The sequence below is a fragment of the Arthrobacter sp. MYb214 genome (assembly GCF_002979865.1).
In the GTDB taxonomy this organism is placed as follows: Bacteria; Actinomycetota; Actinomycetes; order Actinomycetales; family Micrococcaceae; genus Glutamicibacter.
In genome coordinates, this window is the sequence record NZ_PCPZ01000001.1 from 343,656 (window position 1) to 458,998 (window position 115,343).

Annotated in this window: 108 protein-coding genes and 1 tRNA gene (1 of these 109 only partly in view); 62 read left to right on the plus strand and 47 right to left on the minus strand. The window is 60.6% G+C overall.

Features of this window, described 5'->3' with window-relative positions:
* The first annotated feature begins 72 nt into the window (after positions 1–72).
* Entirely contained in the window at positions 73–831 is a 759-nt protein-coding gene (locus CQ012_RS01465; RefSeq protein WP_181148862.1) for a beta-ketoacyl-ACP reductase, read from the plus strand.
* 34 nt (positions 832–865) lie between these two features.
* On the plus strand, positions 866–1,615 hold the full coding sequence (locus CQ012_RS01470) for an SDR family oxidoreductase (protein WP_105661240.1): 750 nt from the start codon (positions 866–868) through the stop codon (positions 1,613–1,615).
* 149 nt (positions 1,616–1,764) lie between these two features.
* Here CQ012_RS01470 and CQ012_RS01475 read toward each other — a convergent pair whose 3' ends face one another.
* Both CQ012_RS01475 and serB read right to left on the minus strand, forming a co-directional pair.
* The gene (locus CQ012_RS01475; protein WP_105661241.1) at positions 1,765–3,513 is read right to left on the minus strand and encodes a VanW family protein; all 1,749 of its coding nucleotides are present in this window, start codon (positions 3,511–3,513) and stop codon (positions 1,765–1,767) included.
* Between the two features lie 161 nt (positions 3,514–3,674).
* The gene (gene serB, locus CQ012_RS01480) at positions 3,675–4,595 is read right to left on the minus strand and encodes a phosphoserine phosphatase SerB (RefSeq protein WP_105661242.1); all 921 of its coding nucleotides are present in this window, start codon (positions 4,593–4,595) and stop codon (positions 3,675–3,677) included.
* A gap of 187 nt (positions 4,596–4,782) precedes the next feature.
* On the opposite strand from serB, the gene CQ012_RS01485 reads away from it, so the two are divergent.
* The 4 genes from CQ012_RS01485 (at position 4,783) to CQ012_RS01500 (ending at position 7,636) form a co-directional block, all read left to right on the plus strand.
* Positions 4,783–5,568: an ABC transporter ATP-binding protein gene (locus CQ012_RS01485; protein WP_105657799.1), complete on the plus strand. Its 786-nt coding sequence runs from the start codon at positions 4,783–4,785 to the stop codon at positions 5,566–5,568.
* 28 nt (positions 5,569–5,596) lie between these two features.
* Positions 5,597–6,394, plus strand: coding sequence for a sulfite exporter TauE/SafE family protein (locus CQ012_RS01490; protein WP_105657800.1), 798 nt, complete (start codon positions 5,597–5,599; stop codon positions 6,392–6,394).
* Positions 6,395–6,398: 4 nt separating this feature from the next.
* Positions 6,399–7,232, plus strand: a complete 834-nt coding sequence (locus CQ012_RS01495) for a TrmH family RNA methyltransferase (RefSeq protein WP_105661243.1) — start codon at positions 6,399–6,401, stop codon at positions 7,230–7,232.
* 146 nt (positions 7,233–7,378) lie between these two features.
* Positions 7,379–7,636, plus strand: a complete 258-nt coding sequence (locus tag CQ012_RS01500; protein ID WP_013348950.1) for a type B 50S ribosomal protein L31 — start codon at positions 7,379–7,381, stop codon at positions 7,634–7,636.
* Positions 7,637–8,387: 751 nt separating this feature from the next.
* Here CQ012_RS01500 and CQ012_RS01505 read toward each other — a convergent pair.
* Positions 8,388–9,986, minus strand: a complete 1,599-nt coding sequence (locus tag CQ012_RS01505) for an HNH endonuclease (RefSeq protein ID WP_105661244.1) — start codon at positions 9,984–9,986, stop codon at positions 8,388–8,390.
* 171 nt (positions 9,987–10,157) lie between these two features.
* Here CQ012_RS01505 and lplAB point away from each other — a divergent pair, with 171 nt between their 5' ends.
* Positions 10,158–11,213 carry a lipoate-protein ligase LplAB gene (lplAB, locus tag CQ012_RS01510; RefSeq protein WP_105661245.1) on the plus strand — a complete coding sequence of 352 codons (1,056 nt, stop codon included), beginning with the start codon at positions 10,158–10,160 and terminating at the stop codon, positions 11,211–11,213.
* 174 nt (positions 11,214–11,387) lie between these two features.
* Here the strand turns inward: lplAB and pepN are convergent, their stop codons facing one another.
* Together pepN and CQ012_RS01520 are read right to left on the minus strand one after the other, a co-directional pair.
* A complete protein-coding gene (gene pepN / locus CQ012_RS01515; protein ID WP_105661560.1) occupies positions 11,388–14,033 on the minus strand; it encodes an aminopeptidase N in 2,646 nt (881 codons plus the stop codon).
* Positions 14,034–14,077: 44 nt separating this feature from the next.
* Entirely contained in the window at positions 14,078–14,836 is a 759-nt protein-coding gene (locus CQ012_RS01520; protein ID WP_286134548.1) for a FadR/GntR family transcriptional regulator, read from the minus strand.
* A gap of 103 nt (positions 14,837–14,939) precedes the next feature.
* Between CQ012_RS01520 and CQ012_RS01525 the strand changes: the two genes are divergently transcribed.
* From CQ012_RS01525 to CQ012_RS01575, 11 genes are all read left to right on the plus strand, one after another.
* Positions 14,940–16,550: an ABC transporter substrate-binding protein gene (locus CQ012_RS01525; RefSeq protein WP_105661247.1), complete on the plus strand. Its 1,611-nt coding sequence runs from the start codon at positions 14,940–14,942 to the stop codon at positions 16,548–16,550.
* A gap of 108 nt (positions 16,551–16,658) precedes the next feature.
* Positions 16,659–17,615 (plus strand): ABC transporter permease, encoded by a 957-nt coding sequence (locus CQ012_RS01530; protein WP_105657808.1) that lies wholly within the window; start codon positions 16,659–16,661, stop codon positions 17,613–17,615.
* 2 nt (positions 17,616–17,617) lie between these two features.
* Positions 17,618–19,639: a dipeptide/oligopeptide/nickel ABC transporter permease/ATP-binding protein gene (locus CQ012_RS01535; RefSeq protein WP_502692944.1), complete on the plus strand. Its 2,022-nt coding sequence runs from the start codon at positions 17,618–17,620 to the stop codon at positions 19,637–19,639.
* Positions 19,636–20,430 carry an ABC transporter ATP-binding protein gene (locus tag CQ012_RS01540; RefSeq protein WP_105657809.1) on the plus strand — a complete coding sequence of 265 codons (795 nt, stop codon included), beginning with the start codon at positions 19,636–19,638 and terminating at the stop codon, positions 20,428–20,430. The genes CQ012_RS01535 and CQ012_RS01540 overlap by 4 nt, the downstream gene beginning before the upstream one ends.
* Before the next feature lie 43 nt (positions 20,431–20,473).
* Complete coding sequence (locus CQ012_RS01545) at positions 20,474–21,421, plus strand: dihydrodipicolinate synthase family protein (RefSeq protein WP_286134550.1); 948 nt, start codon at positions 20,474–20,476, stop codon at positions 21,419–21,421.
* 11 nt (positions 21,422–21,432) lie between these two features.
* The gene (locus CQ012_RS01550; protein WP_105661249.1) at positions 21,433–22,368 is read left to right on the plus strand and encodes an ROK family protein; all 936 of its coding nucleotides are present in this window, start codon (positions 21,433–21,435) and stop codon (positions 22,366–22,368) included.
* Positions 22,369–22,380: 12 nt separating this feature from the next.
* A complete protein-coding gene (locus CQ012_RS01555; protein ID WP_105661250.1) occupies positions 22,381–23,067 on the plus strand; it encodes an N-acetylmannosamine-6-phosphate 2-epimerase in 687 nt (228 codons plus the stop codon).
* Positions 23,068–23,143: 76 nt separating this feature from the next.
* Positions 23,144–23,704, plus strand: a complete 561-nt coding sequence (locus CQ012_RS01560) for a hypothetical protein (protein ID WP_105661251.1) — start codon at positions 23,144–23,146, stop codon at positions 23,702–23,704.
* A gap of 417 nt (positions 23,705–24,121) precedes the next feature.
* A complete protein-coding gene (locus CQ012_RS01565; RefSeq protein ID WP_181148989.1) occupies positions 24,122–25,027 on the plus strand; it encodes a hypothetical protein in 906 nt (301 codons plus the stop codon).
* Positions 25,024–26,295, plus strand: a complete 1,272-nt coding sequence (locus tag CQ012_RS01570) for a hypothetical protein (protein WP_105661253.1) — start codon at positions 25,024–25,026, stop codon at positions 26,293–26,295. Before CQ012_RS01565 ends, CQ012_RS01570 begins: the two co-directional genes overlap by 4 nt.
* A 4-nt stretch (positions 26,296–26,299) precedes the next feature.
* Positions 26,300–26,965, plus strand: coding sequence for an ABC transporter ATP-binding protein (locus tag CQ012_RS01575; RefSeq protein WP_105661254.1), 666 nt, complete (start codon positions 26,300–26,302; stop codon positions 26,963–26,965).
* A 413-nt stretch (positions 26,966–27,378) separates the two neighbouring features.
* Here the strand turns inward: CQ012_RS01575 and CQ012_RS01580 are convergent, their stop codons facing one another.
* Positions 27,379–28,782, minus strand: a complete 1,404-nt coding sequence (locus CQ012_RS01580; RefSeq protein ID WP_105661255.1) for an aminotransferase-like domain-containing protein — start codon at positions 28,780–28,782, stop codon at positions 27,379–27,381.
* On the opposite strand from CQ012_RS01580, the gene CQ012_RS01585 reads away from it, so the two are divergent.
* Positions 28,781–29,725, plus strand: a complete 945-nt coding sequence (locus CQ012_RS01585; protein WP_105661256.1) for a DMT family transporter — start codon at positions 28,781–28,783, stop codon at positions 29,723–29,725. The two genes, CQ012_RS01580 and CQ012_RS01585, sit on opposite strands and share 2 nt — an antisense overlap.
* Positions 29,722–30,660: a dihydrodipicolinate synthase family protein gene (locus tag CQ012_RS01590; RefSeq protein ID WP_105661257.1), complete on the plus strand. Its 939-nt coding sequence runs from the start codon at positions 29,722–29,724 to the stop codon at positions 30,658–30,660. The genes CQ012_RS01585 and CQ012_RS01590 overlap by 4 nt, the downstream gene beginning before the upstream one ends.
* On the opposite strand, the gene CQ012_RS01595 is transcribed toward CQ012_RS01590, so the two are convergent.
* Positions 30,657–30,872, minus strand: a complete 216-nt coding sequence (locus CQ012_RS01595; protein ID WP_105661258.1) for a hypothetical protein — start codon at positions 30,870–30,872, stop codon at positions 30,657–30,659. The two genes, CQ012_RS01590 and CQ012_RS01595, sit on opposite strands and share 4 nt — an antisense overlap.
* A gap of 212 nt (positions 30,873–31,084) precedes the next feature.
* Here CQ012_RS01595 and CQ012_RS01600 point away from each other — a divergent pair, with 212 nt between their 5' ends.
* A complete protein-coding gene (locus CQ012_RS01600) occupies positions 31,085–31,543 on the plus strand; it encodes a VOC family protein (protein ID WP_353616138.1) in 459 nt (152 codons plus the stop codon).
* Positions 31,544–31,617: 74 nt separating this feature from the next.
* Here the strand turns inward: CQ012_RS01600 and CQ012_RS01605 are convergent, their stop codons facing one another.
* Both CQ012_RS01605 and CQ012_RS01610 read right to left on the minus strand, forming a co-directional pair.
* Positions 31,618–33,723: an acyl-CoA dehydrogenase family protein gene (locus CQ012_RS01605; protein WP_502692945.1), complete on the minus strand. Its 2,106-nt coding sequence runs from the start codon at positions 33,721–33,723 to the stop codon at positions 31,618–31,620.
* The gene (locus tag CQ012_RS01610; protein ID WP_105661260.1) at positions 33,686–34,345 is read right to left on the minus strand and encodes a TetR/AcrR family transcriptional regulator; all 660 of its coding nucleotides are present in this window, start codon (positions 34,343–34,345) and stop codon (positions 33,686–33,688) included. Before CQ012_RS01610 ends, CQ012_RS01605 begins: the two co-directional genes overlap by 38 nt.
* Before the next feature lie 75 nt (positions 34,346–34,420).
* Here CQ012_RS01610 and CQ012_RS01615 point away from each other — a divergent pair, with 75 nt between their 5' ends.
* From CQ012_RS01615 to CQ012_RS01625, 3 genes are read left to right on the plus strand one after another with little or no spacing between them, the layout of a single operon-like run.
* Positions 34,421–35,716, plus strand: coding sequence for an acetyl-CoA C-acetyltransferase (locus tag CQ012_RS01615; protein WP_105661261.1), 1,296 nt, complete (start codon positions 34,421–34,423; stop codon positions 35,714–35,716).
* Positions 35,716–37,053, plus strand: coding sequence for a 3-oxoacyl-ACP reductase (locus tag CQ012_RS01620; RefSeq protein ID WP_105661262.1), 1,338 nt, complete (start codon positions 35,716–35,718; stop codon positions 37,051–37,053). Before CQ012_RS01615 ends, CQ012_RS01620 begins: the two co-directional genes overlap by 1 nt.
* Complete coding sequence (locus CQ012_RS01625) at positions 37,054–37,908, plus strand: MaoC family dehydratase (RefSeq protein ID WP_105661263.1); 855 nt, start codon at positions 37,054–37,056, stop codon at positions 37,906–37,908.
* Positions 37,909–37,970: 62 nt separating this feature from the next.
* Here the strand turns inward: CQ012_RS01625 and CQ012_RS01630 are convergent, their stop codons facing one another.
* From CQ012_RS01630 to CQ012_RS01650, 5 genes are all read right to left on the minus strand, one after another.
* Entirely contained in the window at positions 37,971–39,164 is a 1,194-nt protein-coding gene (locus tag CQ012_RS01630; RefSeq protein ID WP_105661264.1) for a glycosyltransferase, read from the minus strand.
* Between the two features lie 67 nt (positions 39,165–39,231).
* Positions 39,232–40,209: an alpha/beta fold hydrolase gene (locus tag CQ012_RS01635; RefSeq protein ID WP_105661265.1), complete on the minus strand. Its 978-nt coding sequence runs from the start codon at positions 40,207–40,209 to the stop codon at positions 39,232–39,234.
* 132 nt (positions 40,210–40,341) lie between these two features.
* Positions 40,342–40,425, minus strand: a tRNA-Leu gene (locus CQ012_RS01640).
* 228 nt (positions 40,426–40,653) lie between these two features.
* A complete protein-coding gene (locus tag CQ012_RS01645; RefSeq protein ID WP_105661562.1) occupies positions 40,654–41,298 on the minus strand; it encodes an NADPH-dependent F420 reductase in 645 nt (214 codons plus the stop codon).
* Positions 41,299–41,380: 82 nt separating this feature from the next.
* Positions 41,381–42,661: an Nramp family divalent metal transporter gene (locus tag CQ012_RS01650; RefSeq protein WP_105661266.1), complete on the minus strand. Its 1,281-nt coding sequence runs from the start codon at positions 42,659–42,661 to the stop codon at positions 41,381–41,383.
* A 243-nt stretch (positions 42,662–42,904) separates the two neighbouring features.
* Between CQ012_RS01650 and CQ012_RS01655 the strand changes: the two genes are divergently transcribed.
* From CQ012_RS01655 to CQ012_RS01675, 5 genes are all read left to right on the plus strand, one after another.
* Positions 42,905–43,573: a response regulator transcription factor gene (locus CQ012_RS01655; RefSeq protein WP_105661563.1), complete on the plus strand. Its 669-nt coding sequence runs from the start codon at positions 42,905–42,907 to the stop codon at positions 43,571–43,573.
* Positions 43,570–45,006, plus strand: coding sequence for a sensor histidine kinase (locus CQ012_RS01660; protein ID WP_105661267.1), 1,437 nt, complete (start codon positions 43,570–43,572; stop codon positions 45,004–45,006). Before CQ012_RS01655 ends, CQ012_RS01660 begins: the two co-directional genes overlap by 4 nt.
* A 4-nt stretch (positions 45,007–45,010) precedes the next feature.
* A complete protein-coding gene (locus CQ012_RS01665; protein WP_219844343.1) occupies positions 45,011–45,970 on the plus strand; it encodes a TAXI family TRAP transporter solute-binding subunit in 960 nt (319 codons plus the stop codon).
* Between the two features lie 111 nt (positions 45,971–46,081).
* Positions 46,082–47,371, plus strand: a complete 1,290-nt coding sequence (locus CQ012_RS01670) for a M20/M25/M40 family metallo-hydrolase (protein ID WP_286134232.1) — start codon at positions 46,082–46,084, stop codon at positions 47,369–47,371.
* Between the two features lie 47 nt (positions 47,372–47,418).
* On the plus strand, positions 47,419–48,558 hold the full coding sequence (locus CQ012_RS01675) for an acyl-CoA dehydrogenase family protein (protein ID WP_105657868.1): 1,140 nt from the start codon (positions 47,419–47,421) through the stop codon (positions 48,556–48,558).
* A gap of 65 nt (positions 48,559–48,623) precedes the next feature.
* Here the strand turns inward: CQ012_RS01675 and CQ012_RS01680 are convergent, their stop codons facing one another.
* Positions 48,624–48,857, minus strand: coding sequence for a DUF5703 family protein (locus CQ012_RS01680; RefSeq protein ID WP_105657828.1), 234 nt, complete (start codon positions 48,855–48,857; stop codon positions 48,624–48,626).
* Positions 48,858–48,901: 44 nt separating this feature from the next.
* On the opposite strand from CQ012_RS01680, the gene CQ012_RS01685 reads away from it, so the two are divergent.
* The 3 genes from CQ012_RS01685 (at position 48,902) to mshC (ending at position 51,404) form a co-directional block, all read left to right on the plus strand.
* Positions 48,902–49,111, plus strand: coding sequence for a hypothetical protein (locus tag CQ012_RS01685; protein WP_105657829.1), 210 nt, complete (start codon positions 48,902–48,904; stop codon positions 49,109–49,111).
* A gap of 78 nt (positions 49,112–49,189) precedes the next feature.
* Positions 49,190–50,014, plus strand: coding sequence for an undecaprenyl-diphosphate phosphatase (locus CQ012_RS01690; RefSeq protein WP_105657830.1), 825 nt, complete (start codon positions 49,190–49,192; stop codon positions 50,012–50,014).
* Between the two features lie 127 nt (positions 50,015–50,141).
* Positions 50,142–51,404 carry a cysteine--1-D-myo-inosityl 2-amino-2-deoxy-alpha-D-glucopyranoside ligase gene (gene mshC / locus CQ012_RS01695; RefSeq protein WP_105657831.1) on the plus strand — a complete coding sequence of 421 codons (1,263 nt, stop codon included), beginning with the start codon at positions 50,142–50,144 and terminating at the stop codon, positions 51,402–51,404.
* A gap of 33 nt (positions 51,405–51,437) precedes the next feature.
* Here mshC and CQ012_RS01700 read toward each other — a convergent pair whose 3' ends face one another.
* A complete protein-coding gene (locus CQ012_RS01700; RefSeq protein ID WP_105657832.1) occupies positions 51,438–52,346 on the minus strand; it encodes a PAC2 family protein in 909 nt (302 codons plus the stop codon).
* Between the two features lie 83 nt (positions 52,347–52,429).
* Between CQ012_RS01700 and CQ012_RS01705 the strand changes: the two genes are divergently transcribed.
* The 16 genes from CQ012_RS01705 (at position 52,430) to CQ012_RS01780 (ending at position 71,210) form a co-directional block, all read left to right on the plus strand.
* Entirely contained in the window at positions 52,430–53,143 is a 714-nt protein-coding gene (locus CQ012_RS01705) for an HAD family hydrolase (protein WP_105657833.1), read from the plus strand.
* On the plus strand, positions 53,140–54,267 hold the full coding sequence (locus tag CQ012_RS01710; RefSeq protein ID WP_105657834.1) for a site-2 protease family protein: 1,128 nt from the start codon (positions 53,140–53,142) through the stop codon (positions 54,265–54,267). The genes CQ012_RS01705 and CQ012_RS01710 overlap by 4 nt, the downstream gene beginning before the upstream one ends.
* A gap of 42 nt (positions 54,268–54,309) precedes the next feature.
* Entirely contained in the window at positions 54,310–55,371 is a 1,062-nt protein-coding gene (locus CQ012_RS01715; protein WP_105657835.1) for a tRNA (adenine-N1)-methyltransferase, read from the plus strand.
* 220 nt (positions 55,372–55,591) lie between these two features.
* Positions 55,592–57,229, plus strand: coding sequence for a proteasome ATPase (gene arc / locus CQ012_RS01720; protein ID WP_166650701.1), 1,638 nt, complete (start codon positions 55,592–55,594; stop codon positions 57,227–57,229).
* The gene (gene dop, locus CQ012_RS01725) at positions 57,226–58,842 is read left to right on the plus strand and encodes a depupylase/deamidase Dop (protein ID WP_105657837.1); all 1,617 of its coding nucleotides are present in this window, start codon (positions 57,226–57,228) and stop codon (positions 58,840–58,842) included. The genes arc and dop overlap by 4 nt, the downstream gene beginning before the upstream one ends.
* Before the next feature lie 66 nt (positions 58,843–58,908).
* Positions 58,909–59,094, plus strand: a complete 186-nt coding sequence (locus tag CQ012_RS01730; protein ID WP_105657838.1) for a ubiquitin-like protein Pup — start codon at positions 58,909–58,911, stop codon at positions 59,092–59,094.
* Positions 59,095–59,172: 78 nt separating this feature from the next.
* Positions 59,173–60,546, plus strand: a complete 1,374-nt coding sequence (pafA, locus tag CQ012_RS01735; protein WP_105657839.1) for a Pup--protein ligase — start codon at positions 59,173–59,175, stop codon at positions 60,544–60,546.
* Positions 60,547–60,665: 119 nt separating this feature from the next.
* The gene (locus CQ012_RS01740; protein ID WP_181148865.1) at positions 60,666–61,601 is read left to right on the plus strand and encodes an FKBP-type peptidyl-prolyl cis-trans isomerase; all 936 of its coding nucleotides are present in this window, start codon (positions 60,666–60,668) and stop codon (positions 61,599–61,601) included.
* 16 nt (positions 61,602–61,617) lie between these two features.
* A complete protein-coding gene (locus CQ012_RS01745; RefSeq protein ID WP_013348985.1) occupies positions 61,618–62,013 on the plus strand; it encodes an FKBP-type peptidyl-prolyl cis-trans isomerase in 396 nt (131 codons plus the stop codon).
* 93 nt (positions 62,014–62,106) lie between these two features.
* Positions 62,107–64,110 carry a helix-turn-helix transcriptional regulator gene (locus tag CQ012_RS01750; RefSeq protein WP_105657841.1) on the plus strand — a complete coding sequence of 668 codons (2,004 nt, stop codon included), beginning with the start codon at positions 62,107–62,109 and terminating at the stop codon, positions 64,108–64,110.
* 102 nt (positions 64,111–64,212) lie between these two features.
* Entirely contained in the window at positions 64,213–64,473 is a 261-nt protein-coding gene (locus CQ012_RS01755; RefSeq protein ID WP_133833372.1) for a hypothetical protein, read from the plus strand.
* 32 nt (positions 64,474–64,505) lie between these two features.
* On the plus strand, positions 64,506–64,721 hold the full coding sequence (gene tatA / locus CQ012_RS01760; RefSeq protein WP_105657843.1) for a Sec-independent protein translocase subunit TatA: 216 nt from the start codon (positions 64,506–64,508) through the stop codon (positions 64,719–64,721).
* Between the two features lie 9 nt (positions 64,722–64,730).
* Entirely contained in the window at positions 64,731–65,597 is an 867-nt protein-coding gene (tatC, locus tag CQ012_RS01765) for a twin-arginine translocase subunit TatC (protein ID WP_105657844.1), read from the plus strand.
* 28 nt (positions 65,598–65,625) lie between these two features.
* Positions 65,626–68,409 carry a DEAD/DEAH box helicase gene (locus CQ012_RS01770; protein WP_105657845.1) on the plus strand — a complete coding sequence of 928 codons (2,784 nt, stop codon included), beginning with the start codon at positions 65,626–65,628 and terminating at the stop codon, positions 68,407–68,409.
* A 56-nt stretch (positions 68,410–68,465) separates the two neighbouring features.
* Positions 68,466–70,070, plus strand: a complete 1,605-nt coding sequence (locus CQ012_RS01775) for an amidohydrolase (protein WP_105657846.1) — start codon at positions 68,466–68,468, stop codon at positions 70,068–70,070.
* Between the two features lie 411 nt (positions 70,071–70,481).
* The gene (locus tag CQ012_RS01780) at positions 70,482–71,210 is read left to right on the plus strand and encodes a polyprenol monophosphomannose synthase (protein ID WP_105657847.1); all 729 of its coding nucleotides are present in this window, start codon (positions 70,482–70,484) and stop codon (positions 71,208–71,210) included.
* A 358-nt stretch (positions 71,211–71,568) separates the two neighbouring features.
* Here CQ012_RS01780 and CQ012_RS01785 read toward each other — a convergent pair whose 3' ends face one another.
* The 6 genes from CQ012_RS01785 to zapE all read right to left on the minus strand — a co-directional run bounded on the left by CQ012_RS01785 (position 71,569) and on the right by zapE (position 76,217).
* Entirely contained in the window at positions 71,569–71,916 is a 348-nt protein-coding gene (locus CQ012_RS01785) for an RNA polymerase-binding protein RbpA (RefSeq protein ID WP_105657848.1), read from the minus strand.
* A gap of 184 nt (positions 71,917–72,100) precedes the next feature.
* On the minus strand, positions 72,101–73,039 hold the full coding sequence (locus CQ012_RS01790) for an SPFH domain-containing protein (protein ID WP_105657849.1): 939 nt from the start codon (positions 73,037–73,039) through the stop codon (positions 72,101–72,103).
* A gap of 55 nt (positions 73,040–73,094) precedes the next feature.
* On the minus strand, positions 73,095–73,571 hold the full coding sequence (locus tag CQ012_RS01795) for an NfeD family protein (protein WP_105657869.1): 477 nt from the start codon (positions 73,569–73,571) through the stop codon (positions 73,095–73,097).
* A 104-nt stretch (positions 73,572–73,675) separates the two neighbouring features.
* A complete protein-coding gene (locus tag CQ012_RS01800; RefSeq protein WP_105657850.1) occupies positions 73,676–74,527 on the minus strand; it encodes a putative RNA methyltransferase in 852 nt (283 codons plus the stop codon).
* Positions 74,527–75,168 carry a peptide deformylase gene (def, locus tag CQ012_RS01805; RefSeq protein ID WP_105657851.1) on the minus strand — a complete coding sequence of 214 codons (642 nt, stop codon included), beginning with the start codon at positions 75,166–75,168 and terminating at the stop codon, positions 74,527–74,529. Before def ends, CQ012_RS01800 begins: the two co-directional genes overlap by 1 nt.
* Positions 75,165–76,217: an AFG1/ZapE family ATPase gene (zapE, locus tag CQ012_RS01810; protein WP_181148991.1), complete on the minus strand. Its 1,053-nt coding sequence runs from the start codon at positions 76,215–76,217 to the stop codon at positions 75,165–75,167. Before zapE ends, def begins: the two co-directional genes overlap by 4 nt.
* Positions 76,218–76,535: 318 nt before the next feature.
* On the opposite strand from zapE, the gene CQ012_RS01820 reads away from it, so the two are divergent.
* Both CQ012_RS01820 and CQ012_RS01825 read left to right on the plus strand, forming a co-directional pair.
* Positions 76,536–76,898 carry an ArsR/SmtB family transcription factor gene (locus tag CQ012_RS01820; protein ID WP_105659237.1) on the plus strand — a complete coding sequence of 121 codons (363 nt, stop codon included), beginning with the start codon at positions 76,536–76,538 and terminating at the stop codon, positions 76,896–76,898.
* A gap of 172 nt (positions 76,899–77,070) precedes the next feature.
* Positions 77,071–77,538 (plus strand): SRPBCC domain-containing protein, encoded by a 468-nt coding sequence (locus CQ012_RS01825; RefSeq protein ID WP_105661270.1) that lies wholly within the window; start codon positions 77,071–77,073, stop codon positions 77,536–77,538.
* A gap of 55 nt (positions 77,539–77,593) precedes the next feature.
* Here the strand turns inward: CQ012_RS01825 and CQ012_RS01830 are convergent, their stop codons facing one another.
* Positions 77,594–78,181: an HAD family hydrolase gene (locus CQ012_RS01830; protein WP_105661271.1), complete on the minus strand. Its 588-nt coding sequence runs from the start codon at positions 78,179–78,181 to the stop codon at positions 77,594–77,596.
* A 226-nt stretch (positions 78,182–78,407) separates the two neighbouring features.
* Here CQ012_RS01830 and CQ012_RS01835 point away from each other — a divergent pair, with 226 nt between their 5' ends.
* Positions 78,408–78,869, plus strand: coding sequence for a DUF3817 domain-containing protein (locus tag CQ012_RS01835; RefSeq protein WP_105661272.1), 462 nt, complete (start codon positions 78,408–78,410; stop codon positions 78,867–78,869).
* Between the two features lie 149 nt (positions 78,870–79,018).
* Here CQ012_RS01835 and CQ012_RS01840 read toward each other — a convergent pair whose 3' ends face one another.
* Positions 79,019–79,987 carry an arsenic resistance protein gene (locus CQ012_RS01840; RefSeq protein WP_105661273.1) on the minus strand — a complete coding sequence of 323 codons (969 nt, stop codon included), beginning with the start codon at positions 79,985–79,987 and terminating at the stop codon, positions 79,019–79,021.
* Positions 79,988–80,135: 148 nt separating this feature from the next.
* On the opposite strand from CQ012_RS01840, the gene CQ012_RS01845 reads away from it, so the two are divergent.
* On the plus strand, positions 80,136–80,510 hold the full coding sequence (locus tag CQ012_RS01845) for a DUF3054 domain-containing protein (protein WP_105658356.1): 375 nt from the start codon (positions 80,136–80,138) through the stop codon (positions 80,508–80,510).
* On the opposite strand, the gene CQ012_RS17525 is transcribed toward CQ012_RS01845, so the two are convergent.
* Together CQ012_RS17525 and CQ012_RS01855 are read right to left on the minus strand one after the other, a co-directional pair.
* Positions 80,499–81,041, minus strand: coding sequence for a hypothetical protein (locus CQ012_RS17525; protein ID WP_181148992.1), 543 nt, complete (start codon positions 81,039–81,041; stop codon positions 80,499–80,501). The genes CQ012_RS01845 and CQ012_RS17525 overlap by 12 nt on opposite strands.
* Positions 81,042–81,638 (minus strand): sigma factor-like helix-turn-helix DNA-binding protein, encoded by a 597-nt coding sequence (locus CQ012_RS01855; protein ID WP_105661274.1) that lies wholly within the window; start codon positions 81,636–81,638, stop codon positions 81,042–81,044.
* A 164-nt stretch (positions 81,639–81,802) separates the two neighbouring features.
* Between CQ012_RS01855 and CQ012_RS01860 the strand changes: the two genes are divergently transcribed.
* Positions 81,803–82,084: an Lrp/AsnC family transcriptional regulator gene (locus tag CQ012_RS01860; RefSeq protein ID WP_105658354.1), complete on the plus strand. Its 282-nt coding sequence runs from the start codon at positions 81,803–81,805 to the stop codon at positions 82,082–82,084.
* Positions 82,085–82,169: 85 nt separating this feature from the next.
* Here the strand turns inward: CQ012_RS01860 and trpD are convergent, their stop codons facing one another.
* Positions 82,170–83,237 carry an anthranilate phosphoribosyltransferase gene (gene trpD / locus CQ012_RS01865; RefSeq protein WP_105661275.1) on the minus strand — a complete coding sequence of 356 codons (1,068 nt, stop codon included), beginning with the start codon at positions 83,235–83,237 and terminating at the stop codon, positions 82,170–82,172.
* Positions 83,238–83,523: 286 nt separating this feature from the next.
* On the opposite strand from trpD, the gene ctaE reads away from it, so the two are divergent.
* From ctaE to qcrB, 4 genes are all read left to right on the plus strand, one after another.
* Entirely contained in the window at positions 83,524–84,162 is a 639-nt protein-coding gene (ctaE, locus tag CQ012_RS01870; protein WP_105658353.1) for an aa3-type cytochrome oxidase subunit III, read from the plus strand.
* 76 nt (positions 84,163–84,238) lie between these two features.
* The gene (gene qcrC, locus CQ012_RS01875; RefSeq protein WP_105658352.1) at positions 84,239–85,033 is read left to right on the plus strand and encodes a cytochrome bc1 complex diheme cytochrome c subunit; all 795 of its coding nucleotides are present in this window, start codon (positions 84,239–84,241) and stop codon (positions 85,031–85,033) included.
* 71 nt (positions 85,034–85,104) lie between these two features.
* Positions 85,105–86,154 carry a cytochrome bc1 complex Rieske iron-sulfur subunit gene (gene qcrA / locus CQ012_RS01880; RefSeq protein ID WP_105658351.1) on the plus strand — a complete coding sequence of 350 codons (1,050 nt, stop codon included), beginning with the start codon at positions 85,105–85,107 and terminating at the stop codon, positions 86,152–86,154.
* Positions 86,155–86,156: 2 nt separating this feature from the next.
* Positions 86,157–87,827, plus strand: a complete 1,671-nt coding sequence (qcrB, locus tag CQ012_RS01885) for a cytochrome bc1 complex cytochrome b subunit (RefSeq protein ID WP_105658350.1) — start codon at positions 86,157–86,159, stop codon at positions 87,825–87,827.
* Between the two features lie 1,058 nt (positions 87,828–88,885).
* On the opposite strand, the gene CQ012_RS01895 is transcribed toward qcrB, so the two are convergent.
* The 6 genes from CQ012_RS01895 to CQ012_RS01920 form a co-directional block, all read right to left on the minus strand.
* The gene (locus CQ012_RS01895; RefSeq protein WP_105658348.1) at positions 88,886–89,668 is read right to left on the minus strand and encodes a GntR family transcriptional regulator; all 783 of its coding nucleotides are present in this window, start codon (positions 89,666–89,668) and stop codon (positions 88,886–88,888) included.
* Between the two features lie 113 nt (positions 89,669–89,781).
* Positions 89,782–90,183 (minus strand): cytochrome c oxidase subunit 4, encoded by a 402-nt coding sequence (locus CQ012_RS01900; protein WP_105658347.1) that lies wholly within the window; start codon positions 90,181–90,183, stop codon positions 89,782–89,784.
* A 2-nt stretch (positions 90,184–90,185) separates the two neighbouring features.
* Positions 90,186–91,904 carry an aa3-type cytochrome oxidase subunit I gene (gene ctaD, locus CQ012_RS01905; protein WP_105658346.1) on the minus strand — a complete coding sequence of 573 codons (1,719 nt, stop codon included), beginning with the start codon at positions 91,902–91,904 and terminating at the stop codon, positions 90,186–90,188.
* A 2-nt stretch (positions 91,905–91,906) separates the two neighbouring features.
* Positions 91,907–92,788: an aa3-type cytochrome oxidase subunit II gene (gene ctaC, locus CQ012_RS01910; protein WP_105658345.1), complete on the minus strand. Its 882-nt coding sequence runs from the start codon at positions 92,786–92,788 to the stop codon at positions 91,907–91,909.
* Positions 92,789–93,002: 214 nt separating this feature from the next.
* Positions 93,003–93,377, minus strand: coding sequence for a HesB/IscA family protein (locus CQ012_RS01915; protein WP_105658344.1), 375 nt, complete (start codon positions 93,375–93,377; stop codon positions 93,003–93,005).
* Between the two features lie 134 nt (positions 93,378–93,511).
* The gene (locus CQ012_RS01920) at positions 93,512–94,921 is read right to left on the minus strand and encodes a dipeptidase (RefSeq protein ID WP_105661277.1); all 1,410 of its coding nucleotides are present in this window, start codon (positions 94,919–94,921) and stop codon (positions 93,512–93,514) included.
* Positions 94,922–94,990: 69 nt separating this feature from the next.
* Between CQ012_RS01920 and CQ012_RS01925 the strand changes: the two genes are divergently transcribed.
* Positions 94,991–95,584: a DUF3043 domain-containing protein gene (locus CQ012_RS01925; RefSeq protein WP_105658342.1), complete on the plus strand. Its 594-nt coding sequence runs from the start codon at positions 94,991–94,993 to the stop codon at positions 95,582–95,584.
* Between the two features lie 403 nt (positions 95,585–95,987).
* Here the strand turns inward: CQ012_RS01925 and CQ012_RS01930 are convergent, their stop codons facing one another.
* On the minus strand, positions 95,988–97,052 hold the full coding sequence (locus CQ012_RS01930; protein ID WP_105661278.1) for a quinone-dependent dihydroorotate dehydrogenase: 1,065 nt from the start codon (positions 97,050–97,052) through the stop codon (positions 95,988–95,990).
* A 42-nt stretch (positions 97,053–97,094) separates the two neighbouring features.
* On the opposite strand from CQ012_RS01930, the gene CQ012_RS01935 reads away from it, so the two are divergent.
* Entirely contained in the window at positions 97,095–98,159 is a 1,065-nt protein-coding gene (locus CQ012_RS01935; protein ID WP_105661279.1) for an alpha/beta hydrolase, read from the plus strand.
* On the opposite strand, the gene CQ012_RS01940 is transcribed toward CQ012_RS01935, so the two are convergent.
* The 8 genes from CQ012_RS01940 to CQ012_RS01975 all read right to left on the minus strand — a co-directional run bounded on the left by CQ012_RS01940 (position 98,156) and on the right by CQ012_RS01975 (position 106,441).
* The gene (locus CQ012_RS01940) at positions 98,156–98,962 is read right to left on the minus strand and encodes an isoprenyl transferase (protein ID WP_105661280.1); all 807 of its coding nucleotides are present in this window, start codon (positions 98,960–98,962) and stop codon (positions 98,156–98,158) included. The two genes, CQ012_RS01935 and CQ012_RS01940, sit on opposite strands and share 4 nt — an antisense overlap.
* Complete coding sequence (gene recO / locus CQ012_RS01945; RefSeq protein ID WP_105661281.1) at positions 98,959–99,708, minus strand: DNA repair protein RecO; 750 nt, start codon at positions 99,706–99,708, stop codon at positions 98,959–98,961. The genes CQ012_RS01940 and recO overlap by 4 nt, the downstream gene beginning before the upstream one ends.
* A 49-nt stretch (positions 99,709–99,757) precedes the next feature.
* A complete protein-coding gene (locus CQ012_RS17970; protein ID WP_105661282.1) occupies positions 99,758–100,594 on the minus strand; it encodes a serine O-acetyltransferase in 837 nt (278 codons plus the stop codon).
* Positions 100,480–102,219 carry a 2-isopropylmalate synthase gene (gene leuA, locus CQ012_RS01955; protein WP_105661283.1) on the minus strand — a complete coding sequence of 580 codons (1,740 nt, stop codon included), beginning with the start codon at positions 102,217–102,219 and terminating at the stop codon, positions 100,480–100,482. Before leuA ends, CQ012_RS17970 begins: the two co-directional genes overlap by 115 nt.
* Before the next feature lie 477 nt (positions 102,220–102,696).
* Complete coding sequence (gene era, locus CQ012_RS01960; protein WP_105658337.1) at positions 102,697–103,659, minus strand: GTPase Era; 963 nt, start codon at positions 103,657–103,659, stop codon at positions 102,697–102,699.
* On the minus strand, positions 103,652–104,938 hold the full coding sequence (locus tag CQ012_RS01965) for a hemolysin family protein (protein WP_105658336.1): 1,287 nt from the start codon (positions 104,936–104,938) through the stop codon (positions 103,652–103,654). The genes era and CQ012_RS01965 overlap by 8 nt, the downstream gene beginning before the upstream one ends.
* A gap of 4 nt (positions 104,939–104,942) precedes the next feature.
* Positions 104,943–105,416: an rRNA maturation RNase YbeY gene (ybeY, locus tag CQ012_RS01970; RefSeq protein WP_105658335.1), complete on the minus strand. Its 474-nt coding sequence runs from the start codon at positions 105,414–105,416 to the stop codon at positions 104,943–104,945.
* Complete coding sequence (locus CQ012_RS01975) at positions 105,413–106,441, minus strand: PhoH family protein (protein ID WP_105658334.1); 1,029 nt, start codon at positions 106,439–106,441, stop codon at positions 105,413–105,415. Before CQ012_RS01975 ends, ybeY begins: the two co-directional genes overlap by 4 nt.
* Positions 106,442–106,750: 309 nt before the next feature.
* Here CQ012_RS01975 and CQ012_RS01980 point away from each other — a divergent pair, with 309 nt between their 5' ends.
* Positions 106,751–107,662 carry a GerMN domain-containing protein gene (locus CQ012_RS01980; RefSeq protein ID WP_181148995.1) on the plus strand — a complete coding sequence of 304 codons (912 nt, stop codon included), beginning with the start codon at positions 106,751–106,753 and terminating at the stop codon, positions 107,660–107,662.
* A gap of 330 nt (positions 107,663–107,992) precedes the next feature.
* Here CQ012_RS01980 and CQ012_RS01985 read toward each other — a convergent pair whose 3' ends face one another.
* The 3 genes from CQ012_RS01985 to hrcA form a co-directional block, all read right to left on the minus strand.
* On the minus strand, positions 107,993–108,766 hold the full coding sequence (locus CQ012_RS01985) for a 16S rRNA (uracil(1498)-N(3))-methyltransferase (protein WP_105661285.1): 774 nt from the start codon (positions 108,764–108,766) through the stop codon (positions 107,993–107,995).
* A gap of 2 nt (positions 108,767–108,768) precedes the next feature.
* Positions 108,769–109,893, minus strand: coding sequence for a molecular chaperone DnaJ (gene dnaJ / locus CQ012_RS01990; protein WP_105661286.1), 1,125 nt, complete (start codon positions 109,891–109,893; stop codon positions 108,769–108,771).
* A gap of 65 nt (positions 109,894–109,958) precedes the next feature.
* Positions 109,959–110,972, minus strand: coding sequence for a heat-inducible transcriptional repressor HrcA (gene hrcA / locus CQ012_RS01995; RefSeq protein WP_105661287.1), 1,014 nt, complete (start codon positions 110,970–110,972; stop codon positions 109,959–109,961).
* A 127-nt stretch (positions 110,973–111,099) separates the two neighbouring features.
* Here hrcA and CQ012_RS02000 point away from each other — a divergent pair, with 127 nt between their 5' ends.
* On the plus strand, positions 111,100–111,969 hold the full coding sequence (locus CQ012_RS02000) for a DUF3097 domain-containing protein (RefSeq protein ID WP_105661288.1): 870 nt from the start codon (positions 111,100–111,102) through the stop codon (positions 111,967–111,969).
* Between the two features lie 90 nt (positions 111,970–112,059).
* Positions 112,060–112,461, plus strand: a complete 402-nt coding sequence (locus CQ012_RS02005; RefSeq protein WP_105658328.1) for a DUF4870 domain-containing protein — start codon at positions 112,060–112,062, stop codon at positions 112,459–112,461.
* Positions 112,462–112,477: 16 nt separating this feature from the next.
* Here the strand turns inward: CQ012_RS02005 and hemW are convergent, their stop codons facing one another.
* Complete coding sequence (gene hemW / locus CQ012_RS02010) at positions 112,478–113,707, minus strand: radical SAM family heme chaperone HemW (RefSeq protein WP_105661289.1); 1,230 nt, start codon at positions 113,705–113,707, stop codon at positions 112,478–112,480.
* Positions 113,708–115,343: the 3' portion of a translation elongation factor 4 gene (lepA, locus tag CQ012_RS02015; RefSeq protein WP_105658326.1), read on the minus strand. 212 nt of this gene lie beyond the right edge of the window; only the last 1,636 of its 1,848 coding nucleotides appear in the window; its start codon lies off the right edge, out of view — the gene reads right to left on this strand; its stop codon occupies positions 113,708–113,710.

Sequence of the window (115,343 nt, forward strand, 5' to 3'; positions counted from 1 at the left end):
TAGGATTGTTCACGGAGTAGCTACTTAACTAGGCAAAGTGCGCTTTTCGGCTGGCCCTTGGAGAGATTTACCATGCCAGGACAGCGAGCGCATGAACGGAGAAATACATTGACTACGGAACCAACCACTGGCCGCAGTGTCCTCGTGACCGGCGGCAACCGCGGCATCGGACTTGCTATTGCGCGCGCATTCGAAGCCAACGGCGACAAAGTGGCCATTACCTACCGCAGCGGCGAGGTTCCCGCCGGACTGCTCGGCGTCAAGGCCGATGTCACCGACGGCGAATCGATCGACGCGGCCTTCAAGGAAGTTGAAGCGGCCCACGGTCCGGTAGAAGTCCTCGTCGCCAATGCGGGGGTCACCAAGGACACCCTGCTGCTGCGCATGAGCGAAGACGACTTCACCTCGGTGATCGACACCAACCTCACCGGCGCCTTCCGCGTGATCAAGCGCGCGTCCAAGGGCATGATCCGGCTCAAGCGCGGCCGTGTCGTGCTGATTTCCTCGGTCGTCGGCCTTTACGGCTCGCCAGGGCAGATCAACTACGCGGCGTCCAAGGCCGGCCTGGTGGGCATCGCCCGCTCGCTGACCCGTGAACTGGGCTCACGCGGCATCACCGCCAACGTTGTGGCTCCGGGCTTCATCAACACCGAGATGACCGCTGTGCTGCCAGAGGACACCCAGAAGGAATACCTCTCCAGCATCCCGGCCAACCGCTTTGCTGAGCCTGAAGAGGTTGCCAACGTGGTCCGCTGGATCGCCAGCGACGAAGCAGGCTACATCTCCGGTGCCGTGATCCCGGTTGATGGCGGCCTGGGCATGGGCCACTAGAAGATTTAAGCAAGAAATCCAAAGGAGTACCACCATGAGTGAATTCAAAGGTGCCGTTGTAACCGGTTCCTCGCGCGGCATCGGTGCGGTGACCGCGCAGCTGCTGGCCGAGCAGGGCGTTGGCGTAGTGGTCAACTACCGCGCCAAGGCCCCGCGCGCCAACAAGATTGTTGCCGCTATTGAAGAAAAGGGCGGCAAGGCCGTTGCCGTGGGCGCCGACCTGACCACCGTTGAGGGTCCGCAGGCTCTGGTTGACGCGGCTGTTGAGAACTTCGGCTCGCTGGATGTTGTCGTGCTCAACGCTTCGGGCGGCATGGAAACCTCCATGGGCGAAAACTATGCGCTGCGCTTGAACCGCGACGCGCAGGTGGCCATGCTGGAAGCCGCGCTGCCCCAGTTGAGCGAGGGCGGCCGCGTGGTCTTCGTTACCAGCCACCAGGCGCACTTCATCAACGAAGTAACCACCATGGATGCCTACGACGCTGTGGCCAAGTCCAAGCGCGCCGGCGAAGATGCACTGCGTGAAATGATCCCGAAGCTGGCCGAGAAGAACATCACCTTCGTGGTGGTCTCCGGAGACATGATCGAAGGCACCATCACCGCAACCCTGCTCAACCGCATGGAGCCAGGTGCTATCGACGCCCGCCGCGAAGCTGCCGGCAAGCTGTACTCCGTCGAGGAGTTCGGCGCCGAGGTAGCCAAGATGGTCTTCGCCGACGTCGAGACCGGCCACACCGAGCTGGTTGGCGGCGCAGGCGACTTCCTGGAGCAGTCGGGCAAGTAAGCCCCCGCAGCAGCGCGCATCAGCTGGCGGCAGTTACCCCGTGCAGGGGTTCCGACCGCCAGCTTTTCCGTGCCTGGGGCAAAATGCGCAGGGTTAAGCGAAATCGCCGGGCACCTCCGAAAGGGAGGCGCCCGGCGATTTCGCTTGGATCAGTCCTTGGGCTTGTCGCCGCAGACGATCTTGTGCCATGGGCTGTAGGTCCAGCTCTTGGTTTCAGCTGGCAGCTTCTTGGATCCATCGAAGGCTTCCCGATAGCGGGTGATATCGATGCTGAAGCCCTTCTTGCCACCAGATTCCGAGACGCACTTTTCGGCCGGGTTGTACTTGGTTTCGGGGTTGGTCTGGTTGTACTTGCCCGAGCTCTTCTGCGAGACATCCCAGTACTTGGTGGACCACAGGCGGGTATTGACCTTGTCGCCCGAAACCCAGGCCTGGATCATCACGCCGTAGGGGGTGTTGTTCTCCCAGATCATGTCGATCTGGCCTTCCCACAAGGTGGCTTCGCGTCCTGCGGGGTAGCGCTCGAACCAGCGAGAATGCGGCTTGTGGGTGATGTCGTCGTATCCGGCCAGGAAGCCGACGTTGTACATCTGGGTGGAGATCTGCGAGAGTCCGCCGCCTACGGCTTCGGTGCTGAAGCCGCTTTCCACGACCCCGGAGCTGTAGTAGCCGTTGGCCACGGTGATCGGGCCCAAGGCCTGCAGCAGCGAGAAGCGTTCGCCGGGCTTGATGATATCGCCATTGACGCGCGCCGAACCGGCATGCAGGTTCTTGGTGCGTACGGTATCGGAAGCCGGGTAGGGAGTGGAGAAGGTGACGATCGGTTCCTTGATGCCGAGCTTCTTCGCATCTGCGGTGGTGAAGTCGGCTTCCTTCTCGGTCATCTCAACTTCGGCAGTGCGGTTCTTGGAAGCGGTGGCGGCCAGGACCTTGGCGCCCAGGCCCTTGGTCTCCAGCGAGATGCCCTTGGAGGACTTGATGATGGACGGCTTGCCGTCCTTCAAGACGATCTGCGCATCCTTGGCAGTGCTGGAAAGATCTGAATTCTTCGTCGCAGCCTTGTAGAGCTTCTCGTCATCCAATGCGATCGCTGGGGCGCCATCCTTGGGCGCGTACTTTGCCGCCGCGGCAATAGACGCGGCCGAGATGGACGCCTTCTTGTCATCCGATGCCAGGATGACCTCGTCCTTCAGCAGCGCCTTGACGTCCTTGTCGTAGAACGCCTGCAGGGCGTCGGCAGAGATTGCCGGCTTGCTGACCTCGGCAGGCAGGTCGATCGCCGCGCCGGCAATTTCCCATTCCTCGCTGATCAGTGTGGCGGCTTCTTCGGTCTTCAGCGCTACGCCGTCAACCGGCTTGGTCAGCTTCGAGGTGCCATCCTTGAAATCGATGGTTCCTTCGGCGACCTCGGCATTGGCCTTCTTGGCCAGCGCTTCAAGCTGCGCGCCCAGTTTTTCCTGATCTACGTCGACCGCTGGGGTGACGTGGAATTCGCCGGTGAGCCGCTCGTAGAGCTTGGCCGGGTTGATTTCGTAGGAAGTCAGTTCGGTAATGGTTTCATCAACGTTCAGTTCCAGGCCGGCCTTGGCCGGATCCAGGGTGTACTTTTCACCGTTGACGGTGACATCCATTGGCTTTTCAGCCAGGGGGAGTACCTCGCGTTCCAATTCGGCGCGAGCCTGGTCCTTGTTCATGGATCCGATGTTCACGCCCGCAATTGACGCGTTGGCTGGAACCTGGGAACTGACATAGGCGGCTCCGCCGAAATATGCTGCGGCTACGGCTGCAACACAAGAACCGGTAATGATCCAAGGCTTGGCCTTGCTCTTCGGCTTCTTCTTGTCTTGTGCGGAGTGCGTAGGCGTAGTTGAGGAACTGTCCGGGGAGGGGGTCTGCACTGGTCTGGTAGCTCTTTCGAAAGCGATAGGGGCTACGCGCGCGGCTAGGACTTATGCCGCCAGCCGTTAAACGCGTCAATAGAAATACTAACCGCTGGAACAACCGATCAAGTTACCGAAAGCCGCTATCGGCAGAATTGTTATGCAGTTGTTGGATTCCGCTAAGCCAAATCATTGAGTACTAGGTCGGCGATGACGTCCAGGCGCGAGAAGTCCAGGCGCACGTCCGCCTCATCGCGCAGGGCAGGCTTCGCATTGAAAGCCACGCCCAAACCCGCGGCAGCAACCATGGCCAGATCATTGGCGCCATCACCGGCGGCGACGGTTGCCGTCATCGGGATGTGATGTTCCTCGGCCCAGGCGCGCAGCATCGTTTCCTTCATGCCACGATCGACGATCTGGCCGTGAACGGTTCCGTCAAGAATTCCCTCGGAAATGCCCAAGGTGTTAGCCAGCGCATGGTCCAGGCCCAGATGGGCAGCCAACGGATCCAGGATCTGCTGGAACCCGCCGGAAACTACGCCGACCTTGTGCCCAGCAGCGTGGAACCGCTTGACCAGGGCTTCGGCGCCGTCCGAGAGGACAATGCGCTGGCCTACCTCGGCAAGGACAGTATCTGGCAGATCCTTCAAGGTAGCTACGCGCTGGATCAAGGACTGGGCGAAATCCAGTTCACCGCGCATCGCGGCTTCGGTCACCGCAGCCACTTCTTCTTCCCGTCCAGCGTGAGCGGCGAGCAGTTCGATGACTTCCTGCTTGATCAAGGTGGAATCGACATCCATCAGCAAGAGCAGCTGCGGAGCATCGACGAGTTCGGCCGGTACCACCGCTACGCACATGTCCGCGTATTCCAGTGCGCCGTCGGCGACCTGCGCATCGACGAATGCCGCAGCAGCCTGCTGCAGCTTCGCCGGATCGGCCTGTTCAAGGCGGAACTTGGCGACCAGCCGCTCTTCGCTGGCTTTGATCTGGCTCTCGTCCGCGGCGGGAATGAGCCCGGCGGCGGCCGCTTGCTGCAATACAGCGTTGAAGTCGGTGCGGGAGAAAGCGGGGCGGGATGCGAAAACCAATGATGAAGCCATGCAACCATTTTTCATTGCTTCGGTGTTTACGACCAAACATGACGTGTTGGCGCAAAGTCGCTGACCAGGCCTGGGGGAGCGAACTAGTATTGCCGTTGGACGCAATACAGGTCAATCCGGCGATCTCAGGCCCCGTTCGGCATTTCCAATTAGTGAAACAGGGGCGAAAAGTCTAATCTTGAATACCATGAGCGAAGTGCTAACTTTCAAAGATGTCAGCGTTGTACGCGGGCGAAAAGACCTGCTCAAGGACGTGTCCTGGGAAGTCAAAGAAGGACAGCGGTGGATTGTGATCGGCCCCAACGGCGCCGGCAAGTCGACCTTGATGAACATTGCGGCCACCCGGCTGCACCCAACCCGCGGTACCGCGGATATCCTTGGCGAACGTTTGGGCAAGGTGTCGGTCTTCGATCTGCGTCCGTTGATCGGCCTGAGCTCAGCCCTGGTGGCCAACTCCATTCCAGCCAACGAAACCGCGCTGAACGTAGTACTCACCGCGGCTTACGGCATGACCGGTCGCTGGCGCGAGAAGTACGAGAAGCTCGATGAGCGCCGTGCTTTCCATCTGCTGCACAACTGGGGCATGTCCACCTTCATGAACCAGCCTTTCGGCAAGCTTTCCGAAGGCGAGCGCAAGCGCGTGCTGATCGCCCGTGCCTTGATGACCGATCCCGAACTGCTGATCCTCGATGAGCCTGCAGCAGGCTTGGACCTTGCCGGGCGCGAAGACCTGGTTGGCAAGCTGGCGGAACTGGCAGCCGACGAGGATGCCCCGGCGCTGGTTCTGGTAACCCACCACCTTGAAGAGGTGCCAGCGGGATTCACCCACATCCTGATGATGCGCGACGGCGAAGTTGTCGCTGCCGGCGAGATCGAATCCACGCTGAACGAAGCGAACCTGGAAGCAACCTACGGCATGCCGCTGAGCCTGCGCCGTGAAGGTGGACGCTACTCTGCTTTCGCACGCAGCTAACAGCAATAACTAAAGGGGAAAATTCCACGTGATCGAATTTTGGCGCGAAGCCCTGGTCTTCATTGGTGGACTGTGGGCCGGAACTATCAACACCGTCGTCGGTTCGGGCACGTTGGTCACTTTCCCCATTCTCGTGGCGTTGGGCATGGCTCCGGTGAATGCCGTCGTCTCCAACGCCATGGGTCTGGTTGCTGGTGGCTTCTCCGGTGCCTGGGGGTACCGTCGAGAAGCTGCCAGCGTCAAGAAGACGCTGCTCAAACTCGTGCCGGTTTCACTGATCGGCGGGTTGATCGGTTCCTTGCTCCTCCTGAACCTGCCGGAGTCCGTCTTCGGCATCGTTGCGCCGGTGCTGCTGGTTTGCGCGCTGGTGCTGGTGATCTTCCAGCCCCGTCTTGCCAAGTGGGCGAAGACCCGGCAGGCCGCTTCCGGCGGCACCGACCCGGATGATGCCGATCGCGCCCAGATTCCAATGGTCCTCTACATCCTGGTGTTCATCATCGGTGTCTACGGCGGCTACTTCACCGCCGCGCAGGGAGTCCTGCTGATGGCGGTATTCGGCGTGTTCTTGCAAGCATCCCTGCAGCAGTCCAATGCAATCAAGGTCATCCTCTCCCTGATCGTGAATCTCGTGGCGGCCGCGATGTACCTGATCATTGCGCCGGAACGCATCAATTGGCTCGTCGTCCTGCTTATCGCTGTCGGCTCGCTGATCGGCGGATTTGCCGGCGCCAAGATTGGCCGCAAGCTCTCGCCTGGGCTGCTGCGCCTGGTCATCGTCATCCTGGGCCTGGTCGCCCTGGGCAACATGCTCTACAAGTTGGTGTAGCTTCGTGGCTGAAATTCTCAACCCTGAACGGATCCTGCCGGTCGCGGATCTGGCCGATTCCCGCCTCGACGAGTACCTCCGGCTCTCCGAAGCGAACCTGCGTATGCGCACTGACGTGGAAAACGGGCTCTACATTGCCGAGAGCACCAAAGTGGTGCAGCGTGCGATCAACGCGGGCCACGTGCCGCGCAGCTTCTTGCTCGCCGAAAAGCATCTGGACCAGCTAACCGAGGAGTTCAACCGTTTCCCAGACGCGCCGATTTTCATTGGGGATGATCGGCAGCTCCAGGATCTGGTCGGCTTCCACTTGCACCGCGGCGCCATGGCAGCGATGAATCGTCCCGAACCGCTGGATCTGGACGAAGTGCTTGAAGCCAGTTCGCGCGTCGCCATCTTGGAAGACATCGCCGACCATACTAACCTCGGCGCAATTATCCGTTCGGCTTCAGGGCTCGGCGTTGACGCCGTGCTGCTCACCCCCAAATGCGTGGACCCCTGGTACCGTCGCAGCGCCCGCGTCTCAATGGGGACGGTCTTCGACCTTCCTTGGGTACGCATGCTGTCGTGGCCAGAGGACATCCAGACCTTGAAGAAGCATGGCTACGAGATGCTCGCCATGGAACTGACCGAGGACGCGATCCCGCTAAACGAAGTAGAGATCAAGTCTGGCCAGAAGGTCGCCATGATCTTGGGCAACGAAGGCAGGGGAGTTACCGATGAAGCTCTGGCCGCCGTTGACCGGACCGTGATCATCCCTATGTACCGCGAAGTGGATTCCCTGAATGTTGGTGCCGCTAGCGCAATTGCATTCTGGCATTTGTGCTCCGCGCCACGCTAAGAAGGTTTCTGCCGCCGCCGCTTTTGCGATAAGATGGACTGTCTGTGCATTGAGGTCTCTTCATGGAGCCCTGAATGCGGGACACAATTTCCGAGTAAGTAGCTACTGGCAAAATCCAGTGGCCATAAACAAAAAGGTGTATAGCTATGAAGGCTGATATCCATCCACAGTACGGCCCAGTTGTCTTCAACGACCTGGCATCCGGCGAGAAGATCCTGACCCGTTCGACCGCTAAGTCGGACAAGACCATCGAATGGGAAGATGGCAACACCTACCCAGTAATCGACGTCGAAATCTCGGCAGCTTCGCACCCGTTCTACACCGGCAAGCAGCGCATCATGGACACCGCTGGTCGTGTCGAGCGCTTCAACGCCCGCTTCAAGGGCTTCGGCGGCAAGAAGTAATACTTCGCCCCTAGCAAGCTTTCGCGGCGTGTTTCCAGTATTTGGAAACACGCCGCTGCTGCTTTAACAGCACACCTGTCCATCAGTGACTGAAAAATGTTTTCACGGAACCGTCTAAGAGGATTCGTTTTTCGCGCCACGATACGCATCGCGGCATCTTGGCAGTTTCCTGGATGTGCCAGTGACTGAAAAATATTGTCAGCAGCGTCCGCCCCAGCGTCTTCCGGCTCAATAGCCGTCGGGGCGGCAGGAGATGACTGAAAAATGCTCTCACTTAACTGACTAGGAGGATTCCTTTTTCGCGCCGTGATGCGCTAGTGGCATTTTGGTAGTCGTCTCGATGCGCCAGTGACTGAAAAATATTGTCAGCAGCGTTCGCCCCAGAGTCGTTCGGCGCAATAGCCGTCGGGGCAGCCGGGGATGACTGAAAAATATTTTCACGGAACTGTCGTAGAGGTCCCGTTTTTGGCACAGCGGTGCGCATCGGGCATTTTGGCAGTTGCCTGGAGGCGCCATAGACTGAAAAATATTGTCAGGAGCGTTTGCCCAGAGCTTTTCGGTGCTATAGCCGTCGGGGTTTCCAGTGGCGGCTGAATAAGGATTCGCTGACTCGTCGAAGCAGACGTCTTGGCCGCACTGCTCCGAGCAACTGGCTCCATCGCCGTTGCGTGAATGGTGTTATTGGTGGTGTGGAGGTGCTGGTGACTGAAAAATTCTGTCACCCAAAAACCGGTCAATCGGGATAGCGTCCTCAGCCTGTTTCCTTCTGGCCGTCATCTGGCGGCGATTCAGGACCGGGATCCTCGTCTGGAATGTCGACGCGAGGCTTGAGCCCAAGTACCCTGCGTACTTCTGCCGTGAGTCGAATATGCGGCAAAGGAATGACCTTAGGGCGCTCTGGGCAATGATCATTTACATGATCGAATTGGTCCACACGCTTGACGCTTTCCGGAATAACGAGTGCGCTCAGCCCGTGTGGAGTCACCCACATCTTGGATCCGTCAGGACGCGGAACGACTTTCCAACCCAATGCATGCTTGAACATTTGATGCTGCTTGCACAGCAGATGCGTATTGTCCCTGGTCGTATGCCCTCCGTGAGCCCAGCCATTTATATGGTCAATCTCGGAGCGGTCAGCTGGACGGCGACAGCCGGGGAAGCAGCAATGCTCATCGCGGTGCCGTAACAGATCCTTGAGGCTCTGCGAGGGCCGGTAGCGCCTTCGCTCGACATCTATCGCGGCGCCAGTCCATGGGTCGGTCAGCACGCGCTGGAACGAAGGCGCATCCTTTGCCAACACCAATGCGACCCCCAGTGGGATGGGGCCGTAGCCTTCCAGGTCAGCCACGGTCCTTGTAGGATCCGCCAGCATTTCCACCGCGGGAATCGTGATGGATACCCGTGGCTTGAGGGGCGTGCCTTCCCGGTCCGGCCAGCCGTTGAGGATGATGTCTGCAAAGGCGTCCGCTTCTATTTGCTCCCGGGTGCGGGGATCCTGCGGATCGTTATGCTGATCAGCTAGCCACTTCACGGAGTTCTTGATGGAATGAATCACTGCGGCACTGTTGTAGTACTTGAGGGTGGACATGCCATTTTCGTTATCCCATAGCGTGAGCTTGCGATTCTTTTCAGACTTCTTGTGCCTTTGTTCGGCGGCCTCCGGGCACATCCTGTCATGGAACCGGCGTGCGCGTTGGTATATCGCGTCATCAGACGCAGTCTTCGCCATGGGCAACAGCACGCGTTGCATCTGCATGATTTGTTCGGGGAGCAAGTCCTGCGAATACTTCACGATGCCATGCGCTGCCTTGGACGTGATCTCTCCTGCAGCCAGAGCCGTGAGGGTTTCCTTGCAGGCGTAGCGAAGACCCTTGGCATAGAACATCCGCTTGCCTACCATGCGAGGGGTCTCACGCAGCGCGACAGCCGCTTCTGCGATGAAGTTGGAGTTGATGACCTGGTCACTGCCGCGGTCAACGCCATAGTATTGAGCACTTTTCCGAGCCTCGCGTTCCTCCTCCTCGGTAGTGGTCCCCGCGGTGGCGATCATATCGGCAAATGATTCACTGACTTGTTCTACTGAATCGGCCAGCAGCACAGATGTCATTGCATCGAGGGTGCTCTGAATGCGTTGGATCTTCTTCAGCCGTTCGAGGGCGTCGTCGGGGCCATTGAGCGGGCCCGCGTCGTAGAGCTCATCTGCCAATTGCTTCAGCGGACCATGGAACAGGTGATGTTCGAGATGGTCGCTGAATAACGAATCCTTGTGGGATTCTGTGCGAGTGCCAGCTGGGGGCAACGGTAGACGATGTTCATCATCGTCGTCATGGATGAAATCGGGTATAGCCATAGTTAATTATCCTGCCGGCAACAGACAGTTTGGCCCGGAAATCCGCGGAATGTGGAAGTATTATCGAATATTTATTCGATTGTTATCCGGCGTCGAATGTTGCCACTGCGAACCACCGAATCCGGGGGCGCGTGGATTCGACTAGTGGGCAGCCGGGGATAGAATGAAACCATGAAGCATCATGGTGAATACAAGGTAGTCGGTGGCAAATTAGTCGTTGTAGATCTGGATACTTCCGATGGCGTGATCACCGAAGTGTCATTGAATGGCGACTTCTTCCTGGAACCAGATGATGCACTCGATGACTTGAATGATGCGCTACGCGGTTTGCCAGCGGACGCCAGCCACAGCACCATACGCAATGCGGTAACCGACAATCTGCGTGAAGGCGCAGTGATGTTCGGTTTTGACGAAGACGCCATCGCGCGCGTCGTCCGCCGCGCGCTGGGACACGCCACCAAGTGGGAAGACCACGAGTGGGAAGTCCTGAGCCCGGAGATCATTCCAATCACCGAGCAAGTGGCGCTGGATGAGGTGCTGACCCGGCAAATCGCCAAGGGGACCCGCAAGCCGACCATCCGTTTCTGGGACTGGAGCGAAGGTGCCGTCGTGATCGGATCCTTCCAGTCGCTGAAGAACGAAGTGGACATGGAGCAAGCCGAAAAGCACGGCATCCAGGTGGTTCGCCGCATTTCCGGAGGCGGCGCGATGTTCATGGAAGCTGGCAACTGCATTACCTACTCGCTCTACGCTCCTGAATCCCTGGTGGACGGCATGAGCTTTGCCGATTCCTACCCGTACCTGGACGCCTGGGTCATGGAAGCGCTGGAAAGCATCGGCCTGGAAGCGTACTACAAGCCGCTGAACGACATCGCGACCCCTGCCGGCAAGATCGGCGGCGCAGCGCAAAAGCGCCTGGCCAACGGTGCGATGCTGCACCACGTCACGATGAGCTACGACATCGACGCGGAGAAGATGACCCAGGTGCTGCGCATTGGCCGGGAGAAGATCTCCGACAAGGGCATCACCTCAGCGGTCAAGCGTGTGGATCCGCTGAAGTCGCAGACAAAGCTGGATCGCATGGAGATCATCAACGTCATGATGGACACCTTCGCCAAGCGCACCGGGGCCAAGCCGGCGCAGCTGGATGCCGAATCCCGTCTGGCGGCGAAGGAATTGGCCGAGGCCAAATTCGCTACCGCGCAGTGGACCGCGCGGGTTCCGTAGCGAGCCAAGATCCAAGGGGCTGTTCTCGATCAAGTTCGAGGCCAGGCCCATGTTTTGCTTGAGGCCATGGTTGCTGTGGCCCTGCCATCTCCGCTGCGCCGGCAGCGTGTAGCGGCACGGAAAAGCCGGCCCGCTGCGTGGATAAGCAGCGGGCCGGCTTCGGAGGGCCAGCGCCTAGCGGCTGGTGCGGCTGTAGGCCTGGGCCTTCAGCGAGCGTTCCAGTTCTGCGCGTTCCTCAAGCAGGATGCGCTTGAGGGCGGCCGGTGCGCTCTCATGGCGTTCCAGCCATGCGGTAGCGGTAGCCAGTGCATGGTTCTGCTCGATGGCGCCCTGGAGATCCTGGTGCCCTGGATACAGCCCCTCGATCACGCGCGTGGCGAATTCCATGCCCATGGTCTCGAAGACCGGCAGGATCGCGGCCCAGTAGCGTTCCTCGAACGGTGCCAGCAGGGCGGAGGAACCCATGGTGAAGCCCAGCGCGGTGGCCGAGAGGGCATCGTTGGACAGCTCCCCGTGTTCATCGCGCGCCATCAGCACGGTGTCGAAAGCGGTGTCCTTGGCCTGCGGATCCGGGCGCGCCGCCAGCGCGGTGCGAACCGAATTCTGCGCCACGCTGGTGGGGTTGGCCTTGGCCGCTTCGTGCATGGATGCCTCGGCGGCCTCGTCGAGCCGGCCGGAAGCGGCCAGCGCGATGTAGGAACCCCACAGCAGCTGCTCATCGACGGTGACCTGGTAGGCATTGGGCTGCTCGCCCAGGAAGGCGTCGAGCACCTCCGGAGCCACGCCGGCACGGGCCAGGCGAACCAGGGTGCGCGCGGTGGTGGTCTGCTGGTCTCCGCCGGCCTCGAACCGGGTGAGCCATCCGGTGAGCGTCGCGGCGGCCTTCTGGCGCAGCTCCGCGCGCAGCTCGGGGGCAACGTACTTGGAAATCGAGGTGGCCAACTGGTCGGTAAGCACCCCGAAGACGCCCGCGTCGGTGACGGCGTGCGCGTGATCGAGGATCGCCTGCACGTAGCTTTGCGCATCCAAGGTGGCCGAACGCACCGCATCCCACAGCGACGCCCAGCAGGTGGCGCGGGGCAGCGAGTCGCCCAGGCCCGAGAGGTGGCCGAGCAAGGTGGCACGCGAAACCGGGTCGAATTCGATCAGCGCATAGGTCTCATCGCCGTCGTTGGGCAGCAGCAGATCCGGGATCCGGCGTCCGACCAGGAAGTCCAGGGCCGCCGATTCGCCGGAGAGCTCCACGTCCACCGAGTCGGTGCGCACCAGCTGGCTCCCGTCCAGCTGGTAGGCGCCGACCGAAAGCACATGCGGGCGGGCGATCTTCTGCCCGGTGACCGGATCGGTGCCCGACTGGATCAGCGATGCCGCGGTGATGGTGCCGCCGGCATCGGTGGTGTACTCGACGTGCAGCTTCGGCACGCCGCTGGTCTTCAGCCAGGCATCCGCCCACTGGCCCATATCGCGGCCGCTGGCCGCTTCGAGCGCTTCGAGGAAGTCATCCAGCGAGGTATTGCCGTAGGCGTGCTTGCGGAAGTAGGCGCGGGCGGCGTCGCGGAAGGCCTCGGCGCCGACAAAGGCGGCCAGCTGCTTGAGCACGCTGGCGCCCTTGGCGTAGGTGATGCCATCGAAATTCTGGTCCGCGGCCAGCAGGTCAGGGATGTCGGCCACGATGGGGTGGGTGGTGGGCATCTGGTCGGCCACGTAGGCCCAGGCCTTGCGGCGCGCCGCGAAGGTGGTCCACGCGGTGGTGAAGTCGGTGGCTTCGTCGTTGGCCAGGGTGCCGATGTAGTCGGCGAAGGATTCCTTGAGCCACAGGTCATCCCACCACTTCATGGTGACCAGGTCGCCGAACCACATGTGCGCCATTTCGTGCATCAGGGTGTTGCCGCGCTGCTCGTACTGGCCTTCGGTGGCGTGCGAGGTGAAGACGTAGCGTTCGGTGAAGGTGACCAGGCCCGGGTTTTCCATGGCGCCGAGGTTGTACTCCGGCACGAACGCCGAGTCGTACTTGCCCCACGGGTAGGGGTAGTCGAACAGCTGGTGGTAGTAGTCCAGGCCCTGGCTGGTCAGCTTGATGATCTCGTCGCCGTCGAAGTGCCCGGCCAGCGAGGCGCGGCAGGTGGCGGCCATCTCGATGCTCAGCTCTTCGCCGTCATCCAGCCGCTGGAGGTGCTCGCCGCGCACCACGTGGTACGGTCCGGCCAGCACCGCGGTGATGTAGCTGGAGATCGGGGGAGTCGGGGCGCAGGCCACGGTCTTGGTGCCGTCATCGTGCAGTACCTCATCGACGATCGGCTGGTTGCTGGCCAGATGCCAGGCTGCCGGGCCGGTGAGGGTGAAGCGGTAGCTGGTCTTCAGGTCGGGCTGCTCGAAGCAGGCGAAGACCCGGCGCGCCTCGGAAGGCTCGAACTGGGTGTAGAGATAGGTTTGGCCATCCTGCGGATCCACGAAGCGGTGCAGGCCCTCGCCGGAGCGCGAGTAGATCGCCCGTCCGGTGATCTTCACGGTGTTCGGCACGTCGGTGCGCAGCTGATCGAGGTAGATGCGTGCATCGAGCACTGCGGATTCCAGGTCGATCGCGGTGCCGTTGACCAGTACCTCGTCCACGGATTCGTGGATGAAGTCGATGAAGGCTGCCGGATCCTTGGAGCTGAAGTTCAGCGTGGTGATCGAGCTGAAGCTGGTGGCTGTGCGATCGGTGGCATTGGAAAGATCGAGCTGGACCTCGGCGAAGTGCCATTCGATATTCCGTGCGCGCCAGGCCGCTTCGTCGCGCCTGAGGTTTTCATTGGGTGCATAGCGTTGAAGTGTGTCCACCACCCCAGCTTAGCTGTGAAAGGAATGCTTTAGGGTTCTTTTTGCTAAACTTCCCGGCTCGCCAGCAGGGCGCGAATGCCGTGGAAGTGCTCGGAGATCAGCTGCCGGGCGGTTTCCACGTCCTTGGCGCGTACCGCGTCGAGGATATCGCGGTGGTCCTGGGCGGTCTTGGCCGGCTGGGTGATTTCCAGATCGGAGTCGATCGCATCGTAGATGGTGCGGTAGACATCCCAGAACACTCCGAGCAGGTTGGTCAGCAGCTGGTTGCCCAGCGGCTCGAAGAGGATGCGGTGGAAGGCCTTGTCCTGCTCGACGAAGGTCTCCTCACGCGCCGCGTGCTGCTCCATCTGGCTTACGCACTGCTCCAAGGCCTCCAGGTGCTCGTCGGTGACCGCGCGGATGGCCAGGCCGATCAGGCCGGTTTCCAGTGCCTGGCGGACATCGACCAGCTCACTGGCCTCATGACCATGGTGGCGCAGCGACATCTGCCCGCGGAAGGCGAGGGAGTCATGCAGGGCGTTGAGGTTTTCCTGGGCCACGAACATGCCGAAACCGTGGCGGGTGTCGATGATGCCCAGGGCCTGGAGCACCTTGATCGCCTCGCGCAGGGAGTTGCGCCCCACACCCAGCTCGGCCATGAGTTCCTGCTCGGTGGGCAGCGGGTCCCCGGGCAGCAATCCGCGTTCCAGGATCAGCGCGGAGATGTCATTGGTCAGCGCGCGCAGGCGGGCACGGGCATCTGATCGGCGGGCTGGCATCGTGCTCAACGGATCCTGCTTTCCTCGGCGGGCGGAGAAGTTCATGTGACGCAGTTGACCATGCGGCGTGACGTCCACTACAGTCTAGACCATAGATCGGACATCCTACGTCCTACAACACTCACTCATTTTCCTGGAGGTGGCAAGAATGGCTTTGAACGAAGTAGCCAACAAGCCCTTTGCACGACGAGATTTCCTGAAGATCACCGGCATGGTTGGCGCTGCTGCGGCATTCTCGGCCAGCCTGGCCGCCTGCTCCCCAGGAGCCAGCGGCGGCGCGGGCAGCACCGCAGCTGCCGGCACGGGCACCATCGAGGCAGGCATTTCCTACGCCCTGTCCACCGGTTTCGACCCGATGACCTCCTCCGGCGCGACCCCGTTCGCCGCCAACATGCACATCTTCGAAGGCCTGGTGGACCTGCACCCGGCCACCCGTGAACCGTACCTGGCGCTGGCAGCGGCGGAGCCGAAGCAGATTGACGACACCAGCTGGGAAATCACCCTGCGCGACGGGGCCACCTTCCACAACGGGGAAGCGGTCACCATCCAGGACGTCGTCTACTCCTTCGAGCGGGTGCTGGACACCGGCAACGCCTCGTTGTTCGCCCAGTTCATCCCCTTCATCAAGTCGGTGAAGGCCAAGGACGAGAAGACCGTGGCGTTCACGCTGAACTACGCCTTCCCGCTGTTCCCGACCCGCATCTCGGTGGTCAAGATCGTGCCGAAGGCCGTGGCTTCCAAGGACCAGGCCGCCTTCGACGCCGCGCCGATCGGCACCGGCCCGTACAAGCTGGTCTCGGCCACCAAGGACGACAAGATCGTCTTCGAGAAGTTCGAGGACTACAACGGCAAGTACCCGGCGACCGCCAGCGGCATGACCTGGTTCCTGCTCTCCGATGCGGCGGCCCGCGTGACCGCCATGGAATCGGGCCGCGTGCAGGCCATCGAGGACGTGCCGTACCTCGACATGGACCGCCTGGCCTCGAAGGCCACGGTGAAGAGCGCCGATTCCTTCGGCCTGCTGTTCCTGATGTTCAACTGCGCCAAGAAGCCATTCGACGACGCCCTGGTCCGCCAGGCATTGCACTACGGCCTGGACACCGAGTCGATCATCAGCACCGCGCTGCTGGGCAACGCCAAGGCCGCCAGCTCCTATGTGCAAGAAAGCCACCCGCAGTACATCAAGGCGGACACGGTCTACGGCTACGACGCGGCGAAGGCTGCGGCGCTGCTGGCCGAAGCCGGCGTGGACAAGCTGGAATTCGAGCTGCTGACCACCGACACCTCGTGGGTCAAGGACATCGCCCCGCTGATCCTCGAGTCCTGGAACAAGATCCCGGGCGTGAAGGTCACCATGAAGAACCTGCAGTCCGGCGCGCTGTACACCGACAACGTGGACAGCGGCACCTTCTCGGTGGTGGCCGCCCCGGGCGACCCATCGGTCTTCGGCAACGACCTGGACCTGCTGATGAGCTGGTTCTACCGCGGCGATGTCTGGCCGAAGAACCGCTTCCGCTGGAACGATACGCCCGAATACAAGGAGCTGCAGAAGCAGCTGGACGCGGCCATCCAGACCGATGATTCGAACAAGGCCATGGCGGCGTGGGGCAAGGCGATCAACATCGTCGCCGACCAGGCCCCGCTCTACCCGGTGCTGCACCGCCAGCTGCCATCGGCCTGGGACGAAAACGCCCTGGAAGGCTTCGCGCCGCTGCCAACCACCGGCATCTCCTTTGTCGGCGTGAACCGCAAGGCCTAGCCGGCCCCGGCCCCGCGCAGCAGGCCGGGAGGCACGGCACCCATGCCGTGCCTCCCGGCCCGCCCAGCGCAATGACCTGCACACTTCGATACTCGACGGAGCTACTCCATGGGGAATTTCCTCAACCTGCTCTTACGCCGCCTGGCCGCGCTGCCGGTGATGGTCCTTGGCATCTCCGCCATGGTCTTCATCATCATGAAGCTGGCCCCGGGCGATGAAGCCACCTCCGCGCTGGGCGAGGGCGCCTCCGAGGCCGCCAAAGAGGCCTACCGCGAGGAACGCGGCCTGAACGACGCGCTGGTGGTCCAGTACATCAGCTTCATCGGCCGGCTCATCCGCCTGGACTTCGGCCTGACCACCCCGCCAGCCCAATCGGTCTCCCAGATGATCGCCGGCGCATTCCCGCTGACCTTGCAGCTGACCTTCCTGGGCGTGGTCATCGCCGTGGTCATCTCGCTGGCCTTCGGCCTGCTCGGTGCACTGTACCGCGATGGCTGGCCGGACCAGCTGGTCCGCATCTTCTCCATCGCGGCGATCGCCACCCCGTCCTTCTGGCTGGGCATCCTGCTCATCCAGTGGTTCGCCCTGGGTTCCAGCCCGCTGTTCCCCTCCGGGGGAGCGGCCCCCGAAGGATCGGACCCGGGCACCTGGCTGCTGCATATGGCGCTGCCGGCCCTGGCCCTGGCCATCCCGGTCTCCGCCTCGCTCACCCGCGTGGTGCGCACCTCGATGGTCGAGGAACTGGACCGCGACTACGTGCGCACCGCCATCGGCAACGGCGTGCCGCGCGGCGAAGTGATCTCCAAGAACGTGCTGCGCAACGCCCTGGTCACCCCGGTGACCGTGCTCGGGCTGCGCATTGGCTACCTGCTGGGCGGTGCGGTGGTCATCGAGATGATCTTCTCCCTGCCCGGCATGGGACAGCTGATCATGAACGGCATTACCAACAAGGACACCAACCTGGTCCAGGGCGTCACGCTGACCATCGCGATCACCTTCGTGCTCGTGAACATCATCGTCGACTTGCTCTACCTGCTGATTAACCCGCGAATTAGGACGGTGTAGGGATGAGCATCATGGCCCCACGCAACAACCTCGTGAACCGCCTTTCCGAGTCCGGCGCCCGCTTCAAGGCGCTGCCGGCAGGCTCCAAAATCGCCTTGGCCTTCCTGCTGGCCATCGCCGCGGTGGCCCTCTTCGCCCCGCTGATTGCCCCGCACGACCCGCTGGCCACCGGAATCCCGGCGCAGAAGCCGAGCGCCGAGCACTTCTTCGGCACCGACCGGCTGGGCCGCGACATCTACTCGCGCCTGCTCTTCGGCGCCCAAGCCTCGCTGCTGGTCGGCCTGGGGTCGGTGGCGCTGGCACTGGTCATGGGTGGGCTGCTCGGTGCGTTGGCCGCCACCAGCGCCAAATGGGCCAATGAGACGATCATGCGCATCATGGACATGGTGATGGCCTTCCCGGGCATCGCCCTGGCCGCCGCGCTGCTGGCTTCGCTGGGCAACACCTTGCCGGTGATCATCTTGTCCATCGCGATCATCTACACCCCGCAGATCGCCCGGGTGGTCCGTGCCAACGTGCTGGCCCAATGGGGCGAGGACTATGTGCGCGCCGAACGCGTGATCGGCGCCGGGCGCTTCTACATCCTGGGCACCCACGTGCTGCGCAACTGCGCGGCCCCGGTGATGGTCTTCGCCACCGTGATGGTGGCCGACGCCATCATCCTCGAAGCATCCCTGTCCTTCCTCGGCGCAGGCATCCAGGATCCGGCCCCGAGCTGGGGCAACGTGATCTCCTACGGCCGCACCCTGGTGCTCAACGGCGCGTGGTGGGCGACCACCTTCGCCGGCCTGGTGATCCTGCTGACCGTGCTGGCGCTGAACATGCTGGCCGAAGGCATGACCGATGCGCTGGTGAACACCAAGGGCTCGGCCAGGAAGCAGGCGAAGAAGAACGGCGAACCTGCGCTGGCCAAGGCCAAGGCGGCCGCGGACCCGCAGGCCGCCGAGCGGCTGCGCGGGGAACTGGACCTGCTGGCAGCGGCCGAGGCCCAGCGCACCGACCGCCTGGTGCTCGATACCTCCCAGGGCGCGCCGCGCACCATCCTGGAGGTCAAGAACCTGTCCATCCGCTTCCCGGAGCGCTACGGGGACACCCCGATCGTGCAGGATGTCTCCTTCGCGGTGCGCGAGGGCGAAACCATGGCGCTGGTGGGCGAATCCGGCTGCGGCAAGTCCATCACCTCGCTGGCCATCATGGGGCTGCTGCCGGGCAGCGCCCAGCTCTCCGGTTCCATCACCTTCGAGGGCAGGGAACTGCTGCCGGCTACCTCCGATGGCGGCACCCGGGCCGGGGACGACAAGGTCTACAAGGGCCTGCGCGGCGAGCAGATCGCGATGGTCTACCAGGACGCGCTGTCCAGCCTGAACCCCTCGATGCTCGTCGGCGACCAGCTGCGCCAGCTCACCCGCCGCGGCGGGCGCAAGACCCCCGAGGAACTGCTCGCCCTGGTCAAGCTGGACGCCAAGCGCACCCTGCGCTCCTACCCGCATGAGCTCTCCGGCGGCCAGCGCCAGCGCGTGCTGATCGCCATGGCCCTCTCGCGCAGCCCCAAGCTGGTGGTCTGCGACGAGCCGACCACCGCGCTGGATGTCACCGTGCAGAAGCAGGTGGTCGACCTGCTCAACGAGCTGCGCGAGCAGCTGGGCTTCGCGATGGTCTTCGTCTCCCACGACCTGGCACTGGTGGCCTCGCTGGCCCACCGGGTCACCGTGATGTACGCCGGCCAGGTGGTGGAGTCCGGTCCGATCAGCGAGGTGCTCTCGGACCCGCATCACGAATACACCCAGGGCCTGCTCGGCGCGGTGCTCTCCATCGAGTCGAAGGCCGAACGCCTGCACCAGATCCCGGGCACCGTCCCCAGCCCGTACGATTTCGCCGCCGGCGACCGCTTCGCCGAGCGTTCGCAGCGTGCCGGCGCCGACCCGGACCAGCACCTGTCCTTCGTCCCGGTGGACGCCGGCAGCGAGCACCGCTGGGCCAGCCACCAGGGCAATGGCAGCCACCTTCAAGGAGCCAGCAAATGAGCAACGCGATCATCGAGCTGCAGGATATCCACGTGCACCACAAGATCCGCGGCGGCAAGCTGTTCTCCCCGCGCCTGATCAAGGCCGTCAACGGGGTGGACTTCGCGGTGCGCCGCGGGCAGACCGTGGGCATCGTGGGCGAATCCGGTTGCGGCAAGTCCACCCTGGCCTCGGTGCTGGTGGGACTGCAGGAACCCACCAGCGGGCAGGTGCTGTTCAACGGCAAGCCGGTGGGCAAGCGCAACGCCGCAGGCCGCAAGGAGTTCGGGCGCAGCGTGGGCGTGGTCTTCCAGGACCCGGCCACCGCGCTGAATCCGCGCATGTCGATCATGGACACGCTCACCGACCCGCTGCGCGTGCATGGCATCGGCAGCGATGCTTCGCGCAAGGCCAAGGCGCTGGAACTGCTTGAGGTGGTGGGCCTGCCGGCTTCGGCGGCCTCGGCCCTGCCCAGCCAGGTCTCCGGCGGCCAGCGCCAGCGCGTGGCCATCGCCAGGGCGCTGGCCCTGGAACCTGCGGTGATCGTGGCCGATGAGCCCACCAGCGCGCTGGATGTCTCGGTGCGGGCGCAGGTGCTGAACCTGCTCACCGACCTGAAATCCGAGCTGAACCTGGGCATGGTGTTCATCTCCCACGATATCCAGACCGTGCGCTATGTTTCGGACACCATCTGCGTGATGAACTCCGGGCAAATCGTCGAGCGAGGCGATGCCGCACAGGTATTCGACGCGCCCACCAATGACTACACCCGCACCCTGTTGGGTGCTGCCCCGGCACTGCTGGAGCACTAACCAATCGCCGCAATTGCGGCACCTAGAGAAAGACCGAATCCCCGTGGCTTACACGAACAACCCGAAGTACTCCGGCGTCATCCCGCCGGTCATCACCCCGCGCACCGCCGATGGCGCCATTGACGCCGCCGGCCTGGATGCCGTGGTGGAACACCTGATCGACGGGGGAGTGGCCGGCCTGTTCGTGCTCGGTTCCTCCGGCGAGGTGCCCTACCTGGCCAATGCAGAACGCGACGCGGTACTCGCCCGGATCGTGGCCGCCAACGCCGGCCGCGTGCCGGTGCTGGTCGGTGCCAGCGAGCAGACCACCGCCCGCGTCATCGACGAGGGCCAGCGGCTGATCGCCCTGGGCGCCGACGCGCTGGTGGTCACCACCCCGTTCTATGCCATCTCCAACGGCCCGGAGATCGAAGCGCACTTCACCGCCATCCACGACGCCCTGCAGGTCGACATCTTCGCCTACGACGTGCCGGTGCGCACCCACCACAAGCTGCCGCTGGATGTGGCCATCCGGCTGGCGCAGTCCGGCGCCATCGTGGGCGTGAAGGACTCCTCGGGCGACGACGTGTCCTTCCGCCAGCTGCTGCTGGCCACCAAGGACATCGAGGGCTTCTCGGTGTTCACCGGCCATGAGGTCGTCGTCGACGGGGCACTGCTGGGCGGAGCCCACGGCGTGGTCCCGGGCCTGGGCAACGTGGACCCAGCCGGCTACCGCCGCCTGTTCGACCTGGCCGTGGCCGGCGACTGGGCCGGCGCCGCGGCCGAGCAGGACCGCCTGGCCCGCGTCTTCGACATCGTCTACACCCCGGATGCTTCCCGGGTGTCGCCAGGGGCTGCGGGCCTGGGCGCCTTCAAGACCGCCCTGGTGGAACTGGGCATCATCGCCAATAACGCCATGAGCGCCCCGATGGCGTCGCTGGATGCCTCCGAGGCCGCCGCGATCCGCGGGATCCTGGCCGAAACCGGCCTGCTGCCGGTGGCCGCCAAGTAGGCCCTGGCCCAGTGCAAGAACAACTAGCAGGCGCCGGCGAGGTGCTCGCCCTGGATCTGGGCGGCACCAAAATCGCCGGCGCCGTGGTGCGCCGCGATGGCACCATTACCGCGCGCAGCCAAGCACCCACACCGGCCCGAGAAGGCGCCGCCGCAATCATCGCGGCCATGGCCGGCGTGGTGCAGCAGCTGCGCGGTGCATGCTCGGCGCAGCCGGCCGGATTGGGTATCGGCGCCGCCGGGGTCATCGCCCCGGAAACCGCGAAGGTGGTATCGGCCACCGATACCCTGGCGGGCTGGGCCGGCACCGACATGGCGGCCGAACTGGGACGGCTCACCGGACTGGAAGTCCGGGCGGTCAATGACGTGCACGCCCACGGTTTGGGCGAGGCCCGCTTCGGCGTGGGCCGGGGAACCGGCCAGGTGATGCTGTTGGCCATCGGCACCGGAATCGGCGGAGCCTACCTGCACGGCGGCCAGCTGGTCACCGGCTTCCACCACGTGGCCGGGCATATGGGGCACATCGATTCGGCTTACGCCACCGGGCTGGAATGCTCCTGCGGACGCACCGGGCATGTGGAGGCGATCGCCGCCGGGCCGGCGATCCACCGGCACTACCAGCGACTGGCCGGCAACCCGAAGGTGCGTGACACCCAGGCGGTCACCGCGCTGGCCGAAGCCGGCGACGCCTTGGCCTATCGGGCATTGCATACCGGAGGCCTGGCCGCAGGCGCCGCCGCCGGATCGCTGGCCAACGTGCTGGACCCGCAGAAAATCGTCATTGCCGGCGGGATGGCCGGGGCGGGGAGAATCTGGTGGGAGGGTCTGCGCGAGGGCTTCGCCGCCAGCGCCATCGACCTGGTGCGCGGCACCGCGCTGGAACCTGCCCGTTTGGGAACCGATGCCGCCCTGATCGGGGCGGCCAGCCTATTCTGGCCACAAGACTAAGAGGAGAAAGACATGTTGCTTTCGGCAGCAGCACTGCAAGCCCTGCGCGGAAGGCTGATCGTTTCGGCGCAAGCCTATCCGGGGGAGCCGATGCGCCACCCGCAGACCATGGCGCAGGTGGCTGCCTCGGCGGTGATCGGCGGCGCCGGCGCCGTGCGCGTGCAGGGCATCGCGGATATCCAATTCACCCGTTCGGCCGTCGAGGTGCCGGTCATCGGGCTGTTCAAGGACGGCCATGAAGGCGTGTTCATCACCCCCACCATCCACCACGCCTTGGCGGTGGCCAACGCCGGGGCGCACATCGTGGCCCTGGACGGCACCCGCCGCGAACGGCCCGACGGCAAGAGCCTGGAACAAACCATTAGCGCGGTCCACGAACAGTCTGCCGCCTTGGTGATGGCCGACTGCGGGTCGCTGGACGACGCGCTGGCCGCCGCCGAAGCCGGGGCCGATCTGATCGGCACCACGCTGGCCGGCTACACCGGGGAACGGGGCAAGACCGAGGGGCCCGACCTTGAGCTGCTGGAACAGATCGCAGCAGCGGGCCTGGAGCCGCCATTGATTGCCGAGGGCCGGATCCACACCCCGGCGCAGGCCAAAGCCGCGCTGGATGCCGGCGCGTTCGCCGTGGTGGTGGGCACCGCGATCACCCATCCGGCGAGCATTACCGGATGGTTCGACGCCGCCCTGCGAGGCTAGGCGTTTTCTTCGTGGCTGGTAACTGGCCTACGCTTAAGCGCAGAACCTAATTCCTGCAGAATCGGAGAATCACCCCGTGGACGTCTTTATCAAGGGCCCTTCCAAGCGCGATGTAGCCGGCATGAAAGCGGCCTTCGGCGAGGTGGAAGCCGGAGACGTGATCTCGGTGCTCTACAAGACCGCCCGCTTCGGCAACTTCCTGATCACCGGCGCCGCGCACGCCACGGTGCTCGACGACGTCATGGTCGGCGGGCTGAACGCGGCCGCTGCCAAGAAGAAAGCCAAAGACGCCGACGGCGGCGAAACCATGGCCCGCCAGCCTGATAAGGACGTGCGCGCCTTCCCCGCAGTCTTCGAAGGCGAGTTCGCCCCGGAAGACGTCGAAGTTTCCGAGCTGTCCCACGGCGATTTGGTTGCCGCATCCTTCAGCCAGGAACCCTACGGTGATTTCGTGATTACCGGCGTGGTCACCGAAGCCGAAAATGATCGCGGCTACCTGATGGTCGGTCCGTGGATCCTGCAAACCGCCGACGGGGCGCCGCCGCGGTTGCTGTCGGTTCAGCGCGTGGCGGCCAACGGCACGCACGTGGCCCCGGTGCCTACGCGCCGCGGCCTGGTCGAGGTAGACGGACTGTAGCCAGCAAAGAGTTCGACAGGCCCCGGTGGATGAAATTATTTTTCATTCACCGGGGCCTTCTTTCTACTTCCGGAAAGGAGGCGGGTTCTCACGGTCGTTGCAACACCTTGATCAAACAGGAGTTGCAACGACCGTCAGAACCCGCCTTGTACGACTTGGTCCGGCATTTATCACTCCACGCGTGCACGACTAGGAGAAGGGCAGCACTATCGATGGTGTTTCAGGTCGTATCTGTGGCTCCCATGGTAATGGGGTCAATTTGCCTTGGCGGCGGTATGCCGTCTCAAGCGGGATTCTTATAGACCCAGGCACCGCTAGAACTTACTATGGTAGATAACATCTTCCGGAAGATATAACCGACACAGGTGGGTTGAGATATGAGTACATCTCCCCACCTGCCAAATGTGAAAGTGTACCTTGCGATCAAAACCCATAATTCTGGTGCTCGCGTTTGCCGGATTGTTGCTGTTGTTGGATCTAGCGATGCTGTCTTATCGCGCCATACAGGCTGCCACCCTACAGGAGGCAAACTCACTATATACGAACAGAGCTATCGAGTTGAGCGGTGATCCATCGACAGCAATCGATTACGCTCGGGGCGATGGGTTGGATGTAACCATCTTCCAACCGCTCGCTGACGATGATCATATTCGTGCCGTATTTTCGACAACGGACGTGTCTGGATCTTTACCACTGCACGATATCCGTTGGAATGTATCCGATAGTCGTCCGGGGGCATTAGTAGGGGCCAACCTCCAAGCTGTGGGCGCCGAGATCGTAATACTGGGAAAAGAATATGAAGTTGCTGGTTTATTAGGGGCACGGGACAAGAGCCTGTTAGCCGACGAAATCGTTATTTACGATCCACAGTTGTTTGAGGAGCCAGGTGAGCGTCGATTCGTCGTTGACGGACCAGACGCCGATCGGATTACTGAACGTTTCGAGAATACGCGTGCGATTGAATCAGGTCTCTCCAGGCGAACTAATATTGATTTCATTTCTCCCATCATGAATATGCTTACTGTGGTTTTGCTAATCACTGGGACAGGTATTTTAGGGTATCTAACGCATACCTGGGGTGCAGCGCGTGATTCGGTAGATCGGTTGTGGGGACGCACCCGCGCATTTTTGTTGTCACGACATATTCTCTCGTACACGACAGTCTGGATCGTGGCGGCAATAGTACCGACGCTAATTCTATTTAGTGCGGGTCGAGCTAGCTTATTGTTTCAAGATTTTCTCTACTCGCATGTGCTTCTGACATCTATGTTCATTCTCTCTTTCACGACGTCGTTTGTGGTTAGGAACGGAGGAATGAAATGAACGAGTTCATTTTTGATCTACGTCGAAACTGGCTTGCTATTGCAACAAAAGCTGTTATCGTAGTGCTGTTTTTAACGGGTTTATACAGCACTATCAGTTTCTCAGCGTCAACGCAGAACGCGATTATCAAAAGCTTTAGTGATGGAAACAATCAAGATCTCTACCGTGTGACAGATACTTTTATCGATGCCAATGAGTTCACAGAAGTTCGTCAAAGCCCAGAAAAACTAGATCAAATTGGAGAGTTTTACGAGAAACTCAATGAGAGCAAGCTCGTGAACTTATTGTCGTCTTTCAATCAACCTATACCGATTGCTGATTTTAAAGGCAGTGAGTCTTTCGATGCTTGGGCTGGGGGAGACTATGTTAATGGCGGCGTTTACGTCGATCAGCTGACAGGGCGCGAGACACTGGAGGTTCGGTCAATGCAGATGAGTAAGGAAGCGTTTGAATTTTCGCATTTGACGGTCGACGAGGGGCAACTTCCTGATTGGGAGAATATTGACTACAGTTCTGGCCAGATCCCAGTGTTGCTTGGTGCGGACTACAGGGGTATTTACAGTGTCAATGACACACTTGACGGCATGTTCTACATGGAACCGTTCTCACTCAAAGTTGTTGGATTCCTTGAGCCGCACTCTTCGATGTTCTACCAAGACGATATAGACCACTTCCTTGATGACACCATTGTCATCCCGTATCCAAAAACACTACGTGGGATAGCGAAGACGAATCTAGATTTTGGTGGGATATTGTCCTTCGCAATGATCAACAGCGATTTTACTGCCTCGAAAGACATGTCCGGTAACGATATCCTCAAGCATCTTGACCAGATCGGGCGGGAAACTGGATTCACGAACTATGCACTTATAGGTGTGCCTCAATATTTAACTCAATATTCCCTGATGCGAACAATGCTATTTGATAATGTATGGCTAGTCGCCTTCCTTCAAGTTGCTTTAGGAATAGTTGGCGGACTCGTGTTGTGCGCGCTGAGTGCATTCAATTTCCGTCGTCGGCGTACTGTCCTCAATTTACGGTGGATAATTGGAACTTCTTGTTTGGAGTTGCAGAAGTGGATGGGGATGATTGTGCTCATCGAATGGGCCGCAATCGGACTGTTGTTCCTCACTGTTTATCAAGTTTTACCCAATGAGGGTTCATCAGCCGTCGGCTGGATTATTCTAATTTTTGCCGTTGCTGCTTGTGTTGATATTGCTGCTGCTACCAGGTCGACCAAACTGTACTTTCAAAGAAAGATTGCATAGAGACATGACAAGAATCGAACTTCGAGGCCTATCCAAAGGGTTTCGTGAGGCTAACGGCACACCCCATACACTGTTCCAGAACACGAACTTTGAAGCAGATGAGAACGATGCTTCAATTGCCGTCCTCGGACGCAGTGGTTCGGGAAAAAGTACCTTACTTAAAATTTTGGCCGGTCTTGATACTCATTATATGGGGGAATTTCGCTTTAACGAAGAAATTCTCCAGCATAAGGAATCGAGGATGGCGGCCTTTCGCAAGGCGAATGTCGGCGTAATTACGCAACGCTATGATCTGCTACCTGAGCGGACCGCCTTACAAAATGTCATGTTGGGACTAGGCGGGAATAAGAACGCCTTCCGCGACCCGGCAGCAGACGCACTCGGTCATGTAGGTCTTAGTAAGTACGAAAATCATAGAGTCGGCAGACTCTCAGGTGGCGAAGCTCAGCGTGTGGCGATTGCCCGCGCAATCGTTAAATCTCCAGCAATTCTAATTGCGGATGAGCCAACCGGGGCGCTCGACGAGCAGACGGAAAATGAAGTGTTGGATCTATTCGACATTCTTCGCGCTCGTGGAAGTTTGCTCGTTATTGCAACCCATAGTGAACGAGTAGCTCAACGTTGCGCCAGGCAGGTAGTTATCACAGGTAAGAAAGTAGTTGAAGTCTAGTGTCGATTCTAATCGATAATCCTAGGCTAAAGAACTATTCTGATTAATAAATTCCTAAAACATCACGGCATTATTCCGATGCATAACACTAGATTGGTTTATTTGAGATTTCCGTATCTGATTTCTCGCGGTCGAGTCTCTTCTCTGGGCTTATTTTTTGTCAGAGAATTTATCTTCTTGCATCGAAACAAATGCTTTCAGTTCATATTGTGTTATTTTCAAGCTAATTGACGGCTGGAATATTCATATATAACCAGAAATGCAACACTTATGTATCAATCTGAATGCTGCAACGGTGGCGAATGCCTTGCAGGACTTGTCGCTTTGATGATCGCTGGAGCCCTATAGGCACCCCACGGCCCTCGCACAGCCCTACGAAGACCAGGTATGTTGGTTAGCCCTTCGCATTGGACCTAGGCGCGCAGCACCTGGCCGATGATCTCGACGCCCTGGTTGAAGGCTCCAGGGTTCGGGCCGGCAAAGTTCAACCGCAGAAAGCGTCCGGTCGGTTCCGCGGGGAACCAGCTGTCTCCGGCCGAGATGGCCACGCCGCGCATTTCGCAGTCGCGGACCAGCTGCACCAGATTAGTGGCATCCGGCAACCTTGCCCAGAGGTTCAGCCCGCCCAGCGGGACCTGCTCGACATGTGCTTCGGGCAGATGCTGCGCCAGGGCGTCGAGCACCAGATCCCTGCGCGTTGCTAGCTGCTGGCGCACCGAGCGCAAGTGGGTGCGCCACCCGGGCTGGGTGACCACGTCAAGCGCGACGGATTGCAGCGCACCACTGACATACATGGATTGGGCCTGGTTATCGGCCAAGATCCGTTCCCGTGCTGGCCCTCTGGCAATGACGCCGGCAACACGGACCGCCGGGGACACGCTTTTGGTCAGGGAGCGCAGATACACCACATGGCCGCTGTCATCTCTGGCGGCCATCGGTGAAGACTCGGCATTGATCCCCAAATCCTTCGCCCAGTCATCTTCCACCAGGAAAGCGCCACGACTCTTCAGGATTTCCAGCACCCGCTGGGAAACTTCGGGCGACCACTGGGCCCCGGAAGGGTTGGCAAAATTCGGGTGGGCGTAGAAGGCGCGGGCCCCGGTTTGCTCGAAAGCGCGATCCAACTGCCCGGTGTCCGGGCCGTGGGGACCGGCGGGAACGGGGACGAGCTGCACGCCGACTTGCGCGGCCGCGAGGATAGCACCCCAGTAGGTGGGCGATTCGATGAGCATCGGCTTGCCGGCCCCAACCAGTGAGCGGAAGATCGAGCCCAGCCCGCTTTGGCTGCCGGGCAGGACGACGACGTCGCTGGCCGCCGGCGCGCTCAGCCCAGGGGCGGTGATGGCGCCGAGCTCGGATGCGAACCAGCTCTGCAGATCAGGCAGCCCCGCGGCCGGGGTGCGCTGGAGCACCGCATCGCTGCGCGCGACCCGCGAGAAGGCGCTGCGCACCAGTCGTTCTGGCAGCAAGTCTCGATCCGGATAGCCCGACTGCAGGGATATGACGTCATTGGGCGTAGCGCGCTGGGCGGAGGCGAGTTCAGGCAGGGGCCGTTGCACAACGCCCAAGGCCGCGGTTTGCCAGGCATGGTCGTGCGCCCGGGCCACCGGGTGGCTGCGAACGAAGGTGCCGATACCCGGACGCGATTCAATGATGCCCTGGCCGGTGAGGATCCGCAGCGCTTTCTGCACGGTGACCGGGCTGACTTCATAATCCGCCACCAGAGTACGGGTGGAGGGCAGCTGGCTCCCGGCGGGGGCTGTCGCAATCCATTCGCGCAGTACCGCAACCAGGCGCTCACTGCTACTGTTAAACATGAAACTAGATAGTACCGCTACTCTCATTTCGCGGCAACCGCTATCCTCGGGCGTTACCGGGCTGATCTGGGGATTGCTGGGCGTGCTCGCCTTCTCCTTCACCGTGCCCTTCACCCGCATCGCCGTGGAAAGCGGCCATCTGCAACCGCTGTTCGTCGGCGCGGGGCGATCCGTTATCGCCGCAATGCTGGCTGTTGCCGTGCTCTGGAGCACCGGCCAGAAACTTCCGACACGGTCGCAATGGTGGCGGCTGCTGGTCGTCGCCGGGGGAGTTATCGCAGGTTTCCCCCTGCTGACATCCTTTGCGATGACCACGGCTCCGGCCAGCCATGGCGCGGTAGTGATCGCCATCCTGCCTGCAGTGACGGCCGCAGCCGCTGTGCTGCGAACCAGGGAACGCCCCAGTGCCAGATTCTGGATCGCGGCTGGTTCTGGGGCATTGGCAGCCTTGGCGTTTGCCGCTTTGCAAGGAGGCGGGCTGGGCAGCTTGCACGGGGCCGACTGGTTGCTCTTCGGGGCGGTGCTCGCTTGCGCTATCGGCTATGCCGAAGGCGGCCTGCTCTCGCGGGAGCTTGGTTCATGGCAAACGATCTCATGGGCGCTGGTCCTGGCCTCACCGGTAATGATCACCCTCACGACCGTCTCGGCGCTCCAGCATCCGCCCACGGCAACATTCAGCGAGTGGGCGGCATTCGCCTATCTTGGCGTCGTGAGCATGTTCCTCGGCTTCATTGCGTGGTATCGCGGATTGGCCATCGGCCCGATGGCGCAAGTGAGCCAGGTGCAGCTGGCGCAGCCGGTGATGACGATCTGCTGGGCCGGGATGCTGCTGCACGAACAAATCGGTTGGCCCACCGTGGTTGGCGGCTGCGCGGTCATCGCCTGTGCCCTGCTGGCCGTAAGATCGAGGAACCAGCACATGAGACAGGATGGCGCATCATGAAATCATCAACGAAAACTGGCGCAGTGCCAGTCACCGCTTTGACCGGGCTCAGCGCCTTCCCGCTGACCCCAATGAATGATGACCAACTCGATGAACCTGCATTCATCGGATTGGTGCAGCGACTGGTTGCGGCCGGGGTGGATTCAATTACCGTCCTGGGCTCGACCGGTTCGTACATGTACCTGGACCGCGCGGAGCGCGAACGCGTCATCGGGTTGGCGGTGCAGCATGCAACGGGGATCCCGGTGCTGGCTGGAGTCGGCGCCATGCGCACGGCCCACGTCCTGGCGCATATTGACGACGCCAAGGCCGCCGGTGCGGCCGGCGTTCTGCTCGCCCCGGTGGGCTACCAGCGGCTGGACGATGATGAAGTCTTCGCACTGTTCAGGGCGGCGACCGAACGCAGCGACTTGCCGGTCGTTGTCTATGACAACCCTGGGACAACGCATTTCACCTTCAGCAACGGGCTTTATGCGCGCATCGCGCAGTTGCCGGGGATCATTTCCATCAAGATTCCGGGGGTTCCGGCCGATCCGGTGGATGCGCTGGCGCATGTCGCGGCGATTCGGGCGGTGCTTCCCGATCACGTAGGCATCGGGGTATCGGGCGATGCGTTCGGGGCAGCCGGACTCATCGCAGGATGCGACGCGTGGTTTACCGCGGTGGGCGGAACGATCCCGGCCCCGATGCTTGGAATTACGCGTGCGGTGCAGGCCGGAGACCATCAGAAGGCGCTAGCGGTTTCCGAGGATCTGCGGCCGTTGTGGGACCTGATGGCGCAATGCGGCGGCAGCTTGCGCGTCAGTGCCGCCATTGCCGAGCACCTGGGCCTGGCAGCACCCAATTGCCTGCCCTTGCCGGTCCAGGGACTTAACCGGGAGCAGCGGGCAAGGGTGGCGCTGGTGCTCGATGGACTGGGGCAGGCAAGTCTCTAGCTGGGTGGCCAGCGGCCCTGTTCGGCCAGTGCGAGGCTTCGATTTCGATTCATGATCGTGAAGCCGGCAGATTCGAAACTGGCCAAGATGCCGGAAAATAGGCCCTCTCTGCCCTTGTAGGTGATTCCGGTATCGGTGGGGCGGGCATGCTCGACCGCGGCAGCAGGCAACTGCCCTGAAATGATCCGCCCGCGGAATGCGGGGCGGATCACGAGACAAATCAGCACCCAGGCGGATTCCGCCCCGAGGTTCCATTCTTCATCCTTGAAGTACTGGCATTGGCACCACTAGGGATCGCACTGCTGGCCGGATTCCAAGTTCCATGGAGTCTTCTTCGCGGGCTGGTTCCGGGCGCGCGGTGGGCGTACCCTGTGGCTAACCAGCGAACTTGGCCATCTTTGCCTGGCCATCTAGGAGCGAAAGGGTGCCTACCACCATGCCGCGAATCATCCGTTTTGACCATATCGGCGTCACCGTTGCAGACCTTGAGCTGGTGACTGGCTTCTTCATCGGCTTGGGCTTGAGTGTCGAGGGCAGGGTCGACGGGATGGAAGGGGAGTTCCTGGAAACCGTGTGCGGGGTCAAGGGCTCGCGCACGAATGTCGTCATGCTCAAGTCCGCGGATTCGGAGGTCGGCATCGAGCTGGCCAGCTTCGAGAAGCCTGCCCATGAACCGGGCAACCCGCACGCCATGGCCAACGAACTGGGACTGCGCTCGATCGCCTTCGAGGTAGATGACCTCCAGGGGATGGTCGCCGGCCTTGAAACCCAGGGCTATGGACTGATCGGCGGCGTCGGGGAATACGAAGGCGCCTGGAAAATGGCTTATGTGCGGGGCCCCGAAGGGCTGACGGTAGCCCTGGCCCAGCGGCTGGGAAACTAGGCGAAGCAGTCGTTAACCAGCAGGTGCCCGGGCCCGGGGGAAATCCCCCTGGTCCGGGCACCTGCTCGTTGGCTCTAGCGCTTGGCCTTCTGCAAGGACTTCTCGCTGATTGGCGCATTGTCGCTGGCGCGCAGCTTGTGGAAGTACTCCATGGCCTCATCCTGGCGCTCGGCTTCGCCGCCCGAGGAGATATCGGCACGCAGGTGGTCCTGGGTGTAGCCGAAGGCTTCCACCAAGTCCTGGGCATGCGGGCGCAGGCGGGCAAGCAGGCGGTTGATGTAGCCGGACAGGGTGCGGGCACGCTGCATCGAGAGCAGGCCGTTGGCCAGGTACCAGCCCAGGTCGTCTTCGACCAGGCTCAGGGCGAAGACATCGCGCAACCAGGTCAGCACCTCCTTGGTGGTCGGATCCCCGGTCTTCTCCAATGCCGCGGTGAATGCTTCCCAGCGCAGCAGCTGGCCGTGGTCGCGTGCCGCGGAGATCAGCAGGTCCTGGTTCTCGTTGAATGCGGCGGCAGCCTTGGCCTTGTTCTTCCCGGCACCGCGCAGGGCGTTGGCCACCTCGGCGACCTTGGCGTTGATGCGGTCGGTGAACAGAGCGCGCTGGTTCTCCGGGTCCTTGAAGAAATTGGCGCTCTTGCGCTCATCGGAGATATCCGCGAAGGCCTGGCCCACGCCGCGCAGACCGGAGCGGTGCAGGGCGGTGGCACCGACCTGCTTGGCTACGTACAGGGCCATCGCGCCGGTGTCGAGCTTGCGGAACTCGGCCGCGTAGTCGGTGAGCAGCCGCTTGCCCACCAGCTGCAGCAGCACATTGTTATCGCCTTCGAAGGTCACGTAGACATCAAGGTCCGCATAGAGCTGGGTGAAGCGGTTCTTGGCGATGAAACCGGCACCGCCGCAGGCCTCGCGGCACTCCTGCAAGGTGTCCAGGGCGTCCCAGGTGCTCAGCGGCTTCAGCGCGGCGGCAAGGGTTTCCAGATCCTGGCGGTCGTCGTCGCTATCGGCTCGGCCCGAGAACACCGCGTCGAACTTGTCCAGCAGGCCGTCGTGCGCGAAGGAGGAAGCGTAGGTGCGGGCCAGCCGGGTGATCAGGCGGCGCTGGTGGCGCTGGTAGTCCAGCAGCGTGGTTTCCTCGGTGTCGGAAGTGGAGTTGAACTGGCGGCGCTGGTTGCCGTAGGTCACGGCGATCTGCAAGGCGATCTTCGAGGCGTTGGTGGCGGCGCCATCGAGCGAGACGCGGCCCTGGACGAGGGTGCCGAGCATGGTGAAGAAGCGGCGGCCCGGCGAAGGGATCGGCGAGGAATAGGTTCCATCAGCGTCCACGTTGCCATAGCGGTTGAGCAGGTTGGTACGCGGAACGCGCACGTTGGTGAAGTGCAGACGGCCGTTATCGATGCCATTCAGCCCGCCCTTCAGCCCGTCGTCCTCGCCGCCGATGCCATCAAGGAAGTTGCCTGCTTCATCGCGGATCGGCACGTAGAAGCAGTGCACGCCGTGGTTCACGCCCTTGGTGATCAGCTGCGCGAAGACGGTGGCGGCCTTGCCGTGCAGGGCGGCGTTGCCCAGGAATTCCTTCCAGGCGGCCTTGAACGGAGTATGGATGACGAACTCATCGGTGGCTTCGTCGTAGGTAGCGGTGGTGGCAACTGCGGCCACATCGGAGCCGTGGCCGATTTCGGTCATGGCGAAGGCGCCGGGGGTGTCCAGGTTCATCGCCCCGGGCAGCCATGCCTTGTGGTGCTCTTCGGTGCCCAGGTGCAGGATCGCCCCGGCAAACAGGCCCCACTGCACGCCGGCCTTGATCTGCAGCGACGGGTCCGCGGCGACCAGTTCCTCGAAGGCGGCGATGGATCCGCCGTGGTCGTTCTTGCCGCCGAATTCGGTGGGGAAGGCGCGCTGGACGGCTTCCTGCTGCACCAGGATGCCCAGCTGGCCCAGAACGCGTTCGCGGTGCTCATCCATGCCCAGCAGCGGGTCGCGCTGCAGCTGCGGATCGGCGGCGCGGGCGCGAGAGGCCTTGCGGATTTCGGCATAGGGGCCGAAGAGCTGTTCGGACAGGGCGTTGACGTTGATGCGGTTCTCGCTCATGACGTGTCTTTCTATTCGGTGGTGAGTCGGGTTGGGAGTGCACCTGGGTGCTTCAGTTGGTTTTCGGGGTCCGGGTGGAGGCGATGCCATAGGCCAGCCAATTGGTCAGTTCCGCGGCCAGCGACGGCAATGCCGGCTTGTTGGCGGAATCCGGTTGGCGCAGCCACTGTTCGCCGGCCGCGCGGACCATGCCCAGCGCCGCGCGCGGCCACAACTCCAGGGTCGCGGAAGTGGCGCGCTGGTCATAGAGCTTGAGCAGGCGTTCGCTCATCAAGCTGGATGCCTCTTCGAAGAAGGTGCTCAGGGCGCCGGCCGATTCATCGTCGGCGCAGCGCGGGGCCGATGTCACGAAGAAGTACAGGTTCGGGCTGTTGGCTGCCAGCTCCAGGTAGGAGGAAACCATGGCGTGCAGGGCGCTGATTTCGTCTTCCTTGGCCAGGCCTGCGGCGATGACGCGTTCGCGGAAGTCGTTGATGACCATGGCGCTCAGTGCCTGGCGCAGGCCCTCCTTGTCGCCGAAGTACCGGTAGTACACCGGTTTGGAAGTTTTCGCGTGATTGGCGATGTCTTCCATGGAGACCTGCGGGCCGAGCTTGTGCACGGCCTTGCGCGCCAGCTTGAGCAGTTCTTCGTGGCGCGCGGTGCGATGCGCTTGCCAGCGAGCTGCCCGGCCGTCGGTCTCGCGGTCGATTTCCCCAGTGATCTTGTTCACGTAACTCACAGTATCATGTACTCTTGGTTACAGTAATACTTGTCACACCAGAATATTTGTAGGAGTTCAACGAACATGAGCCAGCCCTCTGTGCGCAATGCCGTGATCATCGGTGGCAACCGCATTCCCTTCGCCCGTTCCAATACCGCCTACGTCAATGCGTCCAACCAGGACATGTTCACTGCAGCACTCGAGGGCCTGGTCGCCCGCTTCGGCCTGCAGGGACAGCGCATCGGGGCCGTCGCCGGCGGCGCGGTGCTCAAGCATTCCAAGAACTTCAACCTGATCCGCGAATCGGTGCTCGGCTCCTCGCTGGATCACGCCACCCCGGCCTATGACGTGCAGATGGCTTGCGCCACCGGCATGGAAGCCATCGGCTCGCTGGCCAACAAGATCAAGCTGGGCCAGCTAGATTCCGCCATCGGCGGCGGCGTGGACACCACCTCCGACGCGCCGATCGCCGTCTCGGATGCGCTGCGCGGCATCCTGATGGAGCTTTCCCGCGCCCGCAGCACCAAGGCCAAGCTCGCCGCGCTGGCCAAGCTGCGCCCAGGCCATCTGGCCCCCGCAGCCCCCGGCACCGGCGAACCGCGCACCGGCCTGTCCATGGGCGACCACCAGGCAATCACCACCAAGAAGTGGGGCATCACTCGCGAGGCCCAGGATGAACTGGCCCTGGCCAGCCACCAGAACCTGGCCGCCGCCTACGACCGCGGCTTCTTCAACGACCTGGTCACCCCGTTCAACGGCCTGTCCAAGGACAACAACCTGCGCGCCGACTCCACCATGGAAAAGCTGGGCAAGCTCAAGCCCGCCTTCGGCAAGAACCTGGGCGATGCGGCGACCATGACCGCCGGAAACTCCACCCCGCTGACCGACGGCGCCTCGGCCGTGCTGCTGGGCAGCGAAGAGTACGCGCAAGCCAACGACCTGCCGATGCTGGCCAATTTCGTGGACTTCGAAGCGGCAGCAGTGGACTTCGTGCACGGTGCCGAGGGCCTGCTGATGGCTCCGGCCTACGCCACCGCCCGGATGCTGGAGCGCAACAACCTCACCTTGCAGGACTTCGATTTCTACGAGATCCACGAGGCCTTCGCAGGCACCGTGCTCTCGACGCTCAAGGCGTGGGAGGACGAGGAATTCTGCCGCGAGAAGCTGGGGCTGGATGCCCCGCTGGGCGCCATCGACCGGTCGAAGCTGAACGTGAACGGCTCCTCGCTGGCCGCAGGGCACCCCTTCGCCGCCACCGGCGGGCGCATCATCGCCAGTACCGCGAAAATGCTGCATGAAAAGGGCTCGGGTCGCGCGCTGATTTCGGTCTGCGCCGCAGGTGGCCAGGGCGTCGTCGCAATTCTGGAGGCTCGCAGCTAATGGCGGACAAGTACATGGAACTGGTTAATTCCGGGATCACCAAGAAGCTGGCCACCCTGCTGGGCTTGCCGCGTCCTCCGCGCTTGCGCCGCTACAGCCCCGATGCGCCACTGCTGCCCGGCCCGGTGCTGGTGCTCGGTGCCTCGTCCAAGGCCCAGGACCTGAGCGACACCCTGGTCGCCTGGGGGCTGGATGTGCGCCGGCACGACGCCGGCGATGCCAAGCTCGGCGGCCTGGTGCTGCTGCTCGATGAACTCGAGCACCCCACCGAGCTGTCGCCGCTGATGCTGGCGGCCGGCCAGGCGTTGCGCAAGCTGCTGCCAGGTGGCCGCGTGGTGGCCTTCTCCCGTCCCGCCAGCGATGACGATGCGCCGGAGCTTTCCGCCGTGTGCCAGGGCATCGACGGCATCGTGCGCTCGATGGGCCGCGAAATGCGCGGTGGAGCCACCGCCAACGGCATCGTGCTTGCCCAAGGCACCAGCGTTGCCAGCCCTAGTGCGCTGGCCGCGCTGCGCTTCTTCTTCTCCGGGCGCAGCGCCTACGTGGACGGCCAGTTCCTTTCTGTGCGCACCAATGATGGCGTGCTGCCTGCCGACTTCGCCAAGCCGCTGGCCGGCAAGGTCGCGGTGGTGACCGGTGCCGCTCGCGGCATCGGCGCGGCCATCGCCAAGACGCTGTCCCGCGACGGCGCGCAGGTGGTTGTGGTGGATATGCCTGCTGCCGGCGAATCGCTAGCCAAGGTCGCCAACTCCATCGGCGCCACCGCCTTGCAGCTGGATGTCACCGCCCAGGATGCCGCCCAGCAGATCATGGACCATGCGATCGGCCGCCATGGCTCGCTGGATCTGGTGATCCACAATGCCGGTATCACCCGGGACAAGCTGCTGGCCAATATGGATGCCGGCCGCTGGGACTCGGTGATTGCCGTGAACATCGCTTCGCAGCTGCGCATGAATGAGGCCTTCCTGGCAGCCAAGCTGCCCGGTTTGCGCATCGTTTCGCTGGCTTCCACCTCCGGCATTGCCGGGAACCGCGGCCAGACCAACTATGCAGCCTCCAAGGGCGGGGTGATCGGCATGGTGCACGCCAGCGCCAAGCTGTTTGCAGAAAATGGCGGCTCCATCGCCGCTGTGGCTCCGGGGTTCATCGAGACCGAGATGACCGCGAAGATCCCGCTGGGTACCCGCACCGTTGCCCGCATGGTTCTGCCTTCGCTGATGCAAGGCGGTCTGCCGGTAGACGTTGCCGAGGCGATTAGCTTCCTCGGGTCCGATGCCGCAGCCGGGTTGAACGGCCAGGTGCTGCGGGTCTGCGGCCAATCGCTGGTAGGTGCCTAGATGGGTGCGCAGATCGTCACCTCGATTCCCTCGATGGCCTCGGTCTATGCCAAGGCCGTGAAGACCCTGAAGCGGAAGCCGAAGAACCCGGTGCTGCCAGAAACCGTCCTGGTCTTCCAGGGTGCCAAGGCCGATCCGGTGAAACTCGCCGAGTTCCGCCAGGCCGTAGGCGCGCCGATGAACGGCGTGCTGCCCAGCCTCTACTTGCACTCGCTGGCTTTCCCGCTGGCTATGTCCTTGATGGTGCAAGATGATTTCCCCTTGCCGCTGCTGGGCATGATCCACCTGTCCAACCAGGTCGATGTGGTTGCGCCGCTGGCTGAGGATGAGGCTTTTGACATCGAGGTGCACAGCGAGAACCTATCGGCCCATCCCCATGGGGCGACCTCCGACTTGGTGATGCGCCTCGTCGTGGACGGGCAGGACCGGGTGCTGCTGCGCAGCACGTTCTTGGCCAAAGGCGTGCGGCTCGAGGGCCGTACACCGGAGAAGAGCGCGCATCCGGCCTTTGCTGCACCGCAGCGTACCGCGAGCTGGAAACTGGATCAGGGAACGGGACGTCGTTGGGCCGCAGTAGCCGGCGACTACAACCCGATTCACCTGTCCGCGCTCAGCGCCAAGGCGTTGGGCATGCCAGCGGCTATTGCCCACGGCATCTACCTGGCAGCCCGGGCATTGGCGGGGATCGAACCAGCCAACGGAACGTACCACTGGAGCATCGAGTTCAAGTCCCCGGTAGTGCTTCCGGCATCGGTTGACCTGGCCTTCCAGCCGCAAGCCGATGGGTACAAGGTCCACGCGTGGAATGCACGCAAGTCCAAGCCCCACTTCGAGCTGGATCTGGTGCGCAGCTAGGCTCCACCGCTAGTGCCTTGGCCTTCAATGGAATTGCCTTGAAGGCCAAGGCACTATTGCGTTCAACGTACTTGGCGCTCGGACTGGGCGACACGGTAGCTGGCCAGGGTGGCCACGGCCGCGCGTTCCCAGGTGAAGAGGGCCGAATGTTCCAGCGCCCCATGTCCGGCAGCGGTAATCTGTTCAGGATCCCGGGCCAGTTCAAGCAGCTTGGCGGCCCAAAGCTGGGCATCAGGCTCGGTCATGAGCCAACCGGATTCGCCGTCATTGACGGCGTAGGCCAACCCTCCCACCGCATTGGCCAACACCGGCGTGCCACAGGCCTGCGCTTCGGCGGCCACCAATCCGAAAGTCTCGGAGAGCGAGGGCACCGCGACGACATCGGCATTGGCGAAGACGAGCGCCAGCTTCTCGGGGGAGAGCGGATCGAAGAACCGGACGACGTCCTCCAAGCCGTGGTGTTGGACTTGCGCTGGCAGGTCGTAGTCCGTTGCCCCGGACAGCGCACCGAACAGCGATGCGGTAATGCGCAGGGCTGGATCCTCGCGACGCGCGATGCCCATGGCTTCGAGCAGAAGATGGGCTCCCTTCAGCGGTTGCATGCGCCCGGCGTAGACCAGGTGCAAGTCATCGTCTCCCAGAGGCCGGCGCAGCTTGTCCTGATCCGGGTGGAAGATGCGGTGGTTGACGCCCGGCAGGACGATGTCGAGCTTGTTCGAGTCCACGGCGTAGAAGCGCTGCAGCTGTTTCGCCTCGACGGGCGTGTTCGCGATGATGCGCGCGCAGTCGGCGAGCAGCTGCTTCTCTGCTTCCTTTCGCTTCCCAGGCTCGGGGAGACCTGATTCGTGTTCCTTGGCCGCGGCCGAGGTGTGCATCGAGACCAGCAAGGGAGCGGACCAGCGCTGCGCCAGTTGCAGCCCCACCATTCCGGAGAGCCAATAGTGCCCGTGGACGACATCGAACTTCATGCCGTGCAAGTGCGTTGCGATTTCCTCCGCGGCCTCGTCGATGATCGCCGGGAGCTGTTCCTTGGCAAGGTTCCGATGGGCAGCGATCTGCACCTGATGCATCCACACGCCCTCGCTGACCTGGAGCGACTCGGATTCGTTGGCGGTGCGCGTGAGCATGTGGACTTCGTGGCCCAGGGCGCCCAGCGCATAGGAAAGGTTCTGGATGTACACGTTCATGCCACCTGCATCGCCGGAGCCCGGCTGCTGCATCGGTGAGGTATGCAGGGAAAGCATGGCTATGCGCATGTTCAGTACTCCAGTAGTGCTGTGCTAGTGACGGAATTTTTCGTTCAAAACTCCGCCTCTGATGCTATCAAGAAGCCAGGTCCAGCATGTTCGCGTTCGCCGACGTCCAGTGATCGACCATCTCCGCTCCGCCGTGGCCATCGGTCTCGCAGATAACCAGTGAGGAAGCTGGCCAGAGCTGGTGAAGTTTCCATGCCGTCATTGACGGTCCGGAAACATCGGCTCGTCCGTGGATCAAAACGGCCGGCAGGTGCCGGATCCCAGCCATATTCTCGATGATCGGCGGCTGGCAGAAACCATCATGGGCCCAGAAATGAGTGGTCAGCCGTGCCATCGAATGCCGGAAGCGGCGGTCATGCCAGCGCGGATCGCGGATTACCTGCTCCGATCCGAGGGAAATGTGGGTATCCTCCCATAGCGCCCATTCGCGGGACGCCGCATCGCGAAGTTCCAGATCGGTGGAGCCGAGCAGTTGCGCGTAGGCCTCGACCAGTCGCAGTTCACCCGCCGCGTAGGCCGGAATGTGGCTGCTGGCGAATCGCGAGAAGCGGTCCCATGCTTCCGGGAAGAGCGCTCCAACAGTTTCGGTGATCCATTGGACTTCTTCACGGCTCGTTGTCGTGACGGCGAAAAGCACCATGCCGACGACGCGTTCGGGATGGGCCTGTGCGTAGGCGAGAGCCAAGGTCGAGCCCCAGGACACGCCATTGATAATCCATTTCTCGATACCCAGCCCGACACGCAGCGTTTCGATATCGGCTATCAGCCGCTGGGTAGTGAATTCTCCGATGTCCGTATCCGCAGCGGCTGCCGAGGGGAGAGAACGTCCGCAACCGCGCTGTTCAAAACCAATGAGGCGAGTACGGGACAGATCCCAGCGGTTCCGGTAGCCGCTCGCGCCGAGTGTTCCTCCTGGTCCACCGTGCAGGTGCAGTGCCGGGATTCCCCCGGGACTGCCGAACTCTTCCCAGTACAGCTGGTGGCCGTCATCAGTTGGCATGAGCCCCTGCTGGGCGGGGACGTTGCCCGGGGAAGAATCAGTCATATAAGCACTTTACGACAGCGCACGTGCAAGCGCGGCGGAGGCATGCGCCGCATCCTCAATCGAGGGCGGGGAGTCGTTCGGATTAAATAAAGAAATCCCCGGTTGACCGAAGTCAACCGGGGATTCTACCTGTGCGCGAAAGGGGACTTGAACCCCTACCCTCTTGCGAGGACTAGCACCTCAAGCTAGCGCGTCTACCTATTCCGCCACCCGCGCAGGTTGTCTGTTGTTCGCGTTGTTATCGCTGGCAACGAAGTAAAACTTTACCACCCCCAGCAGGGGATTTCCAATCGGGAAACTCCTCGCAACTGGAGGGTGAAAACCCCGGAATTCCGCGGGAAAACCGGGATTGAGTAGAGGTTTAAGGCAAAAAATCAGAAAATCAGTGTCGAGCGTCACAGGAATATGATGCGATTTGCCTAGTGAAACGCGGGTTTAGCGGCTCTACTGCGAAGATGGGCCGAGCCTGGCGGACAGCGTTGCCGCATCGAGAACTTCGTTGAAGATCGCGCCACCGGGTTCCAAGCCGCGGCCCGCGGCCAAGTTGGGCAGGAGGACCGGAGAGAAACCCAGGGCGACGGTAAGTTCCGAAACCGTCTGGGCATCCTGCTTGTTATCCGAGGCGACGCCCAAGGCGCGTTGCGCGGATTGCTTGGTTGCCTGATCCGCGTCCATGTCCCAATGGCTGATGTGATTGAGGGCTTTGACCACGCGAGAGCTCTTGAAATGGGTTGCAATGCCTTCGGAGCTGGACAAGCCAGCGTCAAGTGATGTTTCCAGCCAGTCGGGAAGCGGCTCGTCTTCCCAGCGATTGGTCGCATCCACCAGCAAGATGCCAGCCAGGGATGGGACATCAATGTCGTCGAGTTCCTCTTGGGGCACCATGAGCACCACCAAATCGGCATCCTCGGCAATGTCTTCGGCCAGTACGGCGGTGGCATGCGATGCGTACTGTGCCAGGTGGTACTTCATCATCCGTGGCGGCCTGGAACCTGCGATGCGTACGTCGATTCTGGCCGATGCTGCTGCGCGGGCGAGGGCTGTACCGGCTCGTCCCGCTCCGAGGATTCCAATCCGCTTGATGCTCATAACCTCCAGCCTAAACGCGAAAGCCATGGTGGCATGCAATTCATTGCATGCCACCATGGCTTCTGGACCTAGTGAAAGGCCATCAGCTCCAGAGCGGAGCCAGGGACTTGTACAGCTGCTGTACACCCAAGATGATGAACAGTACTGCGGTAATCGCCAACGCGGTGTTGGTATGCCAGCGGTTGGCCCATTCCTTGGGGATGCGCTTGCCATTGAGCAGGCCCAGGAGGGTGACCGCCAGGAATGGCATGAACAGCGCACCGAGGACGCCATAGGCCAGGATCAGGGCAATTGGCTTGTCCAGCAAGAAGAGCACCATTGGCGGGAAGGTCAGCCACAGCACATAGAACTTGAAGTACTTGCCACCGGTCAGCGTATCCGGGTGGTTTGCCGGCTTCTTGCGCATATGGCCCCAGAAGTCGGCGAACATCAGCGAAACGCCATTCCATACGCCGATGATCGACGAGAAGGACGCGGCCCAGAAGCCAATGAGGAAGCCGTTGCCTACGACATCGCCGTATTCGGCTTTCAGCACGTCGCCCAGTTCCAGCAGGCCCTTGTCGCCACCGGAGATGGTCACGCCGGCGGCGCGAACAACTTCCGCGCCAACGATCAGCATGGCCAACACGAAGATGCCGGTCATGACGTAAGCCATGGAGTTGTCGATGCGCATGACCCGCATCCACTTAGGGGTGTACCAGCCTTTCTCGCGCAGCCAGTAGCCGTAAGCGGCCAAGGTGATGGTACCGCCGACGCCGCCAGCCAACGCCAGGGTGTAGACCACGCCGCCTTCCGGGATCATCGGGATCAGGCCCTTGAGCATTTCCGGAATATTTGGCACAGCGATGAAAGCCAAGCCCACCACGGTCACGAACATGATGCCCACCAGTACAGCGGTGATCTTCTCGAAGAAGCTGTACTTTCCGAACCAGACCATCACGAAGCCCAGCAGGCCCATGAGCACTGCCCAGATCTTCAGATCCACTGCCGGCATCAAGGCGGCCAGCGGCAATGCAGCGGAACTCATCGCCGTAGCGCCGTAAACGAAGCCCCAGATGATGATGTAGGGACCGAAGTACCAGGTGGTCCACTTGCCCAGGGTCTTCCAGCCCTCGAAAATGGTTTTGCCAGTTGCCAGGGTGTAGCGGCCGGCGCCTTCAACCAGAACAATCTTCAGGATCACGCCGACAATCACTGCCCAGAGCAGCGCATAGCCGTACTGGCTGCCTGCTACTAGTGTGGCAACCATGTCAGCTGCGCCAACGCCGGTCGCCGCAACGACCAGTCCCGGGCCAATGACTTTCCAGCGCGGCGGGCCGCCACCGTCTAGGTCGGCGCGTTGCGCCTGGATGTTCTCGCTCATTTGATTTTCCTTTTGACACAGTGCGATGCCGCCGCAGAGTCGCATCGGCAGTGACGCGGACCACGGGGGTGTGAGATCGTATTCAATCTTGGTAGTGATCTTTCTTACTGGCAAACTCTCAGTCAAGTACTAACACTTTCTTAGGAATGCAGTGACGTGGAGAACACTGCGTGTTCCGAATTGCTAGAATTGATCAGTTACCCATGGGCGCCGAGCCCGGATCTGAACGTCGAGGATGATGCCGTGCAGCTGTTGATCGCCGAAGACGACCACGCCGTCGCCCGCGCCCTGATCGATGCCGTGAGCGCCGCAGGCCATCAGGCCGAGCATGTCAGCCGCGGTGCTGACGCGCTATTGAAGCACCACAATGCACAGATGATCCTGCTGGATCTGGGCCTGCCGGATATGGATGGACTGGAAGTCCTGCGCAAACTGCGCCAAATCAGTGAAGTCCCCGTGGTCATCCTCTCGGCGCGCAATGACGAGCGGAGCGTTGTCCGGGGACTGCGCCAGGGCGCCGACGATTTCCTGGTCAAGCCCATCGGGCTGGCGGTCCTTCTGGCCCGCATCGATGCGGTGGCCCGCCGCGCCAAGGTCCAATCCAATGACAATGGCGGTGTGCTCATCGCCGGCGGACTGCGTGTGGACACCGGGAAGCACGAAGCAATTCTGAATGGACGGCACCTCCAACTGACCGCCAAGGAATTCGAGCTGCTGGCATTGCTGGCCCAGCATGACGGAGCGGTGGTAACCCGGGAGCAGATTCTTGATCGCTTGTGGGGCGACGCGTTCGTGGCGGTGTCGCGCTCCTTGGATGTGCACCTCACCGGTTTGCGCTCCAAGCTTGCTGCGCCCGGGATGATCGTGAACGTTCGCGGAGTCGGCTACCGGCTAGAGACGCCAAGCCCGTGAGGCTGCGCGTACTGGGGATCCTGGGCACGCTGCTGCTTGCAATCGTCGCCATCGTCAGCGCGATGCTGTTGCAGAGCGTCAGCCGTGATGCCACCGCTGAAGTCCAGTTGAACCGGTTATCGGCATTGAACCGCTTTGTCCAGCTTGCCGCCCATGCTGATCTGGCAAATGACATGTCGCTGCTCCAGCTGGAGATGGACACCTATAGCGACCTCTATGGCGAAGGGCTGCTGATCAATCTGGGCCAGCGGCAACTGGTCTCGGGCAGTATCGATCCTGCGGATCCCGAGGTCGCTGGCACCGTGCGCAATTCAGAGCTGAATCTGGGACTGGTCCAGATCCCGCCGATCGATCCTCTCTCGGATGCCACCGCCTTCCTCTCGCAGCCGTTCGGCAATTCTGCTCAAGTGCTCGGCTCTGTCACGATGCAAGTGAACTTGGAAACTGCACGCGCCAAGGTGCTGGAAAAGTCCAGCCTGCTGTGGCTTGTTGTCATTTCCATTGGCGCTGGACTCCTGCTCTTGGCCGACCGCCTGACCTTCTGGGTGCTCCGTCCGGTGCACCGGCTCAATGATGCCGTCAATGACATTGCGCGGCATCAGGCACCAGTTCTCCTCGAAGAGCAAGGCCCACCGGAACTGCGCCGACTATCGCGGTCGCTGGGCAGCATGGCCCGAACTATGGCCGAGAGCCTGAAGCAGCAGCAGGAGCTCATTGCTGAAACATCCCATCAGCTTCGGAACCCCGTTGCCGCCTTGCGGTTGCGCGTGGATCTTTTGAAGATGCGCATGGGCGACCAAGCGGATCCCGTCGGAGTGCACGCGGTGGAAAACGAACTGCATCGGGTGGAAACCCTGCTGGACGGCGTCATGCGCTTGGCCAGCGCCGAGCATCGGCTAGCCGAGCAAAATGCGGGGGAGTCCTTGCCCGAGACAGCCGTGCACGGCCAACAAGTCGACGTCGGGCAGACGCTCGCCGAGGAAGTCGAACGCCAATCCGAGGTTGCCCGGCAACGGGGAAACCAGCTGGTGCTCGATGGCAGCGCCACCTCGGGGCAGACCGCCATGGTGTGGTGCAACGGATTCGATTTGCAGCAGATGCTCGCGGAACTACTGGAAAACGCCTTCAAGTACGCCCCTGGCAGCAAGATCGTCCTGGGCCTGCGGCTCAACCCGGGAACTGCCAGCATCCAAATACAGGATCACGGAGCCGGCATGAACGCTGCTGAACTCGCGAATGCAGGCGAGCGGTTCTGGCGTGCAGAACGTGTGCGGCACAGTCCGGGAACAGGTTTGGGACTGGCTATCGTGGATCGCTTGGCGCGCGCGAATGCCGGTGAGCTCACGCTTGAATCGGCTCCGGGCGAAGGGCTCAAAGCAACGATCAGCCTGCCCCTGCATGGCAGCAAGCCCGAGGTGCCCGATGAATCCTGAGCCCATGCCGTCCCGGCGGAACTTGCTTCGATATCTCCTGGCAGCCCCAGTCGCCGCCGGACTGCCAGCACTGAATTCCTGCAGCTCGTTGCCCACTGCGCATCGATTGGATATCGCCTCCGGTGAAGACGGGGGCATGTACTTCCAATTTGCCTCCTTGCTCTCCAACGCCTTGGTGGACCACGGCGTCGCCGAGCATTCAGCAGCCCTCAATACCCAGGCCAGCGCCCAGAATCTGGCGATGCTCGCAGAAAACAAGGCCGGGCTGGCTCTTGCCCTGGCCGATACGGTGGACCAGTACCGGAAGGACAGCGCTCCACAAGCGCAGCCGCTGGCCCTGGGCCGCGTGTACCAGAACTATTTCCATTGCATCATCCGCACAGCAGCCGGGATTAGCTCGCTGCAGGATCTGGCAGGACGCACCATCGGCACCGGTGCGCCAGGGTCAGGTACGTGGGTGACCGGCCAGCGCATATTGCGGGCAGCGAAGCTGAAGAATCGCGGGATCGCGCCCAAGGAGCTGCAGTACGGGTACGCGGCAGGGCTGGAGGCGCTGGGCAAGGGAAGCATTGACGCGCTATTCCTTTTCGGCGGCCTGCCTGTTGCTTCGCTGAGCCGGCTCGCTTCAACCATGGACTTGGGCCTGCTCGATGTATCAGCGGTGCTGCCGCAGCTGCGCGAGCGGTACCCGGATCTCTACGACGGGGTAGTCATCCCGGAGGGAACCTACCGCGGAATCAAGGCCGTGGAGACGATCGGGGTTGGCAACCTGTTGATGGCGCGCGCGGACATGCCCGAGGAGCTGGCCGGAGCCGTCGTCAAGCTCCTGGTCGCCCACGCTGATCGGCTGGTGCCAGAATCCAGCGCCGGCATCCAGTTCTTGACCCCCGAAACCTTGGTCAGCACCGGAGGCCAGCCCCTGCACCCGGGCGCGAGGAAGGCCTACCAGGAACTTCACGGCTAGAAATTGCGCACGTGCGCACACGACGGTGAGGGCTTTGCCCACTAGTGTGTATTGCAAAGCACTGCTACGAGAGGATCATTGGCGATGTCCACTGCTGGCGACATTCCACTCATGGAAAATGAAGCCGTAGAGATCTGCAGGAAACTGATTCAGATCGACACGACGAACTATGGAGGCAACAAGGGCGCGGGGGAGCTTGACGCCGCCCGCTATGTCGCTGGGCTGCTCGAGGACGTCGGCCTGGAAGCCACGATCTATGAATCCGCTCCCGGGCGGGCCAACGTGGTCACCCGCATCCCGGGGGCCGATCCGTCATTGCCGGCCCTGGTCGTGCACGGCCACCTGGATGTCGTGCCGGCCATCGCCGAAGACTGGAGCGTGGATCCTTTCGGGGCCCAGATCATCGATGGGATGATCTGGGGACGCGGAGCGGTGGACATGAAGAACATGGACGCGATGATTATCGCCGCCATCCGCCACCTGCAACGCGAGAACATCACCCCGCGGCGCGATCTGGTCATCGCCTTCTTCGCCGATGAGGAAGCTGGCGGGGACTATGGTTCCGGCTGGATGGTGCAGAACCATCCCGAACTCTTCGCCGGGGCGGCCGAGGCCATTAGCGAAGTCGGCGGGTTCTCGGTCGAAATCAACGGCCGCCGGGCCTACATGCTGCAGACTGCGGAAAAGGGCATCGCCTGGCTGAAGCTGGAATCCAAGGGCATGGCCGGCCACGGCTCGCAGCTCAACACCGATAATGCGGTCACCCATCTGGCAGGAGCCGTCCATCGCATCGGTGAGCATCAATGGCCGCTGTCCTACACCAAAACCACTCGCGCATTGCTTGAGCAGGTGGCCGAGCTGTCCGGACTGGACTTCGATGAAGCCGATCCGGCCCCGCTGCTCTCGGCCATGGGCAATGTCTCGCGCTTCGTCGGGGCTACCTTGCAGAACACCGCGAATCCCTCCGCCCTGGAGGCAGGCTACAAGCACAACGTCATTCCCGGGCAGGCCCAAGCGCTGATCGACTGCCGCACCCTGCCCGAGCAGCACGAAGCCACCTTGGAGACCCTGCGTGAACTGGCCGGGGAACACGTTGAGCTGTCCATGGTGCATGAGCAGGAATCCCTGGAGGTGCCCTTCGCCGGTGCGCTGGTGGATTCCATGATCGCGTCGTTGCTGGCTGAAGACCCGGATGCCGTGGTTCTGCCCTATATGCTTTCTGGCGGAACCGATAACAAATGGCTGGCCAAACTGGGGATCACCGGCTACGGATTCGCGCCGCTGCAACTTCCTGCCGAGCTGGATTTCACCGGAATGTTCCATGGCGTCGACGAACGCGTGCCGGTGGACTCCATCAAGTTCGGCGTGCGGGTGCTGCAAAACCTCTTGCAGGAATACTAGAACCAGCGTTGGCCCAGCCAGCACAACAGAATCCAGGAGCAGAATCCTTGACCATCGAATCCATACTGAGCGACGAGCTGCTTGAGCGTTTCCGGGACCGGGCCGCCGGCTATGACGAGTCGAACTCGTTCGCCATCGAAGACTTCAACGAACTGGTGGAACTGGGCTACCTCAAGGCGCTGGTGCCGGCAGAGCGCGGGGGACTGGGGTGGAACTTCGAGACCCTGGCCCTGGCCCAGCGCCGCCTGGCCACCGCGGCACCCGGCACGGCCCTGGCGATCAACATGCACCAGGTATGGGCGGGCGTCGCGTATTTGCTGCAGGCCCGCGGGGACCGGCGCCTGGATATGGTGGCCGATTGGATTGCCGAGGGCGAAGTGATGGCGTTCGGGATTTCGGAGCCCGGCAACGACGCGGTGCTCTTCGACTCGAAGACCAGGGCGAGAACTGCTGCCGATGGCTCGGTGGAGTTCAATGGCGTGAAGATCTTCACCTCGCTGGCGCCGGCGTTCACCCGATTGGGGGTGTTCGGCAAGGATGAGGAATCCGGGGAACTGGTTCACGGCTTCGTCGCCAGGGGCGAGGGCGTGCATTCCATGAACGACTGGAACACCCTGGGCATGCGGGCCAGCCAGTCGCACACCACGAAGCTGGAAAATGCGGTGGCCCCGCGCGAATGGGTGCATAGCCGGCTGCCGGCCGGTCCTAACCAGGACCCGCTGGTCTTCGGCATCTTCGCATCCTTCCTGACCCTGACCGCAAGCGTCTACGTGGGCATCGCAGATCGTGCGGTGACCCTGGCCCAGGAGGCCCTGGGCCAGCGGGTGCACCAGGACGGGACCCGGTATGCGCAGGATGTGCGTGCCCGCGGGCTCTTGGCCGAAGCGGCGATGCGCCTGCTGGCCCTGGATGCCCTGCAACGCTCGGTGGCCGGTGACCTGGAGGCCAAGGCGGATCACCAGAGCGCGTGGTTCCCCAAGCTGGTGACGCTGCGCACCTTGGCCGGGGGCACTGCACGGGAGAACATCCAGGTTGCCGGACAGCTGCTGGGCGGTGGCGGATATTTCCGGGGATCGGAGTTCGAACGGCTCTACCGCGACGTGCAGGCCAGCTGGTACCACCCGTCCAATGCCGCCTCGGCAGCCAATACGGTGGCCTCGTGGCTGGTAGGCCCGCTCGACAGCTGAGGCAAGGACCCGCGATTGCCGTGAGGGCCAATGGCGGGCATGGTGCCATGTGCCCTGTTGCCGGTTCAGGGAGCCAGGGTGCTGCGAATGCGCATCACCCGGCGGCGCAGCCAGTACTTTTGGGCGCCGCCTTCATAGCGGCAGGTGCGCATAAGCTCCCATTTGCCGTTATCGGCGTGCTCCCGCAGGGCGGCGCGGGCGACATGCTTTGGTTCGCCCGGGAAAGAAGTTATGACCAGGTATTCAAAGCGCTGGTCATCGGGATGATGCAGCGGTGGCTTAATTCTTTCTTCGAGCATCCTGCCCCCTATCTAAAGAACGCCGTGCGTTGTAGCCTCATGCTATGAGTACTGAACCGAGTTTTGCACTGCAAGCATTTATTGCACGCCTGGAGCAGCACCTGGCAATTGTGTCGCAGAGCCGCGGTGCTGGCGAGGCATCCGTCGACGCGGCTTTTGGCGCGCTGGCCGATGCCTTCGAAGACTATGAAGACGCCCTCTACGATCAGTATTCCGAGTTATTGCCCTTCACCATACCCTCGGATGATGCGTGAGTACGACCACGGAGTGAATTTTTCCTATTCCGTGTTTCTGAGTCCGGATAGTCGCAATCGGTGAAGTAATGTCGAGGGGTGAATTGGTTTGAAGCAGCTTTCCTAGGATTGATCCAGGGCCTGACCGAGTTCCTCCCGATCTCGTCCTCAGCCCACTTGCGTATCGTTGGCGAACTCCTGCCCAACGCCCAAGACCCCGGAGCGGCATTTACCGCCATTACCCAGCTGGGTACCGAAACCGCAGTGATCGTCTTCTTCTGGCGTGACATCGTGCGGATCATCGGCGCCTGGTGCAAGGCACTGGCCGGCAAGATCCCGCATTCGGATCCGGACGCCAAGATGGGCTGGCTGATCATTATCGGCTCCCTACCGATCGCGATCCTGGGCCTGCTGCTGGAAGACTACATCGATACGAACTTCCGTTCGCTGTGGATTGTTGCGACCACACTGGTGGTCTTCGGCCTGATCCTGGCCATCGCCGACCACTACGGCAAGCAGCAGCGCACCTTGGACAAGCTGACCGTCAAGCACGGCATCTTCTACGGTTTCGCCCAGGCCATGGCCTTGATTCCGGGCGTCTCGCGTTCGGGCGGCACCATCACCGCGGGTTTGCTCATGGGGTACACCCGTGAAGCCGCAGCCCGCTACTCGTTCCTGCTGGCGATCCCGGCGGTGTTCGCCTCGGGCCTGTACAAGCTGGTCAAGTCCTTCGACGAACCAGGTGTCTACACCCTGGCGCAGACCGGTGTCGCTACCGTCGTGGCCTTCGTCGTCGGCTTCCTGATTGTGGGCTGGTTCCTGAAGTTCGTTTCCACCCACTCCTACCGCTTCTTCGTCTGGTACCGCATCCTGCTGGGCCTGGCGCTGTTCGTCGCTCTGGGATTGGGCTGGATGGCCGCCTGATCCAGGTTTTCCAAGATGTCCGTGGACTGCTTCACGGGCATCTTGCAGTTAACGGGAATAAACCTCGCCTTGCTTCACTTGGAGTTAAAGGAAGAAATACGTCGCATCTGCGAAAGGATGTCCATAAGTGCACGCGTGGAATAACCCTGAGGTACCTCAGGTGGCTGGTTCAGCACCAACACTGGAACTTTTCAATACCGCCACCGGAGCCCGACAGGCCACTGCGCCAGCGGATGAAGCTATTGCGCCGGCCAGCATGTACGTTTGCGGTATCACCCCCTATGACGCCACCCATATGGGCCACGCCGCCACATATGTCACCTTCGACCTGGTGCAGCGCACCTGGCGCGATGCCGGTCGCACCGTGGCCTACACCCAGAACATCACCGACGTGGACGACCCGCTGCTCGAGCGCGCCGCAGCAACCAACGTCGATTGGCGCGAACTGGCCGAGTCGCAGATCCAGCTCTTCCGCGACGACATGGAAGCCCTGAACGTCATTCCGCCGCAGAACTACATCGGCGCGGTGGAATCCATCCACTGGCTGGTCCCGGTCGTCGAGCAGCTGCTCGATGCGGATCTGGCCTACCGTGTGCCGGCTGGTGCCGATGGGGTGGAAGGCGACGTGTACTTCGACACCCTGGCCGCCCAGAACGATGCCTGGAAACTGGGCGCCGTTTCGAACTACGACCGCGAGACCATGCTCGGCTTCTTCGCCGAACGCGGCGGGGATCCGGATCGTGCCGGCAAGCGCGATGCGCTGGACCCGCTGCTGTGGCGTGCCGCCCGCGAGGGCGAGCCGTCATGGGATGGCGGCAAGCTCGGTGCCGGCCGCCCGGGCTGGCACATCGAATGCTCGGTGATTGCCCGCAAGACCCTGCCGGCCCCCTTCACTGTCCAGGGTGGCGGCTCGGACCTGATCTTCCCGCACCACGAATTCTCTGCGGCCCACGCAGCTGCTGGCGATAACGCGGAACTCGCGCAGACCTACGTGCACACCGGCATGGTGGGCCTGGACGGCGAAAAGATGAGCAAGTCCCTGGGCAACCTGGTGCTGGTTTCCAAACTGCGCGAAGCCGGCGTCGAGCCGGTAGCGATCCGCGCCGTACTGCTCTCCCAGCACTACCGCAGCGACTGGTTCTGGACCGAGCAATTGCTGGCCGCAGCCCAGCAGCGGGTGGCTGCCTGGCGCCAGGCCTTGGCCACCACCAGCAACGAGGACGCAGCCAAGGTAGTGGAAAGCATCCGCAAGCACATGGCCGATGACATCGATGCGCCCTCCGCGCTGGAGGCACTCGACCGGTGGGCGGCGCAGCCGGCCGGGTCGAATGGCGACGGCGCCGAAGCGTTGCGCCACGGCATCGACGCGCTGCTGGGGCTCAAGCTCTAGGCAGCACCGCGCCAAGCATCCCGGGGTCCGGCTTCAGATATCGAAGTCGGACCCCGGGCTGTCTTTGCGGTACTTTCCCCGGCGGCGCAGATAGCGCTCGAATTCCCGGGCAATGGACTCGCCGCTGGCCTCGGGAAGCTCGCTGGTGTCCGTTGCCTGCTCCAGCTGTTCAACGTACTTGGCCACATCCGGATCCGCTGCCGCGAGCTCATCGACCCCGTGCTTCCAGGCCAGCGCATCCTCGCGCAGTTTCTGGTCCGGCACGGAGACCGGGATGACTTCCTCCAGCAGCTCGATGATGGCCAGTTGCACCCGCGGGCTGGGGGACTGCGCAACATAGTGGGAGAGCTGAGCCCAAAGCGACAGGCTCGGGATCCCGTACCGTTCGAACTCCACGCCGAGCACCGAGGGGATTCCGGTGGGCCCCTCGTAGGTGGAGGCGCTGATCCTCAAGTGCTCCTGGAACCGCGGATCGTCGCTGGCCAGCGAGGTCGGCACCGGCCGGGTATGCGGCACATCAGCCAGCAAGGCGCCCAGGGCGAGCACGGCATGGGCATTGTGGGATTGGGCCACCTTGATGATCCGCGAGCAGAAGGTCTGCCATTTGAACGTCGGCTCGACACCCAGCACCACCAGCAGGTCGGCGGCCGCCTGGGGCAAATGGATCTTGAAGATCTCGGTGCACGGCCAGTCCACTACGCGCCCGCTCCCGGTGCGCCGGGTCTTGGGCCGGGTGAACTGGTAGTCGTAGAAATCGTCCTCGCCCACGGTGGCCACATGCTCATGGGCGTTGGACTCGAGCAGCAGGCGGACGGCGTCCGTGGCCGCCGAACCGGCGTCGTTCCACCCCTCGAAGGCAGCCAAGACGATGGTGGGGCGAATCTCATGCTGGGTCTTGGCAATATAGCTATTCAGCGTCGGGGCGTGGTATTCCTCGTTCATTGAAGACTCCTTGGCAGCACTCGATGCTCTCGGCGTGGCTCGCCGAAGCGGCTTAGCCCCACTCTTCCATCTAGAATGGACTCATGCCAAGCACCAGTTTTGACTTTGCCGCCGGAACCGAGCCCGCAACCCCGCAAGCTGTCCTGTGGGATATGGACGGTACGCTGATCGACACCGAACCCTATTGGCTGGCTGCCGAAGCTGAGCTGGTGGCTTCCCATGGCGGCTCATGGAGCCATGAACAAGGCCTGGCCCTGGTCGGCAACGCCTTGCCAGATGGCGCCCGGGCCCTGCAGCAGGCCGGGGTCAAGCTGGAGATCCGCGAGATCATCGACTGGCTCTCTGCCCGGGTGGTTGCCGGCATCCGCCGCGAGATCCCTTGGCGGCCAGGAGCCCGCGAATTGCTCGCGGCGTGCAAGCAGGCAGGCATCCCGCAGGCCCTGGTGACCATGTCCGAGCGCAGCATCGTCGATGAACTGATGCTCAGCATCCCCGAAGGCACCTTCCAGGCCAGCGTTACCGGTGAAGAGGTCGCCAACGGCAAGCCGCACCCGGAACCTTATCTGGCTGGACTGCAGCTGCTTGGCCAGTGCACCGGGAAAGAACTGGAAGCAGCCAGGTGCATTGGTTTCGAGGATTCCGTGCCGGGCATCGCCTCGGCGTCCGCGGCCGGGCTGCATGCGGTGCTGGTCCCCAACGCCACCGACCCGGGCGAAGGCAATTGGCGCCGGATCGACAGCTTGGCATCCGTGGACGTACATGAAATGACTCGATGGTTGGTGCAGGTTAGCGCGTGAGCGACACTCAGGAAAAGTCCCCTGGAATCAAGCTGGGGCGTATCGGCGGCGTCCCGGTCTACCTCTCCAGCTCGTGGTTCATCATCACCGCGGTCATCACCTTCAGCGTTGGCATCCAGCTTTCGCGCGGCGGAATCATCCCGCCGCTGAACGCCTACCTGATGGGCCTGGCCTGCGCGGTGGCTATTGCCGTGGCCGTGCTGATCCATGAGGTCGCGCACGCGATGACCGCGCGCGCCTTCAAGTGGCCCGATGCGCACATCGTGTTGACGCTGATGGGCGGGCACACCCAGTTCGGTTCCTTCAAGGCCAAGCCCGGCGCCTCGCTCTGGGTGGCACTCTCCGGACCGCTGTCGAATTTCCTGCTGGCCGGAATCGGCTGGCTGGTGATCGAGAACGCGGCCATGGGCGTATACCCGAACCTGCTACTGGACTTCTTCGTCTATGCCAACCTGCTGCTCGGCGCCTTCAACGCGCTGCCCGGGCTTCCGCTCGATGGCGGGCGGCTGGTCGAATCGATCGTCTGGAAGGCCACCGGATCCCAGTTCAAGGGCACCATCGCCTCGAGCTGGGTGGGCCGGGCAATCGCCGTGGGCCTGGTCTTCTACTTCGTGATCTATCCTCTGGTACGCGGCGAGCAGCCCCAGATCATCACGGTGGTGGTCGGCATCATGGTGGCGATGTTCATGTGGCAAGCCACCACGCAGCTGATTGCGCACTCCAAGATGATGCTGAACCTGCCCACCGTGATCGCCACCGACTTGATGCGCCCGGCTTCGGCCATGGTTTCGCACGCAACCGTAGCCGACGTGCTCTCCCGCCAGAACGCTCGCGGGGGAGAGATCATCCTAGTCGACCCGAAAGGGATGCCGGTCGGGGTCATCGATGCGCAGGCACTGTCCCGGGTGGGCCCGAACCAGGCGGCCCAGGTTCCGGCCTTGGCCGTGTCCCGTGCCCTGGGCCAGGGCGCGATCGTGGCCGAGGATTCCGATGGCCGCGCACTGATCGACTACCTGGCCAGCGTGGACAGCGCCGAATACGCGGTGATCAGCGCCACCGGGCAGGTGGTGGGCCTGCTGCACCAGCGGCAGATCGTCAACGCCGTCACCGGACGCCGCAAGTAAACTCTATACAGACTGAAAAGCACCAAGAAAAGGATCACATCAGTGAGCGAAGCTAAGAGCCAGGCGCCGCACGGCGCGGCAGCCCGTCGCGGCCCCTTCCGTGTCGGCGACCGCGTGCAGCTGACCGACGAGAAACGCCGGATCAACACCATCACCCTGCAGCACGGTGGAGAGTTCCACACGCACAAGGGCGTGCTGCCGCACGAGGCCATCATCGGCCTGCCCGAAGGCTCGGTCATCGAGAATATCGACGGCTTCCGCTACCAGGCCCTGCGCCCGCTGGCCAAGGATTTCGTGCTCTCCATGCCGCGCGGCGCCACCGTGGTCTACCCGAAGGATGCCGCGCAGATCGTGCAGTTCGGCGACATCTTCCCGGGCGCACGCGTCGTCGAAGCCGGCGTCGGTTCCGGCGCGCTGTCCATCTCGCTGCTGCGCGCGGTCGGCGATGAGGGCTTCCTGCACTCCTTCGAGCGACGCGAGGAATTCGCCGATATCGCCCGCGGCAACATCTCCACCGTCTTCGGTGGCGAGCACCCCTCGTGGCAGATCTCCATCGGCGACTTCCAGGACAGGGTCGTCGAGCTGGAAGCACCGGGCAGCATCGACCGCGTGGTCCTGGACATGCTCAGCCCCTGGGAATGCCTGGATGCGGTAGCTACCGTGCTGGCGCCGGGCGGCGTGTGGACCAACTACGTGTCCTCGGTGACCCAGATGTCCCGCGTGGTCGAGGCAATCCGTGCTTCGGGCCAGTTCACCGAGCCAGAGTGCTTCGAAACCCTGGTGCGCGGCTGGCACGTCGACGGCCTGGCTGTCCGCCCGGATCACCGGATGGTGGCGCACACCGCATTCCTGATCACCTGCCGCCGTCTGGCCGATTCCGCCGATGGCATCCCGAAGGCCAAGCGCATCAAGGAGCACTCGTACTCCGATGAGGACCTGAGCGCATGGACGCGCGATCACGCCGAGGGCGAGTGGACCGCTGAAGCACTGGGCGAGCGCGGCTTGTCTGATAAGAAGCTGCGCCGGGCCGCCCGCGATGCCAACCAGTCCGTGCGCGTGCGTGCCGCTGAAGAAGGCGCCGAAGGCGCTGGCGGCGAAGCCTGAGCTGCAACCATATATTGAGACATTGCGTCTCATTATGTGACATTGGGCCCCGAGTGTTCTGCACTCGGGGCCTTCAGTTCCTAAGATGGAAGCAAGACGGTGCGCCAAGCACCGGAAAAAACCTCATCAGGGCGCACGAACCGCCCCGGTGACGTTGGATGTTGGAGGTTGGAACGTGAACGATAATCGCGAGGCAGAACAATTGGCCGAGCGGCTGCAGATGACCGAACGCCAGGTCAACGTGCTGCGCGACAAGAATCGCAACCTCGACAAGCAACTCGCCGGGATCAGCGGCAATAACAAGCGCCTGGTGGCCCTGCTGGAAACCACCCGCGAGCAGATCATCAACCTGAAGTCGGCGCTGGAAAAGGACGGGGACACTCCCTTCAGCCACGGCACCATCGTGGCCAAGCACCCGCGCAAGCACCCCGAACCCGGGCTCGGCATCGAATCCACCGGCGCCCAGTCCGCAGATGTCATCTACTCCGGGCGCAAGATGCGCGTGGCCGTCAGCCCGCTGATGGATTTCGACAAGCTGGTCATCGGCCAGCAGGTGCTGCTCAATGAAGCACTGGTGATCGTCGCGGCCCTGGGATTCGAGGAGACCGGTGAACTGGTCACGGTCAAGGAACTGCTGGAAAATCACCACGCCGTAGTCATGGCCCGTGCCGATGACCAGCGCGTCGTTGAACTCGCTGGCCCGCTGCGCGAGATGCACCTGCGCGTGGGCGACCAGCTGGCCATCGATTCGCGTTCGGGCATGGCGGTATCCCGCGTCCAGCTCACCGACATGCAGTCCCTGGTGCTCGAGGAAGTCCCGGACATTGCCTACTCGGACATTGGCGGGCTGAACTCGCAGATCGAAGCCATCAAGGACTCGGTGGAGCTGCCCTTCACCCACCCTGAGCTGTACCGCGAACACGGGTTGAGCGCGCCAAAGGGGATCCTGCTCTACGGTCCTCCGGGCTGCGGCAAGACCCTGATCGCCAAGGCGGTGGCGCACTCCCTGGCCCAGCGCGTCGTCGAGCGCAAGGAAGGGGCCAGCAACCGCAGCTACTTCCTGAACATCAAGGGTCCGGAGCTGCTGGACAAGTACGTGGGCGAAACCGAGCGGCACATCCGCCTGATCTTCGCCCGCGCCCGGGAGAAGGCGCTGCATGGAGATCCGGTGGTGGTGTTCTTCGACGAGATGGAAGCGCTGTTCCGTACCCGCGGCACCGGTGTCTCCTCGGATGTGGAAACCACCATCGTGCCGCAGCTGCTGGCCGAAATTGACGGCGTCGAGCGCCTGGATAACGTGATTGTCATCGGCGCGTCCAACCGCGAGGACATGATCGACCCGGCGATCCTGCGTCCGGGACGCCTGGATGTCAAGATCAAGATCCGCCGTCCCGATGCCGAGGGCGCCACAGAAATCTTCAGCAAGTACCTGACGACCGAACTGCCGCTGCACGCCGATGAGCTCGATGCCGATGCCGGGGATGCCGGCGCCACCATAGCGCGCATGATCCGCGGAGCCGTCCAGGCAATGTACTCCACCGAGCGGATCAACGAATTCCTCGAAGTCACCTATGTTACCGGTGCCACCGAAGTGCTCTACTTCAAGGACTTCGCCTCGGGCGCGGTCATCCACAACATCGTGGACCGCGCCAAGAAGCATGCCATCAAGGCGCTGATTACGCAGAACGAACGCGGACTGAAAATGGAGTACCTGCTGCGTGCGGTGCGCGAAGAGTTCGCCGAGCACGAAGACATGCCCAACACCACCAACCCCGATGATTGGGCCCGAATTTCCGGCCGCAAGGGCGAGCGGATCAGCAACATCCGTTCCCTGGTCCAGCAGCAGGCCGGCAAATGAGCGCACGTCGGCTGGTCGGCCTGGAAACCGAATACGGAATTATCCGCCCGAACATGCCCAAGGCCAACGCCACGGTGCTTTCGGCGCAGATCGTTGACGCCTACGCGCAATTGGTCGCCGAGCAGGATTCGGCGGCCAAGGCAGCACGCTGGGACTACAGCGACGAATCCCCGCTGCAAGATGCGCGCGGATTCGCCATGGACCGGGCCCAAGCGCATCCGAGCCAGCTGACCGACCTGGAGCCGGGGCTGGACGACGAGGGCATCTGGACCGCCGAATCCATTGCGCTGGATGGCAACGACGCGCATCTGGGTTCAACGCTCTACCAGGAGAAGGAATCCACGGATGTCGTGATGAACATGGTCCTGGGCAACGGCGCACGCCTGTACGTCGACCACGCCCACCCGGAATACTCCAGCCCCGAATCGATGACCCCGCGTGATGCGGTGCTCTGGGACCAAGCCGGCGATGAAGTGATGCGCCGCGCCGCGGCCGCCGCCCAGCGCATGGGCAGCGGGGAACTGCTGCTGTACAAGAACAACACCGATAACAAGTCGGTCTCCTACGGCTCGCATGAGAACTACCTGATGCCGCGCGGCATCGAGTTCTCTTCGATTGTCCGCGGGCTCACCCCGTTCTTTGCCAGCAGGCAGATCTTCTGCGGTGCCGGCCGGGTGGGCCAGGGCATGCTCAACGAGCGCGCCGCCTTCCAGGTCTCCCAGCGTGCCGACTTCTTCGAGGCGGAAGTGGGCCTGGAAACCACGATCAACCGCCCGATCATCAACACCCGCGATGAACCGCACGCGAACTGGGACAAGTACCGCCGCCTGCACGTGATCATCGGGGATGCGAACCTCGGGCAGATCTCCACCCTGCTGCGCGTGGGCACCACCAACTTGGTACTCTCGCTGATCGAAGCGGGGATGGCCCCGCAGCTGGAACTGGTCGAGCCGGTCCTGGCCTTGCAGCAAATCAGCCACGACCCCACCCTGAAGGCCAAGGTGCGGTTGCGCGGCGGGGTCCAGCTCACCGCCATTGAAATCCAGCGCCATTACCTGCATGCGGCAGAAAACTACTGTGCGGCACGCGGCATTGATGATCCGGACACCACCGAGATCCTCAGCCGTTGGGCGCAGATCCTGGAGTTGCTCGAGCGCGACCCGATGGACGCGGCAGACCAGATTGACTGGATCGCCAAATACCAGCTGGTCAACGGCTTCGCCCAGCGCCACCAGCTTGAGCTGTCCGATCCACGCGTGGCGATGCTGGACCTGCAATGGGCTGATTTGCGGACCGACAAGGGCTTGTACTACCGCATGGCCGAACGCGGGGCCATCCAGAGGATCTTCAGCCAGCAGGAGATCAACCAAGCCGTGGCCAGCCCGCCGGAAGATACCCGGGCCTACCTGCGCGGCATGACCCTGCAGCGCTATGCGCCCTACGTGGTCGCAGCGAACTGGGATGCGTTGTCCTTCGCCGTCCCCGGGGCGCGCAAGATCAGCCGCTTCCACATGCCCGAACCGCTGGGCGGAACCCGTGCGCAGGTTGGCGAGCTGTTCGACACGCAGCTGGAGATTGCGGAATTTATCGACGAATTGGCCAGGCGTCGCTAATCGGCGCAGAATAGGTATGAGTCTCGGCGCGTAATTCCGGGATTCACGACGACTTAGGAGAAAACGATGACTCAGGAAAGCTTCTCGGCCCGCCGCAGCACCCAGAACCAGCAGGCCGAAACGGAACAGGTCCAGGTGAACACCACCGGCCAGTCCGCCGGCGTGGATGACCTGCTGGACGAGATCGACTCGGTGCTGGAATCCAACGCTGAAGAGTTCGTCCGCGGATTCGTGCAAAAGGGCGGCCAGTAAGCCCCAACGGGCACACAGCTTTGGAAGTCGTGTTCTGGCCAATGTGGCGGAACCGCAGTTGAGGGGAAGTAGCTTCGCGTGGATCGCAGAATCTTTGGTCTGGAAACCGAATTCGGGCTGAATTATGTCCCGTCGGATGGGCGCCGGCTCACCCCGGAGGATGCCGCACGGCACCTGTTCAAGCCGGTAGTCAGCTGGGGGCGCAGTTCGAATGTGTTCCTGGAGAACGGCTCGCGCCTCTACCTGGATGTGGGCTCGCACCCGGAGTACGCCACCGCGGAATGCGACCAGCTCAAGCAGCTGATCGCCCACGACCGCGCAGGGGAGGCGTTCATGCTGGACCTCGTTGACCAGGCAGAGGACCAGCTGGCCGAGGAAGGCCACGAAGGCCGGATCTACATGTTCAAGAACAATGTGGACTCCGCCGGGAACTCCTATGGCTGCCACGAGAACTACCTGATTCCACGCAAAATCGAGTTCAAGCGCCTCGCTGACATGCTCATCCCTTTCCTCGTCACCCGCCAGCTATTGTGCGGTGCCGGGCATCTGATCACCGATGAAGAGCAGACCAAGTACGTCTTCTCCCAGCGCGCCGATCACATGTGGGAGGGGGTCTCCTCGGCCACAACGCGCTCGCGTCCGATCATCAATACCCGCGATGAGCCGCACGCCGATGCCGAGTACCACCGCCGGCTGCATGTCATAGTGGGCGACTCGTCGATGAGCGAAACCACCCAGCTGCTGAAGATCGGCGCCACCGACCTGGTGCTGCGCCTGATCGAATCCGGCGAAATCTACCACGATCTGCGACTGGAAAACCCGATTCGCTCCATCCGCCAGATCTCCCACGATTTCACTGGCCAGACCGTGGTGCGGCTCATGGGCGGCGACGAACCGACCGCACTGCAGATCCAGTGGATCCTCTTCGAATCCGTCAAGGAATTCATCGCCCGCCACGGCGCGCACCACGACCAGGTGGATACCGTCCTGGAATTGTGGGAACGCACGCTGAACGCAGTGGAAAGCCAGGACTTCTCGCTGATCGACCGGGACATCGACTGGGCGATCAAGCACAAGCTGCTCACGGGCTATGCCCAGAAGAACTCCCTGGAGCTCTCGGCGCCACGGATCGCGCAGCTGAACCTGACTTACCATGACATCGACCCGCAGCGCGGCCTGTTCCACCTGCTCAAGCGCCGCGGCCTGGCCAGCGCAGTCGTCTCCGACGCTGAAATCAATCAGGCTGTGAACAACCCGCCAGCCACGACACGCGCGGCACTGCGAAGCAAATTCATTCGCGCCGCCCGCGCCAATGGGCGACGCTATAGCGCCGATTGGGTCCACATGAAGTATGAGGATGGCCCGGGCGGAATTGTGCTGTGCAAGGACCCGTTCGCAACCACCAATTCACAGATTGACGAGCTCATTGAGCTGATGGGCCAGCAGCTTTAGCTAGCTGGAAACAAGTATTTACACAGCAAAAACCTCTAAGCTGGACGCAGATCATTACGGGCCTTGCCCTGTGCAAGCCCGCAATGCATGACCAGCTAGTCCAACCGGAAAGAAGATTCGTGCGAAAAGTTTTGGCAGTATGCGCCACCGCGTCCATCCTTGCCCTGGCGTCCTGCGGTTCGGGTTCGTCATCCCTGAGCGGCATCGACGTCAAGCCAGCAGAAGATAGCAAGTCCGCACCTGAGGTCAAATTCGATGCGCCGCTCCTGACCGAAAAGTCAGAAGCAGTCACCGTGGTGGAGGGCGAGGGTTCCGACATCAAGGAAGGCGACACCATCCAGATCCAGTCGGGCCTGTACAAGACCATCGACGGCCTGCTGACCAATGAGAACTTCACTGCTGATCCGGCTCCCATGAAGGTTGACGAGACGCTCAAGGAGCAGATGCCCGAGCTCTACGAAACCCTGCTGAAGTCCCAGATTGGCGACTGGATCGCTTACGCAGCCATCGAAGGCGTTCAGCAGCCGGACGGGTCCATCGCCGAACCGGCCGAAGGCTCGCGTGCCGAACGGCTGATCGTGATCAAGATTGCGGACTCCAAGAGCCCTAGCCAGACGATGGGCAAGGAAGAAGTCCAGCAGCTCAAGGACGACGGCAAGCTCCCCACCGTGAAGACCGGCAAGGGCGATCCGCAGATCACCATCCCCAAGGACACCGAAGCCCCGGCAGGCCTGGCAGTGGACGTCCTTGAAGAAGGCGACGGCCCAGCGGTTGGCCAAACGTCCAAGGTCACTGCCCACTACCACGGCGTGCGCTGGGAAGATGGCAAGAAGTTCGACGGCAACTTCGGCAACGAAGAAGGCTTCGAAGCCGATATGGCCGGCGGAGTCATCCAGGGCTGGCTGCAGGGCTTCCAGGGTCTGAAGGAAGGCAGCAAGGTCTTGCTGACTGTCCCAACGGACTTGGCCTACGGCGAAACAGCTGAAGCCCAGGGGCGTCCTGCAGGACCACTGGTCTTCTACGTAGAATTAGACAAGGTAAGCGAAAGCAAGTAACAGAAAGGCCGTGACTATGTCGTTCGGAGAACGCAACTACGACCGCACCAAGCCGGAGATCGATTTCCCGGGCACCGACGCTCCTGAAGAACTGGTCATCACCGACCTGGTCGAGGGAACCGGCGCCGAGGTCACCCCAGGCACCACCGTTGAAGCGCACTATGTAGGCGTTGCCTGGTCCACCGGCGAAGAGTTCGACTCTTCCTGGGGCCGCGGGCAGACCCTCGACTTCCCAGTGGGTGTCGGAATGGTTATCCAGGGCTGGGACCAGGGCCTGCTGGGCATGAAGGTCGGCGGCCGTCGCCGACTGGATATCCCATCGCACCTGGCCTACGGCGAGCGTGGCGCCCCAGGCGCCATTGCGCCTAACGAAGCACTGATTTTCGTTGTGGATCTGATGGGCACCAAGTAATTCCAAGTGCTGGCAATGGCCTCGATTAAATAATCGGGGCCATTGCTGTCCCAGAAGTCATCCTTATCGGCGAAAGTTGGTTAGTCTAGGCACGTGAGCACAAAGCAATCCCCGGGACCCAGCAAGGCAGAACGCCTGACCAGCCTCATCTATGCGCTGGCAACTAAATCACGGAAGTTCAACGCCGACCGCATTGGATCCTATTTGGTGCCAGGCGGTACCAAGGAGACCCGAGAGAAGGCGCTGGATCGCCTCAAGGACGATATCCGCAATGACTTCGGGTTGCAGCTGGACAAAGAAGTAATCGACGATGTTACGTACTACAGCATCGACACGACCGAGTGGTTCTTGCCGCCGGTGGAATTCAGCCCCGCAGAAGCCGGCCTGGTCGCATTGGCCGCGAGCCTTTGGAAAGACACCAAGCTCCAGTCATTGGGGCTCAATGCCGCGGCCCGAGTCACCGGCCATGATGGCGTGGCCTCGCCGGTCGCTCCGTTGGCCGGCTCATTGGTACCACGCCTTTCCATGGATGAACCGAACTTCCGCGAATGCGCCCTGGCGGTCTTCAACCGCAACACGCTCAAGTTCGCCTATACGTCCTCTGGCGGCGCACAGAGCGAACGAATTGTTGATGTGTGGGGGATCGGGCAGCGCTACGGCAACTGGTACTTCACCGGCTATGACCACACGCGGAAAGATACCCGTGTCTTCCGCCTCTCGCGGGTTCAGGGCAAGTTCACGAATTACCGGCATGGCGGCGCTAACGCCGACGGGCAGTACCACGCCCGCCCCCAGGATTTCGACATGACCCAGGTCTTGCAGGATTTCGACCTGCAGAATCCGGGACTGGTGGCAACGGTGCGGCTCTTGGGCGATGAAGCAATCCCGCTGCGCGCCCAGGCAGTAAATGGCCGCAGCGATCAGGATGAGCTGCAGATCGGCTATGCGGATCCGCATTCATTTGCCCAGCAGCTGGCAGCTTATGGTCCGGCCGTGAAAGTCCTGGAACCCTCCGAACTGGTGGCCCAGGTGCGCCGGATTCTGCGCGACGCGCGCAGCTCCCAGACCAGCCAGGGCAACCAGGATGCCTACGCAGAGGTGAAGTTCCGTCCGCATCGCGCCACCGGCCGTGGCACCACCACAACTCAGGTCATGCGAAATATCGACATGATCCAGTATGTGCACGCCCATGGTGCCGTAGAAATCGAAGCGCTGGCAGAACGCTACTCCATGAGCGTTGCCAAGGTTCGTGAAGAGCTGGCCATGATCATGATGTGCGGTGTCCCGTACGGCCAGCATGACGAACTGATCAACGTCAATGACGGCGACGTTGAATCCGATACCGTTACGATCTCCAATGCAGCCCTGCTGGCCGAGCCGCAGAAGCTGGCGCCGCTGGAAGCAGTAGCCGTGCTCGGCGGGCTCAACGCCCTGGCAAGCATTCCCGAGTTCGAGCACCAGCAGGTGCTCGACGCGGCACTGGCCAAGGTGAATTCCGCGGTGGCCCGTTTTGACGGCTGGAGCGGGGCGCTGGGCTTCGCACTGTCCAAGGCGCGCGAGAACGATATTCCGCAGCAGCTGATTCAGGCGATTCGTTCCCAAGACGTCGTGCGCATCGATTATTACTCGGCCCGTTCGCGAACTCACCAGGTTCGCGATGTGGAACCGATCCGGCTCATTGAAGACGGAGCGGTGCAGTACCTGCGGGCTTGGTGCCGAAAGCGCCAGAGCCTATTAACTTTCCGGGTGGACCGGATGTTAAGTGTGGAAACTGCCGGTGAACAATTCGAGCTGGCGGCTCGGCATGAAGACCAGCAAGATGTCCAGATCCGGTATGCCTCCAACGACGATGACTTAGAGGTCATGGTCTATGTAGACGCCGAGATCTTACCGGTTATCGAAGCTTTCCATCCTCTTTCCTGGTCCACGGGAAAGGTCGGTACGGGGTATCTGGCCAACGTCCGGTTCTCGGATCACCAGGTAGCTGCGCCGCTCGTGGCTCGCCATAGCGGTAAACTGACTGTGGTCTCTCCTGACGCTACGCGCGAACAGGTAGTGAACTGGTTGGACGAGGCTATCGCAATGTATGAGGATTAATAGATGCTTCCTTGGTGGTTTTGGGTACTTTTGTGGACTGTGCTCGTTTTGGCGACAATACTTGTTGCGGCACTTGCCGGCTTCCGTTTGTTCAAACGGGGAATGGCGGTCGTCGAGGGCCTGGGCGACGCTGCGGATCACATCAGCGCCGGTTTAAGCCAGGAGGGCACCGTCGTCGAGTACGCTGCGAACCCTCGTCGCTACCCGCACGGAACCGATGCCACGCACGCGGATCCGGAGAAGATCAAAAAGCTTCGCGATAAGGGCAAAGCTGAAAGAATCGAGGCGCGTCGAGTTCGCCGCGTCGCACGTCGCGCACAGCGCGGCCAAGCTCAGAACATGCGCGATCTTGGCTTGTTCTGACGTAGACTTTAGATAGAGAGAAGGGAATCCACATGGGTGGCTTACAGGGATGGCATTTGGTCATCATTATCGTGCTTGCACTGCTGCTTTTCGGCGCTCCAAAGCTTCCAGGCTTGGCTCGCTCGATGGGCCAGTCGCTGCGCATTTTCAAGTCCGAGGTTCGCCAGATGAAGGATGATGATCCTAAATCTGAAACCGTTGATGGCACCATCAATGATCCGAACCCCAACGAAAAGAACAACTCGTAGACCTCTTCAGTGGCAACAAATAAAGACAAGAACCCGCGCAGCAAGAAGAAGCGGGCCAAGGACGCAGAAGGTCGGATGGCTCTCAAAGAGCATCTGATTGAAGCACGGAACCGGTTATTCAAGTCGCTCATCGCGCTGACCTTGGGCACGGTAGCCGGTTTCTTCGTATACGACTGGCTGCTTGCCTTGCTGATCGCGCCTGTGAAAGCTGCCGGCGGCTCGGTAGTGTTCACCGCGGTGATGTCACCCTTCGACATCATGATCAAGGTGGCGCTGTTCGTCGGCCTGATCGTTTCCTCGCCGGTGTGGCTCTACCAGCTGTGGGCATTCATCGTGCCGGGACTGAAAAAGAACGAGCGCCGATTGAGCTACAGCTTCGTAGCAGCCGCGGTTCCGCTGTTCCTTGGCGGCGTGGCGATGGCCTACTTCGTTCTTCCGTTTGCGCTGGAATTCTTCATTAGCCTGTCGCCGGAGAACTCGGATAACCTGCTGAACATTTCCGAGTACCTGCCGTTTATCTTCCGCCTGCTCCTGGCATTCGGCTTGGCCATGCTGGTACCGGTACTGATGGTTGGCCTGAACATGGTTGGCGTCCTGCCAGCCAAGCTCATCTTGAAGAACTGGCGTATCACCGTCTTCCTCATCGCCCTGGTTGCCGCTATGGCAGCACCAGGCGGCGATGCAATCACCATGTTCGCGTTGGCTGGACCGTTGTTCCTCACCTTCGCCGTTGCCACCTTGATCTGCCACTTCAACGACAAGAAGCGCGCAAAGAAGCTGGCGGCACGGGAAGCCGAGAATGAACGCCTAGCAGCTGGTGAAACTTCTGGCATTGAAACCCCTAGCTCGATTGACGAACCTAAATCCCAGCTCTGAACCAGGGCAAGAAAGTGAACGACCACAAGTGACTTCACCCGCGGAACGCTACGCGAATTCCAAGGCACGGCAGGTCGAAAACGGCACTGCACTTCCTGGATTCCGGGCAAGCATCTCCTTCGACCTGGATCCATTCCAGGCCGAAGCTTGCCAGAAGGTCGCAGAAGGGCACAGCGTACTGGTCGCTGCGCCCACCGGCGCCGGAAAAACTGTTGTTGGCGAATACGCCATCTACCAGGCTCTAGGCGAGAACCGCAAGGCTTTCTACACCACGCCCATCAAGGCGCTGAGCAACCAGAAGTATTCGGAACTGGTCAATCGCTATGGAGCGCAGAAGGTCGGGTTGCTGACCGGCGACACCTCCATCAACTCCGAAGCGCAGATCGTCGTCATGACCACCGAAGTGCTGCGCAATATGCTGTACGCGGATTCCCAAACCCTCGACGGCTTGGGCTACGTGATCATGGATGAGGTCCACTACCTCGCCGATAAATTCCGTGGTGCCGTATGGGAAGAAGTCATCATCCATCTGCCGTCCAACGTGCAGATCATTTCACTCTCGGCAACCGTGTCCAACGCCGAGGAATTCGGTGGCTGGCTGGATACCGTCCGGGGCCAGACCGATGTCATCGTCTCCGAGCATCGCCCGGTGCCGCTCTTCCAGCACGTCATGGTCGGCCCTAACGTGGTCGACCTGTTTGCCGAAGACGTAGCCTTCGACAAGGTGGCTGAAGACGATTCAAAGGCCTCGGTCAACCCCGAACTGCGAAAACTCGTACGCTCCCACAGCCCTGGCGGCCGAGTGCAGCGCGGCCGGGGTCGCGGCGGCCGCGGCCCCCAGCGCAGTTCAGGCATGGGGCACCGCATCAACCGTCCAGCGGTTATCGGGAAGCTTGACCGGGCTGCTCTGCTGCCAGCTATCTTCTTCATTTTCTCCCGCAAGGGCTGCGATATGGCCGTGCAGCAGTGCGCCATGGCTGACCTGCGCCTGACGACCAATGAAGAAGCCGCCGAGATCGCGCAAGCGCTGGATGAAGTCGCCTACCGGATCCCCAGCGAAGACCTGGACGTACTGGAATTCTGGTCCTGGCGCGATGGTCTGGTTCGCGGCTTCGCTTCCCACCACGCCGGCCTGCTCCCGATCTTCAAGGAAATCGTTGAAGACCTCTTTGCACGCAACCTGATCAAGGTGGTGTTCGCAACCGAGACCCTGGCACTGGGCGTGAACATGCCAGCACGCTCGGTCGTGCTGGAAAAACTGGTCAAATTCAACGGCGAATCCCACGTGCAGATCTCTTCGGGGGAGTACACCCAGCTCACCGGCCGTGCCGGGCGCCGCGGCATTGACGTCGAAGGCCATTCAATTGTTGTCTGGAACCCCGACCTGGAACCGGAATCCTTGGCAGGACTCGCTTCGAAGCGAACCTATCCGCTGAATTCCTCGTTCCGTCCGACCTACAACATGTCCACCAACTTGCTGGCGCAGTTTGGCCGTGAACAGACTCGTCAAATCCTCGAAACCTCCTTTGCCCAGTACCAGGCGGACCGTTCCGTGGTGGGCATGGCGCGCCAGGTGCGTTCCAAGGAAGAATCCCTGGCCGGCTACGCCAAGTCGATGGAATGCCATCTCGGAGATTTCACCGAGTACCTGAAACTCCAACGAAACCTGGCCCAGGTCGAGAAGAACGCTGCGAAGGACCGCCGCCACGAGCGCCGTTCGGCAGCTGAGCAGTCCCTGCAGGCCGTGATCCGCGGCGACGTGGTGGACCTGCCAGGTGGCCGCCGCTTCGGCCGCGCCGTGGTTGTCGAGCTTGATAAGGCCATGTACAACCCGCGACACACCGTGCTGACCGAAGAAGCGCAGCTTCGCCGGCTCTCGGTGGAAGACCTCAACGGACCAGTGCAGATCATTTCGCGGATCAAGATTCCCAAGGGGTTCAACGGGCGCACACCGAAGGAGCGCCGGGACCTTGCTTCATCCTTGCGCAACGCGATCTACGAGTCGCGTCCTCCACGCCAGGACGCCCAGAGCTTCGATTTCGAAGGCTCGGATTCCTTCGAGCGTGAAATCAACGCACTGCGCCTGGAGCTCAAGGACCATCCTTGCCACGCCTGCTCGGAGAAGGACCAGCACATGCGCTGGGCCGACAGGTACTGGAAGCTGAAGAAGGACACGGACAAGGCTCGTCGCGCCATCCGCGGGCGAACCAATACCATTGCCACGCAGTTCGACAAGGTCTGCAAAGTGCTCGAGCAGTTCGAATACCTCGTGCCTTCCGAGGGCGGCGAAGATTTCGCGCTGACCGACTCGGGCCGCCGCCTGCGCCGCATCTATGGCGACCGAGATCTGCTCACCAGCCAAATCCTGGAGACCGGCAAGCTCACGCAGCTCAATGCGGAAGAACTCTGCGCGGTTGTCGCCAGCCTGGTCTACCAGGCACGCCGCGACGGGGACCGTGCCGATCCGAAAATGCCAACGGGCAAGATCGATGACATCTGGAATAGCACCATCAGGATTTGGGGCGAGCTATCGGACGCTGAAGAGGCCTTGGGCCTTGACCCGACCGCTCCACCGGAATCCGGTTTGATCTGGCCAATGTACAAGTGGGCCCGCGGTTCGAGCCTGAACAGCGCGCTGCGCGGTACCGATCTGGCACCGGGTGACTTCGTGCGCTGGGCCAAGCAGGTCATCGACACATTGGACCAGTTCGCAAAGAATAGCGACCTTCCGCCATTGCTGGTTCGCAATGCCTACAAGGCAGTAGACCAGATCAAGCGCGGTGTAGTGGCCTACTCGAACGTGCTGGACTAGCCAGCAGGTCCAGCCGAAAAACTTATTAGCCAGTGCACGAGAAAAGGGAGACGCTGATGGCAAAAACACTCTACCGAAACGGGTCCATCTACTCAGCGGCCGATCCATTTGCTACCGCAATGGTGGTGGACGGCGACACCATTTCATGGTTGGGCGGCGAGGACGCAGCCGAGCGCCACGCGTCTGCCGTCGACGAAGTGGTCGACCTCAATGGTGGTTTGATTACCCCGGCGTTCGTCGAATCCCACACGCACCTTGCCGCCTTGGGCCGCACCCTTTCGGGAGCCGATTTGGGTGCAGCAACCTCGGCTTCTTCGCTGCTTTCGCTCGTCGCCGAGCAGGCGCAGAAGTCGACCAAGCTGGTCCTGGCTCAGGGGTGGGACAACTCGAACTGGGCTGACCAGCAGCTGCCCGCGGAAACCGACCTGACCAGTGCCGCGGAAGGCCGCGGCTATTACCTGGCGCGTCGCGATGTGCACAGTGCCCTGGTCAATCGGGAACTGCTGGATCTGCTGGACCTGGGCCACCTCGCCGCTGGCATCATTTCTGGTGCGGATCACGACGCCGTGCGTGAAGCACTCACCAATACGCAGAAGGCCGAACAGGAATACCAGCGCCTGGCACTGGAGCACTACGCCTCGCGTGGTTTCGCCAGCGTTGTGGAGATGGCGGCCCCGCATATTGAGGGCCGAGAGGCGCTGGAGCAGTTGCTGGCCATCGACAACCCTGAACTGCCGCAAGTCCATGCCTACTGGGGCGAACTGGTTAGCGATGCAGACATCGCCCAGGAGCTGGTCGCATCCTTCCCAACGGGAAAGGTGCTGGGCTTGGGTGGCGATCTTCGCGTGGATGGTTCGCTAGGCAGCCACACGGCGTACCTGCGCGAAGACTACAGCGATCAGCCGGGCGAACGCGGCACCCTGTATCTGAAGCGTGACGAAATTGCGGCCCACCTGGTCGCTTGCAGTTCCCGGGAGATCCAGGCCTCGTTCCATGTGATCGGAGACGGCGCCCTGGACGAGGTGTTGGCAGGTTTTGACCTGGCTGCTGAGCAGATTGGGGCAGCTAAGCTGCAGATGTGCCGGCACCGTCTGGAGCATGTCGAGATGGTTGATGAAGACTCGCGGGCCCGTTTGCTGCAGTACGCCATCATGGTTTCGATGCAGCCGGTCTTCGACCAGGCGTGGGGCGGCTCGAACGGCATGTACGCGCAGCGCCTGGGGGTGCGCGCAGCATCGATGAACAACCTCTCCGCTATGCTTTCGGCTGGTGTGCCAATGGTGCTTGGCTCTGATGCTCCGGTAACGGAGGTTGATGGCTGGCAGGTTGTTCGCGCCGGCATGAACATGACGAATGCTGAGGCTCGCATTTCGGCTCGTGCGGCCTTCTTGGCTCAAACCCGATCCACCTACCGCGCCATGGGCGAGATGAACCCGTTCGCCGGGCAGCTCGTGATCGGCGCGCCGGCGACTTTTGCAGTGTGGACTGCCTCTGAACTTGCTGTGCAAACTCCGGACGTCCGAATCAGTTCTTGGAGTACCGATGCACGAGCTGGAACTCCGATGCTTCCGGTCGTTGATGAGGAAATTCCGCAGTGCCTGCGTACAGTACGCGCTGGAATCACGCTTTTCAATACCCTTGAGCCAAGCGAATCGGCTTAAAGCGAAACAGATGCTCAATAAGCAGAATGAATTCGCAAAATTTGCCCTGACTAGTGGTGTCTAGGTAAAGAGTGAAGTCATTTGATGGTTGACAGCCTAGGTGGGGTACCCACTAGGCTGGTCTAAGCGCCTCTTCGAGATGCACATGCATTGCGTTGGAAACTACGCAATTTAAACAACGATCCTCAGTGACCTTAGATAACATTCTCTGTGCCTTTCGGCGTGGAGAATAGGGCCGAAGTCACTGAGGATCGTTCGTTAATGCGGTGTCTCCAGCGCGCTGATTGGCAAATGATGACTATACTTTGAGTTTGGATTAACTCTTTTCGACCCGGTGTCCTGCATAAGCCATGCAGTCGACGCCGAGCAGGCAAGAGGCTTTGTGTTGTATACCCAGAAAGGTGCCGCCGCGTGCGCGTCATTACAATCATTCCGACTTACAACGAACTGGAGTCGCTCCCGCTGACCGTAGGACGCTTGCGTACCGCAGTTCCTGACTCGGATGTATTGATCGTTGATGATAACTCGCCTGACGGCACCGGAGAACTTGCAGACAAGATGGCTGCTGAGGACTCGAATATCCACGTATTGCACCGTACCGGCAAGGATGGCCTGGGAGCCGCCTACATTGCAGGTTTCGAATGGGCGTTGGCTCGCGACTACGACGTACTGGTAGAGATGGATGCCGATGGCTCGCATATGCCAGAGCAGCTTCCACGCCTTTTGGAAGCCAGTGCCGCGGGCGCAGATCTCGTAATCGGTTCGCGTTGGGTCAAGGGCGGCGAAGTCGTGAACTGGCCAATGTTGCGCAAGATCATCTCGCGCGGCGGCAGCTTCTACTCGCGCACCATGCTGGGCTTGCCTCTGCGCGACATCACCGCAGGCTACCGCGCCTTCAAGCGCGAAACCCTGGAAGCAATCGATTTTGACGCCGTTGAGTCGCGCGGCTACGGCTTCCAGGTGGACATGACCTTCCGCGTGGCCATGCTGCGCAAGACGATCGTTGAAGTTCCCGTGACCTTCGTAGAGCGCGAACTGGGCGCGTCGAAGATGAGCGGCAACATTGTGTTCGAAGCAATGTGGAATGTCACCCGCTGGGGCTTGGGCGCCCGGTGGAAGAAGCTGACTTCCAAGAAGTAATACCCGTGGTTAAGCGAACTGGCGTGCAACGATGGATCGTTGCACGCCAGTTCGCTTAACCAGGAATCATCATCAGGTCTCGGGCAGGCAGTGAAATACAAACCAGCCCACCGCCCCAAAGGCGGACTGTGCAGGATGAAGATAGCTTCTACGAAGCTGCTTAGGCCGGCGGCGCTGGCCGCGCAATTTCATGCAGGCTCTTTGACGCAGTTGAAAATACTGGGCGTGGTCTTTGAGCCCCATAGCAGACAGGCAAAAGAGTGAGGGCTGGGTTTGATAACCATCGGTCATCAAACCCAGCCCTCAACCAAGCCCCTACGGCCATGCTAAGGCAGCATGGAACCGTGCGTGGGGGAGATTAGGCAGTTTCCCCGCGAGCAGCGCGCAGCTGCTGGAGGCGGTCTGCCAGAGTCTTTTCCAGTTCTTCTTCGGAACGGCGCTCAAGAAGCATGTCCCAGTGGGTACGGACAGGCTTTTCATTGCCCGGTTCTTCGGCCTTGGCTTCGCCGTGGACGAGCTTGGCTTCCTTACCGGTCTTGGTGTGCCAGGTTGCTGGAATTTCAGCTTCGGCAGCAAAGACGACGAAGACGGTCTCGCCCTCTTCGGTACGGTATTCCACACGCTGACGGGCAGCCGGCTCCACACCTGCCTCAGATTCCATGCTCTGTGCACCCAGGCGCATGCCTCGTAGGCTGCGATCGCTCATGTTTTCCCTCCGCGATGATTGAAGAATTCGCTACACGTACCAACGTTTGGCACTCGGAAATAATTCCCTCCGACTAGAGGTGAAGATAATTCTTGGTGCCAAAACATCCATTATACGCGTCTGCGGCGAGGTGCATTGTATGCACCTCGCCGCAGACGGCTAATCGGTTCTAAACCAGCTGTTGCTACAGGTTGCTACCTGGGGCCGATGGCGATTCCGGAGTGGCAGGCTTGCTGCCCGATCCGTTGCCGCCCAGCGCTCCGCCGATGCCCTTGAGTGCTTCGGTCAGTTCGCTTGGAATCACCCACAGGGTATTCGAAGTGCCTTCGGCAAGCTTCGGCAGAGTCTGCAGGTACTGGTAGGCGAGCAACTCATGGTCCGGCTTGCCGGCGTGAATTGCATCGAAGACCTTCTGGATGGCCTGGGACTCGCCGTCAGCGCGCAAGATTGCGGCCTGTGCATCGCCCTCGGCTTCGAGGATGGAAGCCTGGCGTGCGCCTTCGGCAGTAAGGATGGAGGACTGCTTGGTGCCCTCAGCGGTCAGGATGGCAGCACGGCGGTCACGCTCGGCGCGCATCTGCTTCTCCATCGAGTCCTGGATGGACAGCGGTGGATCGATAGCCTTCAGCTCGACACGGGAAACACGGATGCCCCACTTGCCGGTTGCCTCGTCAAGGACACCACGCAGCTGGCCGTTGATCTGGTCGCGGCTAGTCAGGGCCTCTTCCAGATTCAGGCCACCGACGACATTACGAAGCGTAGTGGTGGTCAGCTGTTCTACGGCCTGGATGTAGTTAGCGATTTCATACGTCGCGGCACGCGGCTCGGTGATCTGGAAGTAGACCACGGTATCAATCGAAACTACCAAGTTGTCCTCGGTAATAACTGGCTGCGGCGGGAAGGAAACAACTTGTTCACGCAGGTCCAGCAGCGGCAGCAAGCGATCCACAAAGGGGATCAGGATTGTCAGACCGGGATTTAGGGTTCGGTTGTACTTGCCGAGGCGCTCAACGATGCCAGCACGTGCCTGCGGCACGATGCGCACGCTGCGCAGTAGGACGACAATCACGAAGATTGCCAGAACGACAAGCACAATAGTCAAGCCAAAACCATCTGAATTCATGGTTCGTACTCTCTTTCCTTGTGCAGTAGTGATGAATTTGGGGGCGTCAGGCTAGCTAGCCGTTAGCAGGGTCAGGGGACTTCGCGGTGAGGTATGCAGTTGCCCCGTCGATACGTGAAACCACGGCATAGGTGCCGGGATTCATGGTCGGAACGCTGGATTCAGCACGGGCGGTCCAGATCTCTCCACGGATCTTGGCCGAACCCGACATGCGCGAGGTCGGCTCGAGAATAAGTGCATCCGCACCGATTAATCGCTCGATATTGGTGCGGAAGCCCTCGGGTGATTTCCGTAAATGTTTGACGGCAATAGGTCGAACCAGGAAGATCATCAACAATGAAATGACGCAGAATACAAGGACCTGCAACCACATGGGTCCACTGAGCAGTGCGACCGCTACACCACCAAGGGCACCTACGCCGAGCATGATGAAGTAGAGATCAAGAGAAAGCATCTCGATGATCGCCAGCAGCAAGAACAGTGCCAGCCAGATCACCCAAGCGTTGCTGATGATCCATTCGGCTGTTGTCATGGCATTCACCTAAATTCTGTTAGGACATTGACCAGTCGTAACTGGTCTTTCCTACATTCTGCCGTAGAAGGCAGATAAAAGGTGTAGTCATTTTGGGGTATCTTCTAGCCCTGCGTGACGAATGCGTGTACTCCAAAGGAAGCTGTTACAGGCTGGGAACCCAACGCCAGCGTCTGCTGATGAAGAATTTCAGGGGAGAGGTGGTGCCCGGACGGACCCATGAATGCAAGGTTATAGAGATCGTCCGCATTCAGGTTCATCCGATATGTCAGATTCTTGGATCCGCGATGATTAAGGCCTTCAGCCGCAAATTTTTCCACCAAGGCGGCTTGCTTGCCCTGTCCTACGGTGAGCATGCCCAGCGGGTCGACGACTTCGTTGAGATGATCTGGTTCGCCGGTCACGACAATGCATAATCCACCAGTACGCAGTACACGTTGGAACTCTGCCGGGTTATGCGGTGCGAAGCAGTTGATCACCACATCGCGTGATCGGTCGGCAGTAGGCAATTTGCGCCAGACATCCCAGACCACAGCGAGCGTGCTTGGAACCTTCGCGGCACGACGCATGGCAAAGCGGGAGATGTCCAGAGCCAAAGCATCAAGTTCAGCAGCAGGAGAGTTCTCTAGAATCTTCCCCAGGTAGTAGCCGGTACCTGCGCCCGCATCCAGCACGTCAAGCGAATGTCCGTCGTGATGATCATTGATCAGCTCGGACAGCGCGCGCGCCAGAGGCTCATAATGTCCCTTTGACTGGAAAGCATCGCGGGCTTGGACCATGGCCGAGGTGTCTTCGAGGAAGTTCGTTCCTCTGCCAGTAAGGAAGTTGAAGTAACCCTGTTTGGCAGCATCAAAACGATGCCCGGCTTCGCAACTCAGGGTTCTATCCCGAGATTCCTCGAAGCCAAGGGGTTGCTCGCAGACCGGGCAAGTAACGTTCGTGGTGCCGGAGAACATTAGAATTTCAGAACCTCTTGTGCCGTTGCAACGTCCATGCTTTCATGGCGCCACAGTTCGGATTCGTTAATCAAGGAGCGGGTAAGTGCTTTGTCGATATAGACAGTGCCCGACAGATGATCAGTTTCGTGCTGGACAATGCGGGCCTGCCAACCGGAGAAGCTTCGAGTTATTTCCTGGCCGTCCCGATCTTTATAAGTGGCGGTGATATCGGCGGCCCGGCTCACTACGCCTTGGAATCCTTCGAAAGACAGGCAACCTTCGTAGAAGACTGCCGCGCGCTCTGTTGATGCCGTATATACGGGGTTGAAGATCTCGAAGTACTCCAGCGGCTCACGCTCTCTGTGCGAGGCAGCTTCCTCCGGAATGGGATAGAGATCTTCGAGCACGGCAATCTGCAGGGGGATACCCACCTGAGGAGCGGCGAGTCCTACGCCAGGGGCGTCGTACATGGTCTGGCGCATTGCTTCAAGGAGTTCTTCGAGCAGTTCCTGCGGAAGCTGCTGCTCGTAGGCCACCGCCTGCTGGCGGAGAACGGGATGTCCCAGCTGGACAATAGGCAGTATGAGGTTCTCATCTGCAGTCTCCAGGACTTCTCGAACTATATTCTCGATGTCCTGTGCGGTGTACTCGGTGTTCATCGGCAAGCGCTAGTCCGTTCGTATTCGTTGAGCTGAAGTTGAGCCAGGCGCGAGGTGAGTCGGGCCTTTTCAGTGTCATGCAGCATGTGTCCAAGATTGCCCAGATTGTCTGCGGCGTACAGATGGACTTCCACGTTCTTGTCGTAGAAGATATCGATAAGATTCGCCAGTCGGCGTTCCTCATCCATTGGCATGGTGGCACTAGCTGGGATGCAGGTTACATGCCAGCGCGAATACCGGCTTGCCAAATCCAGATAGTCGGCAGTGTTGCGGCGAGTTCGGCAGATCTGATCGAAGCTGATCCAGATCTCATCCGCATTCACGTGGACTGGCCCGATTTCGTCGTAGCCGATCTGGATCATCGTATCGTGGACCGGCAGTTCTCCTGGTGCTTCGAAGAGATTAAGCGTGCCTCTCCGATACCCGTCCAAGACCTGCTCGGGATCGGCGGCGAGCTGTCGGTAGTCCACCGAATGATCCAGTGAGAATACAGTGAAGTCCCGTTGGATCCGGTCAATAATTGGCTGAACCAGGTGATGGAAAGTGTCATCGTCAAGCAGCTTCTCCGGCCCGTAGTTCGACGTAGTGACCAGCTGGATCTCGTGTTCCGTGCAATGCCGAATGAGCTTGGCCATGAACATCGCGTCGCCAGGTTCGGTGCAATGGAACTCATCGAAGACCAGCAACTGCAGTCCAGCGAGCTCGCGCTCAAGCCCTTGCGAGAAAATCGCGCCCAGCGGCTGGCCCGGGACACGGTTGACCGGGGAATTTACGCGCTGGAAGAACTCGTGGAAATGGAAGCGCGCTGTCGTGGTTTCAGGCAGCACCGAGACCAAGGTATTGATGATGAGGGTTTTGCCTCGACCAGGAGGGCCATAAATGTAGACGCCAGGGTGCTTTGCCGTCATCGTCGTACGCAAAGTACGTCCTAGAAGGTCGATCAGATCACTCTGAACCGGGTCAACTTCGATACCTTGCAGCTTGAGAGCTTCGCGGATCTGAAGAGCGTACTTATTCCCGTGGGGAATGCGTAGCAACGGATTAGCCATATCTAAATTTTGCCACTGAGCGCAGACGCGGCCAATCTTCTGTGATGCAATCGCCACCATTCCAGCTTGCAGGGATGCCTTGCGGTGCCGAGGCGACGTTAAAGTGCCTAGTCAAGAAGCCTTCGATTTATTTCGAAACGGATGATTTAAATAGGGGAGTGTTCCCAAAGATGGCTACGAGCCTGTTTAGTCTTGTGAATTTTGAGCATACCTATCGCTTTATCTTGATCCGTGGCCATAATGGACACACCCACAGAGCTGGGTTGAAGCAGTTGAATCGAACCAGGGCGGGCGAAATGCGGAGAGGGAGCGCGTGAGATGACCAGCGAATTCATTGTCCCAACGGCTGAAGACGAGATCGTCTCCAGCGATCTTTTGGACATGTCGGCAACGGTACTCAAAACCTTGTCGGATCCGGCAAGGCTCCAGATGCTCTGGGCGCTGTCCATGGACGATCTTTCCCTGTCCGATTTGGCTCAGTTGATCGGCGTTAGTCCAACGGTTGCCGGCCAATTGCTATCCAAGCTGCGAGCAGCCGGTGTATTGCAAACGAGGAAGTCCGGCCGCCATGTCATCTACTCGATGCATGACGAGCGATCGCGCGAGTTCATTCGGCAGACCCTGGACTTCGCGAGGCACCGGCTGGATTTGCAGGATCAGCGTCAACAAGCTGAGCAGTAAGCGGCCTTCGAAATCCGAGGCGTAAATGGACGAATAAGGCTACTTCCAGCGACATTGCGAATAAGCCGATAATCTACATTATGTAAAGTAATGGAAATCCACGACTCCCCACGCAGGGTCTCACTGCAGCCATTTGTGCTGGCTGCCCCGTCTATCGAAGCAGGCTCCTTTCATGCCCATCATTCGAAAGTTCGCGGACGCTTCGGCGGGATCTGTGGATCTCAGGTGGTCCTTCGGCGTATCGACCGACAGGCTTTGGCACGCAATGATTGATCGTCAGGCATTGCCACTCTGGCTGGGAACTCACGTCGCTGGAAGCCTTGGCGTGGGTTCTACTGTGCAGATCGAGCATGCGGAAAACTACATCTGCGAAAGCCGGATTGAACAGGTCGAGCCAGCATCCGCCCTCGTGATGTCCTGGAAGTTTCCGGAAGAATCTGTGTCGGAGGTTAGTTTGACTCTGCAGTCGAGCCTCTTCGGAGCTGAACTTGCGCTGAGCCACTCCAAACTCAGCGTTGGCGTCTCGAATTACTTGGCGGGATGGGAAACGCATCTCATGTATCTGGAGGCCGTCCTGCTTGGGGCTCCGCGCTCGATGGATCAATTCTGGGACGTTTATCAGGAGGTATTCGAGAACTAGGGCGCTTTCCTCTTGCCACTCCCCTCGATGTTATTCCAAACGATGATCGATCCGGCTAGAGTACACCGCGCCGGGTCAATGCCGACCTCAAATCCGCAGCGGAAGCAAAGTGATGTGCGTGGATCCCGAGATCGGTCGCCCCGACAAGTTTCCCGGCGGAATCGTCGGTAAAGAGGATCTGGTTTGCACACAGGTGCAGAGCATTGATTACGTGCAGAAATGCTCGTCGGTCTGGCTTCGGATAACCGATTTTTGCTGAATTGAATACTCGGGCGACGTGGGTGGCGATTCCTTGCCGCTTAAGTTCGATGTCAATGGTGTCGCTGCCGTTCGTGAGAATGGCGGTGGTGATACCTGCACGTTGTAGATCGTCGAGTAGCTGCAGCACATCGCGATCTACAACGGGCTCTATGCGACCCCATGCGTTGGCGGCTTCCGTGGATCCAATGCTCTTCCCAATCTCCTTGATCCATGTCAAACGAGATATTTTACCTGTAGTGAGTCCTTCCAGGCGAGCAGGGTCGAAAGCCGCCGCGTTCAAAGTGCCCGATGGCAACCCATATTCCATTTCAACGTCAGCAGTGGCGGCCTCGGGAAAGTTGCGGATCACTCCGTCCAAATCGAAAACTACTGCGTGGATCATGGGGCAATCCTGCCAGATGCAGGCGCATTGGGGCATCTGGGGCCAAGTGCATGCGGTGCCTTTCCTGCAGCGAGGGCCTGCCTAGAAATCTAGCAGGTGCTGCGTCAACCGGGAACTCCATGTTCCAGGGCAGGATGTCGGCGGTATCCCGGGAGCCAGATAGGCTAGTACTTGACCGAGTTCCCGGACTACTCCCCTATCTACCTTCAAGGACAGAAAACACCCTATGTCTCCAAGCGCCCTGTACCGTCTAGTTGCCCGCGCTGAAGCTGTCACATGGACGATGCTGATCATCGCATTGATTTTGAAGTACGTCGTCAAGGTTGGTGATTGGCCTGTATCCATTGCCGGCTTCATCCACGGCTTTGTCTTCCTGACTTATGCAACGATGGCTGTGCTCATTGGCATGAATCAGCGCTGGAGGAAGTCGCTGATCATTGGAGCTGCCGCGACCGCCGTCGTCCCATATCTGACCATTCCTTACGACAAGTGGCTGGAACGCAAGGGAAAGCTGGAAGGTACCTGGCGTACCGAAGCAACCGATCATCCAGATGATCGCAAGTGGACCGACGCGACGATGCGTTGGCTTGTTGCCCGCCCGGCGCTGACCACGGTCCTGCTATTCGTCGTTATTGCCGGTATCTTCTCGGCCATGCTTTTCATTGGCCCTCCAGGTGGCGAGCACTAATCATGGATTCTATGAGGAGCAGGCTGCTTTCGCCTGGGCATCACTGAATGCACTGACTCCTCAATCCAATTTGCCTGGCCCGGTCACTTCCATGTGTTCTTGGCCAGGCAAATTCTGTTTAATCCGGACATAGCAGGGTAAGGCTCGAACTACTTGGTGGTGCGTTGCTTCGGTGCGTAGTGAACCATCACCAACATTCCAATTAGCTCTACCAAGGTCTGGCTAACGACCACGGCAGAAGCTAATTCCAGCTCCGCGGGCAAAGCCAGGGCCAGGGGAAGCACCACCAGAGAATTGCGTGTGACGCCGCTGAAAGTAACTGCCCGCCGCGAGGCGGTGGGCAGCTTGAAGAGTTTCCCCGCGGAGTATCCAAGGACATTCATGATGCAGATAAACAGGGCGAAAACCATAATGGCCAGCCCTAATTGACCCAGGCTTGCGCTCACCGTGAAGATCTGCGAGCCCACCACGCTAAATAGCGTTCCCATCATCAACGGAACCATTAGATAGTCGGCCCAATCCCCGATGGGCTCTGCCCAGGTAAATCGTTTGGCGAGTGCCTGGGTGAGTGCTGCTGCCAGCAGTGGGAGCACGATCAGTCCCAGCAGTGCCCCCAGGAAAGGAGCTGGCACGATCACGTCGATCGCCGAGGGTCCAGCAAATATATAGAGGTATGCCGGCACGAGCAGCATCTGCAAGATCAACAAGAGCGGTGTGGCCGCCAGCAACCGTTGGCTGTCTCCCCCGGCTAAGCCGGTAAAGACGATAACGTAGTCGATGCAGGGCGCTAGCAAGACCAGCAGCACGCCGAAGAGCAGTGCCTGGTCCCCCGCCACTATTCGCGATAGCCCGAAGGCCACGAGCGGCACCACGGCAAAGTTGACCGCGCACAGTGCACCCATGAAGCGAGTGTCCCGGAAGGCCTCCGGAAAACGGGTCAGCGGCATGCCCAGGAAAGTAGCGTAGAGCAGCAATCCAAGGAACGGGTTAACCGAGTTCTCGAGACCCTTGCTTGCGGCAGGCAAGGCCAGGCCGAGAACGCAACCGGCAGTGATCGCGGATAAATAGAGGGCGATCTGGTGCGTTTGCATCCATGCATTGCCAGGCCAGATCTTCATAGGACTAATGCTAGAACAATAGCTGCGGCCACCATGGCCGTGAGCTCATTCGGGCGAGCCTCGACGGCGACCTTCTGTGTCTGAACCGACAACGATCCAGCCAACGCCGAATTACTCACGGACACCGGGGTAAACCTATGATGAGTACATGAAGGATTCTATTCGTAAGTGGCCGCTGTGGATGGCTGTCGACGTTGTTCTCATTGTTCTATTCGCCCTGCTCGGTCGACGTGAACACGAGCATGCCTTGAGCATTGGCGGCATCCTGATGACCGCCCTGCCGTTCTTGGTTGCCTACGTCGTCGTGACCTTGCTGTCCAAGCCTTGGACCACGATCAACAAGCTCTTCCCTGTTGGCGTACTGGTCTGGGTGGTGACCGTAGCAGCGGGCCTTGCGCTTCGCGTTGGCATGGATTCCACTGCGGCACTCCCCTTCATCATCGTCGCGACACTGGTTCTGGGCGCATTCTTGATGGGGCGTCGGCTGGTTACCTCGATGGTGGCTAAGCGGCTAGGTAAATAGCAGGCCGCACCCGTAGGAACCGGCAGCGACGAGACCGCTGGCGAAAGTCCCCAGAATAAACTGTTCGGCGGCGCGATGGTTTTTCAGTTCAGAGAACCGGCCAAGACCCTTGACCGCCAAGACGACGGCAATGCCTTCTGGCCAACCGGCCCAGAGGCTTCCAACGATGGCCGTGCGCTCCAGGAGTCCGATCCACAGCCCGCCTCGAAGCGGTGAAGGGTCGGACTCATCCTTTTGGAGCTCGAGATCATTCTTCGCAGCAAGCCGGAAAACAAGTTCCGTAAACGGACCGCCGAAACTAATGGCAAAGATGGAACTCAGGACGATCGCGTACACCGGCGAAAGCCCGTTCTGCTCTAACGAAGTTTGAGAAGCAACTGCCAGCAGGGCCGAGAGAATGGCGAACAGGGCAGAGCCCACAACTAGCCAGTCGCGGACACGAGCTCGTTTGCCCATGGCATAGCCAAGGTAGGCAGCTATGCAAGAGACAAACGCCGCCAGGCTCAGACTCCCCCAAGCGATCCAAAGCATTTACTGCTCCTTTAGCATCTTCAGCTGTCGGTTCAGCGATTTGGCAGCTTCATCCATCATTCGGTTCGCCTCAAACCATAGCGCGGCCGACAGACGAGAAGAGACAGCCTGCTGGGTGATTCCTAATTCTTGGGCAATCTGCTGCTGGGTCAGGCCTTCATCGGCCAGAGTGCCAGCTTCCCATGCCGTGGCCCGTCGCTTTGAAACTATGCAGGCAGTCAGCTGGAGCTCGGCTTCCAGGCGGGTGGCTTCATGCGACGGTCCATGAACAGCTAGATGCGCATTGGTGTTCTTTGCCCGCTCAACTGCGACACGAGCATATTCAAAGGCAGGCCCCCGTCCGGCACGGGTTTCTTCGGGCAGTGGCGTTTCAACTTGCCCGAAGCCAATGCCGACACTCCAGTCCCCTGAAGCTGCCATCATCACTGCCAAGCGAATTGCTTCGTTGGCGTTATCCAAGACAGCTTGGACTTCATCGCCGGCGGTTCGCTGGAAGGGGCGAACCACTGGAACGGTAGCATTAGCTTGCTTGACTAGAGCCTCCACCTTGTCTTCGGTGGAACGTGAACGCCGCTGGTCAATGGTCAACACAATCATGGAACAATTGTAAAACTTTGTATCCGAATCTACAAATTAAAATCATTGTACTATGCGAAGCGGGGCGATGCGCCCATGCCTCTCATTCGCTGCTTTTCGACTAGAGTTAATTCCAGATCAGTCGCCTCCTGGCAGGCGACAAGTTAGAACCGAAAGGCACAGTGATGGTCACCGCATTCGTCATGATCCAGACTGCAACGGACAGTATCCCTGAATGCGCTAAGCAGATCTCCGCAATCTCGGGCATCAGCGAAGTCTATTCCGTAGCAGGCGACTGGGACTTGATTGCAATTGCACGAGTCAACAAGCACGAGGACCTCGCCGAAGTCATTGCCAATAAGCTTTCCAAGATTCCAGGCATCCGCGGCACCCAGACCCACATTGCATTCCGCGCATATTCGGAACATGATCTTGAAGCAGCCTTTTCCCTTGGCCTAGGCGACTAAGGACTTTTCAAGAACAAAGCCGGCCTTCGGTTCAGCGATTGTAAAATCGCGAACCAAAGACCGGCTTTGTTGGCATCTGACGGTGCTACGCGCCTACGATCGCCTGGGTCGTTGAGGACCAGGCTTCCAAGGTCGCCTCCGCCGCACCGGAATCGATGGAATGCGCCGCTTTCCCAATCGCCGCCCGCATGCGATCTTCGAAACTGCCTTCAGCAGTATCGCTGTAAGCCACCATTCCGGCAGCCGCGTTCAGGAGGACCGCATCTCGAACGGGTCCGGGAGTCCCGGAGATGACATCTCGTACAACCCCTGCGTTATGTAGTGCATCTCCACCGCGCAGATCATTAAGCGTCGCACGGGCAAATCCCACGTCCTGGGCATCGAACGTGAACTCGGTGACCGTGCCGTTGCGCACTTCCCAGACGCGGTTAGCTGCAGTGGTGGTTAGTTCATCCAGTCCGTCATCCCCGCGGAAGACCAGGCCACGCACGCCACGGCTTGCAAGAACGCCCGCCATGATTGGTGCCATGACCATGTCGGAGCAGCCGATGGCGGATGCGCTGGGCAATGCGGGATTGGTCAAGGGGCCCATGAAGTTGAAAGCGGTTGGTATGCGCAATTGACGGCGTGCTCCGGCAACGTGGCGCATCGAGGGATGGAAGACGTTGGCGAAGCAGAACGCAATCCCAACCTTGTCGTACACCTCTACAAGGCGCTCGATTGGTACCTCCAGGCGGACGCCCAATGCTTCAAGCACGTCGGCGGAACCCGAGGACGAAGAGGATGCGCGGTTGCCGTGTTTAACTATGCTCACGCCGGCGCCAGCGCACACCAGTGTGGCCATCGTTGAGATGTTGACCGTGTTCTGGCGATCGCCACCGGTCCCAACAATGTCCAAAGTTTGTGCATCGATGGTCAAAGGGCGCGCATTGGCGACCATGGAGTCCACCAAGCCGGTCAATTCGGCCACGGTCTCACCCTTGGATCGCAGTGCAACCAGGAACCCGGCAATCTGAACGTCGCTCGCCTCGCCGGACATGATCTCATTCATTGCCCAAGCGGCCTGTTCGCGGCTGAGATCGCCACCGTTGATCAGGGTGGCCAATAGATCTGGCCACGTCGGGAACTTTTCGTTTACAAGGCTCGTTGACACATGGGAAAGCCTATCCAGACACCGGGGCGCTACCCAATTCATGTCGTTAGATGATGTGGCTCAGGTCGCTAAAAATGCCTAGTTTCTGGGGTTAAATACGAAACACTTTCGTTGCATAAATGATTGTTTCGTGAGACTCGCCGGACGAAGCTCTACGAATTGTAGAAAGAGTTTTCTCTGTACTTCCGCATGTTTCCGCGGATGTTGCCAAGATGTGGCGCAACAAACCTCTGCCAACCCGCTTTTGCATTGGTATCTGAGGGGCATTTAGAGACATAATGTCAGTGTGACAACTGCGACTCATGCCCCAAATACGACGGCGCCACATGCGCCGAACCGCCCAAACATGGTGTCGGTGGGAACGATGGTGTGGCTCTCCAGCGAGCTCATGTTCTTCGCCGCCCTCTTCGCCATGTACTTCAGCCTCCGGGCTGCCGCGCCCGAACTATGGGCGACTGAAACTGCCAAGCTCAACGTGCCGTTCGCGCTGGTTAACACCATCATCCTGGTGTCCAGCTCGTTCTCGTGCCAGCTAGGCGTGTTCCGTGCCGAAGAATTCAAGCCTCGCCGTTCCGGTGGGCTTTTCAACTTCAAGGAATGGGGAATGATTGAATGGTTCATTCTTACCTTCATCCTTGGCGCGATCTTCGTTTCGGTTCAGGCCTACGAATACGCTGTCCTCGTTAGCGAGGGCGTGGCATTCGACTCGAACTCCTACGCTTCGGCCTTCTACATTACGACCGGCTTCCACGGCATTCACGTCGCTGGTGGTCTGATTGCATTCTTGCTGATCATTGGTCGTGCGATGCTGGCTAAGAAGTTTGGTCACTTCGAAGCAACCGGCTCCATCGTCGTGTCCTACTACTGGCACTTCGTTGACGTTGTTTGGATCGCCCTGTTCGCGATCATCTACTTCTTGAAGTAGCAACTTAAATTCATTAGTTGCCTCAACAAGAAGTACGGCAACACCACACCAAAGAAACTAAGTGAGGAACCAGCAAGTGAAGGCTCTTTCGAAAAAGCGCCGCCACCCGCTCGCCGCTGTGGCCCTGCTTCTGTTCGGATTGCTGATTACCGGCAGTCTTTACACTGCAGCCGGTAACATCAGCGAAGCGAAGGCAGCTGAGACCACTTCTGCATCGCAGGCCGATGTAGAAGAAGGTCAGAAGCTTTTCGTCGCCAACTGCGCTACTTGCCACGGCATGAATGCCGAAGGCTCTGACTCCGGTCCATCGCTGATCGGCGTTGGCGCGGCTTCTGTTGACTTCCAGGTCGGCACCGGCCGTATGCCGATGCAGATGCAGGGCCCGCAGGCCCAGGTCAAGCCAGTACAGTTCGACGACGAGCAGATCTCCCAGCTGGCAGCGTATGTTGCAAGCCTGGGTGCAGGCCCAGCGATCCCTGATGAGGAATACTTGGATACCACCCAGGGCGACGCCGCCCACGGTGGCACCGTCTTCCGTGTGAACTGCGCAATGTGCCACAACGCGGCTGCTGCCGGTGGCGCGTTGACCCGCGGCAAGTTCGCACCAACCCTGACCGGTGTATCCGAGAAGCACATCTACGAAGCGATGGCTACCGGCCCACAGAACATGCCAGTGTTCAACGACTCGAACATCACCCCAGAAGAGAAGCGTGACGTTATCACCTTCCTGAAGACCATTGAAGCAAATGGTTCCGCTGGCGGTGCAGCCCTGGGCTCCCTGGGTCCAGTTGCTGAAGGCCTGTTCACCTGGACCGCAGGTCTGGGTATCATCATTGCCTTCACCATTTGGTTGACCTCGCGTCCTTCCTAAGGCAAACACGCGGCCTCGGCCGTAACCATCACTACGTACATAAATTCCTAACAGAAGGATGAGAGAGAAACATGGGCGACCATAGTCACGGCAGTCCCGAAAACTCGGGCACCGTTGCTAAGGCTGACGATGTAGCTCAGGATCGATTCCCAGATCCGGGCTTACCACCCCATCGTCCGCGTCTCGCAGACCGCGATCCGCGCGCAGCCAAGCGACATGAGCGTCAAGTAGCGCTCCTATTTACCATCTCCATCATCGGCACGCTCTTCTTCTTCGTGGCCTACTTCGTCCTGGGCCACCTGGGCGAGATGACCTTCGCTGAACTGCGTGTGCAGAACGCTGCACTGGGACTGGGCACCGCTTTCGCGATGCTCGGTATCGGTGTGGGTATTGTTCACTGGGCCAAGACCCTGATGCCGGATCACGAGCTCATGGAAATGCGCCACGAGATCCGCTCGGAAGAAGATCGCCAGGATGCCGTCGAAATCATCGATACCGTGCTCGAAGAGTCCGGCATCAAGCGTCGTCCGCTGATCCGCAATACCCTGATCGGTGCCATCGCCTTGGCGCCAATCCCAGCAATCTTCATGTTCCGCGACCTGGATCGCACCGGTAACACCGCGAACGAGATGATCGATTCCCTGCGCCACACCATGTGGGACAAGGGCATCCGTCTGACCCGCGACCCATCTGGTACCCCGATCAAGGCTTCGGATGTGCAGATCGGTTCCGCATTCCACGTGATCCCAGAAGGCCTCAACGAGACCGAGCACCCGCTGAACGAAAAGGCCAAGGCCGTCGTTCTGCTGATGCGCATGGATCCAGCAGAAATGCAGATCTCCGAGGGACGCGAAACCTGGAACGTCGACGGCATCGTCGCATACTCCAAGATTTGCACCCACGTGGGTTGCCCGATTGCTCTGTACGAGCAGCACACCCACCACTTGCTGTGCCCTTGCCACCAGTCGACCTTCGACCTGACGCAGGAATGCAAGGTCATCTTCGGCCCAGCTGGCCACGCACTGCCACAGCTGCCAATTACCGTGGACTCCGAGGGCTACCTGGTAGCTCAGAGTGACTTCCACGAACCAGTTGGCCCGTCCTACTGGGAGCGTGGTTAATCATGACGACGACTAACGAATACCAGGCATCGACCGCTACCGGTCGCATCGCCAACTTCGTGGATTCCCGCGTCGGCGCTTCGGGCATGGTCAAGGAATTCGGTCGCAAGATCTTCCCGGACCACTGGTCGTTCATGTTCGGCGAAGTGGCAATGTACACCTTCGTACTGCTGCTGCTCTCGGGCACCTTCCTGACCTTCTTCTTCGATCCGTCCATGGCTCACGTCGTCTACGACGGCTCGTACGTACCGATGAAGGGTATCGGCATGTCGACGGCTATGGCCTCGACCATGGATATCTCCTTCGACGTGCGCGGCGGCCTGTTCATGCGACAGGTACACCACTGGTCGGCACTGCTGTTCGTCGCTTCCCTGTCCGTGCACATGCTGCGCGTATTCTTCACCGGCGCATTCCGTCGCCCACGTGAACTGAACTGGGTTGTCGGCGGCGTGCTGCTGATCATGGGTCTTGCTGCCGGCTTCACCGGCTACTCCCTGCCAGATGATCTGCTGTCCGGTAACGGCCTGCGCATTATCGATGGCGTCATGAAGGCACTGCCGATCGTCGGCACCTACCTGTCGATGTTCTTCTTCGGCGGCGAGTTCCCTGGCGATACCGTGATTCCGCGACTGTACTCGTTGCACATCATGATTGTTCCTGCGGTCATCATCTTGCTGATCGTTGTGCACCTGTTCATGGTCGTGACCCACAAGCACACCCAGTACCCTGGCCCAGGCCGCACCAACGACAACGTTGTTGGCTTCCCTGTTGGTCCGGTATACGCAGCCAAGGCCGGTGGATTCTTCTTCATCGTCTTCGGCATCGTGGCATTCATTGCTGGCCTGTTCCAGATCAACCCGGTATGGAACTACGGTCCATATGACCCATCTCCTGTTTCGGCTGGTACCCAGCCGGACTGGTACATCGGTTTCGTCGATGGCGCGCTGCGCTTGATGCCAGGTTACCTGGGCAACTTCAGCTTCGAATGGATCATTCCATTCCCATGGGGCGATAACACCCTGGTGATGTCGGTACTGCTGCCAGCACTGGTTCCTGCAGGCGCACTGTTCGCAGTGATGTTCGCATGGCCGTGGATCGAACGCTGGATCACCAAGGACAACCGCGAGCACCACCTGCTCGACCGTCCACGCAACGCTCCATTCCGAACCGCAGTGGGCGCTGCCGGCGTAGTCTTCTACTGCGTCATGTGGGCTGCTGCTTCCTCGGACTTGATCGCGACCCACTTCCACGTGTCGCTGAACGATGTCACCTACTGGCTGCGTACGCTGTTCTTCCTGGGCCCAATCTTCGCCTTCTGGTTGACTCGCCGTATCTGCCTGTCGCTGCAGCGCAAGGATCGCGAGATCGTCCTGCACGGCCGCGAAGCTGGCATCATCCAGATGTCGCCTGAGGGCGGCTTCTCGGAGAAGCACGAGGAAGTTGACGTCTACAAGCGTTACCTGCTGACCAACTACGTTGATCGCCAGTACATCCCGGCTCAGCCTGACGCAGCAGGACACGTCTCCGGTTCGGAGAAGCGTCGTGCAGCAATCTCGAAGTTCTTCTTCGAAGATCGCGTCGCCCCGGTAACCCCATCGGAGCTGGAAGCTGCTCATGCAGCCCACGGCCACCATGAGGTTGAGGGTGACACGCAGGACTCGATCGCCAAGTAATAGCGACCTGAGTTAGTCACAAAAGGAGGGACACACCTTGCGGTGTGTCCCTCCTTTCGTTAACCCGGCTTTCCCAGGGCTCCCAGTGAGCCTAGCGCCGGTGAGCGCTCCGAAGACGCATGGTGGACGCCCATCGAAATTCCAGTAGCTTAGAACGCCATCTGGCACTGCCGGGTGCTCAGGGTGGAAAGTCCGTTCCTGCTCCCCTAGCCGCGTATCGAGCTGCGCTCCCCAGTGCGGAGAAGAATTGGCCATCCTGTTTGGCACTTCAGTCAGAAATGCCGTTCGGGGCTGAGTGCTACTGCCGGCCTGCAGTGCAGCCATTCTGGATCGGCTGGAATCGAATGCTGCACGCCAATGCCAGTTGCGACTGGCGCAGCTGCCCGGTGTCGTCCCGGGCCGAACCGGAGCGGAGAGCTGCTCAGTGCATTCGTCTTTCCAGCGAAGGCCCTCCAGACTGGGGACGAGCTCAGTTCCGCAATCACGTTCGCCAAGACTTCGAATGCAGCAGTTCAGACTCCCGTTTTGGCGCTCGGCATGGCCGAGCCGATATCCAGAGCGCTCTTCCAAAGGCTGCTCCCCTGCCAGAAAGAATGCCCGGCAGGCACCATGACCTCCAGTCCTGCTTCAGAATCGTTTGAATTGGATGACGGAATAACTCTGGACGCATCGACCGGATGGCAGAATCACGCTGCAAACAAGACTGTGTGATCTAGGGATATATTGGATCTTCGCTACGGCCTATCGCACCAGTGTGGCTGGTTTCCCACTGGACAGGGCGGCTGGAGTGTCCACTTTTCAACTTCCGTCGACATTCCATGTCCTGCTGCCTTGAAGCGGCTTTGAGCTTGCGCCGCGATCTTCTTCCGTGTGCGGGAAACCTGCTTGCTCCTGCTATAGCTCCAAACCGGCGGACCAGGCTGCGGGAGTGCTTATTCAGTAGTTGATGCCCGGAACCATTTTGAACGGCAGATATGGCATCCTTGGGCATGGTTGACGGGTTTGCCTGGTACTTGCCCGTTGAAATCGAAGCAGCCGGCCGCCTGGCCAGGCCAGGCCTAGAAAGTATCGGTGTAGCGAGGCGTGCGTGTGCCCACTCGCTGCAACGGCACGAAGAGCTTGTAGCGGTCTGAGCGGTAGAGCGAAACCGAGTAGTCGGCTAGCCGATCGCCGATGTAGGCATACCGGGTGATCTGCAGGAGCGGGAAGCCTGGTTCTACGCCCAGGAGCACGGCTTGCCGCTTGCTCGCCGCAGTACTTTCCACCTGGTCCTCACCCCATTCGAGCAAGATGCCATAGCGCTCGTGCAATGCCTGATAGAGCTTTGACGGCGGCTCGCCATCCACAAAGCCAGGCACGAGATCGGCAGGCATATAGTTCTCGTCCAGGCTCATGGGGGTGCCATCGGCCAGCAGCAGGCGCTTGAACTGGACTACGGCAGTACCCTCCTCCACCATCAGCTGCGAAGCCAAGGTGGCGCTGGCTTTGATCTCCGCGAATTCGAGTACATGGGCATCGGGAACCATGCCGCGGCGCATCATATCTTCGGAGTAGGAATGCAGGCGGACACGAAGGTCCAATTTTTCGGGCACGACGAACGTGCCGATTCCCACTACGCGTTTGAGCACTTGTTCATCCACCAAGGCATCGATGGCTTGGCGGATGGTCTTGCGGGCCACGCCGAAGTGCTCTGCCAGCACGCGTTCGGGCGGAAGCTTGTAGCCGGGTTTGCAGGCCTCGCGCGCATGGGTCTTGAGAATCTCTCGGATTTGCCGGTATTTGCTTTGCCGGCTGGCCGGATCAAGGTGCGCCTGGACATGTGGCTGCGGTGCGTGGCGCATGCTGCTTCTCCTTGATCCAAATATCCTGACGGCCTATCGCCATCGAGGAACCCCTATTAAAAGACTAACGGGACGACAAGCAAAATTGCTTGTCGTCCCGTTAGGGTTACTGCCTAGTGAGCGTGATCGCCACGGCTGTATTCGTAAACCCAGCCGGTCACGCCAACGACGGCCAAACCGGCGCCGATGAAGAAGACCCACCAGCCCACAGCGAGGCCAAGGAAGCCAATCGCTGCAGCCGAAGCCAGGACCAGTGGCCACCAGCTCCATGGGGAGAACATTCCGATATCGCCGGCGTTCTCGTGGATTTCGCCATCCACGCGGTCCTCGGGCCTGTTGCCAACGCGCTTAGCGGTGAATAGCAAGTAGCCACCTACCATCGCGGACAATGCGACCAGCATCAGCAATGCCAGGAATCCGACCCATTCGCTCCAGTTGGTCATGTAACCGTAGACAATCGCTACTGGGGTGAAGAAGAAGACGCCACCCAGGAAAATCCAGGATTCAACTTTCATCGTTACACGTCCTTCTGGTCAGCCGAGCCGAAGATCTTCGCAACCGGAGTTTCGGGGGTTACCCGTCCACTCAGTTCCGGGTGGTGCAGATCCAGTGCCGGACGCTCGGAACGGATGCGAGGGATCGAGTGGAAGTTGTGGCGTGGTGGAGGGCAAGAAGTTGCCCATTCCAGCGATGCGCCGAAGCCCCATGGATCATCTACTTCGACCTTCTTGGCGTTTCGGTGGGTTACCCACACGTTCCAGAAGAATGGAATCATCGACGCACCCAGAATGAATGCGAAGACGGTCGAAACCTGGTTCATGGTGGTGAAGCCATCTTCAGGCATGTAGTCGGCGTAGCGACGTGGCATGCCCATAACGCCCAGCCAGTGCTGGATCAGGAAGGTGCCGTGGAAGCCGATGAACAGCAACCAGAAGTGAATCTTGCCAAGACGCTCGTTGAGCATCTTGCCGGTCCACTTCGGCCACCAGAAGTAGAAGCCAGCGAACATCGCGAACACAACGGTACCGAAGACTACGTAGTGGAAGTGAGCCACAACGAAGTAGGTATCCGATACGTGGAAGTCCAGCGACGGAGCCGACAGGATAATACCGGTCAGACCGCCGAACAGGAAGGTGATCATGAAGCCCATGCTCCAGAGCATTGGGGTTTCGAAGGTGATCGAGCCGCGCCACAGGGTTCCGATCCAGTTGAAGAACTTCACACCGGTTGGAACTGCGATCAGCATGGTCATGAAGCCGAAGAACGGCAGCATTACCGAGCCAGTGACGTACATGTGGTGTGCCCACACGGAAACCGACAGTGCAGCAATCGAGATGGTCGCGAAGACCAGGCCCTTGTAGCCGAAGATCGGCTTGCGGGAGAACACTGGGAAGATCTCGGAGACGATGCCGAAGAACGGCAAAGCAATGATGTAGACCTCAGGGTGCCCGAAGAACCAGAACAGGTGCTGCCATAGTACGGCACCGCCATTCTCTGGGTCGAAGATGTGGGCACCGAAGCGGCGGTCTGCACCCAGTGCGAACAGCGCAGCTGCCAGTGGCGGGAAAGCCATCAGGACCAGCAACGAGGTGATCAAGGTGTTCCACGAGAAGATCGACATGCGCCACATGGTCATGCCAGGTGCACGCAGGCAGATGATCGTGGTGATGAAGTTGACGGCGCCAAGGATGGTACCGAAGCCCGACAGTGCAAGGCCGAAGACCCAGAGGTCTCCGCCGATTCCTGGCGAGAAGGTGGTGTTCGACAGCGGAGCGTAAGCGAACCAACCGAAGCTAGCTGCACCCTGGGGGGTGAGGTAGCCGGCCAGAGCGATCAGCGAGCCCAGCGAGAAGAACCAGAAAGCCAATGCATTCAGACGTGGGAAGGCCACATCCGGGGAACCGATCTGCAGGGGCATCATGACGTTGGCGAAACCTGCGAACAGCGGGGTTGCGAACATCAAGAGCATGACAGTGCCGTGCATGGTGAACAGCTGGTTGTACTGTTCCTTGGTCTGCAGGATCTGCATGCCTGGTTCGAACAGCTCTGCACGAATCAGCAGCGCCATAACGCCACCGACACAGAACAGGATGAACGAGCTGATCAGGTACATGTACCCGATCTTCTTGTGGTCGGTCGAAGTAATGTAGTCGACGAACAGACGACCCTTGGACTTCGGCACTACGGCTGGAGCAATCGACTTCACGTCGTCAGTTGCATATTCAAACGTTGTCATGATTACTCTCCTTCCCCGTGCTCTACTACGACGCCGTTAACAACATCTGGCTTACGGTCGTACTCTTCACCAATGTGTCCATCTTCCATCTTTGCCAGCTGAGCCTTGAACTCGGACTCATTGACAACCTCGACGTTGAAGAGCATCTCGGAGTGGTACTCGCCGCAAAGCTCGGCGCACTTTCCGTCGTAGCTGCCTTCAACCTGTGGAGTCAGGTAGATGTAGTTGGTCTTGCCTGGGATCATGTCCAGCTTCTGCAAGAAGGCTGGTACCCAGAAGGAGTGGATGACATCGCGGCTATTCAGCTCAAGGGTTACCGACTTGCCCGCTGGCAGGTACAAGGTTGGCAGTTCTTCGCGAACGCCTTCCGAGCCATCGGTGTTCAGGTGAGCCTGTTCGCCGGCGTAATACTTCTCGGTGCCCTGGTAGCTGTAGTTGAAGTCCCACGACCATTGCTTGGCTCGGACGTCGACTACGACCTCAGAATCAACAGGGGCGTTGATCTGCTTTTCCAGGGTGTTGTTGAAGCTAAAGAAGACTAGAACAAGGACCAAAGGAATGGCCGTGTAGAAGATCTCCAATGGCAGGTTGTAGCTCAGCTGACGCGGGTAACCCGTATCGTTCTTGCGGCGGCGGTAGGCGATGACGCACCAGAGCATCAATCCCCAGGTCAATACGCCGACGACAATAACAGCGATCCACGAGTTAACCCAGAAATCCTGGATTGCCCCGGTGTGGTTGGTGGTGTCGCGCTCCACGTTTGGGAGCCAACCGCGTTTTGCCTCCGCTGTACATCCCGTCAACAGCAATGCGCCAGTGCCGACTAAAGCCAGTACTTTGGCTTTAGCGGACCCGCGACTGCCGGTTCGGTCTTGCGAACTCACAGACGGCCCTTCCTCTTTGTTGGTGCAGAATGTGGTCTTCATAAGTCACCTCGTGGTTTAAACGAGTTGCACGGTGAGGTGGCTCACGAAGGGAAACATAGTTTTACTACTTAATGTAGAGCTTACCCTCTTTGGGGTCAGAATGCCGAAAAACGCCGCTGTGCTAACGAGAAATTTCTTCAACGTTTGAACAGCGGCGTTTGTTCCCTACGGCCTAGTGGAAGGAATCTCCACAGGCGCAGGAACCCGATGCGGCCGGGTTGTCGATGGTGAAGCCCTGCTTCGAGATGGTGTCCTCGAAATCAATGGACGCGCCAGCGAGGTACGGGACGCTCATCTTGTCAACGATGACCTCAACGCCATCGAAGTTGCGTACCGCGTCGCCGTCGAGCATGCGCTCATCGAAGTAAAGCTGGTAGATAAGGCCCGAGCAGCCACCTGGCTGCACGGCGATGCGGAGACGAAGATCATCCCGGCCTTCCTGTTCCAGAAGCGAGCGAACCTTGTCCGCCGCCACGTCGGAAATCTCTACCTCATGGGTTGGCACCTCAGTTGGATCGCCCTTGGTCTGGTCAACAGATGCAGTCATGATTTTCCTCCCATACTGCTCGATGCGGCACCAAGCTCCAGATTTGTTACTGGAACCGGCACCTCTGTTCTTGCTTCTATCCTACGTCGCTACGCTGAAGAATTCTTCCCCTGCGTCTCTCCGTATGACACGGTTCATAGTCCCTTGGCGTTGATCCTCGCCAGCATGAGGGCTTCAGCCTCAATTGCGTGCTGGAAGTCGCCTAGATGCAGCGACTCGTTGGCCGAGTGCGCACGCGAATCGGGATCCTCGACACCGGTCACCAGGATCTGCGCCTTCGGGAAAACTTCCAGCAAATCTGCGATGAATGGAATTGATCCACCCAGGCCCATATTCACTGGTACAACGCCCCAAGCTTGTTCAAGCGCCCAGCGCGCAGTGTCATTTGCCGAAGCGTCCAGGTTCGCCTTGTAGGCGTTGCCTGCTTCGGTGACGACAAATTCAACCTCGGCACCGCGAAGGTCAACGCTTTTGACGTGTGCCTCAAGGGCCTTGAGCGCATCTGCAGGATTCTGCCCTGGGGCCAGGCGCATCGATACCTTGAAACGCGTTGCCGGCAGCAAGGTATTCGACGAGTGGTCGACACTCGGGATATCCATTCCAATCACGCTCAGTGCTGGTTTATTCCACAAGCGGTCGGTGATCTTGCCGGTGCCGGCAAGCTGGAAGGATTCCAGAACGCCGGAGTCCCTGCGGAATTCGGCTTCGTCGAAGTCGACTTCAGCGATGTCGTTGGCAACCAGGCCGGCAACGGCAACAGAACCGTCTTCGTTGTGGAAGCTGGAGATCAACTTGGCGGCGAGAATCGGGCCATCGAGAACTGGTCCGCCAAACATGCCCGAGTGAACTGCATGGTTCAACGAGCGAACGGTGATCTCCGCTGCGCACATGCCGCGCAGCGAGCTGGTCAGTGCTGGGGTTCCAACCGACCAGTTGGACGAGTCGGCAACTACGATCACATCTGCTGCCAACTTGTCCTGATGGGCTTCGAGGAAGTTGCGGAATGATGGGGATCCTGCTTCTTCCTCCCCCTCGAAGAAGTAGGTTACGCCGACGCCGAAATCGCCAATGAGGTCCAGCACGGCGCGCATCGCCGCGATGTGGACCATGATGCCGGCCTTGTCGTCAGCGGCACCGCGGCCGAACAGCCGGTCCCCTACTTTCGTGGCTTCGAATACCGGGGTGTTCCAGTCCGCCTCGTTGCCAGGAGGCTGGACGTCGTGGTGTGCGTACAGGAGCACGGTTGGCTTTCCGGGTGCCGCCTTGCGCTGGGCTACCACGGCAGGCGCGCCCATAGCGCCGTTCTGCGCAGGCTCGCGCAGGATTTCCACGGTCTCCATCCCGGCCGACTTGGCCAATTCGGCCACTGCCGCAGCCGATTTTTCCAGGTTCTGCGGGTCGAAGGATTCCCATGCGATGCTCGGGATCGCGACCAGGGAAGTGAGCTCTTCGAGGATCTTCTCGAAGTTCGTGTCGATGTGGCTTTTTAGCGCGGCAATATCGACGCCGCTTGCAACAGCGTCGAAGGTAGTATTTTCGGTCATGCCTTCAGCCTAGCAATTCCTCGCGTATCGAATGTCACGCCGCTAACTATTTCCGGCTAGAATAGAGGGGTGTTTGGACGTAAGAAGGATGAACCTCAATCCCCCGTAAATGTGGAGTCTGCCCAGCAGGCCCCGGAAACAACCGACGGCCGCAAGACTGGTCCAACGCCCAAGCGCAATGCGCAGCAGGCGAACCGTCAGCGCCCGTTGGTTCCTACCGATCGCAAGGCCGCTAAGGAAGCCCAGCGTCAACAGCGTGTTGAAGCGCAGAATCGTTTGCGCTTAGCCAACGAAACTGGCGATGAACGCTACCTGATGCCACGCGACAAGGGTGAGCAGAAGCGCTACACCCGTAACTTCATTGACTCTCGCTGGATGTTCGGCGAGTTCATGATGTTCATCATCCTGGCCTTCTTGGTTGTCTCGCTGGTGTTCCAGCGCAACCTGCAGATCCAGATGTTTGTGCAGGCAGCCCTCTGGGTTGTTATCGCACTGATCATCATCGAAGCAATTGTGACGACCATCCTCTTGAAGAAGCGCCTGGTCGCCAAGTTCGGCCACATGGAAAAGGGCGTACGCATGTACGCGGCAATGCGTGGAATGCAGTTCCGCAAATTGCGCCTGCCAAAGCCACAGGTCAAGCGCGGCGCAAATATCGACTAGTCGATACCGCTAGACCGCAAAGGGGCAAGCTCGCTGAGCTTGCCCCTTTCTAGTTAATTGCTTGGTTGAATAACAATGTTCAAAATTTGTGGAGCCAACTACAAGGTGATGCAAATTCTGCGATAGGAATATCGTTGCCGCGACGCATTTCTGCCAATCCTGTCCGTGCTCGCAGCATGCGGCCTTGTTGGCTCCGATACAAGGATTCATCCCGGTCGGCAACCGTTATTGCCACCTTCTCCCCTAGCGCGGCTGCCCTTGCCTAGTCTCCTGATCCAAGTTGCGTTCAAAGCTGTTGCAGGCAGGACGTACGCAGAAGATGGGCCCGGTTAACGCGGAATGGCTCCGATTCTTCGAGAATCGGAGCCATTCCGGAGCATTTGGGAAATTCCACTCCAAAGAACTAGAGCATGTGCTCCAGGTCCTTATTGATCGAACGTGCCCAGAACGGACCCTCGTAGAGGAATGCGGTGTAACCCTGTACCAGGTCCGCGCCTGCGTCCAGGCGTTCCTTCACATCCGCGGCATTTTCCACGCCGCCGACGGCGATCAGAGCCATCTCGGCCGGAACAAGTGCACGCAACTGGCGAAGAACTTCAAGCGATCGCTGCTTGAGCGGAGCGCCAGATAGCCCGCCGGCGCCAATCTCTTCAACCTTGGACGCATCGCTGGTCAAGTTCTCGCGACCGATGGTCGTATTGGTGGCAATAATGCCGTCGAGTTCAAGTTCCATGGCCAAGCGTGCAACGTCAGCGACATCCTCATCGCTAAGATCGGGAGCAATCTTGACCAGCAAGGGAATATGGCGGCCGGCAACCTTGTCAGCCAACTGGCCGACTTCCGAAAGCAGCGGACGAAGAGAGTCAACGCTCTGGAGCAGGCGCAGACCCGGGGTGTTGGGGCTCGAAACATTGACGACCAGGTAATCTGCGTGGATCGCCAGCTGGCGGGTGGACGCCAGGTAATCCCCTACCGCGTCTTCCAGCTCTACAACCTTGGTCTTGCCGATATTCACGCCGATGACCGGGCGGGTTCCAGCGTAACCAGTCTTGAGCTCTTGGCGAGAACTGGCGACACGGGCAGCGACAGTTTCGGCGCCTTCGTTGTTGAAGCCCATCCGGTTGATTACCGCGCGGTCCTCAACCAAGCGGAAGAGCCGCGGTTGCGGGTTGCCGGACTGGGCCTGTCCGGTGACGGTTCCGATTTCAACATGGCCGAAACCGATATCGCTCAACGCCAGGATTCCGGTGGCGCCCTTGTCGAAGCCAGCAGCCAATCCGAATGGGGATGGGAAGTCGATGCCCATAACGGTGCGCTTCAGCTTGGGTGCCGGAGCGAAGAACTTGCGAGCTGCCTTAGTGAGCCCTGCGCGTTGCGCAATCTTGATCGCGTTGAATGCAAAATGGTGAGCCTGTTCAGGATCCATCTTGGTGAACACGTGCTTGAAGACCAGTGGGTATATGCGCATGGAACCATTTTCCCGTGAAGAACCCGAAACAGACAACTTGAGATGGGTAGTATTCAAGATATGAAGCACTTCGTTGTTCCAGAAAGCAGCAGTTGGCCAGACTTTATGTCTTCAACTAGGCCGGGGCAATGGGTCGAAGATCCCCTCGGGCCTGATTTTGAGCACCAAACCTTGGATTTCGGCGTCGATGCGGAAGGACCGGCCGTCGCGACCTTGGTCCGCTATTGCCCGGCTGGATTCAGGAATCGGCTCGGACGACGAGCCCAGGGAATTGTTCTGAGCGTGCATGGCTGGAGCGATTATTTTTACAACCGCGAACTGGCAGCTTTCTGGCATCACCATGGATACCACTTCTACGCACTTGATCTACGCAGGCATGGACGCAGTCTGAGAGCCGAACATGCTTTGCCTGGTTATGTCGATGACTTGGCGGACTTCGATGAGGAGCTCAATGCGAGCTTGGAACTGCTGCGTAATGAGCATCCTCAATTACCGGTGGTTGCCCAAGGGCACTCGACGGGCGGCTTGATCCTCAGCTTGTGGCTTGCGCGCCAAGCGCCGGGCATTAAAGCTCTTGTCCTGAATGCTCCATGGCTTGAGTTTCAGGGAACGGCCTTCCTGCGCATTCCTTTTCACGGCCTAATGGAAGCGATCACTCGCACGAATCCGCGCAGGAAGCTCAACGGACCAGAATTCGATCATTACTGGCAATCGCTGAGTACTGATAGCCATGGCCAGTGGGACGTTCATCGGCTATGGCGACCACGGATCGCTTTTCCGAACACCGCGGGATGGCTGAAAACGATATTCGATGGCCATGCCCTAGTTGCGAAGGGGCTGAAACTTCAACAGCCGATCTTCGTCCTCACCTCGGATCGCACCCATATCGGCACGAGCTACTCCCCTGACATGCAGCACTGTGATTCGGTACTCGACGTTCAGCAAACGCGCCTGCGGGCGTTGAAACTAGGCAGTTTCGTTACTTTGTCCGAAATTCCGGGCGCAATGCACGATGTGTTCACCTCCGCTGAGCCCGCCAGATCCGCAGCATATCGAGACCTAAGCCTCTGGTTGCGATTGGTGGGAACAGCGCTGAAAACGTCCTAGGCCTGTGGCTTGTCGATAGCTCCGCCGTAACGGCGATCGCGTTTGGCATATTCTTCTACGGCGGTAAACAGCGTTCGCCGGTCGACATCCGGCCAAAGCTGGTCGAGGAAGACCATCTCTGCGTATGCCGACTGCCACAGCAGGAAGTTGCTTGTGCGTTGCTCGCCACTGGTTCGGAGGAAAAGATCCACATCAGGCAGTTCCGGAGCATGCAGGTATTTGGCGATAGTCTTTTCACCAACCGAGCTAGCGCGAAGCCTGCCGGCTGCAACATCCTGGGCAATCGCGCTGACAGCGTCGCCTAGTTCTGCGCGCCCGCCGTAGTTCACGCACATGGTCAGCTGGCAACCCAAGTTGTCTTTGGTGATTTCTTCGGCTTCCTTGAGTTCATTGATAACCGATTTCCAGAGCTTGGGTTCTCGACCCGACCAGCGTATGCGGACGCCCCATGAGTTCAACGTATCGCGTTGGCGGCGCAGAACATCACGTGAGAAGCCCATCAGGAAGCGCACTTCCTCAGGGCTGCGCTTCCAGTTCTCGGTTGAGAACGCGTAGACAGAGACGTACTTGACGCCCAGCTCCACGGCTCCGGCCACCACATCAAGCAAAGCTGCTTCGCCTGCACGGTGCCCCTCGGTACGAGGCAATCCCCGCTGGTTCGCCCAACGTCCATTGCCATCCATGACGATAGCTACGTGTTCAGGGATGAGTTCCTGCGGAATGGCGGGCATCTGCGGATGATCCGGATGCGCATAAGGAGCAACTGGGCCTCGGCGGCCGGTGATCTTAGGAAGCTTCTTCAATTTCTCTCCACAAGACGTAGGGAATTCACGGCACGCTCAAGGTGCCACTGCAAGTAGTTGGCCACGATATCTGCTGCTTGCTTGCGCGCTCGAGGTCCTGCTTCTGCCACGGTGGACCAGTCCCCTTCCAGCAGCGCCTGCAGATATTCAATGGTGACGGGATGCGGCGATAACGATCCAGAGGGGCGGCATTCTGGGCAGACGACCCCGCCAAGCTGGACGTGGAGCGCTTGATGCGGGCCAGGCTTGCCGCAGCGCACGCAGTCGGTAAAGGACGGCGCCCAACCAGCAACCGAGAGGGCCCGCAAGATGTAGGAGTCCAGCACGGCTCCGGAATCGACTCGCTGCTTGGATAACAGGGCGATCGCACCGTGGAAGAGCTGATACTGCTGGAGGGCTGAATCGCTTTCTGTTTCCAGCAGTTTTTCAGCGATCTCCGACATGGCGTTGGCCACCGTGTAGCTCGGGTAATCCATGACCAGCAATTGGCCGTATGGATTTCGAAGCTGTGCCTGCGAGACGATATCGAGATTGCGGCCCATCACCAGAAGCGCGTCGACTTCCATGAACGGTTCCAGCGTGGCGCCCATCCGCGACGACGTCCGGCGTACGCCCTTAGCCACCGCACGGACAATCCCATTGGGTGTCAGCAGGGTGATGATGCGATCGGCTTCTCCCAGCTTGTGGGTACGCAAGACCAAACCACGGGTGTGGTAGCTCTTGGAAGCGAAACCTGATCTGGACACGGACAATATTCTCCCACTTCAACTCCCAAAGTTCTGAATCCAACGATTCCTATGGGTGTCGATTCGTCCCTGGGCGCGGTAGCTGCAGGAGCAACCCGGCATCTACCGGGCCCGAGGAAAAGGGGTTCAAGGTGTCTCTCGACTTGAATTGAGCGGGAACACCGACAGCGACGCAGTTATCAGGCAGGTCAGTAGCGACCACGGCATTCGCTCCTATATTGCACCGGCTACCTACTTGCACGCCACGCAATACCGTGGCACCGGATCCAATCATGCAGTCGCTGCCGATGACGGTTGTAGCTGGACCGGCAGACCCGGCTGCCGCGATAGTGGCCCCCTGGTAAATCAAAGTTCTGGATCCAATTACCGTATTAGGCCCGATAACGACACCAGTGCCGTGATCGATGAGAACGGGACTGCCAAAAACAGCAGAGGGATGGATGTCGATTTGCGTCAATGATCGGGCAATGAGCCTGATGATTTTCGACAGACCCCTGGTTGTCTTGCGCTGCCACAGCTGGTGAGTAACCCGATGCATCCAGATCGCGTGCAAGCCCGTTGAAGTAGTTGCCGTGGCCAATAGTCCTTGTGCTGCCGGATCGCCCGCAATGACCGCGCGGATTTCATCCATGAAACGGGGCAAAGCTCTTCCCTTTCCTCGTCGGCGCTTGCTTGCCAGCCGCCCTGGCAGTATATGGAAGGCAAAACGCCACGGCCAGCGTGGTGAGGCTGGCCGTGGCGTTGAGCTGGCAACAAGGTGGTGCCGCAGACCTACTTGCTGTCGCGGATCGCGCGGTTGACGGCCGAAACTACGGCCTTCAGTGCTGCAATGTTGGTATTGGTGTCCAGGCCAATGCCCCACAGGATGCGATCGCCCACGGCGCATTCGACGAATGCGGCTGCGCGGGCGTTGCCGCCTTCGCTCATGGCGTGCTCGGAGTAGTCCAGCACGCGCAGATCCACGCCATCATCGTTGAGCAGCTTGACCAGCGCGGAGACCGGACCGTTGCCCTGGGCGCTGCGCTCATGGGCCACGCCGTCGATGATCAGCTTGGTATCCAGGCGGAAGCTTCCGTCCTCCGCCGAAGCCGCGGTCGCCGAAGCAATCTGGTAGTAGCCCCAGGGACTCATGCCCGAATCTTCGCTGACCGGCAGGTACTCATCCTGGAAAACGTCCCAGATGCGCTGCGAGGAGATCTCGCCGCCCTCGGTATCGGTCTTGCGCTGGATGACGCCGGAGAACTCGATCTGCGCGCGGCGCGGCAGGTCCAAGTTGTAGTCGTTCTTCAGCAGGTAAGCAACCCCGCCCTTGCCGGACTGCGAGTTCACGCGGATCACGGCCTCGTAGGAACGGCCGATGTCCTTCGGGTCGATCGGCAGGTACGGAACAGCCCAGACCAGGTCGTTGATGTCCTTGCCTTCAGCCGAAGCCTTGGCTTCCATCGCTTCCAGGCCCTTCTTGATCGCGTCCTGGTGCGAACCGGAGAAGGCGGTGAAGACCAGATCTCCGCCGTACGGGCTGCGTTCAGCCACTGGCAGCTGGTTGCAGTACTCGACGGTGCGGCGGATGTGGTCCATGTCCGAGAAATCGATCTGCGGGTCGATGCCCTGGCCGAACATGTTCATGCCCAAGGTCACCAGGTCGACGTTGCCGGTGCGTTCGCCGTTGCCGAACAGGCAGCCTTCGATGCGGTCGGCGCCGGCCAGGTAGCCCAGTTCTGCCGCGGCCACTCCGGTGCCGCGGTCGTTGTGCGGGTGCAGCGAGAGGATGATCGAGTCGCGGTTGGCCAGGTTGCGGTGCATCCACTCGATGGAGTCGGCGTACACGTTCGGGGTAGCCATTTCCACCGTGGCCGGCAGGTTCAGGATCATCTTGTTTTCCGGGGTCGCTTCCAGCACCTCGGCTACGGCCTCGGAAATGCGCTTGGCGAAGGCCAGCTCGGTCCCGGTGTAGGACTCTGGCGAGTACTCGTAGGTGATCTTGGTGCCGGTCAGCTGCTCTTCGTACTTCTTGCACAACCGGGCGCCCTGGACGGCGATGTCCACGATGCCGTCTTCGTCCTGGCGGAAGACGACTTCGCGCTGCAGGATCGAGGTGGAGTTGTACAGGTGGACAATGGCCTGCTTGGCGCCTTCCAGCGCTTCGTAGGTGCGCTCGATCAGGTGCTCGCGGGACTGAGTGAGCACCTGGATGGTCACGTCATCGGGAATGCCGCGCTCGATCAGCTGGCGGACAAAGTCGAAGTCGGTCTGCGAAGCCGACGGGAAGCCGACCTCGATTTCCTTGAAGCCCATTTCGACCAGCAGGTCGAACATCTTGTGCTTGCGCTCCGGGCTCATCGGATCGATCAGCGCCTGGTTGCCATCTCGCAGGTCGACCGCGCACCAGCGCGGGGCCTTGGTGATGTACTTGTCGGGCCAGGTGCGATCGGGCAGATTGACCTCGATCTGATCCTGGAATGGAACATACTTGTGGATTGGCATGTTCGAAGATTTCTGCATGTTCTGCATTTCTGTGGGTCCCCTAGACAAAATTAGTGCTTAGTTTGTGGGGCCAGACAAGAGCTACTCCGCGACGAGGGGTCGGCCTGTAGACCACTAGCGGTCCTTTGGATCCTCGCAGCGGCTAAGTAGTAGTAGAAGCTCGAAATGCACGAAATGAGCATAGCACCGCGCTTTGGAGGCAAGTGAAACTTATGTCACTTGCGTGTCACATAGTGGACGTCCGCCTTGCGCAAGGCGGCGGACAGGATGCCCAAGCAGGCGAACAATGGGGCTCATGGAGCTAAGCACCAGGGAGGTCCATGGATGGAGGCGATCAGCATCGGCGCTGGAATCCATGGGCTGCGTACCGGTGCTTCTCCCGCGGAAAGGCTGGCCCGGGAGATCCAGAGTGCGGGCCAAGCAGCCGGTTAACCAGCTCGTCCCCCAAAACCGGTCTGGTCTTGAGGGACGAACAGCGCATTTTCCAGCGCTGAGGTGCGCAGCCTAGAAGCCGAGGCGTCCAAGCTGCTTCGGGTCGCGCTGCCAATCCTTGGCAACCTTCACATGCAGGTCCAGGTAGACCTTGGTGCCCAGCAGCTTCTCGATGCCCTGGCGGGCGTTGGTGCCGACCTCGCGCAGGCGCGAACCGCCACGGCCAATGATGATGGCCTTCTGGCTGGAGCGCTCAACGAAGAGCGAGACGTGGATGTCGATCAGCGGATTGCTTTCGCTGCGTCCTTCGCGGGGAACCATCTCTTCGACGACGACGGCCAGCGAGTGCGGCAGTTCGTCGCGCACGCCTTCAAGGGCGGCTTCGCGAATCAGCTCGGAAACCATCTTGGCTTCCGGCTCGTCGGTCAGCTCGCCGTCCGGGTACAGCGGCGGGCCCACTGGCAGGTGCTCTGCCAGCACGTTGGCCACCTCTTCGACCTGGAATTCCTTGACAGCCGAGACCGGAACGATTGCGGCGAAGCCGTTCTCGCCGAAGTTCTGGGTGCCCATCTCGGCCACCGCAACCAGCTGCTGCGCGAGCTGTTCGCGGTCCACCAGGTCAGCCTTGGTGACCAGGGCGATGATCGGCTTGCGCTGCAGCTGAGCCAGCTGCGTGGCGATGTAGCGGTCGCCCGGGCCGATCTTCTCATTGGCCGGGATGCAGAAGCCGATCGCGTCCACCTCGGAGAGGGTGTCGGCGACCAGGTCATTCAGGCGCTGGCCGAGCAAGGTGCGCGGACGGTGCAGGCCCGGGGTATCGACCAGGATCAACTGCGCATCCTCGCGGTGCACGATACCGCGGATGGTGTGGCGGGTAGTCTGCGGCTTGGCCGAGGTGATGGCCACCTTCTGGCCCACCAGCGCATTGGTCAGGGTGGACTTGCCGGCATTCGGGCGGCCTACGAAAGAGGTGAAGCCGGAGCGGAAGCCCTCAGGCCATCCGCTGGATGCAAGCAGGTTGTGGTTTTCACTCATGTGAGGAATCCTCGTCGTTCTCAATATGGTCGGATGCATCTGTTTCCAGACGCTCTACATGGATTTTGCCGATACGGTTGCGGCGGCCCGCGAGGGCTACCACGGTCAGGCGCAGGCCGTGCACTTCAGCGGTGGAACCGAGTACCGGCACCGATTCCAAGGCCTTGGAGAGCAGGCCGCCGACGGTGTCGACGTCCTCTTCCTCGATGTGCATGTCGAAGTGGTCGGCAATATCGTCAATGGATGCCGCCGCCACGGCGAAAATCGACCCGTCAGGGTTCTGGATCAATTCGGCCCTCGAACGATCATACTCGTCATCGATTTCGCCAACGATTTCCTCAAGCAGGTCTTCCAGGGTCACCAGGCCCGCGGTGCCGCCGTACTCGTCGATGACGATGGCCAGGTGGATGGATTCCTGCTGCAGTTCCTGCATCAGCTCTGCTGCCGACTTCGATTCGGGAACAAAGCGGACCTTTCGCGCCAATTCGGCCAGGGTCCGGGCCTGCTGCAGACCGTGGATCTCGCGGATCAGGTCCTTGAGGTAGATGATGCCCTGGATATCATCGGTGTCCTCGCCGATCAGCGGGATGCGGGAGAAGCCCGAGGCGATGAACAGGTCCATGGCGCTGTGGAAGGAATGATCCGCATCCAGCACCACCATGTCGGTGCGCGGCACCATCACCGAACGAACGCTGGTCTCCTCCAAGTCGATCACCGAGGAAATCAGTTCGGCCGATTCCTCATCCAGGTCCTCGCCTTCGGAGGCGCGATCCACCAGATCACGCAGTCGTTCCTTGCCCAGGTAGCCGTCGCCATCCACGCCGCCGGGGCTCAGCGCCTTGGCGATGGATGCCAACCACGTGGTGATGGGTCCGAGCACCAGGCGCAGGAAGCGGACCAGGGTGGCGGTGGACTGCACGACGTTCTGGGCGTTGGAACGCCCGTAGCGACGTGGCGACACGCTGACCAGGACGAATCCCAAGGCGGCCATCGCAATAGTGGAGATCATGCCGATCAGCCACACATTCTCGATCCACTGCGAAACGAGCAGGGCTACAGCGACAGCGGAAGCGGTCTCGAACCAGATCCGCCAGAACTTCACTGCCTGGGCGTGGGTTTCTGTTTCATCCAGAATTGCGGACAGCGATTTGGAATTGGACTCGGCGCGCAGGCGTTCAGCAGCGTGCCGGGATAATGCGTAGAAGGCTGAGTCTGCGGCAGTCAGCACGGCCGAGAAGGCCATGAAAACAAGGGCGAGAATCAGCAAAATTATTTCCACGGGGTTATTCCACCGTTTCCTTTGGCGCGGGGCGGCCGGTGTAGCTCTCTAGCAGCTGGCGCTGCAGCGCAAACATCTCTTCCTTTTCTGCTGGCTCCATGTGGTCGAAACCCATGAGGTGCAGCAGGCCGTGGGTGGTCAGCAACAGGATTTCATCGTGGGTGCTGTGGCCCCCGGCCTTGGCCTGCGCTTCGGCGACGGCAGGGCAGATGACGATGTCGCCAAGGATGCCGCTCTCCCCCGGCGCACCGGCAGTTCCTGGGCGCAGCTCATCCATCGGGAAGCTCATCACATCGGTGGGGCCTTCGAGGTCCATCCACTCGACGTGCAGGGCGCTCATGGCATCCTCGTCGATGAAAACGATCGATACTTCGGTTTCCGGATGCAGGAACATTGCCCGCATCACCGATTCTGCCAAGGCGTTGACATCCTTGAGATCGACGTCGTATTCGGTTTCGTTATTTACTTCAATGCTCATTTGCTGCGGCGTCCCCGGTTGTGGTCTTTGCGTCGGGTGTCATCCCAACGGTCGTAAGCAGTAACGATGTCGGCAATCAGACGGTGGCGAACCACATCCGAAGAGTCGAGTCGGCAGATGCTGATGTCGTCGATGCCTTCAAGGACATCGCTGGCCATGCGCAACCCGGAGGTCGCATTGTTGGGCAGATCCACCTGGGTGACATCCCCCGTCACTACCATCTTGGAACCGAATCCCAGGCGGGTCAGGAACATCTTCATCTGTTCACTGGTGGTGTTCTGCGCTTCATCCAGGATCACGAAGGCGTCATTGAGGGTGCGTCCACGCATATAGGCCAGCGGAGCGACCTCAATGGTTCCGGCTTCGAGCAATTGCGGAATGGTTTCCGGATTGATCATGTCGTGCAAGGCATCGTAGAGCGGGCGCAGGTACGGGTCGATCTTCTCGGTCAACGAGCCCGGCAGGAAGCCCAGCTTCTCCCCTGCCTCAACGGCAGGCCGGGTCAGGATGATGCGGTTGACCTGCTTGTCCTGCAAGGCGGCGACGGCCATGGCCATGGCCAGGAAGGTCTTGCCGGTACCGGCTGGGCCAATGCCGAAAGTAATTGTCGAATCCTCTATGGCGTCGACATAGCTCTTCTGGTTCACGGTCTTGGGGCGGATGGAACGTCCGCGCCCCGAGAGGATCTTCAGGCCCAGGACGTCGGTGGGTGCATCCGGATTGCCGGCGCTGAGCATCTTGATGATCTGCTCGATCGTTTCGGCGCTCATGCGCGAGCCGCGAGTGGCCAGCGAACGGGCTTCTTCGGTGACGCGCTGGGCCTTGCGGACTTGCTGCGGTTCACCTACCAGAGCCAGGGATTGGCCGTTGGGGCGGAAGCTCACCTGCGGGTAGGCGCCGGAGAGAATACGCAAGAGCTCGTCATTGGGACCGAGGGTGGCAATCATGAGCTCAGCTGTATCGAAACTGATGGTGAGCGATGCGGATCCGTTCTCCGCTGTCGCCTTATTCTGTTCAACCTGCATGCAGTGCGCGGCGCCCCTTTGCGAGCTTGGTGGTAATCGTGATTTGTCCTGCTTGCCATTCTATCGAGTCGCAGGCCAATCCGGAGAAAATTCAGGTCTCAGCGTAAGCAGTAGAACCTGAAAGTAGTCTTGAATGATGCTAATCGGGGCAAGTGGCGAACATATAGATTTGGTTACGGATTAGTAAGTTGGGCCATTTTTTTGCAGTTAGCCGCTTCTGATATGGCAAGCTTGAGAGCGGTTCCAATACGGCCAGGAGCCACAACAGCTAAAATCACCACGGATTGGTACGCAGTGCAATCAAGGATCTTGCGGAAGATTCCACGCCGATTCGGCGTTTTGGGAATCACTGCCGCTCTCGTCGTCGCCGCAGGATGCGGTCTGACGAATCGCGAGAGCTCCTATGAGATGCCATCGACCGCCGTGGCTGAATCGCTGAACCTGCCGAACGCCACCGACGCTGGCGAGGATGTCGGCATCGCGGCTAGCCTGCCCATCTACTGGCTGGAAAACACCGATACCGGCGTGTTCCTGTACCGCGAGTACATCGAGGACACCCGCCATCAGGAACCCATCGGCGATGCGATCTGGACGCTGCTCTCATCCGACCCGATGAAGCCGAAACGCTATACCCATTTGAAGCCCACCGATGAAATCGGGGTTTCAATCAATAATGCGAATGTCATCACCTTGGATCTGCCGGCCAAGGTCTTCAGCGCCAATCTCGACCAGGGCCTGTCGGAGCGCGCCATCCAGCAATTGGTCTTCACCGCTACGGCAGCTGCCGCCAGCGCTGGACTGGTCGTGGGCGAGCTTCCCGCAACGGTCCGCATCCTGGTTGACGGCCAGGCAAATGCCACAGTTTTCGACGGTTTCCGGCTCAAGGATGTCTACGAGCGCGATGCGGCGTTCATTGCACCGATCTGGATCATCGATCCGCAGTTCAACAAGACCTTGGCGGATGGCTCGATCAAGATTAACGGCCGAACCACCCAGTTCGACATCGGCACCTTCTACTCCTTGCAGCGCAAGGACGCCGACGGCAAGCTCACGGTGATGACCGCTCAGAAGCAGGTCAACCCCGGGCAGATCAATGCCGACGGTTCATTCACCCTGACCACCGATCTGCGTGCCGGCTCATACCGCCTGACTTTCTGGGGCGTTGAGACCGAATCGGACCATCTGGTCGGCAAGGTCACCAGCGACTTCCGCGTCGAGTAACGCAGCATCCAGCGCTGCAGCCCCCGCCGGAAGTCCTGGACATGAACCTGGGCGCCCGTTGTCCGGGCCAGCTCCTGAACTGGTGGCGGCTGAGCATTCTTGGCCTGCTGGCAGGATTTCCAGTGCCGTTGCCTTGGACAGCGTCCTTATCCGATCGGCTGCCGCATTCGCGTATCCGGCCCGCAGCGACTTCGCGTTCCCCGTCCCGGGGCCTTTTCTCGGCTCGAACCCGTTGCGCCGGCCGGAGACGAAATTGCTCCGCAGATCCCGGCAGGCACATGCCTGCCGGGATCTGCGGAGCAATTCACCTGCTAACCGGAATTCTGGAACCTAGATTTCGCCGATCAAATGGCGGATCAAGACCAGGGCCGCGGGGCCCGCGGTCGAGGCACGCAGCACATGCTGGCCCAGCAGGGCTGGTTGGGCGCCGGCATCGACGAAGGACTGCAGCTCCGTTTCGGAGATGCCTCCTTCTGGCCCGACGATCATGATGATCTCCTGGCCGGCCCGCGCATCGGCGAGCCACGACTGCACATGCCGGGCCACCGATTCCGCGGCCTGCTCGTGCAGAACCAGAACCAGTGCGCCATTTGCGGTATCGGCCGCGATGGCCTTGGCCAGTTCCTTGGAACCCAGCGGGTCCAGCACCTCCGGCTCATAGGCGCGGCGCGACTGCTTCTGCGCCGAGCGCACCTGGGCGCGCCACTTGGCCATGGCCTTGTCGACCTTGGCCGCGTTCCAGCGCACGATCGAGCGGTCGGCCTGCCAGGGGCGTACCGACAGCACGCCCAGTTCCACGCCGGACTCGACAGCTTGCAGGTCGCGATCCCCCTTGGACAGCGCCTGGACCAGGGTGACCGGGTGATCGCTGACCGCTTCCTCGGCACGGCGCAGGACCTTCACGCTCAGCAGGTCCTTGGCGGTGCCGATGACCTCCACAGTCAGGCGCAGCCCCTTGCCATCCAGCAGGTCCAGGTGCTCGCCCGCGGAGACCCGTTTAACGGTGACCGCGTGGTGCGCTTCGGAGCCATCCAGTTCAAGAATGTCCCCGACCGTTGCGTCCCGGCCCTGCTGGGCGTCGATGACGAAGCTGTGGTTGCTCATGCCTAGCGCTGGTTCAGCTTGTCGCGCAGGCGGGAGAACATGCCGCCGCTGTGCTCCACGCGGCCGGCCGAGAGTTCTTCGCCACGCAGCTTGGCCAGTTGCTCGAGCAGATCGCGCTGGGCAGCGTCGAGCTTGGTCGGCGTCTCCACCTGCAGGTGCACGATGATGTCCCCGCGCTTGCCTCCGCGCAGGCGCGGCACACCGAGGCCCGGCAGGGTGACGGTGTCGCCATCCTGGGCGCCTGGCTCCACATTGATGGACTGGCCGCCGTCGAAGGTTTCCAGCTTCAGCTCGCAACCCAGTGCGGCGGCGGTCATTGGCAGGCTCATCTTGGCGTGCAGGTCGGTGCCGGCGCGCTCGAAGACCTTATGGCGGCGCACGTCGATCTCGACGAACAGGTTGCCGTTAGGCCCGCCGCCCGGGCCGGCTTCGCCCTGTCCGCGCAGCTGGATGCGGGTGCCGGAGTCGACACCTGCAGGAACGTTCAGCGACTTGGACACATGCTCGCGCACCCGGCCTTCGCCGTTGCACTCCAGGCAGGGGTCCGGGATGGTGGTGCCGAAACCGCGGCAGGCCGCACAGGTTTCCACGGTCATCATCTGGCCCAGGAATGAACGCACTGGACGCTGCACCTGGCCTGCGCCATGGCAGATGTCGCAGGTGACCGGGCTGGTGCCTTCGCGCGTGCACGAACCGTTGCACGTCTTGCAGGTGACAGCGGTTTCCATCTCCAGCGGGTAGACCGTGCCCTTGACCGCGTCTTCCAGGTCGATGGTGATGGTGATCAGCGCGTCGCGGCCCGGCTCGGTGCGTGATGCCGGGCCCTGGGCCTGGCCGCCACCGAAGAACTGCTCGAAGATGTCGCCGAAGCCGCCAAAGCCCTGGCCGCCACCGCCGAAGCCCGGGTGGCCGTTGCCGTTCTCATCGCCGGTGGCGTCGTAGTTGGAGCGCTTGGTCTGGTCGGAAAGGACTTCGTAGGCTCGGGTGACCAGCTTGAACTGTTCTGCAGCGTCATCGCTAGGGTTTACATCCGGGTGCAGCTTACGCGCCAACTTGCGGTAGGCACTCTTGATTTCCTGCGGGGTCGCGTCCTTGGCGACGCCTAGGGTCTCGTAATGCGAGCTCACGTTATTCGCCGTGTCCTTTCCTGAGAATCTTGAAATTCGGTAGTGCCGGGCGGTGCCCAGCGAGGCTAGTTAGCCAAAATCTTCGACAGGTACCGTGCCACCGCACGAACCGAGGCCATGGAGGTTGGATAGTTCATCCGGGTGGGGCCCAGGACCCCGAGCTTGTTGCGCACATCGGTGCCGTAGGTGGTGGCGACCACGGCGGCTTCCGACAGCTGCCCGTAGTGGTGCTCGGTGCCGATGGCCACGGCCACGCCGCGCGAATCGGCTTCCAGCTCGGAGAAGAGCTTGAGCAGCACTACCTGCTCCTCGAGCGCCTCGAGCACCGGGGTTATGCTCAGCGGGAAGTCCCCTTCCACGCGGGCGAGGTTCGCGGTGCCTGCCATGATGATGCGTTGCGCGTTGGCCGCCTGGGCCATTTCTTCCAGCGCACCGATCACCTGGTCCACCAGGGGGTCGGCCTGCTGCGTCGAATTGCGCTCGATGCGGGTGAGCCGGCCGGCAAGTTCGGCAAGCTTCACTCCCCCGAAATTGTTGAGCAGCCACAGCTTCAAGTCATCCAGCGCATCATCGCTGTAGGAACGCTGGACCGGCATCATGCGCTGATCCACCGTGCCATTGGAAGCGATCATCACCATCAGCACCTGGGCCGAGCCCAGTCCGACCAGATCGAGGTTCTTCAACGAAGCGGTGTCGTAGTGCGGCACCTGGATCATTGCTACCTGGTTGGTCAACCGCGCCAGGAGGCGAACGGTGCTTTTGAGCATCTCGTCCAGGTCCGTGGAGCTGTCCAGGATCTTGTTGATGGCGTCGCGTTCAGCCCGCGACAGCGGCTTGAGCTCGCCGATCTCATCGACGAAGCGGCGGTATCCCTTTTCGGTGGGGATCCGTCCGGAGGAAGTATGCGGAGCGACTATGAGCCCCTCTTCTTCCAGCATAGCCATGTCATTGCGGATCGTCGCGGCGCTGACACCGAGGTTGTGCCGGTCAAGGAGCGCTTTGGAACCCACTGGCTCACGGGATTGGACGTAGTCCTCCACGATGGCACGCAGAACGTCTAGGCGTCGCGGCTCTGTCACAACAGCACCTCCTTGGATTCCCTGTGCCCGGCTTTGGCACTCTAACCTGTCAAGTGCCAAGTCTAATACGTTCAGCAGTTGCTAGCATTGGATTTCGAGCGTATTCGATCACAGCGAAAGGCAGTACGTGACTAATTACTCCTGGGGACCACGGGATCTGAGTGCACCGGCACCGAAAAAACTCCGCCAGGTCCCTGTTGAACGTGGCATGATTCTGGAAGATGCCACCTCAGGATGGGTAGGAGAAGTCATCCGTACCGAGAAATCCGGTGGCATGCGCGTGATCGTGCTCGAGGACCGCCACGGCAAGACCCGCTCCTTCCAGGCGGGCTTCGGGTTCTTCCTCGAAGGCGAAGCGGTGGAGATCATTGATCCCGTTGCCAAGGCCGCACCGCCCCAGAAGCTGGTCTCGGCTTCGGGTTCGCGTGCCGTTGCCGGACTGAAGGCCCGGGAAGCCAGGGCAAGCCGCATCTGGGTAGAAGGCAAGCACGACGCTGAGCTGGTTGAAAAAGTTTGGGGCCACGACCTGCGTGTTGAAGGCATCGTCGTTGAACCGCTGCATGGCGTGGACGATCTTGCCGGGGCTATCCGCGACTTCGCCCCCTCCGCGCAGCGCCGCCTGGGAATCCTGGTTGACCACCTGGTTGCCGGAAGCAAGGAATCGCGCATCGTTGCCGAGGCGATGAAGGTCCCCGGTGCAGCGCAAAACGTGCTGATCCTCGGCCACCCGTACGTGGATGTATGGCAGGCGATCAAGCCTGCGACACTGGGCATCAAGGCTTGGCCGGTGATCCCCAAGGGCACCGATTGGAAAACCGGTGTGCTCCGGGCCTTTGGCTGGCCGCACTCCACCGCGGAAGACATCGGCATCGGATGGCAGCGGCTCTTGTCCACGGTGCAGCATTACGGGCAGCTTGAACCACAGCTCTTGGGGCGGATTGAAGAATTGATCGATTTTCTCACGACCGAAGATTACGGTTTCCTAACGATTGACTAATAGTTGGAGATTAGTCTGCGAATCTCCCCGTGCGCCCAGCCGCGGTCGCTATGATAAGAGGAACCACACTTAGCAAGACAAGGAAAAATAGTGACATCACGCCAGACGAAGCCATCGGAGAATTCCCGCTTCGAAGGTTCCAGGACCTCTGCGCTGCCGCTGACTCCTTCAGAAGATCGCCAGTGGGCAATGATGGCCCACTTCGGTGCCATCTTGGGTTGCGTTCCTTCGGCAATCGTCTTTGCCGTATTCCGGGACCGTGGCCCGTTCACTGCACAGGAATCGAAGGAAGCGTTCAATTTCACGTTCCCGCTGACCATTCTCGCCATCGTATTCAATGTGCTCATGGTCTTGCCGGTGATCGGTTGGCTTTTCGCAGTACTCGCCGTGGCCCTCTGGGTCTTCATGACGGTCTCGGGCGCCCTTGCTGCCATCCAGGCCAACAAGGGACGCCCTTACCGCTACCAATTCAATCTGCGGCTGATGAAGTAGCAGCGGTTTCCCAGTCTTAGAAATCGAGCAGTTCACGCACCACGAGGTCGGCCAGGAGCCGGCCTCGCTGCGTTAACACCAATGTGCCGGCGAACGCGGCCTTGGCATCAATCAGCTCGTCGGCGATCAAGCCGGCGACTTTCTTGCGTCCGGTTTCATCGAGCTCGCTAATCGTCATGCCCGAACCCAGCCGGGTCAACAGCATCGTGCGCTCAAGCTGCACGGCCTCGGCATCCGGGTATTCGCGGCCGTGGCCCGGGGAGATTCCAGCATCGATCCGTTGCTGATACGCGGCTGGATGCTTCACATTCCACCAGCGCAGCCCGCCAACATGGGAATGCGCGCCGGGGCCTGCGCCCCACCAGTCGCCGCCCTGCCAGTAAGCGATGTTGTGCTGGCAGGCATTCGCCGGGGTCTTCGCCCAGTTGCTGACCTCGTACCAGGAGAAACCGGCCGCGGCAAACATGTCGTCGGCCAACTGGTACTTTTCGGCATGGTCGTCATCATCGATGTTCGGTACCTCGCCACGGCGAATCTGGGCCGCCAGCTTGGTGCCTTCCTCGATGATCAGCGCATACGCCGAAATGTGATCAGGTTCGTAGCTCAACGCGGCTTCGATGCTGGTGCGCCAGTCTGCCAGGCTCTCCCCCGGAGTGCCATAAATCAGATCGACACTGACATCCAGGCCGGCCTCGCGCGCCCACGCAACGGCTTGCGGAACGCGCTTCGGATCATGGGTGCGCTCAAGCACCTTGAGCACGTGGGGCACCGCGGACTGCATGCCGAAGGACACGCGGGTGAACCCGCCGTCGGCCAGCTCCTGCAGGCTTTCGCGGGTCACCGAATCCGGGTTGGCCTCCGTGGTGATTTCCGCGCCCGGCTTCAGGCCGAAGTCGTCGCGGATCCGGCCGAGCACCGAGACCAGGTCTCCGGCGGGCAGCAGCGTGGGAGTTCCGCCGCCGAAGAAGACAGTTTCAATTTCGCGGTGCGGTTGGCCCGAACGGTCCATCACCTCGCGGGCGAAGCTGATTTCCTTGCTGACGGTGGCAGCGTAGGTTGCTTGGCTGGAACCGGAGCCCAGCTCCGTGGCGGTGTACGTGTTGAAATCGCAGTAGCCGCAACGGACGGTGCAGAACGGAATATGCACATAAAAGGACATGGTCCGCCCCTGTGCCTCATGCGCGCATGAGGCAGGGAGCAGACCATCGGCCGGAGCCGGATCGCCGTCAGGCAGTACTGAAGGCATTTACTTCTTTTTCGGCTCGTCGGTGGACAGTGCGGCAATGAAGGCTTCCTGCGGAACCTCCACGCGGCCGACCATCTTCATGCGCTTCTTGCCTTCCTTCTGCTTTTCCAGCAGCTTGCGCTTGCGGCTGATATCGCCGCCGTAGCACTTGGCAAGAACGTCCTTGCGGATTGCGCGGATGTTCTCGCGGGCAATGATGCGCGAACCGATCGCGGCCTGGATTGGAACTTCGAACTGCTGGCGAGGAATCAGCTCACGCAGCTTCGAGGTCATCATGGTCCCGTAGTTGTAGGCCTTGTCGCGGTGCGTAATGGCGCTGAAGGCATCCACTTGCTCGCCCTGGAGCAGGATGTCGACCTTGACCAGATCTGCAACCTGCTCGCCGTCGGCCTTCCAGTCCAGCGAAGCATAGCCGCGGGTCTTGGACTTGAGGTGGTCGAAGAAGTCGAACACGATCTCAGCCAGCGGAAGGTGGTAGCGCATTTCGACACGGTCCTCGGAGAGGTAGTCCATGCCGCGCATGGTGCCGCGGCGGGTCTGGCACAGTTCCATGACCGAGCCGATGAATTCGCTGGGCGCCAGGATGGTGGCGGCAACCATTGGCTCGTGGACTTCCAGGATCTTGCCATCCGGGAATTCCGAGGGGTTGGTGACCGTAATCATTTGCTTGTCTTCGCCCATGACCTCGTACACCACGTTCGGCGCCGTGGAAATCAGGTCCAGATTGAATTCGGATTCCAGTCGCTGGCGGGTGATTTCCAGGTGCAGCAGGCCCAGGAAGCCCACGCGGAAGCCGAAGCCCAGGGCCACGGAGGTTTCCGGTTCGTAGGTCAGCGCAGCATCGTTGAGCTGCAGCTTATCCAGCGCATCACGCAGTACCGGGTAGTCGGTGCCGTCCATCGGGTACAGGCCGGAGAAGACCATTGGCTTGGCCTCTTCGTACCCGCCCAGGGACTCGGTGGCCGGCTTGTGGAAGTTGGTGACGGTATCGCCGACCTTGGACTGGCGCACGTCCTTGACACCGGTGATCAGGTAGCCCACTTCGCCAACGCCCAGGCCCTTGGTGGGCTCGGGGTTCGGCGAGGATACGCCGATTTCCAGCAGTTCGTGGGTGGTGCCGGTGGACATCATCTGGATCTTCTCGCGAGGAGACAGATTGCCATCGACAACTCGAACGTAGGTCACCACGCCACGGTAGGTGTCGTATACGGAGTCGAAGATCATTGCGCGAGCCGGAGCCTTGGCATCGCCGACAGGCGGCGGGAGCTGCTTGATGACCTCATCGAGCAGCGCTTCAACACCTTCACCGGTCTTGCCCGAAACCTTCAGCACGTCTTCTGGCTCGCAACCGATCAGGTTGGCCAGCTCGGCAGCGTACTTTTCCGGCTGCGCGTTGGGCAGGTCGATCTTATTGAGCACAGGGATGATCGTCAGATCGCCCTCGATAGCCAAATAGAGGTTGGCCAGGGTCTGCGCCTCGATGCCCTGGGCGGCGTCAACTAGCAGGATCGCGCCTTCGCAGGCGGCCAGCGAACGCGAGACTTCGTAGGTGAAGTCGACGTGCCCGGGGGTATCGATCATGTTCAGTGCATAGGGGGTGCCATCTTCGGCTCCCCACGGCATGCGCACAGCCTGG

Coding starts and splice junctions, on each gene's coding strand:
- CQ012_RS01845 (WP_105658356.1), top strand. CDS start 80,136: ATGAAGGATTCTATTCGTAAGTGGCCGCTGTGGATGGCTGTCGACGTT.
- CQ012_RS01685 (WP_105657829.1), top strand. CDS start 48,902: ATGAGTACTGAACCGAGTTTTGCACTGCAAGCATTTATTGCACGCCTG.
- CQ012_RS01775 (WP_105657846.1), top strand. CDS start 68,466: ATGGCAAAAACACTCTACCGAAACGGGTCCATCTACTCAGCGGCCGAT.
- lplAB (WP_105661245.1), top strand. CDS start 10,158: ATGAAGCATCATGGTGAATACAAGGTAGTCGGTGGCAAATTAGTCGTT.
- CQ012_RS01825 (WP_105661270.1), top strand. CDS start 77,071: ATGCCCATCATTCGAAAGTTCGCGGACGCTTCGGCGGGATCTGTGGAT.
- CQ012_RS01935 (WP_105661279.1), top strand. CDS start 97,095: ATGGGTAGTATTCAAGATATGAAGCACTTCGTTGTTCCAGAAAGCAGC.
- CQ012_RS01895 (WP_105658348.1), bottom strand. CDS start 89,668: ATGCGCCACGCACCGCAGCCACATGTCCAGGCGCACCTTGATCCGGCC.
- CQ012_RS01470 (WP_105661240.1), top strand. CDS start 866: ATGAGTGAATTCAAAGGTGCCGTTGTAACCGGTTCCTCGCGCGGCATC.
- CQ012_RS01790 (WP_105657849.1), bottom strand. CDS start 73,039: ATGAATTCAGATGGTTTTGGCTTGACTATTGTGCTTGTCGTTCTGGCA.
- CQ012_RS01590 (WP_105661257.1), top strand. CDS start 29,722: ATGAAATCATCAACGAAAACTGGCGCAGTGCCAGTCACCGCTTTGACC.
- CQ012_RS01575 (WP_105661254.1), top strand. CDS start 26,300: ATGACAAGAATCGAACTTCGAGGCCTATCCAAAGGGTTTCGTGAGGCT.
- CQ012_RS01570 (WP_105661253.1), top strand. CDS start 25,024: ATGAACGAGTTCATTTTTGATCTACGTCGAAACTGGCTTGCTATTGCA.
- CQ012_RS01705 (WP_105657833.1), top strand. CDS start 52,430: ATGCCAAGCACCAGTTTTGACTTTGCCGCCGGAACCGAGCCCGCAACC.
- CQ012_RS01975 (WP_105658334.1), bottom strand. CDS start 106,441: ATGCAGGTTGAACAGAATAAGGCGACAGCGGAGAACGGATCCGCATCG.
- tatA (WP_105657843.1), top strand. CDS start 64,506: ATGGGTGGCTTACAGGGATGGCATTTGGTCATCATTATCGTGCTTGCA.
- CQ012_RS01900 (WP_105658347.1), bottom strand. CDS start 90,183: ATGAAAGTTGAATCCTGGATTTTCCTGGGTGGCGTCTTCTTCTTCACC.
- CQ012_RS01665 (WP_219844343.1), top strand. CDS start 45,011: ATGCCGTCCCGGCGGAACTTGCTTCGATATCTCCTGGCAGCCCCAGTC.
- CQ012_RS01985 (WP_105661285.1), bottom strand. CDS start 108,766: ATGAGCAACCACAGCTTCGTCATCGACGCCCAGCAGGGCCGGGACGCA.
- zapE (WP_181148991.1), bottom strand. CDS start 76,217: ATGGCTAATCCGTTGCTACGCATTCCCCACGGGAATAAGTACGCTCTT.
- CQ012_RS01650 (WP_105661266.1), bottom strand. CDS start 42,661: ATGAGCGAGAACATCCAGGCGCAACGCGCCGACCTAGACGGTGGCGGC.
- CQ012_RS01755 (WP_133833372.1), top strand. CDS start 64,213: ATGGCGGTCGTCGAGGGCCTGGGCGACGCTGCGGATCACATCAGCGCC.
- CQ012_RS01800 (WP_105657850.1), bottom strand. CDS start 74,527: ATGTTCTCCGGCACCACGAACGTTACTTGCCCGGTCTGCGAGCAACCC.
- CQ012_RS01535 (WP_502692944.1), top strand. CDS start 17,618: ATGAGCATCATGGCCCCACGCAACAACCTCGTGAACCGCCTTTCCGAG.
- CQ012_RS01635 (WP_105661265.1), bottom strand. CDS start 40,209: ATGACTGATTCTTCCCCGGGCAACGTCCCCGCCCAGCAGGGGCTCATG.
- CQ012_RS01840 (WP_105661273.1), bottom strand. CDS start 79,987: ATGAAGATCTGGCCTGGCAATGCATGGATGCAAACGCACCAGATCGCC.
- CQ012_RS01525 (WP_105661247.1), top strand. CDS start 14,940: ATGGCTTTGAACGAAGTAGCCAACAAGCCCTTTGCACGACGAGATTTC.
- CQ012_RS01855 (WP_105661274.1), bottom strand. CDS start 81,638: ATGATTGTGTTGACCATTGACCAGCGGCGTTCACGTTCCACCGAAGAC.
- CQ012_RS01920 (WP_105661277.1), bottom strand. CDS start 94,921: ATGACCGAAAATACTACCTTCGACGCTGTTGCAAGCGGCGTCGATATT.
- CQ012_RS01485 (WP_105657799.1), top strand. CDS start 4,783: ATGAGCGAAGTGCTAACTTTCAAAGATGTCAGCGTTGTACGCGGGCGA.
- qcrA (WP_105658351.1), top strand. CDS start 85,105: ATGGGCGACCATAGTCACGGCAGTCCCGAAAACTCGGGCACCGTTGCT.
- CQ012_RS01505 (WP_105661244.1), bottom strand. CDS start 9,986: ATGGCTATACCCGATTTCATCCATGACGACGATGATGAACATCGTCTA.
- def (WP_105657851.1), bottom strand. CDS start 75,168: ATGAACACCGAGTACACCGCACAGGACATCGAGAATATAGTTCGAGAA.
- ybeY (WP_105658335.1), bottom strand. CDS start 105,416: ATGAGCATTGAAGTAAATAACGAAACCGAATACGACGTCGATCTCAAG.
- CQ012_RS01645 (WP_105661562.1), bottom strand. CDS start 41,298: ATGAGCATCAAGCGGATTGGAATCCTCGGAGCGGGACGAGCCGGTACA.
- CQ012_RS01915 (WP_105658344.1), bottom strand. CDS start 93,377: ATGACTGCATCTGTTGACCAGACCAAGGGCGATCCAACTGAGGTGCCA.
- CQ012_RS01580 (WP_105661255.1), bottom strand. CDS start 28,782: ATGTTTAACAGTAGCAGTGAGCGCCTGGTTGCGGTACTGCGCGAATGG.
- CQ012_RS01530 (WP_105657808.1), top strand. CDS start 16,659: ATGGGGAATTTCCTCAACCTGCTCTTACGCCGCCTGGCCGCGCTGCCG.
- CQ012_RS01465 (WP_181148862.1), top strand. CDS start 73: ATGCCAGGACAGCGAGCGCATGAACGGAGAAATACATTGACTACGGAA.
- CQ012_RS01700 (WP_105657832.1), bottom strand. CDS start 52,346: ATGAACGAGGAATACCACGCCCCGACGCTGAATAGCTATATTGCCAAG.
- CQ012_RS01670 (WP_286134232.1), top strand. CDS start 46,082: ATGGAAAATGAAGCCGTAGAGATCTGCAGGAAACTGATTCAGATCGAC.
- hemW (WP_105661289.1), bottom strand. CDS start 113,707: ATGCCTTCAGTACTGCCTGACGGCGATCCGGCTCCGGCCGATGGTCTG.
- CQ012_RS17525 (WP_181148992.1), bottom strand. CDS start 81,041: ATGCTTTGGATCGCTTGGGGGAGTCTGAGCCTGGCGGCGTTTGTCTCT.
- CQ012_RS01830 (WP_105661271.1), bottom strand. CDS start 78,181: ATGATCCACGCAGTAGTTTTCGATTTGGACGGAGTGATCCGCAACTTT.
- ctaD (WP_105658346.1), bottom strand. CDS start 91,904: ATGACAACGTTTGAATATGCAACTGACGACGTGAAGTCGATTGCTCCA.
- CQ012_RS01555 (WP_105661250.1), top strand. CDS start 22,381: ATGTTGCTTTCGGCAGCAGCACTGCAAGCCCTGCGCGGAAGGCTGATC.
- CQ012_RS01630 (WP_105661264.1), bottom strand. CDS start 39,164: ATGCGCATAGCCATGCTTTCCCTGCATACCTCACCGATGCAGCAGCCG.
- arc (WP_166650701.1), top strand. CDS start 55,592: ATGACCGAACGCCAGGTCAACGTGCTGCGCGACAAGAATCGCAACCTC.
- CQ012_RS01615 (WP_105661261.1), top strand. CDS start 34,421: ATGAGCCAGCCCTCTGTGCGCAATGCCGTGATCATCGGTGGCAACCGC.
- CQ012_RS01625 (WP_105661263.1), top strand. CDS start 37,054: ATGGGTGCGCAGATCGTCACCTCGATTCCCTCGATGGCCTCGGTCTAT.
- CQ012_RS01620 (WP_105661262.1), top strand. CDS start 35,716: ATGGCGGACAAGTACATGGAACTGGTTAATTCCGGGATCACCAAGAAG.
- CQ012_RS01680 (WP_105657828.1), bottom strand. CDS start 48,857: ATGCTCGAAGAAAGAATTAAGCCACCGCTGCATCATCCCGATGACCAG.
- dop (WP_105657837.1), top strand. CDS start 57,226: ATGAGCGCACGTCGGCTGGTCGGCCTGGAAACCGAATACGGAATTATC.
- CQ012_RS01540 (WP_105657809.1), top strand. CDS start 19,636: ATGAGCAACGCGATCATCGAGCTGCAGGATATCCACGTGCACCACAAG.
- leuA (WP_105661283.1), bottom strand. CDS start 102,219: ATGCAGAACATGCAGAAATCTTCGAACATGCCAATCCACAAGTATGTT.
- CQ012_RS01520 (WP_286134548.1), bottom strand. CDS start 14,836: ATGAACTTCTCCGCCCGCCGAGGAAAGCAGGATCCGTTGAGCACGATG.
- CQ012_RS01820 (WP_105659237.1), top strand. CDS start 76,536: ATGACCAGCGAATTCATTGTCCCAACGGCTGAAGACGAGATCGTCTCC.
- era (WP_105658337.1), bottom strand. CDS start 103,659: ATGAGTGAAAACCACAACCTGCTTGCATCCAGCGGATGGCCTGAGGGC.
- CQ012_RS01500 (WP_013348950.1), top strand. CDS start 7,379: ATGAAGGCTGATATCCATCCACAGTACGGCCCAGTTGTCTTCAACGAC.
- CQ012_RS01795 (WP_105657869.1), bottom strand. CDS start 73,571: ATGACAACAGCCGAATGGATCATCAGCAACGCTTGGGTGATCTGGCTG.
- CQ012_RS01745 (WP_013348985.1), top strand. CDS start 61,618: ATGTCGTTCGGAGAACGCAACTACGACCGCACCAAGCCGGAGATCGAT.
- CQ012_RS01785 (WP_105657848.1), bottom strand. CDS start 71,916: ATGAGCGATCGCAGCCTACGAGGCATGCGCCTGGGTGCACAGAGCATG.
- CQ012_RS17970 (WP_105661282.1), bottom strand. CDS start 100,594: ATGCGCCGTGGGCGATCGCATCCTGTGGGGCATTGGCCTGGACACCAA.
- serB (WP_105661242.1), bottom strand. CDS start 4,595: ATGGCTTCATCATTGGTTTTCGCATCCCGCCCCGCTTTCTCCCGCACC.
- CQ012_RS01605 (WP_502692945.1), bottom strand. CDS start 33,723: ATGGCATCGCCTCCACCCGGACCCCGAAAACCAACTGAAGCACCCAGG.
- CQ012_RS01860 (WP_105658354.1), top strand. CDS start 81,803: ATGGTCACCGCATTCGTCATGATCCAGACTGCAACGGACAGTATCCCT.
- CQ012_RS01835 (WP_105661272.1), top strand. CDS start 78,408: ATGTCTCCAAGCGCCCTGTACCGTCTAGTTGCCCGCGCTGAAGCTGTC.
- CQ012_RS01930 (WP_105661278.1), bottom strand. CDS start 97,052: ATGCGCATATACCCACTGGTCTTCAAGCACGTGTTCACCAAGATGGAT.
- CQ012_RS01585 (WP_105661256.1), top strand. CDS start 28,781: ATGAAACTAGATAGTACCGCTACTCTCATTTCGCGGCAACCGCTATCC.
- CQ012_RS01730 (WP_105657838.1), top strand. CDS start 58,909: ATGACTCAGGAAAGCTTCTCGGCCCGCCGCAGCACCCAGAACCAGCAG.
- qcrB (WP_105658350.1), top strand. CDS start 86,157: ATGACGACGACTAACGAATACCAGGCATCGACCGCTACCGGTCGCATC.